At 52.9% G+C, this 113,295-nt stretch carries 109 protein-coding genes and 1 tRNA gene (2 of these 110 running past the window's edge); 46 read left to right on the top strand and 64 right to left on the bottom strand.

Features of this window, described 5'->3' with window-relative positions; genetic code table 11:
- Nucleotides 1-816, top strand: the 3' portion of a protein-coding gene (locus A3841_RS11930) for a Na+/H+ antiporter NhaC family protein (protein WP_073852507.1). Its footprint begins 525 nt before the window's first position; only the last 816 of its 1,341 coding nucleotides appear in the window; its start codon lies off the left edge, out of view; the stop codon is at nt 814-816.
- A gap of 159 nt (nt 817-975) precedes the next feature.
- Here A3841_RS11930 and A3841_RS11935 read toward each other — a convergent pair whose 3' ends face one another.
- From A3841_RS11935 to A3841_RS11960, 6 genes are read right to left on the bottom strand one after another with little or no spacing between them, the layout of a single operon-like run.
- Nucleotides 976-2,307, bottom strand: coding sequence for a DUF58 domain-containing protein (locus tag A3841_RS11935; RefSeq protein WP_073852508.1), 1,332 nt, complete (start codon nt 2,305-2,307; stop codon nt 976-978).
- Nucleotides 2,307-3,299, bottom strand: coding sequence for an AAA family ATPase (locus A3841_RS11940; protein WP_073852509.1), 993 nt, complete (start codon nt 3,297-3,299; stop codon nt 2,307-2,309). The genes A3841_RS11935 and A3841_RS11940 overlap by 1 nt, the downstream gene beginning before the upstream one ends.
- Nucleotides 3,300-3,301: 2 nt before the next feature.
- The gene (locus A3841_RS11945) at nt 3,302-4,468 is read right to left on the bottom strand and encodes a DUF4350 domain-containing protein (protein ID WP_170866180.1); all 1,167 of its coding nucleotides are present in this window, start codon (nt 4,466-4,468) and stop codon (nt 3,302-3,304) included.
- A gap of 17 nt (nt 4,469-4,485) precedes the next feature.
- Nucleotides 4,486-5,223, bottom strand: coding sequence for a DUF4129 domain-containing protein (locus A3841_RS11950; RefSeq protein WP_073852511.1), 738 nt, complete (start codon nt 5,221-5,223; stop codon nt 4,486-4,488).
- Entirely contained in the window at nt 5,207-6,097 is an 891-nt protein-coding gene (locus tag A3841_RS11955; RefSeq protein WP_073852512.1) for a hypothetical protein, read from the bottom strand. The genes A3841_RS11950 and A3841_RS11955 overlap by 17 nt, the downstream gene beginning before the upstream one ends.
- Nucleotides 6,072-7,034, bottom strand: coding sequence for a stage II sporulation protein M (locus A3841_RS11960; protein WP_073852513.1), 963 nt, complete (start codon nt 7,032-7,034; stop codon nt 6,072-6,074). The genes A3841_RS11955 and A3841_RS11960 overlap by 26 nt, the downstream gene beginning before the upstream one ends.
- Before the next feature lie 79 nt (nt 7,035-7,113).
- Between A3841_RS11960 and A3841_RS11965 the strand changes: the two genes are divergently transcribed.
- Nucleotides 7,114-7,833: an RDD family protein gene (locus A3841_RS11965; RefSeq protein WP_073852514.1), complete on the top strand. Its 720-nt coding sequence runs from the start codon at nt 7,114-7,116 to the stop codon at nt 7,831-7,833.
- Nucleotides 7,834-8,588: 755 nt separating this feature from the next.
- Here the strand turns inward: A3841_RS11965 and A3841_RS11975 are convergent.
- The 3 genes from A3841_RS11975 to A3841_RS11985 all read right to left on the bottom strand — a co-directional run bounded on the left by A3841_RS11975 (nt 8,589) and on the right by A3841_RS11985 (nt 11,825).
- Nucleotides 8,589-9,257, bottom strand: a complete 669-nt coding sequence (locus tag A3841_RS11975; protein WP_073852516.1) for a V-type ATP synthase subunit I domain-containing protein — start codon at nt 9,255-9,257, stop codon at nt 8,589-8,591.
- A 246-nt stretch (nt 9,258-9,503) separates the two neighbouring features.
- On the bottom strand, nt 9,504-10,805 hold the full coding sequence (locus tag A3841_RS11980) for an NCS2 family permease (RefSeq protein ID WP_073852517.1): 1,302 nt from the start codon (nt 10,803-10,805) through the stop codon (nt 9,504-9,506).
- A gap of 252 nt (nt 10,806-11,057) precedes the next feature.
- Nucleotides 11,058-11,825: a S1/P1 nuclease gene (locus A3841_RS11985; RefSeq protein ID WP_073852690.1), complete on the bottom strand. Its 768-nt coding sequence runs from the start codon at nt 11,823-11,825 to the stop codon at nt 11,058-11,060.
- Nucleotides 11,826-12,014: 189 nt separating this feature from the next.
- Between A3841_RS11985 and A3841_RS11990 the strand changes: the two genes are divergently transcribed.
- Complete coding sequence (locus A3841_RS11990; protein WP_073852518.1) at nt 12,015-12,446, top strand: acyl-CoA thioesterase; 432 nt, start codon at nt 12,015-12,017, stop codon at nt 12,444-12,446.
- A gap of 6 nt (nt 12,447-12,452) precedes the next feature.
- Here the strand turns inward: A3841_RS11990 and A3841_RS11995 are convergent, their stop codons facing one another.
- Nucleotides 12,453-14,927, bottom strand: a complete 2,475-nt coding sequence (locus A3841_RS11995; protein WP_083610347.1) for a penicillin-binding protein 1A — start codon at nt 14,925-14,927, stop codon at nt 12,453-12,455.
- A gap of 226 nt (nt 14,928-15,153) precedes the next feature.
- Between A3841_RS11995 and A3841_RS12000 the strand changes: the two genes are divergently transcribed.
- Nucleotides 15,154-15,918 (top strand): oxygenase MpaB family protein, encoded by a 765-nt coding sequence (locus tag A3841_RS12000; RefSeq protein ID WP_073852519.1) that lies wholly within the window; start codon nt 15,154-15,156, stop codon nt 15,916-15,918.
- 1,198 nt (nt 15,919-17,116) lie between these two features.
- Nucleotides 17,117-19,243, top strand: a complete 2,127-nt coding sequence (gene glgX, locus A3841_RS12005) for a glycogen debranching protein GlgX (protein WP_073852692.1) — start codon at nt 17,117-17,119, stop codon at nt 19,241-19,243.
- 227 nt (nt 19,244-19,470) lie between these two features.
- On the opposite strand, the gene A3841_RS12010 is transcribed toward glgX, so the two are convergent.
- Nucleotides 19,471-21,357, bottom strand: coding sequence for a nitronate monooxygenase family protein (locus tag A3841_RS12010; RefSeq protein ID WP_317042483.1), 1,887 nt, complete (start codon nt 21,355-21,357; stop codon nt 19,471-19,473).
- 217 nt (nt 21,358-21,574) lie between these two features.
- Between A3841_RS12010 and A3841_RS12015 the strand changes: the two genes are divergently transcribed.
- The 5 genes from A3841_RS12015 (at nt 21,575) to hemA (ending at nt 27,898) form a co-directional block, all read left to right on the top strand.
- Nucleotides 21,575-23,116 (top strand): sensor histidine kinase, encoded by a 1,542-nt coding sequence (locus A3841_RS12015; RefSeq protein ID WP_073852520.1) that lies wholly within the window; start codon nt 21,575-21,577, stop codon nt 23,114-23,116.
- 7 nt (nt 23,117-23,123) lie between these two features.
- On the top strand, nt 23,124-23,576 hold the full coding sequence (locus A3841_RS12020) for a response regulator (RefSeq protein ID WP_073852521.1): 453 nt from the start codon (nt 23,124-23,126) through the stop codon (nt 23,574-23,576).
- Nucleotides 23,577-23,723: 147 nt separating this feature from the next.
- Nucleotides 23,724-24,956, top strand: a complete 1,233-nt coding sequence (locus A3841_RS12025) for a hybrid sensor histidine kinase/response regulator (protein WP_073852522.1) — start codon at nt 23,724-23,726, stop codon at nt 24,954-24,956.
- Entirely contained in the window at nt 24,953-26,014 is a 1,062-nt protein-coding gene (locus A3841_RS12030; RefSeq protein WP_073852523.1) for a response regulator, read from the top strand. The genes A3841_RS12025 and A3841_RS12030 overlap by 4 nt, the downstream gene beginning before the upstream one ends.
- A gap of 618 nt (nt 26,015-26,632) precedes the next feature.
- Entirely contained in the window at nt 26,633-27,898 is a 1,266-nt protein-coding gene (gene hemA / locus A3841_RS12035) for a glutamyl-tRNA reductase (RefSeq protein ID WP_073852524.1), read from the top strand.
- Between the two features lie 34 nt (nt 27,899-27,932).
- On the opposite strand, the gene A3841_RS12040 is transcribed toward hemA, so the two are convergent.
- The 4 genes from A3841_RS12040 to A3841_RS12055 all read right to left on the bottom strand — a co-directional run bounded on the left by A3841_RS12040 (nt 27,933) and on the right by A3841_RS12055 (nt 30,674).
- Nucleotides 27,933-28,436 carry an ankyrin repeat domain-containing protein gene (locus A3841_RS12040; protein WP_073852525.1) on the bottom strand — a complete coding sequence of 168 codons (504 nt, stop codon included), beginning with the start codon at nt 28,434-28,436 and terminating at the stop codon, nt 27,933-27,935.
- Nucleotides 28,437-28,548: 112 nt separating this feature from the next.
- Nucleotides 28,549-29,400: an alpha/beta fold hydrolase gene (locus tag A3841_RS12045; protein WP_073852526.1), complete on the bottom strand. Its 852-nt coding sequence runs from the start codon at nt 29,398-29,400 to the stop codon at nt 28,549-28,551.
- Nucleotides 29,401-29,544: 144 nt separating this feature from the next.
- Nucleotides 29,545-30,030, bottom strand: coding sequence for a hypothetical protein (locus A3841_RS12050; RefSeq protein WP_139307943.1), 486 nt, complete (start codon nt 30,028-30,030; stop codon nt 29,545-29,547).
- A gap of 170 nt (nt 30,031-30,200) precedes the next feature.
- Nucleotides 30,201-30,674: a hypothetical protein gene (locus A3841_RS12055; protein WP_073852528.1), complete on the bottom strand. Its 474-nt coding sequence runs from the start codon at nt 30,672-30,674 to the stop codon at nt 30,201-30,203.
- 217 nt (nt 30,675-30,891) lie between these two features.
- Here A3841_RS12055 and mug point away from each other — a divergent pair, with 217 nt between their 5' ends.
- Nucleotides 30,892-31,455 (top strand): G/U mismatch-specific DNA glycosylase, encoded by a 564-nt coding sequence (gene mug / locus A3841_RS12060; protein ID WP_073852529.1) that lies wholly within the window; start codon nt 30,892-30,894, stop codon nt 31,453-31,455.
- A 59-nt stretch (nt 31,456-31,514) separates the two neighbouring features.
- On the opposite strand, the gene A3841_RS12065 is transcribed toward mug, so the two are convergent.
- The 5 genes from A3841_RS12065 to cysC form a co-directional block, all read right to left on the bottom strand.
- Nucleotides 31,515-32,138: an HAD-IB family phosphatase gene (locus A3841_RS12065; protein WP_073852530.1), complete on the bottom strand. Its 624-nt coding sequence runs from the start codon at nt 32,136-32,138 to the stop codon at nt 31,515-31,517.
- Between the two features lie 264 nt (nt 32,139-32,402).
- Nucleotides 32,403-32,579 carry a hypothetical protein gene (locus tag A3841_RS20295; protein ID WP_170866181.1) on the bottom strand — a complete coding sequence of 59 codons (177 nt, stop codon included), beginning with the start codon at nt 32,577-32,579 and terminating at the stop codon, nt 32,403-32,405.
- 286 nt (nt 32,580-32,865) lie between these two features.
- Entirely contained in the window at nt 32,866-34,437 is a 1,572-nt protein-coding gene (locus A3841_RS12075) for an N-acyl-D-amino-acid deacylase family protein (RefSeq protein ID WP_235861382.1), read from the bottom strand.
- A 130-nt stretch (nt 34,438-34,567) separates the two neighbouring features.
- Nucleotides 34,568-35,356 carry a 3'(2'),5'-bisphosphate nucleotidase CysQ gene (gene cysQ / locus A3841_RS12080; protein ID WP_073852532.1) on the bottom strand — a complete coding sequence of 263 codons (789 nt, stop codon included), beginning with the start codon at nt 35,354-35,356 and terminating at the stop codon, nt 34,568-34,570.
- 120 nt (nt 35,357-35,476) lie between these two features.
- Nucleotides 35,477-36,091, bottom strand: a complete 615-nt coding sequence (gene cysC, locus A3841_RS12085; RefSeq protein WP_073852533.1) for an adenylyl-sulfate kinase — start codon at nt 36,089-36,091, stop codon at nt 35,477-35,479.
- Nucleotides 36,092-36,214: 123 nt separating this feature from the next.
- Here cysC and A3841_RS12090 point away from each other — a divergent pair, with 123 nt between their 5' ends.
- A complete protein-coding gene (locus A3841_RS12090; RefSeq protein ID WP_073852534.1) occupies nt 36,215-37,111 on the top strand; it encodes a sulfotransferase domain-containing protein in 897 nt (298 codons plus the stop codon).
- On the opposite strand, the gene A3841_RS12095 is transcribed toward A3841_RS12090, so the two are convergent.
- The 8 genes from A3841_RS12095 to A3841_RS20300 all read right to left on the bottom strand — a co-directional run bounded on the left by A3841_RS12095 (nt 37,112) and on the right by A3841_RS20300 (nt 45,546).
- Entirely contained in the window at nt 37,112-37,594 is a 483-nt protein-coding gene (locus tag A3841_RS12095; RefSeq protein ID WP_073852535.1) for a hypothetical protein, read from the bottom strand.
- An 833-nt stretch (nt 37,595-38,427) separates the two neighbouring features.
- Entirely contained in the window at nt 38,428-40,044 is a 1,617-nt protein-coding gene (locus A3841_RS12100) for a M1 family metallopeptidase (protein WP_083610348.1), read from the bottom strand.
- Between the two features lie 29 nt (nt 40,045-40,073).
- Nucleotides 40,074-41,330, bottom strand: a complete 1,257-nt coding sequence (locus A3841_RS12105; RefSeq protein WP_073852537.1) for an exo-beta-N-acetylmuramidase NamZ family protein — start codon at nt 41,328-41,330, stop codon at nt 40,074-40,076.
- A 78-nt stretch (nt 41,331-41,408) separates the two neighbouring features.
- Entirely contained in the window at nt 41,409-41,861 is a 453-nt protein-coding gene (locus A3841_RS12110; protein ID WP_073852538.1) for a YbhB/YbcL family Raf kinase inhibitor-like protein, read from the bottom strand.
- Between the two features lie 110 nt (nt 41,862-41,971).
- Nucleotides 41,972-42,982 carry an LLM class flavin-dependent oxidoreductase gene (locus A3841_RS12115; RefSeq protein WP_073852539.1) on the bottom strand — a complete coding sequence of 337 codons (1,011 nt, stop codon included), beginning with the start codon at nt 42,980-42,982 and terminating at the stop codon, nt 41,972-41,974.
- Between the two features lie 149 nt (nt 42,983-43,131).
- Nucleotides 43,132-43,683, bottom strand: coding sequence for an SAM-dependent methyltransferase (locus A3841_RS12120; RefSeq protein ID WP_073852540.1), 552 nt, complete (start codon nt 43,681-43,683; stop codon nt 43,132-43,134).
- A 179-nt stretch (nt 43,684-43,862) separates the two neighbouring features.
- Nucleotides 43,863-45,290 (bottom strand): APC family permease, encoded by a 1,428-nt coding sequence (locus A3841_RS12125; RefSeq protein WP_083610319.1) that lies wholly within the window; start codon nt 45,288-45,290, stop codon nt 43,863-43,865.
- Between the two features lie 79 nt (nt 45,291-45,369).
- Nucleotides 45,370-45,546 (bottom strand): hypothetical protein, encoded by a 177-nt coding sequence (locus tag A3841_RS20300; RefSeq protein ID WP_170866182.1) that lies wholly within the window; start codon nt 45,544-45,546, stop codon nt 45,370-45,372.
- 87 nt (nt 45,547-45,633) lie between these two features.
- Here A3841_RS20300 and A3841_RS12130 point away from each other — a divergent pair, with 87 nt between their 5' ends.
- Nucleotides 45,634-47,136: a trypsin-like peptidase domain-containing protein gene (locus tag A3841_RS12130; RefSeq protein WP_073852541.1), complete on the top strand. Its 1,503-nt coding sequence runs from the start codon at nt 45,634-45,636 to the stop codon at nt 47,134-47,136.
- A 41-nt stretch (nt 47,137-47,177) separates the two neighbouring features.
- Here A3841_RS12130 and A3841_RS12135 read toward each other — a convergent pair whose 3' ends face one another.
- Complete coding sequence (locus A3841_RS12135) at nt 47,178-48,326, bottom strand: putative sensor domain DACNV-containing protein (protein WP_073852542.1); 1,149 nt, start codon at nt 48,324-48,326, stop codon at nt 47,178-47,180.
- Between the two features lie 236 nt (nt 48,327-48,562).
- On the opposite strand from A3841_RS12135, the gene A3841_RS12140 reads away from it, so the two are divergent.
- Nucleotides 48,563-49,585 carry an alcohol dehydrogenase catalytic domain-containing protein gene (locus A3841_RS12140; RefSeq protein WP_073852543.1) on the top strand — a complete coding sequence of 341 codons (1,023 nt, stop codon included), beginning with the start codon at nt 48,563-48,565 and terminating at the stop codon, nt 49,583-49,585.
- A gap of 927 nt (nt 49,586-50,512) precedes the next feature.
- Here A3841_RS12140 and A3841_RS12145 read toward each other — a convergent pair.
- Nucleotides 50,513-51,208 carry a protein-L-isoaspartate(D-aspartate) O-methyltransferase gene (locus A3841_RS12145; protein WP_073852544.1) on the bottom strand — a complete coding sequence of 232 codons (696 nt, stop codon included), beginning with the start codon at nt 51,206-51,208 and terminating at the stop codon, nt 50,513-50,515.
- A gap of 312 nt (nt 51,209-51,520) precedes the next feature.
- Between A3841_RS12145 and ypfJ the strand changes: the two genes are divergently transcribed.
- Together ypfJ and A3841_RS12155 are read left to right on the top strand one after the other, a co-directional pair.
- Nucleotides 51,521-52,420 (top strand): KPN_02809 family neutral zinc metallopeptidase, encoded by a 900-nt coding sequence (gene ypfJ, locus A3841_RS12150; RefSeq protein ID WP_073852545.1) that lies wholly within the window; start codon nt 51,521-51,523, stop codon nt 52,418-52,420.
- Between the two features lie 270 nt (nt 52,421-52,690).
- Complete coding sequence (locus A3841_RS12155; protein WP_073852546.1) at nt 52,691-53,581, top strand: Rieske 2Fe-2S domain-containing protein; 891 nt, start codon at nt 52,691-52,693, stop codon at nt 53,579-53,581.
- A 406-nt stretch (nt 53,582-53,987) separates the two neighbouring features.
- Here the strand turns inward: A3841_RS12155 and A3841_RS12160 are convergent, their stop codons facing one another.
- The 7 genes from A3841_RS12160 to A3841_RS20525 form a co-directional block, all read right to left on the bottom strand.
- Nucleotides 53,988-54,896 (bottom strand): type I restriction enzyme endonuclease domain-containing protein, encoded by a 909-nt coding sequence (locus tag A3841_RS12160; RefSeq protein WP_073852547.1) that lies wholly within the window; start codon nt 54,894-54,896, stop codon nt 53,988-53,990.
- A gap of 12 nt (nt 54,897-54,908) precedes the next feature.
- Nucleotides 54,909-55,265: a hypothetical protein gene (locus tag A3841_RS20620; RefSeq protein WP_235861384.1), complete on the bottom strand. Its 357-nt coding sequence runs from the start codon at nt 55,263-55,265 to the stop codon at nt 54,909-54,911.
- A gap of 12 nt (nt 55,266-55,277) precedes the next feature.
- On the bottom strand, nt 55,278-55,550 hold the full coding sequence (locus A3841_RS20625) for a type I restriction enzyme subunit R domain-containing protein (protein WP_235861385.1): 273 nt from the start codon (nt 55,548-55,550) through the stop codon (nt 55,278-55,280).
- Nucleotides 55,513-57,126: a type I restriction endonuclease subunit R gene (locus A3841_RS12165; protein WP_317042486.1), complete on the bottom strand. Its 1,614-nt coding sequence runs from the start codon at nt 57,124-57,126 to the stop codon at nt 55,513-55,515. The genes A3841_RS20625 and A3841_RS12165 overlap by 38 nt, the downstream gene beginning before the upstream one ends.
- A 107-nt stretch (nt 57,127-57,233) precedes the next feature.
- A complete protein-coding gene (locus tag A3841_RS12170) occupies nt 57,234-57,752 on the bottom strand; it encodes a transposase (protein WP_073852548.1) in 519 nt (172 codons plus the stop codon).
- Between the two features lie 218 nt (nt 57,753-57,970).
- A complete protein-coding gene (locus A3841_RS12175) occupies nt 57,971-60,028 on the bottom strand; it encodes an AAA family ATPase (protein WP_073852549.1) in 2,058 nt (685 codons plus the stop codon).
- 170 nt (nt 60,029-60,198) lie between these two features.
- Nucleotides 60,199-60,381, bottom strand: coding sequence for a type I restriction-modification system subunit M N-terminal domain-containing protein (locus tag A3841_RS20525; RefSeq protein WP_073852550.1), 183 nt, complete (start codon nt 60,379-60,381; stop codon nt 60,199-60,201).
- A gap of 189 nt (nt 60,382-60,570) precedes the next feature.
- Between A3841_RS20525 and A3841_RS20305 the strand changes: the two genes are divergently transcribed.
- Both A3841_RS20305 and A3841_RS12185 read left to right on the top strand, forming a co-directional pair.
- Entirely contained in the window at nt 60,571-60,723 is a 153-nt protein-coding gene (locus A3841_RS20305; RefSeq protein ID WP_170866183.1) for a hypothetical protein, read from the top strand.
- A gap of 51 nt (nt 60,724-60,774) precedes the next feature.
- Nucleotides 60,775-61,584 carry an endonuclease/exonuclease/phosphatase family protein gene (locus tag A3841_RS12185; protein WP_073852551.1) on the top strand — a complete coding sequence of 270 codons (810 nt, stop codon included), beginning with the start codon at nt 60,775-60,777 and terminating at the stop codon, nt 61,582-61,584.
- A 52-nt stretch (nt 61,585-61,636) separates the two neighbouring features.
- Here the strand turns inward: A3841_RS12185 and A3841_RS12190 are convergent, their stop codons facing one another.
- The 11 genes from A3841_RS12190 to A3841_RS20530 all read right to left on the bottom strand — a co-directional run bounded on the left by A3841_RS12190 (nt 61,637) and on the right by A3841_RS20530 (nt 71,365).
- Nucleotides 61,637-61,882: a hypothetical protein gene (locus A3841_RS12190; protein WP_073852552.1), complete on the bottom strand. Its 246-nt coding sequence runs from the start codon at nt 61,880-61,882 to the stop codon at nt 61,637-61,639.
- A 617-nt stretch (nt 61,883-62,499) separates the two neighbouring features.
- Nucleotides 62,500-64,335, bottom strand: a complete 1,836-nt coding sequence (locus A3841_RS12200; RefSeq protein WP_073852554.1) for a M61 family metallopeptidase — start codon at nt 64,333-64,335, stop codon at nt 62,500-62,502.
- A 396-nt stretch (nt 64,336-64,731) separates the two neighbouring features.
- Complete coding sequence (locus tag A3841_RS12205) at nt 64,732-65,136, bottom strand: hypothetical protein (RefSeq protein WP_083610320.1); 405 nt, start codon at nt 65,134-65,136, stop codon at nt 64,732-64,734.
- 447 nt (nt 65,137-65,583) lie between these two features.
- Nucleotides 65,584-66,426, bottom strand: coding sequence for a sulfite exporter TauE/SafE family protein (locus tag A3841_RS12210; RefSeq protein ID WP_073852556.1), 843 nt, complete (start codon nt 66,424-66,426; stop codon nt 65,584-65,586).
- 630 nt (nt 66,427-67,056) lie between these two features.
- Nucleotides 67,057-67,707 (bottom strand): Crp/Fnr family transcriptional regulator, encoded by a 651-nt coding sequence (locus A3841_RS12215; protein ID WP_073852557.1) that lies wholly within the window; start codon nt 67,705-67,707, stop codon nt 67,057-67,059.
- Nucleotides 67,708-68,098: 391 nt separating this feature from the next.
- Nucleotides 68,099-68,845: a PRC-barrel domain-containing protein gene (locus A3841_RS12220; protein ID WP_073852558.1), complete on the bottom strand. Its 747-nt coding sequence runs from the start codon at nt 68,843-68,845 to the stop codon at nt 68,099-68,101.
- 24 nt (nt 68,846-68,869) lie between these two features.
- On the bottom strand, nt 68,870-69,073 hold the full coding sequence (locus A3841_RS20030) for a hypothetical protein (RefSeq protein ID WP_139307944.1): 204 nt from the start codon (nt 69,071-69,073) through the stop codon (nt 68,870-68,872).
- Between the two features lie 264 nt (nt 69,074-69,337).
- Complete coding sequence (locus tag A3841_RS12230; protein ID WP_073852560.1) at nt 69,338-69,793, bottom strand: cold-shock protein; 456 nt, start codon at nt 69,791-69,793, stop codon at nt 69,338-69,340.
- A 65-nt stretch (nt 69,794-69,858) separates the two neighbouring features.
- Nucleotides 69,859-70,086 (bottom strand): hypothetical protein, encoded by a 228-nt coding sequence (locus A3841_RS12235; RefSeq protein ID WP_073852561.1) that lies wholly within the window; start codon nt 70,084-70,086, stop codon nt 69,859-69,861.
- Nucleotides 70,087-70,200: 114 nt separating this feature from the next.
- On the bottom strand, nt 70,201-70,392 hold the full coding sequence (locus tag A3841_RS12240) for a cold-shock protein (RefSeq protein WP_073852562.1): 192 nt from the start codon (nt 70,390-70,392) through the stop codon (nt 70,201-70,203).
- 181 nt (nt 70,393-70,573) lie between these two features.
- Nucleotides 70,574-71,365, bottom strand: coding sequence for a membrane or secreted protein (locus tag A3841_RS20530; RefSeq protein ID WP_206073082.1), 792 nt, complete (start codon nt 71,363-71,365; stop codon nt 70,574-70,576).
- A 107-nt stretch (nt 71,366-71,472) separates the two neighbouring features.
- On the opposite strand from A3841_RS20530, the gene A3841_RS20040 reads away from it, so the two are divergent.
- On the top strand, nt 71,473-71,664 hold the full coding sequence (locus A3841_RS20040) for a hypothetical protein (RefSeq protein ID WP_139307945.1): 192 nt from the start codon (nt 71,473-71,475) through the stop codon (nt 71,662-71,664).
- Nucleotides 71,665-72,399: 735 nt separating this feature from the next.
- On the opposite strand, the gene pgl is transcribed toward A3841_RS20040, so the two are convergent.
- The 3 genes from pgl to gndA all read right to left on the bottom strand — a co-directional run bounded on the left by pgl (nt 72,400) and on the right by gndA (nt 76,275).
- Complete coding sequence (gene pgl, locus A3841_RS12250) at nt 72,400-73,128, bottom strand: 6-phosphogluconolactonase (protein ID WP_073852563.1); 729 nt, start codon at nt 73,126-73,128, stop codon at nt 72,400-72,402.
- A gap of 21 nt (nt 73,129-73,149) precedes the next feature.
- Nucleotides 73,150-74,658 (bottom strand): glucose-6-phosphate dehydrogenase, encoded by a 1,509-nt coding sequence (zwf, locus tag A3841_RS12255; protein WP_073852564.1) that lies wholly within the window; start codon nt 74,656-74,658, stop codon nt 73,150-73,152.
- A gap of 120 nt (nt 74,659-74,778) precedes the next feature.
- On the bottom strand, nt 74,779-76,275 hold the full coding sequence (gene gndA / locus A3841_RS12260) for an NADP-dependent phosphogluconate dehydrogenase (protein ID WP_317042484.1): 1,497 nt from the start codon (nt 76,273-76,275) through the stop codon (nt 74,779-74,781).
- A gap of 263 nt (nt 76,276-76,538) precedes the next feature.
- Here gndA and A3841_RS12270 point away from each other — a divergent pair, with 263 nt between their 5' ends.
- Nucleotides 76,539-76,718, top strand: a complete 180-nt coding sequence (locus tag A3841_RS12270) for a hypothetical protein (RefSeq protein ID WP_073852566.1) — start codon at nt 76,539-76,541, stop codon at nt 76,716-76,718.
- A 360-nt stretch (nt 76,719-77,078) separates the two neighbouring features.
- Here the strand turns inward: A3841_RS12270 and A3841_RS12275 are convergent, their stop codons facing one another.
- From A3841_RS12275 to A3841_RS12290, 4 genes are all read right to left on the bottom strand, one after another.
- Nucleotides 77,079-77,348, bottom strand: a complete 270-nt coding sequence (locus tag A3841_RS12275) for a hypothetical protein (protein ID WP_073852567.1) — start codon at nt 77,346-77,348, stop codon at nt 77,079-77,081.
- A 111-nt stretch (nt 77,349-77,459) separates the two neighbouring features.
- Nucleotides 77,460-79,577 carry a copper-translocating P-type ATPase gene (locus A3841_RS12280; RefSeq protein ID WP_073852568.1) on the bottom strand — a complete coding sequence of 706 codons (2,118 nt, stop codon included), beginning with the start codon at nt 79,575-79,577 and terminating at the stop codon, nt 77,460-77,462.
- 509 nt (nt 79,578-80,086) lie between these two features.
- Nucleotides 80,087-81,352 (bottom strand): PQQ-dependent sugar dehydrogenase, encoded by a 1,266-nt coding sequence (locus tag A3841_RS12285; RefSeq protein ID WP_073852569.1) that lies wholly within the window; start codon nt 81,350-81,352, stop codon nt 80,087-80,089.
- A gap of 371 nt (nt 81,353-81,723) precedes the next feature.
- Nucleotides 81,724-83,604, bottom strand: coding sequence for a gamma-glutamyltransferase family protein (locus tag A3841_RS12290; RefSeq protein WP_073852570.1), 1,881 nt, complete (start codon nt 83,602-83,604; stop codon nt 81,724-81,726).
- Nucleotides 83,605-83,753: 149 nt separating this feature from the next.
- Between A3841_RS12290 and A3841_RS12295 the strand changes: the two genes are divergently transcribed.
- Nucleotides 83,754-84,500, top strand: a complete 747-nt coding sequence (locus A3841_RS12295; protein WP_073852571.1) for a DUF72 domain-containing protein — start codon at nt 83,754-83,756, stop codon at nt 84,498-84,500.
- 190 nt (nt 84,501-84,690) lie between these two features.
- On the opposite strand, the gene A3841_RS12300 is transcribed toward A3841_RS12295, so the two are convergent.
- The gene (locus tag A3841_RS12300) at nt 84,691-85,644 is read right to left on the bottom strand and encodes a calcium/sodium antiporter (protein WP_073852572.1); all 954 of its coding nucleotides are present in this window, start codon (nt 85,642-85,644) and stop codon (nt 84,691-84,693) included.
- Nucleotides 85,645-85,888: 244 nt separating this feature from the next.
- Here A3841_RS12300 and A3841_RS20310 point away from each other — a divergent pair, with 244 nt between their 5' ends.
- The 3 genes from A3841_RS20310 to A3841_RS12310 all read left to right on the top strand — a co-directional run bounded on the left by A3841_RS20310 (nt 85,889) and on the right by A3841_RS12310 (nt 89,374).
- Nucleotides 85,889-86,056, top strand: a complete 168-nt coding sequence (locus A3841_RS20310; protein ID WP_170866184.1) for a hypothetical protein — start codon at nt 85,889-85,891, stop codon at nt 86,054-86,056.
- 202 nt (nt 86,057-86,258) lie between these two features.
- Entirely contained in the window at nt 86,259-87,563 is a 1,305-nt protein-coding gene (locus A3841_RS12305; protein ID WP_073852573.1) for a hemolysin family protein, read from the top strand.
- Nucleotides 87,564-87,730: 167 nt separating this feature from the next.
- Nucleotides 87,731-89,374, top strand: coding sequence for an ABC-F family ATP-binding cassette domain-containing protein (locus tag A3841_RS12310; protein WP_073852574.1), 1,644 nt, complete (start codon nt 87,731-87,733; stop codon nt 89,372-89,374).
- 408 nt (nt 89,375-89,782) lie between these two features.
- Here A3841_RS12310 and A3841_RS12315 read toward each other — a convergent pair whose 3' ends face one another.
- The 3 genes from A3841_RS12315 to A3841_RS20045 form a co-directional block, all read right to left on the bottom strand.
- Complete coding sequence (locus A3841_RS12315) at nt 89,783-90,871, bottom strand: endonuclease/exonuclease/phosphatase family protein (RefSeq protein WP_206073083.1); 1,089 nt, start codon at nt 90,869-90,871, stop codon at nt 89,783-89,785.
- 254 nt (nt 90,872-91,125) lie between these two features.
- The gene (locus A3841_RS12320; protein WP_083610321.1) at nt 91,126-91,497 is read right to left on the bottom strand and encodes a hypothetical protein; all 372 of its coding nucleotides are present in this window, start codon (nt 91,495-91,497) and stop codon (nt 91,126-91,128) included.
- Nucleotides 91,470-91,766 (bottom strand): hypothetical protein, encoded by a 297-nt coding sequence (locus A3841_RS20045; protein ID WP_139307946.1) that lies wholly within the window; start codon nt 91,764-91,766, stop codon nt 91,470-91,472. Before A3841_RS20045 ends, A3841_RS12320 begins: the two co-directional genes overlap by 28 nt.
- 465 nt (nt 91,767-92,231) lie before the next feature.
- On the opposite strand from A3841_RS20045, the gene A3841_RS12330 reads away from it, so the two are divergent.
- From A3841_RS12330 to A3841_RS12370, 9 genes are all read left to right on the top strand, one after another.
- Entirely contained in the window at nt 92,232-93,341 is a 1,110-nt protein-coding gene (locus A3841_RS12330) for an acyltransferase family protein (protein ID WP_073852577.1), read from the top strand.
- Nucleotides 93,342-93,963: 622 nt separating this feature from the next.
- Nucleotides 93,964-95,766, top strand: a complete 1,803-nt coding sequence (locus tag A3841_RS12335; protein ID WP_235861386.1) for a cbb3-type cytochrome c oxidase subunit I — start codon at nt 93,964-93,966, stop codon at nt 95,764-95,766.
- A gap of 62 nt (nt 95,767-95,828) precedes the next feature.
- Nucleotides 95,829-96,842 (top strand): cytochrome c, encoded by a 1,014-nt coding sequence (locus tag A3841_RS12340; RefSeq protein ID WP_206073084.1) that lies wholly within the window; start codon nt 95,829-95,831, stop codon nt 96,840-96,842.
- 6 nt (nt 96,843-96,848) lie between these two features.
- On the top strand, nt 96,849-97,130 hold the full coding sequence (locus tag A3841_RS12345; RefSeq protein WP_139307947.1) for a hexameric tyrosine-coordinated heme protein: 282 nt from the start codon (nt 96,849-96,851) through the stop codon (nt 97,128-97,130).
- Nucleotides 97,131-97,152: 22 nt separating this feature from the next.
- Nucleotides 97,153-97,398, top strand: a complete 246-nt coding sequence (locus tag A3841_RS12350; protein ID WP_073852578.1) for a hexameric tyrosine-coordinated heme protein — start codon at nt 97,153-97,155, stop codon at nt 97,396-97,398.
- A gap of 12 nt (nt 97,399-97,410) precedes the next feature.
- The gene (locus tag A3841_RS12355) at nt 97,411-97,668 is read left to right on the top strand and encodes a hypothetical protein (RefSeq protein WP_073852579.1); all 258 of its coding nucleotides are present in this window, start codon (nt 97,411-97,413) and stop codon (nt 97,666-97,668) included.
- A 4-nt stretch (nt 97,669-97,672) separates the two neighbouring features.
- On the top strand, nt 97,673-98,080 hold the full coding sequence (locus A3841_RS12360) for a cytochrome C (RefSeq protein ID WP_073852580.1): 408 nt from the start codon (nt 97,673-97,675) through the stop codon (nt 98,078-98,080).
- An 80-nt stretch (nt 98,081-98,160) separates the two neighbouring features.
- Complete coding sequence (locus tag A3841_RS12365) at nt 98,161-98,517, top strand: cupin domain-containing protein (protein ID WP_083610322.1); 357 nt, start codon at nt 98,161-98,163, stop codon at nt 98,515-98,517.
- An 80-nt stretch (nt 98,518-98,597) separates the two neighbouring features.
- On the top strand, nt 98,598-99,035 hold the full coding sequence (locus tag A3841_RS12370; RefSeq protein ID WP_073852581.1) for an RrF2 family transcriptional regulator: 438 nt from the start codon (nt 98,598-98,600) through the stop codon (nt 99,033-99,035).
- A gap of 259 nt (nt 99,036-99,294) precedes the next feature.
- Here A3841_RS12370 and A3841_RS12375 read toward each other — a convergent pair whose 3' ends face one another.
- Both A3841_RS12375 and A3841_RS20535 read right to left on the bottom strand, forming a co-directional pair.
- Nucleotides 99,295-99,933: a helix-turn-helix domain-containing protein gene (locus tag A3841_RS12375; RefSeq protein WP_206073085.1), complete on the bottom strand. Its 639-nt coding sequence runs from the start codon at nt 99,931-99,933 to the stop codon at nt 99,295-99,297.
- Complete coding sequence (locus A3841_RS20535; protein ID WP_206073086.1) at nt 99,921-100,121, bottom strand: cupin domain-containing protein; 201 nt, start codon at nt 100,119-100,121, stop codon at nt 99,921-99,923. The genes A3841_RS12375 and A3841_RS20535 overlap by 13 nt, the downstream gene beginning before the upstream one ends.
- A gap of 114 nt (nt 100,122-100,235) precedes the next feature.
- On the opposite strand from A3841_RS20535, the gene A3841_RS12380 reads away from it, so the two are divergent.
- The 6 genes from A3841_RS12380 (at nt 100,236) to A3841_RS12400 (ending at nt 105,162) form a co-directional block, all read left to right on the top strand.
- Entirely contained in the window at nt 100,236-100,805 is a 570-nt protein-coding gene (locus A3841_RS12380) for a sugar O-acetyltransferase (RefSeq protein WP_073852582.1), read from the top strand.
- A 199-nt stretch (nt 100,806-101,004) separates the two neighbouring features.
- The gene (locus A3841_RS12385) at nt 101,005-101,460 is read left to right on the top strand and encodes a cyclophilin-like fold protein (RefSeq protein ID WP_073852583.1); all 456 of its coding nucleotides are present in this window, start codon (nt 101,005-101,007) and stop codon (nt 101,458-101,460) included.
- Between the two features lie 20 nt (nt 101,461-101,480).
- Entirely contained in the window at nt 101,481-101,798 is a 318-nt protein-coding gene (locus tag A3841_RS20050) for a cupin domain-containing protein (RefSeq protein WP_139307948.1), read from the top strand.
- Nucleotides 101,770-102,495 carry a hypothetical protein gene (locus tag A3841_RS12390; protein WP_073852584.1) on the top strand — a complete coding sequence of 242 codons (726 nt, stop codon included), beginning with the start codon at nt 101,770-101,772 and terminating at the stop codon, nt 102,493-102,495. The genes A3841_RS20050 and A3841_RS12390 overlap by 29 nt, the downstream gene beginning before the upstream one ends.
- Nucleotides 102,496-102,758: 263 nt before the next feature.
- Nucleotides 102,759-103,850, top strand: coding sequence for an NAD(P)-dependent alcohol dehydrogenase (locus A3841_RS12395; RefSeq protein ID WP_073852585.1), 1,092 nt, complete (start codon nt 102,759-102,761; stop codon nt 103,848-103,850).
- 340 nt (nt 103,851-104,190) lie between these two features.
- The gene (locus A3841_RS12400) at nt 104,191-105,162 is read left to right on the top strand and encodes an MBL fold metallo-hydrolase (RefSeq protein ID WP_073852586.1); all 972 of its coding nucleotides are present in this window, start codon (nt 104,191-104,193) and stop codon (nt 105,160-105,162) included.
- A gap of 374 nt (nt 105,163-105,536) precedes the next feature.
- Here the strand turns inward: A3841_RS12400 and A3841_RS12405 are convergent.
- A tRNA-Glu gene (locus A3841_RS12405) sits at nt 105,537-105,608 on the bottom strand.
- 202 nt (nt 105,609-105,810) lie between these two features.
- Here A3841_RS12405 and A3841_RS12410 point away from each other — a divergent pair.
- From A3841_RS12410 to A3841_RS12420, 3 genes are all read left to right on the top strand, one after another.
- Complete coding sequence (locus A3841_RS12410) at nt 105,811-106,086, top strand: hypothetical protein (RefSeq protein ID WP_073852587.1); 276 nt, start codon at nt 105,811-105,813, stop codon at nt 106,084-106,086.
- A 68-nt stretch (nt 106,087-106,154) separates the two neighbouring features.
- Nucleotides 106,155-106,499, top strand: coding sequence for a hypothetical protein (locus tag A3841_RS12415; protein ID WP_073852588.1), 345 nt, complete (start codon nt 106,155-106,157; stop codon nt 106,497-106,499).
- Between the two features lie 150 nt (nt 106,500-106,649).
- Entirely contained in the window at nt 106,650-107,372 is a 723-nt protein-coding gene (locus tag A3841_RS12420) for an SIMPL domain-containing protein (RefSeq protein WP_073852589.1), read from the top strand.
- Between the two features lie 105 nt (nt 107,373-107,477).
- On the opposite strand, the gene A3841_RS12425 is transcribed toward A3841_RS12420, so the two are convergent.
- On the bottom strand, nt 107,478-108,476 hold the full coding sequence (locus tag A3841_RS12425; protein WP_235861387.1) for a hypothetical protein: 999 nt from the start codon (nt 108,474-108,476) through the stop codon (nt 107,478-107,480).
- 200 nt (nt 108,477-108,676) lie between these two features.
- On the opposite strand from A3841_RS12425, the gene A3841_RS12430 reads away from it, so the two are divergent.
- The 4 genes from A3841_RS12430 (at nt 108,677) to A3841_RS12445 (ending at nt 112,307) form a co-directional block, all read left to right on the top strand.
- Complete coding sequence (locus A3841_RS12430) at nt 108,677-109,504, top strand: MBL fold metallo-hydrolase (RefSeq protein ID WP_073852703.1); 828 nt, start codon at nt 108,677-108,679, stop codon at nt 109,502-109,504.
- A 181-nt stretch (nt 109,505-109,685) separates the two neighbouring features.
- Nucleotides 109,686-110,288: a hypothetical protein gene (locus A3841_RS12435; RefSeq protein WP_073852590.1), complete on the top strand. Its 603-nt coding sequence runs from the start codon at nt 109,686-109,688 to the stop codon at nt 110,286-110,288.
- A 258-nt stretch (nt 110,289-110,546) separates the two neighbouring features.
- Nucleotides 110,547-111,494 carry a manganese catalase family protein gene (locus tag A3841_RS12440; protein WP_073852591.1) on the top strand — a complete coding sequence of 316 codons (948 nt, stop codon included), beginning with the start codon at nt 110,547-110,549 and terminating at the stop codon, nt 111,492-111,494.
- An 18-nt stretch (nt 111,495-111,512) separates the two neighbouring features.
- Nucleotides 111,513-112,307, top strand: coding sequence for a DsbA family oxidoreductase (locus A3841_RS12445; RefSeq protein WP_073852592.1), 795 nt, complete (start codon nt 111,513-111,515; stop codon nt 112,305-112,307).
- 187 nt (nt 112,308-112,494) lie between these two features.
- Here the strand turns inward: A3841_RS12445 and A3841_RS12450 are convergent, their stop codons facing one another.
- Nucleotides 112,495-113,295 carry the 3' end of a glycoside hydrolase family 97 protein gene (locus A3841_RS12450; protein WP_083610350.1) on the bottom strand. It continues 1,386 nt past the right edge of the window, so 801 of the gene's 2,187 nt are visible here — the last part of the coding sequence; its start codon lies off the right edge, out of view; its stop codon occupies nt 112,495-112,497.

Here is a 113,295-nt window from a genome sequence, read left to right on the forward strand (position 1 = left end):
ATTGCCGCCACGCAAACGCAGGGTTGTAGCATGCGCGACAAGTTTAGGGTAAACATCCTGATCGCCGGCCCGGCTGCCCTGGTGACGGTGGTGCTGTTGCTCCTCACAGGCTGGAACACGGCAGGAGCGGTGGAGGCGCAGCTCCCGGAGCTGCAAGCGGCAAATTTCTGGCAGATCGTGCCTTACCTGCTGGTCATTGCCTTGGCTGTATCAGGCATAAACGTGTTTGTAGTCCTCATCCTGGGTACTTTGGCTTCCGGAGCTGTAGGGCTGTGGCAGGGCCAGCTGGAGCTACTGACCTTTGGCAAAAGCGTCTACGAGGGCTTTACGGGGATGACCGAGATCTTCCTGCTCTCCATGCTTACGGGCGGGCTGGCCCGGATGGTCAGCGAGGCGGGCGGCATCGCCTTCCTGCTGAAAAAAGTCAGCAAGGCCGCCAGTGGGTTTCGCTCGGCGCAGGTCGGCATCCTGTCGCTGGTAGGGGGCACGAATACGGCCATTGCCAATAACACGGTCTCCATCGTCGTGACGGGACAGGTGGTGAAGGAGATCAGCCAGGAGTATAGTATAGACAAGCGCAAAACCGCCGCGCTGCTCGACATTGCCTCCTGTGTGGTGCAGGGACTGCTGCCGTATGGTGCCCAAATCCTGATGCTGGTGAGCTTCTCGAACGGGCAGCTCAACTTCCTCGATCTCTGGTCCTCGGCCTGGTACCTGTATTTGTTGCTGCTCTTCAGCCTGCTGGCCATCTACACACCTTTCGTAGATAAGTACCTGCAAAAGCAGCCTGCGGCAGAGCAGCCTGTGGCAGTATAAGTATAAGTATAAGTATAGGGGTATGTATCAACACTCCATTTAAAGAACAGAAACGAAAACTAACAATATCGAAAGACTTTTACTCTCACCTTACAACACGCCACTATTCTAACTTTACTAACCTGACCAAAAAAGGGAGACAAGCTTTGTCTCCCTTTTTTATATCAACCCGCGGGCCTTCAGCTCCAAGTATTTGTTGATCGTGTTTGCCGTCAGGTCTTTTGGCGGGGTGAGGATGGCGTGAATGCCATGCACTTGCAGCTCCTTCACTATCTGCCGCTTGTCGTGGCTGAACTTTTGGGCAATGGCTTTGGTGTATACTTCCTCGGTGCTGGCGGCGGGCTGGTGCAGCAGGCTGTGCAGTTCCGTGTTTTCGAAGAAGATCACTACCAGCAGGTGGTTTTTGGCCAGCGCCCGCAGGTAGGGAAGCTGGCGCTGGGCGCTGTTCAGCGTCTCGAAGTTGGTGAACAGCAGCAGCAGGCTGCGTTGTTTTATCGTATGGCGCACGGTGGCGTACAGTCGCTCGTAGTCGGTTTCCCGGAACAGCGTTTTCTGGTTGTAGAGCAGTTCCAGGATGCGGCGCAGCTGGTCGGACTTGCGCTGCGCGGGCAGGATGTTGCTCATTTTATCAGAGAAGGTGATGACACCAGCCTTGTCCTGCTTTTTCATTGCGATGTTGGAGATGACCAGCGAGGCGTTGATGGCATAATCCAGCAAGGTCAGGCCCTCGAACGGCATCTGCATGGCGCGTCCCTTGTCGATGAGGCTGTACACCTGCTGCGACTTCTCGTCCTGGAAACTGTTGACCATCAGTTCTGCCCTGCGGGCCGAGGCTTTCCAGTTGATGGTGCGCTGGTCATCGCCGGCCACGTAATTCCTGATCTGCTCGAACTCAGTGCTCTGCCCGATGCGGCGGATCTTCTTGAGGCCCATCTCGTGCAGCCTGTTAGACACGGCCAGCAGCTCATACTGCCGCATCTCAATAAACGAAGGATACACCGGCACCTCCTGGTTCTGGGCGAATTTGTAGCGGCGCTTTACCAGTTGCAGCACACTCATGGCAAACACGTTGATGGCGCCGAAGCTGTAGCTGCCCCGTTTGGTGGGCCGCAAAGTATACTGGATGATGTGGGTGCGCCCCAGCGGGACAGCCGCCCTGAACAACGTGTCGCGCTTTTGAAACTGGAACGGCAACTCATCGATCACCTCGGCATGCAGGGTAAAGTTATACTTGTTCTCCAGGTACAGGCATACATCGTTGTCGCTGCCGTTGGAGAGCTTCTCCTGCATACTGCGGCTGGCGTACACACCGGCCCGGTTGCGGTAGAGCAGGAGCAGGTCCAGCAGCGTGAGCAGCACCAGCACCGCCAGGGCCACCTTGGCGAGCACCAGCAGCACCGGCACAAAGAAGGCCAGCACGAACAGGCACGCCAGGGCAGCCAGGCTCTGGTAGAGGCGGTTGGTAAAGTATAGGCTACGGATAAAATGCACTAGCGCGGCACGTCTATTTTCTGAACGATCAGTTTAATCACCTCATCAGGGGTGATGCCTTCCATCTCTCGCTCCGGGGTGAGCAGGATGCGGTGGCGCAGCACGACTGGGGCTAGTTCCTGCACATCCTCCGGCGTCACGAAGCCGCGACCACGCAGGGCCGCGAGGGCTTTGGAGCTGTTGAGCAGGGCAATGGAGGCGCGCGGCGAGGCACCTAAGTATAAAGATTTGTTTACCCTGGTTTCCGTCACGATCTGGGCAATGTATTCCAGCAGTTTTTTGTCCAAATGTACGGCCTGCACCGCCTGGCGCAGCGCCAGCAACTGCTCCGCCGAGAGCACCGGCTGCACCTGGTCCAGTTCCTTCTTCAGCTGCGGGCCCTTGTGCTGCAGCTCCAGTATCTGCACTTCCTCTTCCAGACTGGGGTAATCCACCAGCACCTTAAACATAAAGCGGTCGAGTTGCGCCTCAGGCAGGCGGTAGGTTCCTTCCTGCTCAATCGGGTTTTGGGTAGCCAGCACCACAAAAGGGGCGGCCAGCGGGTACACCTTGCCGTCGTGGGTGATGTGCTGCTCCTCCATCACCTCGAACAGTGAGGCCTGCGTTTTGGCGGGGGCACGGTTTATCTCATCTATCAGCACAATGTTGGCGAAGATGGGTCCCTGCTTGTACTCGAACGTGGCCGAGCCGGGATGGAAAACCGAGGTGCCCAGCACATCCGAGGGCATCAGGTCCGGGGTGAACTGGATGCGGCTGAAATCTACCTGCACGGTGCGCGCCAGTAGCTTTGCTGTCAGGGTTTTAGCGATGCCGGGCACGCCTTCTATCAGCACGTGCCCGTCGGCCATCAGGGCTACCAGCAGCAGCTCGATCAATTTCTCCTGACCGACGATGATCTGGCGCAGCTCCTGCTTTATACTTTCTGTGGCGCCGCGCAGGGCACTGTAATCCGTCTTGTTTTCCTGTGTGGTGATGAGTACGTCTTCTTGCATAACTATACTTTATACTTTGCCCCCGGGGAGGTTTGTTTGTAGAAATCTTCTAAATGGGAGTTGAGCAGCAGCAGCGTTTGTGCGCTGATGGCCTTGCTTTGTGTGATGGAGCGGATGAGCCCGAAAATATCGTTCACCAACGCGGCGTCGGCGCCTGACTTTGTCACTACCCGCTCGCGCAGCTCCTCGTCCAGTGTATGGGTGGTGAGGTGGAAGTGCAGGCGCAGGTGCTCCAGGAAAAAAGCTATCTTTTTCTCGGCGATGTTCTTGTGGTCGCCGTGGTTAAAGTATAAACTTCCGATGGTCTTCACGAAATCCAGGGTGGTGTTTCGCGGCGGCTCTAGCACCGGGATGATGCGCTGCGTGCGCTTGCTTTTAAACAGCAGGAAAAGCACCATGCCCGCCAGCGCCACATAATAGGCCCAGGTCAGCGACTCGTGCCGCATCAGCACCCGTAACACCGACTGGTCCTCCTCCCGGCCCAGGTTCTGGTATTCGTCCCACAGCACTGGCTGCACAGGCAGGTGGGAGAGGGCGGTGGCGGCATAGTCGGGTTGGTTCAGGGTCAGGAGCTGGTAATTGGTGAAAGCCAGTGGCACTGAGCTGATGTAGAAGTTCCCCTCGCCGAAGGGCACCCGCATAAAGTTAAGCATCCCCGCCTTGTTGCGCCCCAGCGCCTCGTGCCCCGCCTGCTTTTTTACCCGGATGTAGCGGCTGTTATTGTTGGGCGGAAACGTATACACCTGCTGCTCCGGCTGGCTCGTAAAGTAAAAGCCTGTGGAGTCGGGGGAGGTGGTATTCATGAAAACGGTATCGAAATACAGCGTATCCTGCAGGAACTCGCTGTACTCATCGGCTGCTATGAACACGTGGTTTCCCCGGTGCACGAAGTCGAGCAACAGGTTCGTGTCCAGGCTGTCGGCGGCGAAGTATTTCTGAATGAACACGTAGTTGCCGCTGTGGGTAGTGTCCTGCAACTGGTTGTAGATCGGCTCGCGCACCGGCTCTACCCGCTGGCCGGGGAAGAGGCCCGGCAGCAACTCATAGAGTGCGTAGGTGCCGTAGGGGATCTTATCTTCCCTGGAAAAGGTTAGAGACCAGTCCACCGCCTTTGGCCGGAAATACTCCAGCAGCACCAGGGCCCCGAAGAGCAGCAAAATTATCGCCATATACCTGCGGTAGCCTTTCATGCGTGCTGCGTTACCAGGTTATCGAACTGACGAAACTCTGCCTGTGCGGAAGTATACACCTCATCGCCAAGGCCTGCACCGCCGTACCACACGTACTCGAACATGCCCGTAAGCTGCTCAAACTCCTGGCGTATGGCGGCAGGTTTAATTTCGGAGATGTAGCTGCGGTTGGTCTTACCCGGTTTCCACTCGATCAGGGTCCTGTCGGTCAGGAGCTTCAGGCTTTGCAGGTAGTGCAGGCGCACGGCCTTGCGGTAGTCGCGCTGCGCGGTGGCCTCGGCAATCAGGGCTTTCATGTCCATCTCATGGATGTTTTCCTCGAGCACCTCGTAAGGCAGGTTTATACTTGCCACCTTTCTGCCAAACAGGCCGCTTGCTTCCACGTTTTGCATTTTAATTATGATGAACACGATCGCCGCCGCCAGGGCCAGGTAAAGCAGCACTTCCCAGAAGCCGCTCGCCTGCCCCTCGTAGAAGACATCCTGCAGCCACTGCTGCACGCGGTGCTTGAGCCGCTCCCAGAAGGTGGCGCCCGTGTTTACCTCCTCGTAATACTGGAAATCCCCGGATGCGCGCAGGGTCTCCAGCCGCTCGGCATCCAACGGGCGGACCACCACCGGCTGGCGCGCGGCCGGAATACTATCCTGCAACTGGGCATGCGCGATGGGGCCAGAACCGAGCAGCAGGCAAAGTATAAGAATAAAGACGTGAAAGTGCTTAAAACTCTCCCTCATTGGTGGTAAGGGTCTGGTTGTGGCTGCCGATCAACTCTACCTGCTCCATGAGGCCCAGGCCGTCTTTCTGCTCCACCAGGTTAAAGTACTGGAAGCCCAGCGCCAGCGTCGAGATGCAGTAGGTAAAGGTGGTGAGCATGGTGGCAACCGTGTTAGAGGCCACCAGCAGTAACTCGCTTTCGGCCCCCGGCACCTGGAGCACGCGCATCATCATAACTGCTCCCAGGGGCACGGCAGCCAGCCAGGCAATCATACTTTGAATGATACTCGCTATGATGATAAGGCCAAAAGTAGCCCACCAGTTGCCTTTGATCAGGTAAAAGCAACGTTCTATACTTTCTATAAAGCCCGTCTCCTCGCGCACCATCACTACCAGGAAGAGGGAGAGCACCACCGCCAGGTAAATGCCCAGGCCCAGCAGGAAAAAGCTCAGAAAGCAGACCACCCCAATGGCGATACTGGCGTACACGGCCTGGATCAGGTTTCTTTTGATATGCTCCCACACGGCAGCCGGCGTCACCTCTCCCTCGTCATCCATGTACGCTACCATGTATCCGTACACCGTCAGGGCGACGATAACAAGGGCCATCACGGTGAAAAAGAGCGAAACCAGGTAGTTGAGCGAGGTAACCTGGTTGAAGAAAGTATACTCGCCCATGGTGCTATAGGGCCCCTCGCCGGTAAGTTGCTGGAACATGCGCGATTGGTGCATCCCCGAGAAAATGCCGCCTATGAGCGCCACCGGCGACACGTACAGCAGCATGGCTTTAGACAAGGGTTTAAAGTTTGTTTTCAGGAAGGCGAAGGTGGCGTTCAGCTTCTCGCCGAAATCCCTTTCCTGCCTTAAGTTAATTTTCTGTGTGGTGTGTAGCATTGTTTCTGTGCAGTGAACGTGAGTAGAGTATGAAATAGTAAAGTATAAATCCGGCCGATGACAGGATGATGAGCAGGCTCAGGGCCAGCGGCATGTCGGTGTGGCGCGTCACGAAGCCCTCCAGAAAACCCGCCGTGAGGAACACCGGAACCAGCCCCACCACGATCTTGAGTCCCCTGCGGGCCCCTTGCTTAAAGGAGTGCAGGCGGGAGTGGGTCTTCGGAAAGAGGAGGCTGTTGCCCATCACAAAGCCGGCGCAGCCCGCAATCACGATGGCCGATATCTCCAGCGTGCCGTGTATCCAGATGGTGAGGAAGGAGGTGAAAAGCAGCCCCTGCTTGTAGAAGAAGTATTGAAAAGCCCCGAGCATCACCCCGTTCTGAAACAGCACCCAGAACGTGCCCACCGAAAAGAACACCCCCAGCACAAAGGCCAGGAAGGATACCTTGATGTTGTTAAAGGTGATGTAGAGGAACATCTCCGTCTCGCCGTGGCTTTTGTACACAGCCATCGGGTCGCCATTCCGGATGTTCTCCAAGGTCATGTTCACGTAGCGGTCGCCGAGGATGAGGCGCACAAAGGTATCGTCCAGGGCGGCGGAGAGGGCGCCAATGCCGCAGGCTACTGCAAAGATCAGGAAGGCATAGCCCAGCTGGCGGTGGTGCTGCCGGAACAGGAAGGGCAATTCATACTTCCAGAAGCTGACGAAGCGGTTACTTTTCTCCTTTTTGTTTTTATAGATGGCCTGGTGTGTCTTGCCAGCCAGGGCGTTCAGGTAGGAGGTGGTGTCCGACTCCGGGTAAAAAGTGCGCGCGTAGGCCAGGTCTTCGGTCAGCTCAATAAACCTATCGGCCAGTGCGTCGGGGCCGGAGGTTTTCTGCTGCTCGTATGCCTTCCATTTAAGTTTGTTTTTTCGGATAAAGGCTGCTTCGCGCACGGGTACTGTATTTTATACTCAACCAAATATATGTATATTGTGATGTAAAAAAAATGAAAGCAAACTTATTTTATTGAAGATGAATACCATTAGAATCCGGACCACGCAGCATGTGGAGGTAGAGTATCCGTTGGCCAGCGTGGGCGACCGTATCGTAGCCCATATTATCGACATGGTGGTGATGGGCGTGTGGCTGGTGGGTTGGGCTGTTATATTTGCGGCAACAGGCCTGGACGAAGGAGCGATTCTCGGCTTTTTGATTGTGGTGCCGATGGTGTTTTACCATTTGTTATGCGAGATCTTCCTGAACGGGCAAAGTGTCGGGAAGAAGGCCCGTGACCTGAAAGTAGTGAAGCTTTCCGGTGGAGCACCGTCTCTTGGCGATTATCTGCTGCGCTGGCTGTTCAGGCTGGTGGACACGGCAGCATCACAGGGGTTGGTGGCGCTGGTCACCGTAGCCGTTAGCAACAAAGGGCAGCGCCTCGGCGATATGGCCGCCGGCACCTGCGTCATCCGCACCCGCGCAGTCCGTAAAAGAGAGTCGGCCATGGTGACGACGGAAGAAGGGTATCAGGTGCGGTTCCCGGAGGTGCACCTGCTGACCGATCAGGACGTGGCGATCATACGCAAGCTCCTTTACAAAGCGCAGAAGTATAATAACTATGAGCTGCTGGAGAAGATGGCGCTCCGCGTTCGGGAAATCACCGGCATCCAGCCCGGCGAGTTGTCGGAGTGGGATTTTCTACAAACAGTAGTAAAAGACTACCACCATTATACCCACGGGGAAGTGGAGTTGTAGTGGGGGCAACTCTTAATAATTGAGTTATATCTGGCAGGTTTGAGCCATGAGGATGCAGCAGGTACAAGCCTTCAGATTATAGATACATTGTTTTCTTGTCGTAAAATTTAATTCTATACTTGCCACTTTCTCCTGTCATCTCGAGCAGAGCGAGAGATCTATCCCGAATTCTATAGAGATCTCTCATTTCATTCGAGATGACAGTAAGGCCGTAGCTATCGAATTGTTCCCAGTCTTTGGGTTGAGCGCCTATGCGAGTTTTTCCGGTGCCGCAGGCAGCCCGAGGCACGAGGGCAGGAAAAGCTCCCAGCGCGATGCCCAAAGACGAGCCCTCCCGGGCTAGAGGGAGCCAAAGCTGGAGATGAAACGAGCAGGTAGTAAAGCCGTGGAACAGCTGCAGCTAGCAAGTATAGCTTAGCTCAAGTGGAAGGAAGCAGGGGATCAGAAAGGCACAAGCGGACGCTTGCGCCAGTAAAGTATAAAGTATAGCCCAAGTATAAACGACAAGAATAAATGACGACCGTTCTTCTGGAAGAAACCTGATAGAAGGAAGGTTGAGCTTGCAGCATCTTGCCCATAAGATCCTTTCAGGATGACAAAAAGATTAGGACAAGGCTCTTTCCATACTTTAGCAAGTATAAACCAGCAAGTAATAAGTATAGCTATAGCTCAAGTATAAAGTATAACCTGCAAAAACAAATAGCCCCGGCAACTTCTGAAAAAGCTACCGGGGCTATATTTTATGTTGGGCCGGCTTACAGCTGCGGCTGCTTCTTCACACTAGCAAGCTGCTGCTTCAGTTCCTCCACGCGGTTAAGCTCCGTTTGCAGCTCACGCTTTATCTTGAGTTCACGCTCGCGGGCGCTCTTCTTATACTCGTTCAGCTCCAGCTCCATTTCGTCAAAAGCCCTGCGCTTTTCGCTGGCGACGCTCTTGCTGCTCTTGTGCTGCACAGCCATCACGCCTAAGGCAATGAGCAGGGCGATGATGATGCCGCTGTTCAGCAGCACGTAGAATTGCTTGGGCACGTCAATGCCCAGGACAGTGATATGCGTTATGTCGTGGATGCTTTGCTGTACCTCGGCCTCCTTCTTTTTCATCTCCTCCTGCATGGCCTGCAGCTGCTGCTCCTGGGCGGCCACGTCTTTGCGCGCCTCCTGCAGCTTGGCATCGGCCTCCGCCTCGAAGTTATCCAGTTTCTTGTCTTTGGCAGCCACGGTCTCCTGTACGGTTCTCCAGAATGACTCCAGTGTGGTGATTTTTACAACTTTGTAGCCCTGCCAGGTGTTGGAGCCGCTTTTCAGACTCTCGAATTGTTTTTCAAGTTTTGCGTTGGCTGCAGGTGCTTTTTCTGCTTTATTGCCCTGTGCCTGTACAAAAGAGGCAGAACACACGAGCGCGAGGGAGAAAAAGAGTGCCTTCATAATTTAAGGTTTTGGTTTTTACTGAATTTTGTATTTCTGCTATGGGTCGTCCGGCAGGTGAAGTTAAAGAATTATACCTTTTTAAGTGCCTTTACTTACAGGCCTAACCCTGCTGCATTTCAAATATTGTTTAAGATTACTAAAAAATCCGATACAGCAACACAACTACCAACAGAAATATGGTAAAATCAAGTTCACTGTGTGGAAACATTCCACACTTTTGCCTTGGTACAGGCTATTTTGCCCCTAAAGCATGAGTGCAAGTATAGCGAAGAAGTTGATAATCCAAAGGGCGAGGCTAACCTCTTTTCGCTTGCCGGTCACCACTTTCAGGGCCGTCCAGCTCAGGAAACCCCAGATGATGCCCTGGGTGATGGAATAAGTGAACGGGATGAGGACCATGGCCAGGAAAGCCGGCAGGGCATCATCCATTTTAAACCAGTCTATCTTAGTTACCGGCCGGATCATGAAGGCCCCCACCAGTACCAGGGCCGGGGCCGTGGCGATAGCCGGAATCATCGAGAGCAAAGGGGCCAGGAACAGGAAAGGCAGGAACAGCAGACCGCCCACCACCGCCGTCAGGCCGGTGCGCCCGCCCGCCTCTATGCCCACCGCCGACTCCACGTAAGCCGTGCCCGGGCTGGAGCCCACCAAACCGGCCAGTGTGGTGGCCACCGCATCGGTCGTGAGCGAGCGCTGGATGTTGCGCGGCTCCCCGTGCTCGTCCATCAGGTCTGCCGCCTCGGCCAGGCCTACGAACGTGGAGATGCTATCGAACATATCCGTGAACAGGAAGGCGAAGACGACCGGCACGATAGCAAGCTGAAAGGAGTTTACCAGATCCAGTTCCAGTACCAGGCTGAAGTCCGGGGCGGCGAGCACACCCTGCCAGGAAATGAGCGGGTCCAGGTCGGTGGCCCACCAGCGGCCCAGCGGGTAGGAGAGCAGGGTGGTGAACAGGATGCCCAGCAGGATGCCGCCTTTCACGTTGCGCACTACCAGGATGGAGGTTACCAGCAGCCCGGCCAGGAACGTAAGCAGCGCCGGCGTAAGCGCGCCTACCCCAAGAACGGTGGCAGGGTTGGCAACGATAAACTTGGCATTGATGAGCCCCACCAGGGTGATAAACAGGCCGATACCGGCGGCAATGGCGAAGCGCAGCGGCCGCGGTATCGCCCGCACGATCATGGTCCGGATGTTGAACAAGGAAAGCAGGAGGAATACCACGCCTGACCAAAAGACCGCCCCCAGCGCCACCTGCCACGTCACGCCCATCCCCAGCACCGCCGAGAAAGTGAAGAAAGCGTTCAGCCCCATGCCAGGAGCCACCAGAACCGGATTCCGGGCATACAGGCCCATCATCACGCTGCTGAAAAACGACACCAGCACCGTGGCCGTCAGCACCCCGGAAAAAGGCATCCCGGCCTGCGCCAGAATGGTGGGGTTCACAACAATGATGTAGGCGGTGGCCAGGAAGGAGGAAATGCCCGCAATGATTTCCGTCTTGACGTTGGTGTTGTTTTGCCTCAGTTGGAAGTATGACTCCATGCGCGATCTGTGTTGAGGTTGAGGTTTGTAAGTGAAGTGGCTAAAGTTAACCTAACTCTATGTAAGAAAAAACTGTTCGGCCGCTCTGGTTTTCCGGCGGTTTATACTTGGTCGCTGCTCCGCCGGCGCCAATAGAGCCTCCTTTTTATACTTTGGATAGCCTATAAAGTATAAACTAGCCGAAAGAGAAACAGCCACAGCGGCTCGCAAGGGGAGTGCTGTGGCTGTTTATACTTTGGTTCGTGAAATCGTTTAGCCGTAAATTTCGTTCAGGAGGCCCGCCAGGCGAATGCCGGCCTGCAGCAGGCGCTGCTCCACCAGGCTGTAGTTCTCGTAGGCGTAGCGGTAGCCCAGTTTCTTGTCCTCCGGCAGGTTGTACACCTGCGGGCGGTAGCTCATCGACTCGCTGGCCCAGTCCCTTACCGAGGCGGCCTGCCACTGTTTTACCTGCGCCTTGTCCGGCTCGCCCAGGAAACGCACGATCTCCGTAAAACTCAGGTCTTTGCCGTCAATCATGTCGCTGTCCCACACGCGGTGCAGGTTCGATGGCTGGTAGAACCACTGCACCTTCACCTGGTTGCCGCCCTGATCGTCGCCTCCGCCCACGTGCAGCGGCTGGTGAATATCGCCCACCAGGTGCACCAGGAACTTGAGCAACTCCTGCTCCTTTACCTTGTCCAGATTTCCGGCTTTCAGTGTTTTGGAGATCTCCTCGATCTTGCCCAGCACATCGCCGTTCGGGTTCTTCTCAGCCTGCTCATAGGTCTGGCCGTCCTGTATCGTGACCCAGTGCCAGTCGTGCGTGTGATCGTAGGCGTCGTCGCTCTTGATATCATCCATCCACACCGAAACCTCGGCCAGAGAGTTATCCTCCAGCAGCTGCATTACTTTCTTCTTCGCCTTCTTGCTCAGGTGGTGTTCAGCTACCTGCCCTACGGCGCGGTGCCCGTTTTGTCCCCAGGCAAAGGCCTGGCCAGTAAGCAGCAGGCACAGGAAGAGTATGCTCGTAAATTTTTTCATGACTATGTTGATGATGTAGTAATTCGGGTGCAAAACAACAAAATTTATACTGAACGAAGGAGCCTGCAGGTAAATTTTAAGTTAAATTCCACTGCAGGCGCCAGTTGGCTCTATCATGGGAACCGGTTGGTGGGCTCGGGTTTATATTTGGCACCCACTTTTCGTAGCTTTGCAGAAAAGCAGAAGACGATGAACAACAAATACGAAGGCAGGGTGATGTGGTCTCACCTGGACGCCAACATGCACATGCGCCACTCCGCTTACGCCGATTTTGCCGCCCAGGCCCGCATCGTGGTGCTGGAAAGGCTGGGCCTGGACCTGGAAGCCTTTAAGCGGCTGCACATTGGCCCCATACTTTTCAGGGAGGAGTTGGTGTACCTGCGCGAGGTAGGCATCAAAGAGCAGCTGACCGTAACGGTGGAGCTGACCAAAAGCCGCGCCGACGGCTCCCGCTGGTCCATCCGCCACGAGATTTTCCGGGAAGATGGCGTGAAGGCCGCCATCATAAACGTGGATGGAGCCTGGCTGGACCTGCACAAGCGCAAGCTCACAAACCTGCCGGAGGAGCTGGTGGAGCTGTTTAAGCGGCTGAACCGGAGCCCGGATTACCAGGAGGAGTAGGGGATATCAGTTCCTCCGCTTTCTTTTACGCTCCTCCCGCTGCTGCCTGCGGCGCTCTTTCCAGTCCTCTTTCCACTCTTCGTAGCTCTGCGCAGCTTTCTTTCCTACGTTATCCAGCAGGCGCTCCAGGAAGTTCTCGCGCGGCGGCTCCGCCCGGAATGACTCGCAGTTGAGTGCCTCCAGCACGCGTGGCGGCAGCGGGTCAAAGCGGCTGTTGTAGTAGCCTTTATAGGCCGGGTCGATGGCAATGCGGCGGATGTACTCGCCCCAGATAGGCAGCGCGGTGCGGGAGCCCTGGCCAAGCTCCAGCGTGCGGAACCGCACCTCCGGACTTTCCCCGCCTACCCACACACCCGTTACCAGTTGCGGCGTTATGCCGATGAACCAGCCGTCGGTTTGGTTCTGGGTGGTTCCGGTCTTGCCGGCAATGTCCATCTTCAGGCCGTAGGCGGAGCGTAGCCGGCCCGCGCTACCTTCTTCCACCACGCCCTGCATCAGGTGCAGCATAATGGCCGCCGTTTCCTCATCCAGCACCTTTTTGGCGCCTTCGCCCGCGCGATGCTCCCGCAGCACACGGCCCTCACGGTCCTCGATCTTTGTGATGTATACCGGCTCCACCTGCATGCCGCGGTTGGCGAACGTGGCGTAGGCCGTCACCATTTCCTGCAGCGAGAGGTCGGCCGTGCCCAAGGCCAGCGAGGGCACTTCCGGAAGCTTTGAATCGATGCCCAGGCGGTGCGCCATGGCCACTGTTCTGCCCACCCCCGCCTTCATGATCATCTGTGCCGATATGGTGTTCACGGAATGAGCCAGCGCACCGCGCATGCTGTACTCCCCGCCATACTGCTCCGTGGCATTGCGCGGCGACCAATTGTCATACTCCGGGTATACCTGGCGCTCGTTCGGGAAGTAGTCGCAGGGTTTCAATCCCTGTTCCAGTGCGGCAGCGTAAACGATGGGTTTGAAGGTGGATCCGACCTGCCGCTTTGCTTTCACGTGGTCATACTTAAACACATGGTGGTTGATGCCGCCCACCCAGGCACGCACATAGCCCGAGTGCGGCTCCACCGAGAAAAGGCCCGTGTTCAGAAAGCGGGAATAGTAAGCCAGCGAGTCCATAGGGCTCATTTCCTTTTTGTCGTTTCCGCCCCAGGCGTATACCTGCATGGGCACCGGCTGCCGGAAAGCCTCCAGAATTGCCGCCTCTGACTTGCCGGCGTCCTTCATCTTTCTGTACCTGTCGGAGCGCTGCATGGCCACCTGGATCACATCGGAGTTGCGTCCCCAGGGGGTGCGGCCGCGCCAATGGGCGTCGAACTGCTTCTGGAGCTGCGTCATGTGTTTGCGCACCGCCGCCTCGGCGTGACGCTGCATACCGGCATCAATGGTGGTGTAGATCTTCAGGCCATCTTTATAGAGGTTGTAGGGCTCGCCGTTTTTCTTTTTTTTGCCCGCTGCCCAGCTTACCAGCTCCTGCCGCAGGTGCTCCCTAAAGTATGGGGCTATGCCGTCGTTGTGGGTGGTGTAGTTATACTTTAGCTTGAGCGGCAGCTGCCTGAGTGAGTCGGCCTCCTCCGTTGTCAGGTATTCATACTTGGCCATCTGCCCCAGCACCACGTTACGGCGTTGAGTGGAGCGCTCCAGGTCCAGGCGCGGATTATAGGTGGTGGTGGCTTTCAGCATCCCGATCAGCACGGCGGCCTCTTCCGTTTTAAGCGAATCGGCAGCGGTGTTGAAGAAGCGGCGCGAGGCGCGCTCGATGCCATATAAATTTCCGCCCATCGGCACCGTGTTCAGGTACAGCTCCAGCAACTCCTCCTTGGCGTAAATACTTTCCAGCTTGCGGGCGATGATCATCTCGCGCAGCTTGTTGATGGGCATGTCCCAGAGCATGTAATTTTTGCGCGGGTACAGGTTCTTGGCCAGTTGCTGGCTGAGCGTGCTGCCGCCGCCGGAGCTCTCGTTCTGCAGCAGCAGCGTTTTAAGGAACACCCGGGCCAGGCTGCGCACGTCTACTCCGCTGTGATCATAGAAACGGGCATCCTCGGTGGCTATCAGGGCGTGGATGGCGGTGGGGGAGATGTCGCTGTACTTTACATTAGTGCGGTCCTGGATGTAGTAGCGGCCCAGCAGCACGCCGTCGGCAGAGTATACTTCCGAGGCCGTGTTGTTGCGCACCGACTTCAGCTCTTTAGTGGATGGCATGCCGCCCAGAAAGCCCGAATACACGGCAAAGTAGAACAAAACCAAAAATAGGATACCGAACAGAGCGAGCTTCAGGAAAATGCGGTAGAGAAAGCGGTAGTCGGAGCGGCGGCTGCTTTCCTGCCACTCTGCCCGCTTCTGCCGCCAATAGACCGGAGTGAACTTTGGCCTCAGGCTCCTCCAGAAAGCGGAAAGCTCGCCGTGTACCAGGCGCACGAACGGCGCCATGATCCTTGTCACTATGAATTTGATTATCTTCTTGAGCGTAGCCCTCATGTTAAGTTTTGGTGCTGTTTTGGGTTGGCCTCGTGCTGCCACGCTGCCTTGAAACGCAAAAGTACGGCTTTTGGTGCAACGGCAGAAGTTCAGCAAAGATTGCGCCATTCAGATATAGCTGCCCTGGCAGTAGCTGCAAAGTATAGTTTGTAGCTACGGAGTCCGCAGTCCGGTTTATACTTTTAATCCCGCAGCACGATTTATACTTGCCGCTTGTTCAGCAGGTATGACATACTTTGTGCAGCAAGACTCGGTGGTGCGCCAGATCTGGGGCAAGAGCGATACCATCCTGTTCATATTTGCCGGAGCCTCCGCAGAGTTCGCCCTGAACAAGGCCGTAGACTGGCTATACTTTACCGGCCGCCTGCCCGCCGACCCATTGGGCAGGCTTTTCTCTACCGTGGGGTATGCCCGCCGCATCGTTTTCTCGGAGGAGGCCGCCGCCCACCGCGCCATCGATAGTATGGCAGCCATCCATGCCGCCGTGGAGGCCAAGCGCGGTTACGCCATACCCGACTGGGCCTACCGCGACGTACTTTTCATGCTCATCGATTACTCGATCCGCTCCTTTGAGCTGCTGGAGCGAAAGCTATCGATGCAGGAGCAAGCGGAGGTGTTTGAGGTATTCAACCGCGTTGGCACGCGCATGGGCATACAGGGCCTGCCGCAAACCTACCCGGAGTGGCAGCTAGCGCGGGCAGAGCACCTGCGGCAGAATCTGGAGAAGAGCAAGTATACCTCGGACCTGTACCGGCAGTACAGAAAGCACCTGGGCAGTATGCGCTACTGGCTGCTGCGGCAGGCGCAGGTGCTGGTGGTGCCGCAACGGGTGCGGAAGCAGCTGCGGCTTTTGCGGGTGCCTGTGCTCAAACCCGTGCTGGCAGCCTACAAGATCAGCCGTATATTCCGGGCCGAGTGGCTGCTCAAGGAGCTTATACTTCCGCCTGCCTACAAAGCCGAGATACGGGAGCTGGATATGGCGAGGGTTTAGTGTGTTTGTTATGTTAAATATGAGTGGTTTAAACTTTCTGATGAACCCTTTTTCTGAGAAGTAATAGGTGGATAAAATTTCTCCCTTGCGTGCGCGGGCTTAAAGGCTGTGGCTTTTTGTACTTGGGCTGTACTTTTATACTTGCTGCTATACTTAATATTTCCCCTCTGGCGCGAGTTTGCAACTCGTGTCCTACTATGATGTTGGGTTTGCAACCCAACAGGCTTGAAAAGCCATATTTATACTTGGGCTATATTTTATACTTGCAGCTATACTTTAATCATACTTCCGCTCTTTCGGATTTGCAATCCGGAAGTATAATAGCCGCGGATTTGCAATCCGCGTGAGCCATACTTTTATTCTTTGCTGGCGCAAGCGTCCGCTTGTGTCTCTCTTAGCCCCTGCTTCCTGCAATCCGAACCAAGCTATACTTGCTAACTACCGTTGATCCTCTAGACTTACAATTCTATAGTTTCATCTCATACTTTGGTGCTCTCAAGCCCGGGAGGGCTCCCCGAAATGCTTCGGGGTAAACTCTCTCGGGCATCGCGCTGGGAGCTTTTCCTTTGCTCCTGCGTCGCAATGCCTCACTGGCGTTCGGCACCGGATCTCACAAGGCGCTCAACCCAAGGACTGGGATCAGTTTTCGATAGCTCCTGCCTTTTGTCATCTCGACCTTCGGGAGAGATCTCTTTATAATTCCAGATAGATCTCTCGCCCTGCTCGAGATGACAGGAGAAAGTGACAAGTATACTTCCCCTCCTCGGAGGGCCAGGAGTGGTTTCATACTTGTAGGGACAGGTCGCGACCTGTCCGCGCGAGAACAGCGACCATGAAGCTTATACTTCAGCAGCAGCAGTTACACAGCTCCCTCCCCTGTTTTTAGGGGAGGGCTGGGGTGGGGTGATGAGGGGTAGGGGTGGTTGGATTCGGTAATGCAGAGCTCTCTTCCCTGTTTTTAGGGGTGGGTTCATACTTTGTAGAGCCGGTTCGGGTCCTGCACATGCCTTTTACTTCTGCCTGAAAGTATAAAAACCGTCTTCGTTAAAAGGCCTGGCAAGTATAAATCACTTAAAAACAAAATGCTGCCTTTAAAGTATAACCGTTGTACTTATTGCAGATCCTGATCCAAGAGAAGTATAAAAAAGAAAGTATACTTCCCCACTGCTGCAGTACCCCATACTTTAACCACATGATGATGAACATAGAAAGTTACCCCGGCAGCCCATACCCCCTGGGCGCCACCTGGGATGGAGAGGGAGTGAACTTTGCGCTTTTCGCGGAGAATGCCACCAAGGTGGAGCTTTGCCTTTTTGAAGGATCCGGTGAGGAGACGGAGTACGCCCGCATCAACATGTCGGAGCGAACGCACCATATCTGGCACACCTACCTGCCTGAAGCCAGGCCGGGGCAGCTCTACGGCTACCGCGTGCATGGGCCGTACGATCCATCGCACGGGCACCGGTTCAACCCCTACAAGTTGTTGCTGGACCCATACGCCAAAGCCATAAGCCGCACCATCGAGTGGCACGACTCGCTTTTCGGGTACAAGATGGGCCACCCCGATGAGGACCTAAGCTTCAGTAAAGATGACAGCGCGCCGTATATTCCGAAGAGTGTGGTTATTGATCCTACATTTGACTGGGCCGGCGACAGGAAGCCGAAGATCCCTTACCACAAGACCATTATCTACGAAACCCATGTAAAGGGCTTCACCAAGCTGCACCCAGACATTCCGGAGGAAATACGGGGCACGTATGCGGCGCTGGGGCATCCGGTAACCATTAAGTACCTGAAGGAGCTGGGCATCACGGCTGTGGAACTGATGCCGGTGCACCATTTTATCAACGACCGGCACCTGGTGGAGAAAGGGCTTTCGAACTACTGGGGCTACAACACCATCGGCTACTTCGCGCCCGATGTGCGCTACTCCAGCACCGGCACCCACGGCGAGCAGGTGGTGGAGTTCAAGGAGATGGTCAAGGCGCTGCACAAGGCCGGAATCGAGGTCATCCTGGATGTGGTGTACAACCACACCGCCGAGGGCAACCAGATGGGCCCGACGCTTTCGTTCCGGGGGATAGACAATGCCGCCTACTACCGCCTGACGGAGGACCAGCGCTACTACATGGACTATACCGGCACCGGCAACACGCTCAACGCGAACCTGCCTAACGTGCTACGCCTCATCATGGACAGCCTGCGCTACTGGATTGAGGAGATGCGGGTGGACGGCTTCCGCTTCGACCTGGCGGCCACGCTGGCCCGCGAGCTGCACGAGGTGGACCGCCTCAGCGCCTTCTTCGACATCATCCACCAAGACCCGGTTATCTCGCAGGTAAAGCTGATTGCCGAGCCCTGGGACATTGGTGAGGGCGGATACCAGGTAGGCGAGTTCCCGCCGGGCTGGGCCGAGTGGAACGGCAAGTACCGCGACAGCATCCGCGATTACTGGCGCGGCGCCGACAGTATGCTGGCCGAGTTTGCCGAGCGCTTCACGGGCAGTTCCGATCTGTACCGCGATGACTACCGCAGCCCGACGGCAAGTATAAACTTCATCACCGCCCATGATGGCTTTACGCTGAACGACCTGGTGTCTTACAACGAGAAGCATAACCTGGCCAACGGCGAGGACAACAACGACGGCGAGAGCCACAACCGCTCCTGGAACTGCGGCGTAGAGGGGGCCACGGACGATGTGGAAGTACTGGCACTACGGGCAAAACAGAAACGTAATTTCCTGACCACGCTCTTCCTCTCGCAGGGTGTGCCGATGCTGGTGGCCGGTGACGAGATAAGCAGAACCCAGCATGGCAACAACAACGCCTACTGCCAGGATAACGAGGTGTCGTGGCTGAACTGGCAGGAGGCGGATGCGGAACTGCTGCAGTTTACCCGTCGCCTGATAAAGTTTACCCGGCAACACCCCACATTTAACCGCCGCGGCTGGTTTAAAGGCCAGCCAATAAAAGGAGGAAACCTGAAGGATATTGCCTGGTTCCTGCCGGAAGGGGGCGAGATGACGGAGGAGAATTGGAATCACGACTTTGCCAAGTCGCTGGGGGTTTACTTCAACGGCAAGGGGCTGCACGCCAAAGGGCCTAAGGGCGAAATCATAACCGACGACAGCTTCTACGTGATCTTTAACGCCCACTATGAGCCGCTGAAGTATAAACTCCCGCCCAAGAAGTATGGTGAGCGCTGGCGTAAGGTGATCGATACGGATGCCAACCTGATAGAGGAGCAGGGAGAGCAGTTTGCCTACGGTAAGACGCTGGTGGTGGCAGCCCGCTCGGTGGTGGTGCTGCAGCAGCCGGAAAAATGAGCGCCCTGACGCACCAGGAAGATGCCAAAGTATAAAGTATAAAGGCCGGTAATTTTACCGGCCTTTATACTTTATACTTGCAGTTGCGATTTATTAATGTGTGCAGGTGTAAACTCACCCCAACCCCTCCGAGGAGGGGAATCACCTACTCTTTTCGGAAAATTCCCCTCTTGGGAGGGGCAGGGGTAGGTTCATTGCAACCTGGGTTTTATACTTTGATGCTGCATCTATATTGCTACAGCCTTCTCCACACTTTCAGAGAGTAACTGGTCCTCAAACGCCAGCAGTTCGTCCAGCATGATCGCTTGTCGCTCCAACTGATCCTGGAACAGGGTTGGCAAAAGCTGTTTGTAGTAGGCAATGCCCTCCTGCAGGTTACTGCGGAAATTCTGCAGGTACTTGAGTTGTTTGTCTGTCAGTTCCTCCAGTTGCTCGTCCTTTTTCTTTTTCCAGTAGTCCACGTACATCTTCAGCTCATTGACGAACATGTGCGGGCGGTAGGTATGGTTCAGGGCGTTGAAGCGGCCGTAGATATGGCCCACCATCTCGTGCAGCTTAAAGATGCCGGAGAAGTAAGCCAGGTTAGGGCCGGGGCAGATGGTAACGGCCTTGGTGGCCGCTTTCTTGGTCATGTTGAACAGCAGCAGGGCGGAGGTGGCCAGCCCGTCGCACAGGCACTCTTTTTCCAATACCTTGGCTTCCTCGGCCTTGTATACTTCCGGTGCCAGTTGCAGGGACTGTAGCTGCTCCAGCTTGCGGCGCTGGTACTTGCGTGAGGCCGTGCAGATAGGCTCGTCCGTGAACTCTGTGTTGGATACCAGGTGCTTTTTCTCGCAGGGGCTGCCGGGCTTGCCTTTGTCTATGCGCTCCTGCTTCTGTCGCTCGCTGGAGGTGTTGCGCAGGGCGTTGAACGGCACGCCTAGCGGCGAGATCGGGCTCAGGTATAAATCATCGGAAGTGGCCTTTACCAATTGCTGTAAGGTAGGCTCATCCACGGTGGTGGCCTCCGGCACGAGCAGGAACGGCGTGCCCCAGCCGGTGGCGTCCACACCGAAGTGCTGCTTCAGGAAAGCGTCTTCCTGCGCCGTGCCGATGCCCCCCTGCACAGTCAGGCGCTGCGCTGGTATGACGTGAGGCACCTGAAGGCCCCTGGTGGCCAGGGCAGAGCTGAAGAGGCTATAAAGCTCCTCGCGCAGCGACTCGCGGTTCTGCCTGAATTCCTCCAGGATCGGGCCGATCAGGTAGCCGTCGGTGGCAAAGGCGTGGCCTCCGCAGTTCAGTCCCGACTCGATCCGGTACTCCGACACCCAAATGCCCTTCTTGGCCAGAATCTTACCCTGCACCATGGCAGAGCGGTAATCGCTTACCTTTATGATCACCTTCTTCTCAAAACTACCGGCCGCATCGGGCAAGAAGCACGGGAACTGCTCCATGTACCCGTAGAGGCGCATGTTCATGCCGGCTGAGAAAATGATGGAGGACTTTACGGTACTCTGTGCAAAACCACGCAGCGCGGCAAGGGCGTCGCTGTACTCCTGCGGCAGCGGCTTTCCGTCTTTGCCGTAGTTCACGCGGTCCAGCTTGGTCATGATGTTCACATCTATACTTCCGGCCACCACGGCGCGGCGCAGCTCCTGTTGCAGTGCCTCCCGCTGCTCCGGGTCCGCTGTCTGCAGCATCTGCTCATACTTTGCCCGCAGCGGGGAGTTGTCCGGCAGCAGCGTGAAGTACCTGGTCAGCTCCGTGTCAGGGGCAAATTCCTGCAGGCGTATTTCCTCCACCTGCTGCTTCACCAGTTCGTCCGTTAGGTTCAGGAATGCGGTGACGCGCCTGGCCCTGTAGTCCTCCTCCTTTGGCGTAATGGGCAGGTACGGTTTCTGATACAGCTGGCTGTAGTGCTGGCGGGTATACTCCATCAGGGCGTCGTCGCTGAGCGAGGCAACGGAGGAGATGCCGAACCGGGCAACCTTAAGCGGTGAATCAATGGAAAAGGCCAGACCCATAACAGGAATGTGGAACATGTGCGGTGATGTTTGTACCATGGTGGCTGAGATGTACGAAGTATAAAAATGAAATTTTAACGTATCCAGGGTGGCCCGGCAGCCTGTTTGCAAAGTATAAATACAGTGTAACTGGTTGTCAGACAAAGTATAATCCCTGCCGAAAGGAGGCAGCATTATTGGAGCACAAGGTACGGCGGGGGCCGGTGGGTATATATGAGTAGCGTCAGCGGAAATACTGACATCCATCATTTTTTATATATACAAAATGCTTTAGAGGGCTTTGTTTGTTGCGTCCTTAGTCTTTATCTTTATAAAAAAACGCATCCCGTTGGAAGAGAAGAATCAGCTGAATAAGGAGAACATCGAGAGCCGGACCAGGCTCAAAGCCATCATCGAGACGGCCGTGGACGGCATCATCACCATCGACGGCCGGGGCATTATGGAGAGCGCCAACCCGGCCGCCGCCCGTATCTTCGGGTATGAGCCGGAGGAGATGATTGGCCAGAACGTGAGCATGCTGATGCCCGAGCCCGACCATAGCCTGCACGACGGCTACATTGCCCGCTACATCAAAACAGGGGTGGGACAGATAATAGGCAAGGGGCGCGAGGTGCTGGGCAAGAAGAAGACCGGCAAGCTTTTCCCTTTCTTCCTGAGCATCGCCGAGGTGAAGCTGGAGGACAAGACCATTTTCACGGGCCTCGTGCACGACATCACCGACCTGAAGAAAACCGAGGAGCGCCTGCGCGAGAGCGAGAACCGCATCAACTCGATTATACAGACGGCGGTGGATGGCATTATCACCATCGACACCCGCGGGGTGATCGAGATGGTGAACCCGGCCGCCGCCAGACTCTTTCAGTACGAGGAGCGCGAGCTGATCGGGCAGAAGATAAACATGCTGATGCCCGAGCCCGACCGCAGCCTGCACGACAACTACATGCAGCACTACCACGAGACCGGTGAGAAGCGCATCATCGGCATCGGCCGCGAGGTGTCGGGCCTGAAGAAGAACGGCATGGTGTTTCCGCTCTACCTGAGCATCAGCGAGATCTACCTGACCGACCGCAAAGTATACACGGGCTTTGTACACGACATTACCCAGCAGAAGCTGAGCGAGGAGCGCCTGCGCCGCTATGCCGCCGAGCTGGAGCGCAGCAACCGCGAGCTGCAGGATTTCGCCTATGTTTCATCGCACGACCTGCAGGAGCCGCTGCGCAAGATACAGGCCTTCGGCGACAGGCTGAAGACGAAGGAGTATGAGAAACTCAGCGACCAGGGCAAGGATTACGTGGACCGGATGCTGAACGCCGCCTCGCGCATGCAGAACCTGATAAACGACCTGCTGGACTTCTCGCGGGTTACCTCGCGGGCAAAACCGTATGTAGTGGTAGACCTGGAGAAAGTGCTGGAGGAGGTGCTCTCGGACCTGGAGATTGTGATAGAGAAGACGGGAGCCCGCATCACGCGCACGCACCTGCCTGCCATAGAGGGTGACCCCACGCAAATGCGCCAGCTGTTCCAGAACCTGATCAGCAACGCCATCAAGTTCAGTAAGGAGGGGGTAACCCCGGAGATAAGCGTTACGGCACGGGAGCTGCAGCCCAAGGCGCACCTCACCGCCACGCCCGGCGACGAGCTGGTGGAGATTAGGATACAGGACAACGGCATCGGCTTTGATGAGAAGTACCTCGACCGTATCTTTAACATTTTCCAGCGCCTGGAAGGGCAGAAGTACGAAGGCTCCGGTATCGGGCTTGCCATTTGCCGCAAGATTGCCGTGCGCCACGGCGGCGAGATCACGGCCCATAGCCAGGCAGGGGTGGGCACCACCTTCATCATTACCTTAGCCAAAAAGCACGTACAGTAAAAGAAATATGAGCGCCAACAACAGAAGAACGATAGTGATACTTATTGCCGACGACGACGCAGAAGACCGCATGCTGGTGAAAGAGGCCCTCGACGAGAGCCGCCTCAAGAATCATGTGCAGTTTGTAGAGAACGGGGAGGAGTTATTGGACTACCTGCACAACCGTGGCAAGTTTGCCGACAAGGAAAAATTCCCGACGCCGGGCCTGATCCTGCTGGACCTGAACATGCCGAAGAAGGATGGCCGTGAGGCGCTGAAGGAGATAAAGTCCGACGACTTCCTGCGCGTGATCCCGGTGGTGGTGCTCACAACCTCCAAAGCCGAGGAAGACATCCTGCGCACCTACGACCTGGGCGTGAGCTCCTTTATTACCAAGCCGGTTACCTTTGCCTCGCTGGTGGATGTGATGAAAACCCTGAGCAAGTACTGGTTCGAGATCGTAGAACTGCCAAAACCCTAAGGAGTTAGAAAGTTAAAAAGTTAGAGAGTTAGAAAGTTGAAGACATTTTTATATTTCCTCGCTTCGGAATCATAAGTATAAATTTTATTCTCCTTCCCCCACACCACTTTCTAACTTTTTAACCTTCTAACTTTCTAACTCCCAACTATGCCTGATAATATAAAAGTTCTGCTGGTAGACGACGACGAGGATGACTACATCATCACCCGGGACATCATGGATGATATTCCCGGGCGCAACTTCTCGCTTGATTGGTCGTCGTCGTTTGGGGAGGCGCTGGAGCTGATCCGGCAGGATAAGTATGACGTGTACCTGGTGGATTACTACCTGGGGGCGCACGATGGCCTGGAGCTGATCACCAAGGCAGTGGAGGAAGGCGCCAAAGCCCCTTTTATACTGCTTACCGGGCAGAGCGACCGCCAGACCGATGAGAGAGCCATGAAGGTGGGCGCGATGGATTACCTGGTGAAAGGCACCTTCAACCCCTTCGACCTGGAGCGGTCCATCCGCTACAGCCTGGAGCACGCCAAGAGCCTGGGCGAGATTCACAAGCTCAACTCGCAGTTGGAACAGCGGGTGGAGGAGCGCACGCAGGAACTGGCCGAGGCCATCACCAAGCTGGAGCAAACCAACCGCAGCCTGGAGGAGGCGCAGCAGGAAATACAGAAAGCGCTGCAGAAGGAGCGGGAGCTGAACGAGCTGAAGTCCCGGTTCGTGACCATCGCTTCGCATGAGTTCAGGACGCCGCTAAGCACGGTGCTTTCGTCGGCCTCCCTGGTAAGCAAGTATAAAACCGAGCAGGACGATGAGAAGCGGCAGAAGCACGTGGATCGGATAAAATCGGCGGTAAGCAACCTCACTACCATTCTGAACGATTTTCTGTCCATCAGCCGCATAGAGGAAGGGCGTATCTACAATGTGCCCAGCACCTTCAGCCTGAAGCCATTTGTGCGGGAGATAGTGGAGGAGATGAGAGGCTACCTGAAAAAGGGGCAGAAGATAGATTACCGCCACACCGGCGACCACGATACCGTGACCATTGACAAGCAGCTGCTGAAGAACATCCTGCTGAACCTGCTCTCCAATGGCAGCAAGTACTCGACCGAGGGCAAAACGGTGATTTTTACCACTGCCCTGGAGCAGGACACCTTAACCATAACCGTACAGGACCAGGGCATCGGCATACCTAAGGTTGACCAGGCGCACCTCTTTACACCGTTCTTCAGGGCCCAGAACGTTACCAACATACAGGGCACTGGTCTGGGGCTGAACATCGTAAAAAGGTATGTGGAGATCATGAACGGTTCTATGGAGTATGACAGTGAATTAGATAAAGGCACTACCTTTACCATAACGTTTCCAAACATCGCTGACGCATGAAAAAAATATTATTGATAGAGGATAACACCGAGATACGGGAAAACACGGCTGAGATCCTGTCGCTGGCCAATTATGCGGTGGTGGAGGCCGAGAATGGCCGGGTGGGCGTAGACCTGGCCCGGAAAGAGCAGCCCGATCTTATTATCTGCGATATCATGATGCCCCAACTGGACGGCTACGGCGTGCTGCACCTGCTCAGCAAGGACCCTGCCACGGCAAGCATCCCCTTTATCTTCCTGACGGCGAAGACCGAGAAAGAGGATTTCCGGAAAGGCATGAACCTGGGGGCCGACGATTACCTGACCAAGCCCTTTGACGATGTGGAGCTGCTGGACGCCATTGAGATGCGCCTGAAAAAGAACCAGTTGCTGCAGGCAAACTTTAAAAAGAACGCGGAGGGGCTGGAGGAGTTTATTGAGGAGGCCAAGGGCTACGAAGAACTGGAGCAGCTATTCTCGGCAGAGCGCCGCCTGTCGGTACTGAAGAAAAAGCAGTTCCTGTTTATGGAGGGCAACAGGCCCAACGCCCTGTACCTGCTCAACAAGGGCCGCGTAAAAACCTTTAAGTCCAATGAGGAGGGGCGGGAGTACATTACCCACCTTTACAAGGAAGGCGACTTTATCGGCTACCTCGATTTGCTGGAGGAAAGCCACTACCGCGAATCGGCCATGGCACTGGAGGAGTCGGAAGTATACATCATCCCGAAAGAGGACTTTTTCTCGCTGCTGCACCGCAACCGCGATGTGGCCAGCAAGTTCATCAAGATACTTTCGGATAACCTGGCTGAACGCGAGGAGCGCCTGCTGAAACTGGCCTATAACTCGGTGCGCAAGCGCGTGGCGGAGGCCCTGCTGCTGGTGGAGAAGCAGTACCAGCGCGAGGAGGGCGGCACGAAGCAGATCGCCATTTCCCGCGAGGACCTGGCAAGTATAGTGGGCGCTTCCAAGGAAACCGTTATCCGCACTCTCGCTGATTTTAAAGACGAAAAGCTCATCGACAGCCACGGAAGCCGCATCACCATCCTGAACCAGGGCAAGTTGGAGCGCATGCGGAATTAAGTATGAGCCAAGTACAAGTATAAAGTAACTGAAAGGGACGCAAAATTTTGCGTCTCTTTTTTGTAGCACCCTGGTCCAACCACCCTTAGTCCTTCCCTGGACTAAGGAGGGGAATTATACTTGCTACTCACTGAGGAAGCTTTATAGGACTGCCATCTTTAGAAAAAAGTATAATCAGCAGCTACAGAGCTTATACTTTGTTGATCTACTAATCTACTAATAGAACTCCCCTCCTTAGTTAAGGAGGGGCAGGGGCGGTTGGATACTACCAAGTATAAATTCCGAAAGTATGATCTTGTCAGGATTTGTAATCCAGTTTTATACTTTGCCAGGCGTAGCGCTGCGGCTAAATACTGAAACTCGGATTGCAAATCCACATAGTACGAGCTTCGGGATTACAAATCCCGAAGCGCAATTTCGAGCAACTGCCATTTTATACTTGTGACCTAATCGTAGCCTTTAACGACGAGCGCCGCGAGCGGTAAGACGCCACAAAGTATAAATTCCGCCACTTTCTACCCTTAAACTGATAAAAAACGGCTGAATAGATGATAATTGTCATATTACCTGGAGCAGGGATTGTAGAAATTTGCAGGATACAAGAGAGACAAATAAACCATGCAGCACACGTTTAAGGCCCTTACATTATCCTACAAAATTGCACCTATTGCCGTACGCGAGGCAGTGTCGTTGAATGAGATAGCCTGTAAGAACCTGCTCGACAAGATCAACGAGTTCACCGACGCCCGTGATGTGCTGGTACTTTCTACCTGCAACCGCACCGAAGTATACTATGCCTCCGAGCAGGACCTTAGCCGCGAGCTGATCAAGCTTATTGCGTTGGAAAGGGGCTTTATTGCTACGAAAGAGATAACGCCATACTTTGAGAGTATAACCGAACACGAGAAGGCCGTGCAGCACCTGTTCTATGTGTCGCTGGGGCTGGAGTCGCAGGTGGTGGGCGATATGCAGATCCTGAACCAGGTAAAGAAAGCCTACCAGTGGGCGGCAGATGCCAACATGGCCGGCCCGTTCCTGCACCGCCTGATGCACACTATTTTCGCGGCTAACAAGCAGGCCGTGAACGAGACCGCTTTCCGCGATGGCGCCGCCTCCGTGTCTTACGCCACGGTAGAGCTGGTGGAGGAGCTGACCAAAGGCATGGAAAACCCGCGCGTGCTCATGATCGGGGTAGGGGAGATCGGCGCCGATGTGTGCGACAACTTCCAGAAATCCGCTGTTAGAAATATCGTCATCGCCAACAGAACACACCACAAGGCCCTGGAACTGGCGCAGAAAACGGGCGCCACTGCCGTGTACTGGGAACAAGTGTGGGAGGAGATTAGAATTGCTGACGTGGTGGTTTCATCCGTGCCCGGCGATTGCTTTTTTATCAGCAAAGACGCCTTGAAAGACGAAGAGCTGCGTACCCCGAAGTTCTTCATCGACCTGTCCATGCCGCGCAGCATCGATGCCGGGCTGGAGGAGTTGGAAGGCGTGCGCGTGCTGAACATCGACAACATCCGCAACCGGGCCACAGCTGCCCTGGAGATGCGCCTGGCCGCTGTGCCTGCCGTACAGCAGATTGTGGTAGAAGCCATGGCGGAATTTAAAGTATGGACAAAGGAGATGGCGATGTCGCCGGCGCTGCAGCAGTTCAAAAACCGCCTGGAGGAGATACGCCAGCAGGAGCTTGCCCGCTACCTGAAGAACCTGGGCGAAGCAGAGAGAGCCGCCGTGGAAGCAATTACCAAAAGTATGCTGAACAAGATCGTGAAGCTGCCAGCCATTGAGCTGAAAGCCGCCTGCCTGCGCGGTGAGTCGGAGGAGTTGCTACAAGGCCTGAGCGCGCTGTTCCAGCTGGAGCAGAAGCAGGAGGCCTAAGTATACTTTGGAGCCGTACGCTGGAGGGGTTTGATTAGCCTAGTTGCTTTGCGTGTTGCTTAAATAGTTCCAGGGCTTCCTCGTTTCCCTGCTGTATGGCCAGGTCGAAGGCGGTCAGGCCACGTATGTCGCGGATGGTGGCATCGGCTCCGCTATCTAACAGCGTTTTTACCAGCACGTTCCGGCCAAACAGAGAGGCGAACATCAGGGCAGTGCCACCGTTTCCGGTTTGCAGGTTCAGGTCGGCTCCATTGGCAATCAGCAGCCGCGCAATCTCATCGTAGCCCTTAAAGCTTACCCCCATCAGGGTGGTATTTCCGCCTGCATCCCCGGCATTTACGTCTGCGCCCGCTTCCAGCAGCAGTTTTACCGCCTCCAGGTTTCCGTTATAGCCGGCCAGGATCAGGGCTGTGTAGCCCCTGCCGTCCCTGGCTTCCAGGTCTATTCCCGACTCTATGGCTTGCTTCAGGTAAACCACGTCTCCTTTGCGGGCGGCGTCTAAAAACAAGTCTTCGGGGTGGGCTGAGTAAAAGGTCATCGGTTAAGATTTAGGTTAGGCTTATGTTGAACAGTACGGTGAAAGTAAGCGAAAAGGTAACAGGCCCTAAAGTGCCAGCTTATACTTTGATTTTGGCTGCGTATAAATCTCCTTATGAAATAAGGCCGTAGTGGGATGAAAGTATACGGTAGAACTCCGGCCCGTTTTGCAGCCACGGGAAGTGGCTGGAGCCGGGTATCGTAATAAAGTCCGCGTATGGGTAACGCTCCCGCACATACTTTTTGCTGGCGCCGTAAACGTCGTCGTCTCCGTAGGTAATGGTAAAGGGAAAGCCCTGGTCTATCATCGGCTCCAGTTCAGGTGCTTTCAGCAGGGCAAGGTTGGACCGGTTAATGGCCTTGGCGTTTATATGATCTACCTGCAAGGGTACAGGATCACTTACAGCATATCCTTTGTTGCAGTTCAGGCAATATTGGGTAAAGAGCCTTTCGTAGGCATTGTCGTTTCCCAGTAAACCGAGGGTGGCGTCCTTCAGCATGCCCATCCACTCTTTCTGCGTGCATTTGCCTTTATGGTATCGGGCCACTTCTAACCCCATCTCTTTCCATTGCCTGCCCGTGCCGGAGGCGGGACTGCACAGAAACAGGCTCTGGAGCAGATGCGGGTTCTGGTAGGCGTACACCTGGGCATACAGGCCGCCCCAGGAGTGCCCGAAAAGATGAAACCGTTCCAGGTTGAAGCGCTCTGCAATTTTATCGATATCGCTCAGGTAGGCACCTATGGAATAATCGCTGGCGTAGCAGGGGGAACTGAGTGTGCCGCGCTGGTGGAAAGTGATCACCTGGAAATGGTGGCTCAGGAACTCGGCCACCGGGCCAAGTCCATCCGGCACCCCCGGCCCGCCGTGCAGCAGTATCACGGTATCTTTTCCGCTGTTAGGGTAGATGACCGTATACAACCGGGTTTCCTCATTTTTAACCAGGAGTTCCCTCGTTTCTTCCATGGTAGTATAGTACGGAGGATATTAGATGAAAGTGATATTTAATGTTTGATTAGGATAGGGAGATTGAGAAGAACGGCTGGTATAAAAGGCGAACGAGGTGTAGCAAGGGTTAAGGCGGCACTTAGTTGGCGGAAGCTGTTCTTTTCACCCACCAATTGAATTTCTAAAGAACCTATAACACTCTTCTGTACTTATGTTGGCTACAACGTTAAAGTACCAATCACCACCGTCTTGTACTTCTACTATTTCTTTTTGCCAATCTTTGTGGTCAAAACCACTCTCTTTGGAAAAACAGTTGATCCAAATCAGTTTCTGCCCCCTTTCATTTATACCCCCAAAGTACTGTCTTCTATAAGTGGATAGGTCATTAACTTCCCCAATAGCTAAACTATCAGCACTTATCTTATCACCTTCTGCACATCTTTTCATGATTCTTTCGGCCACTACAATATCATCAAGCGAAGGTGTAAAGGGTGTAATATTATCTTTTTCCTTAGGTCTTAAGAGTATGCTAAATGTAAACACATCAGTGTTTGGTGACCCATGTTCGCTGAACACAACACCAGAAAAGCTGTCCGTTTCAACAAGCAAGTTGGCAGAACTATCTATAGGAGTAACTGAGTATTCCACACCGTCAATTTCTTGTGTTCTTGTCTTACTGTTACATGAAGAAGATTATCAGCAAGAGTATGAGGTGCTTCATTATATTTATATTTAAAAGTTACCGCCAACGGTTGGTACATAAAGCGAGCGAGGCACAGCCAATCTTGGCTTATGTGCGGGGTTAGTGGATGTTATTCTTAAATACCCCAACTTTCGTACTTGATAAACTTAAACTGCTTTTTCTGCTGGTCAAAAGAATAGATTGCTCGACCACCCCCAGAATTTATCAGCCGTATTTCTCCTTTCTCTTTTTTAGCACCTAAAGGCAAGATTGACACATCAAACTGACCGTTATGAAATTTTAGAGGAAAAAGGTAATGGTAAATAATCCCATCATTTCTATTGAGGATTTCACTAAGCTCACCTTCGCTTTCTTTGACTATTTTGATAACTGTATTCCCCACTTTTGTCATCAGACTATCAGTAACTACTTCGGGTTGATTGCTCAAATAAAGTGTGTCACATTTTACCGTACTTTTTTCAAGATGCTTGACATACTGAATCAGAGCGTTATTGTAGATGTTGCTCTGCCCTTTTACTTCTGTTGAATTAATGCTCTGCCCCACTGTTAGGAATGGTATCAGAAGTAGTAAGGTCAGAAGCTTTACCATTTTTTCTTTTTATAAATTAATATCGCCGCCAACTACAGTATAAACGACAACCTACGTTTATCTGCACTATGTGCGGAAGTTGCTTTATATTCTATATCCAAGATAAGTATAAATTCATACTATCCTATACTGTCTCTGTGGGGTTCTTTTAGTTAAAGGTCAGGTAAATAGCGGTGTAAATATAACCGTAAGTTGGCGGATGAAGTAAAAGACAGGTATGCTATCTACTAAGAGCCCAACCAAAGAAGAACTGGCCGCCGCCTCCGGAAAAACTGTACCCGACCTTATTGCCCCGGATTTAAAAGTGCTTTTCTGCGGTATCAACCCCGGCCTGTATACTGCCATAAAAGGCCATCACTTTGCCCGGCCAGGCAACCGCTTCTGGCCCACGCTGCATGCCGCCGGCTTTACCCCAGCTAAATACCAACCGCACCAGGAGAGCGATTTGCTGCAACTGGGCTATGGCATAACCAATGTGGTAGGCAGGGCCACCGCCAGCGCAGCAGAACTGAGCAAGGCCGAGTTGATTGAGGGAGGCATTACACTGGTGGAGAAGGTGATCTTATACCAGCCGCAAGTGCTGGCGCTGCTGGGCCTCAGCGCTTACCGCGTGGCCTTCGGCAAGGCTACTGCCGCCATAGGCCTGCAGGAGCAAACCATAGGGCAGACCAGGTTGTGGGTGCTTCCGAACCCGAGCGGGCTGAACGCGCATTTCCCCCCGAAAAAGCTGGCTGCCATATACCACGAGCTCCACGAATATGTGGCGCAGCCCGAGGGCTAGAAGTGAAGTATAAAGTATAAAGTAGGCTGGCAATGCAATAGCCTAAACAGCAGGACAGCTTATTTTTTATAGGGAGAGAGCTTGCCGTCATCATCTACCAGAAAGGCTTTCTCTGCCTCCTTCAGTATGGCTTCCTTGCTATCGGAGTATGCCTCCACAATTCGGAATTTCCTGGGCCGGTAATGGCTGGCGATACGGCGGAGCTTTTCTTCTTCTTTGCAGGCTTCGCCCACTACCTTGTAGGTGCTGCCTTCATACTTCACTTCCGTTCCGGCAAAGCCATCCACCGGGAAATGCCTGAAAAGCGGCTTCACGTATAGCTCCAGGCCACCGGTGGCGCAGAAAAGCTGCACGCCTTCCTTGCGCATCTTCTCAAAGTGCTGCCTCAATTCTTTGTTAAAGTTCTCTGGATACTCCTGCTCCCAAAACTCCTTTGCCAGCTTTTCAACCTGTTCGGGCGGCAGCTTGTCGAGGTAGTTAAAGAAGTTCTCCTTAAACTCGGTCTGGCGCATCCGGTTCAGCTTCTTTAACAATTTAAAGTAAGCCATCTCAAAAATATACTTAATCCGTTTTGGCCGCTTGCTCACCACAAATTTGTAGAATTCATCCTTCGAGCTCTTGTTGTAAAAAGTGCCGTTCAGGTCGAAAACGATCAGCTTTATCTCTTCCCCGCTGTCAGCCATTATACTTTGTGTTTCTAGTGAAGTAGGTATACGTAAGGCAGCAGGAGCAGAAACGCCCTTTTACCGGATTTTTGCTTGTGATCGGAGAGAGCCAGCCACCAAAGTCTGGAGTAAGGCGAGACAGTACCGGCAGCATAAGGCCTAAAAAGAAGGGAGAGGCTTATTGTGGAAGAGGTATAAATTGAGGAGCAGTTTAAAAAGACAGGGCAGCCTGCGCATGTTTCAGCGCAGGCTGCCCTGTCTTTTTGAATCTTACTATACTTGTTAATTACCCGTGGTGTCTGTATCGATGGTCTCGGTTTCGGTATCTATGGTCGTATCAATATCACGTGTTGTTCTTTCAACCTCAATCTCAGAAACGGTGGTGTCTGTGTCGATGACAGTACCGTCCGCTTCCTCGTTGGTTACGCCATCGTTGCCCCCGCAGGAGTAAAGGCCCATAGAACCGACAGCTATTGCACATGCAAATATTATCTTTTTCATATTAGTTTTATTTAATTTATACTTCTGGTAAACAATTGATAATGAATATCTGATTTACTCAAAAATTTATACTTAATGTAGTTTTTACGAGTCAGAGCAAGGAAAAGATACTTTTACGCTTCTTCATGACATTGTCCTAGGTTTGACTACTTGCCTCACTGACGCAGAAAAGCCAGTACGATTAAAAGCCTGATGCGGAAGTATAATGCACGACCGCACCAGGTTTTTATGCATCCTGGGAAACTTATTCCTGCGCCTGCTTGCGCAGCACCTTGCCTGCCCGCTCTTCCGTAAATCGCTCGCCCTCCTTTACCACCTTGCCGCCGATCAGCACATACTGAAAGCCGGTGGCCAGCTGGTCTGGCTTTGCGTAGGTGGCGTTTTCCTTTACTTCGGCTGGGTTAAACACGAGCAGATCGGCCTTGTAACCGGGCTTTAGCAGGCCGCGCTTTTGCAAGCCTATCGTTTCGGCAGGCAGGCCGGTCATCTTTCTCACGGCCTCCTCCAGCGTCAGCACTTTCTTGCCCAGCACATAGGTCTCAATCACCTTGGCGAAGGAACCGTACCCCCGGGGGTGGTGCATGCTGGGGCTGCCGTCAGACCCGATCATCACGTAAGGGTCCAGCAGCAGGCCCTCCTGCAGTTCCTCATCCATGATGAAGTAGGCGCCGCTGGCACCGTAGGGGCCAATGTTGTCCACCAGCACGTCCTCAAAGGGCTTATTTAGCTCCTTAGCAATCTGCGCCAGGTTCTTGCCGGTATAGCGGCCGGTGCCGATCAGCGTTGCCTCCGGACCATTGCGCTGCATCACCTTGTTGCGCATATACGTTCTCAATTCCTCTCCCCGCGTTTTCAGCACCTCCTTGTAATCGTGCGGCGATTTGGCCCAGTCCGGGAAAAGTATGGCGATGCCGGTAAAGCTGGCCGTGTAAGGGTAGAAATCGGCTGTTACCTTGGTGCCGCTCTGGCGAGCACTGTCGAGCACCTGCAGCACCTGGCGCGCCCGCTCTTTGCCCTTGCCGTACACCACTTTTATGTGCGATACATGCACAGGGCAGTACTCCCCCTGCGCCAGCAGCTCCCTGATGGAGGCTTCTACCAGCGCGTCGTCCTCGTTGCGCATGTGGCTCATCACCAAGCCTTTTTTAGCGCCCACCACTTTGGCCAGCCGGTTCAGTTCGTTGCTGGTGGCGTAGTAGCCCGGGTTATACTCCAGGCCGGTGGTAAGGCCGAAGCAGCCGGCATCCATGGCGTCGGCTACCAGGTCTTCCATGGCTTTCAGGTGCTCCTCGGCGGGCTGCTTCTCATACATCGCCCCGGATAAAACGCGCAGGGAGTTGTGGCCGGCAAACATGGCAATGTTCACGCCCGGCCGGGCCGTATCCACCGAGTCCATCCAGGCACCCATGTCTTTGTTGTTGTGGCTGAAACCGTCCTGACCCAGGCAGATGGTGGTGACGCCCATGGCCAGGAAATTCCGGAACTCGGGCTCCTTCAGCGGGTCGCCGTGGGCGTGGGCATCAATAAAGCCAGGCGTTACCACCATGCCTTCCGCCGGTATGGTTTTTAAGGCCTTGTAGGTGATAGTGGTGTCGCTGTCTATCAGAGCGATGGTGTCCTGGCCGATGAGCACGTTGGCTATAAAAGGAGCGGAGCCGCTTCCGTCTACCACGGTGGCTTTCTCCAGCAGCAGGTCGTAGGTCAGGTTGCGAGCTTCGTTCTCCTGCTCCTGCTGGCTAGCGCTTTGGCAGGCGGCGAAAAGTGACGCGGCTACCAGCGCGGGGAAGAATCTGATAAGGGATTTATACGTTGCCATAGATGGTGGTTATACTTTGCTGCAGCAGGTTCTCCGGTGATTTCTCCGACCCGACATGCCTCAGCCCATAAAATAAGGTATAAGGTACGGATAAGTATGGAAAGTAAGCAAGGTCTATACTTTGTCCGGATCAGAAAGCTATAAAATTCGGGTTCAGCAGGCTGGGTTTGTTGTAATCCAGTTCGTGCTGCAGGTTTTGTTGGTAAATTTCTCTGTTCAGCGCGTTAAGGATGGCGTGCGCGGCGGCGGTGTCCCACTCCATGGTAGGGGCGAAGCGGGGGTAGAGATCGGCCTTGCCCTCAGCCAGGAGCATGAACTTGAGCGAGCTGCCCATGCTGCTGATGCTGGCATCCGGAAAGCGCTGTATGAATTCCGCTGTTTCGGGGCTTTGGTGGGTGCGGGAGGCGATAATGGTGAGTTTTGATAGCTGCTGCAGTTCCTGCCATGTCCGCCTTTTCGGTAGCGGCATCAGCGGTGTTTTCTCTCCCCCGACCTCCTTAAAAACGCCGGTTGCAACCGAACCAAAGTATAAATCCCCCAGCACCGGGGCGTAAACAATGCCAGCTACCGGTTTGTTCTGGTGCATCAGGGCAATGTTGACGGTAAACTCGCCGTTGCGTTTCAGAAACTCTTTCGTGCCATCCAGCGGGTCCACGAGCCAGTACCAAGGCCACTGCTGCCGTTCTTCAAAAGTTGTCTGCGCGCCTTCCTCCGAGAGTATGGGCAAGCCTGTTTCCGTCAAATAGTTGCTGATGATAGTGTGTGCGGCACGGTCGGCTTGGGTCAGGGGGGAGTCGTCGGCTTTTATACTTACATCAATACTCCCGGAAGTATACACTTGCATGATGGCGCTCCCCGCTTCCAGCGCTGCCGTACGGGCTACCTGCAATAGGTCGGTTATACTTAAGTTGATATTCATCGAGATTAGGTTTTTATTAAGGGGATGAAGTATACTTTAAGAGCCAGGTTGCGATTTAGGGATGCTGTAAAAGTATAAATCAGCCTTGGCCTTTGGGGCAGCCTCAACTTAATTTTATACTTACATGGCCGCTTTCATGCGCTGCGGCAGCCGTAGCTGCGGCTCCACAAAGGCAATAAGCTTCTGCAGCGAGTCGTCTATACTTTCCCGGTCGGTTCTGAGCAGCAGGTGCGGGCTTTGCGGTGCTTCGTAAGGGGCGCTGATGCCGGTGAAGTCCTTAATAAGTCCTTGCCGGGCTTTGGCGTAGAGGCCCTTGGTGTCGCGCTGCTCGCATACCTGCAGGCTGCAGTTAATATATACTTCCGTAAACCGCTCCGGCCCCACCACCTGCCTGGCCAGTTCCCTTTCCTCCCGGTAGGGCGAGATGAAGGCGCAGATCACCACCAGCCCGGCGTCCAGCATGAGCTTGGCCACTTCCGCCACCCGGCGCATGTTCTCCTTCCGGTCCTGCTTGGAAAAGCCCAGGTCGCGGCACAGGCCGTTCCGGATGTTGTCGCCATCCAATAAAAAAACCTTGTAGCCCAGGTGAAACAGGTGGTGCTCCAGCCGCAGCGCCAGCGTGCTTTTGCCCGATCCGGAGAGGCCGGTGAGCCACACCAGCCGCGGCTCCTGCTGCATCTGCATCCTACGCTGCCCGTAGCCCACTTTGGAATTAAAGGGATAGATGTTTTTCATAGTTGTGGTTCGGTTTCACTGGCTTAAAGTATAAAACGCCCTACTTCTGCCCACCTTGTACGGCTACAAGGCGCTAAAAGTCGTATAGCAGGCTTATCGTATACTTTTAAACCACTCATACCGATGAAAATACTGCAGGGCGGGGCACCCAAATGCGGCAATTTCTGGCTTTACCAAATCCTACAGCAGCTCCTACACCGAAGCGGCCAGCCAGTGAACAGCTTTATCCAGCGGCACCCGATATACGAACTCGCCAAAACCTGGGAACTGAACTACCCGAGCCAGGCAAGTATAGATGTGCTCGACGTGACCGATTTGCAGTACAGCTACCGCATCAGCAGCATTTTCCGGATGCCGGTGGAAAGTATAAAAAGCTACGTGGCCCAAACCGATCATGTCTGGACGCACTCGCCGGTGTGCAAGCGCAGCAGCGAGCTGTTCAGCCTGTTTGATAAGAAAGTATACATCCTCCGCGACCCCCGCGACCGTGCCATCTCGGCCTCCAAATATTATACTTCGGAGTATATGCTGAAGTACTATCCGCAGGAAGAAACCGACGCCAAACGCTACCTGGAAAAGCATTTTGAGGAGCTGATGCTGGAGTGGGTGTGGCACGTATACGACCACCTGCGCCTGAGCGGAGAGCACAACATCCACATCGCTTTTTACGAGGGCTTTTTGCTCGATTTTCAGCGGGAGCTAACCCGGTTACTGCATTACCTGGAGGTAGATCTAAGCAGGAAGGAGCGGGCGGAGCTGCAGGAGGCTATGAGCTTCGCCACCCTCCAAAGCAAAAACCCGAAGCACTTGAAAAAGGGGCAGTCGGGCTATTGGATGGATCAGCTAACCGATGCGCAGGCGGCACAAGCCGATATGATTGCGGGCCCGCTGCTCCGTTTTCTGGGATATCCTGCCTTCAAGGGCCAGCCCATGAGTTATACTACCGAGCCGCCGCACCAGCATTTTGAGGCGTTGAAGGAAGAGATCATTACCTCGCAGCAGCCCCTGTACCAAGTATAGCTACCAAACGCCCAGTTGCCGGCCAATCGTTTTCAGCTGCCCAATGTGGTAGCCGGTATGGTGCAGGGTTGTCATAGCGGCCCAAGACAGGGTTTTGCCGTTAGGCTGTACTTTAAACAGCTCTGTGGCCGGATCTTTCACAAGGGAGATCATTTCTTCCAGTTCATGGGCGTAGGCATCAATGGCAGCGTTCCATTCCTGCTCGCTTTGTGGTTGGTGGTTTTCGGGCCAGTGGGCGTCGGGCCATACGTCCGTGTCCTGCTCCGGGTGTCTCATAAACTGTAGCAGTGTCTGTTGCCGTGCCCAGATATGGCCAAGCAAAACCCAGGCGGAGAAGTGAAGTCCGGCAAGTATGACACCGGCTTTTTGGTAATCGAATTCACGCAGCAGGATCACGTTAGGGGCAAAGCCGCCTTCCAGCAGCTCCACCAACTGCGCTCTCACAAGGCTGTCTATCTGTTGGGCTGTGTTTATACTTTCCATTTTCGGTTCTATTGATTTATACTTTCAGCTCATCAGAAACGGTAGCAGGAGGGGTAGGGTTTGAGTGGGGAATGTGGTTGTGGCTATACTTTAGGATTTTCATACTTGCTGTTCCGGACATCCTTGTCCGGAACCAAGGCTGCTGCGGATTTCCAAATCCGCGTAAGCTATACTTTATATTTCTGCTGGCGCAAGCGTCCGCTTGTGCCTTTTTATACTTGTACATACTTTAGCCATACACCCATAGCCGCTGCTTCCTTCCACTTGACACAAGCTATCCTCGCTAGCTGCTGCTGATCCTCCAGGTTTACTTACCCATCGTTTCATTTCATACTTTGGTGCTTTCAAGCCCGAAAGGGCTCGTCCTTGGGCATCGCGCTGTGTTCCCTCCTGCGCCAGGGCGCTGCCCTTTCAGGGCACCGGATCTCACAAGGCGCTCAACCCAAGGACTGGGTATCAGGTCGATAGCCGCGGTTGTCTTGTCATCTCGACCTTTGGGAGAGATCTCTTTAGAACTCTGTATAGATCCCTCACTTCATTCGGGATGTTAGGTAGAAGAAGTAAGTATAAATTCCCCTCCTCGGAGGGTATAAGGGTGGGATTTATACTTGTAGGGACAGGTCGCGACCTGTCCGCGCAATACCAGCAGCTACAAAACTTAAACTTTAGCTAAAGTAGTTACGGTCTCCCCTCCTTAGCCAAGTCTTGGATCCCGAACTTGTTTCGGGAGAGGGGTAGGGGTGGTTGGCCCACATAACGAACAGCTCCCTCCCCTGTTTTTAGGGGAGGGGTGAAAGCAGAGGGCCAGGGGTGGTTGGATCCAATTCTAAAACCTACAACGTACTTTCCCCTATACTTACATTCTTCAAATACCAGCCATTCTCATCTATCACCGGAGCCGTTTCGGACTTCACCTCCACCGGCTTATCCGACAGCTCCAAGCGACGGGTTCCGGCATCTGTTCTGACTTCCATGGGTAGGGTAAAGCTGATGTTGGGGATGCGAATGGAGTAGCTGTTTTCGGAGACTTGCTCTATCACCACCTCCGGCACCTCCGTGGTGCGCAGGTAAAGGTCGAAGAAAGGCTTGATGTCCTGCCCGGTTTCGCGGGTAAAGTACTCCTGCAGGTCGGCTGTCGTGACCTGGTTGCCATAGGTATAAGCGGGGTCGAGGATAAACTTTTTGAGGGTGCGGAAGAAGGCCTCATCGCCAAGCAGGTAGCGCAGCGAGTGCATGACGTAAGCCCCCTTGGAGTAAATTTCCCCGTGGTACGCCTCGTCCGAGTCAACATTCTTTTCCCGCACGATGATCGGTTTTTCGTTCCGGATGTTCCGGGCAACCAGCTTTACATGCCTCATGTAGGCCTCATGCCCGGCATGCTCCTCCACAAAAAGCCAGTCGCCGTAGGTGGTCAAGCCTTCCTGAACCCAGAAATCAGCCCAATCTTTCACGCTCACTTTGTTGCCCCACCACTCGTGTCCCAGCTCGTGGTGCAGCAGGTGGTCGTAAGGGGCGTCGCCTACTGTCGTGAACCGGAACTTGTTGCCATAGGCGTTGATGGTCTGGTGCTCCATGCCTAAGTAGGGCGTTTCCACAATGCCCACTTTCTCCTTCCGGAACGGGTACTCCCCGAAGTACTTCTCCTGCGTCTTCAGGCTGATCTCCAGGATTTCCATCAGTTCCGTGGCCCTCTGTTCATTCTCGCGCAGCAGGTACATCACCATCGGCACCGTGTTACCCTCCACGGTGATATAATCGCGGCGCGTCACGGCAAAGTCTCCCACCGTAAAGTTAATGCCGTAGTTGTTGATGCTGTAGTCCGTTTTCCAGTGATAAGTGACCTGGTTTCCCTTTTTCTTCTCCGATACAAGTATGCCATTGGCAGCCACCTGGTAAGGGGCAGGTACCGAGATGAACTGGTCTACGCCCTCGTCCGGCTCATCGGAGGGGTGGTCTTTGCAAGGCATGAAGATCTTGGCGCCCTCGTTCTGGGAGGATAAACCGATCCAGTGCCTGCCGTTCCCATCTTTGGCAAAGGTAAAGCCTCCCTGCCAGGGTGGGTTAGCGGCCTCGGGTGGCGTGCCGGCATACGCTACCGTAACCGTCACGCGCCGGCCCGGCTGATATGCCTGCTTCAGCTGCACCTCCAGGGCATCGTCGCCTCGGGTATACTTCGCTTTCTTCCCATCCACCTTCACGCCATGCACCGTATAGGCATTAATCAGGTTTAGTTTGATCTTATCGGTCGGGGCCACCAGTTCTACCACAGCATCCACAGAGCCTCCGAGGGTGCGTGCCTCGGGGGCCAATTCCAGCCGCAGCGTGTAGTGCTTCACATCAAAGGTAGCCTGTGCCGGATCCAGGGGGCCGCCCCAGGCCCAGTTGTTATCCTGCGCCTGTGTGCTAAGGCAAAGGGCGCTAAAGAGCGTGAGGAGGAGGCGCTTTTTCATCATATGGTTTCCTGATCTATACGTTCAGGTTATTTATACAGCAGGTACTTCTTGCGCACCTTCCGGAAATGCGCCTGCTCCTTATCCCATGCTTTTACGATTTCCTGCGGCGAAAGCCCGGCCTGCAGTTGTTCCCGTACCCTGGGCGTGCCCCAAAGCCTGTCCATGCGGCCCTCGCGCCACTCCAGTTGCTCCGGGTACAGGGTCCTCAGCGCGTGCAGGATGTAAACGCCCGCCTTGGCGGATTCGAAAGCCTGCCGGTCAGTGATCACCATCTCGGCCCCGGTGCACTGCTCACCCATGAATTTTGGCGGGTAAATCTTGATGCCATCCACCATGCTATCCGGCACGAAAGAGACAGGATGGAACGTAACACCTTTCAGCTTATAGCCATTCAACTGATCGGATAGGCGCTGGCCGTCTATCCAGGGTGCGGCAATGCGCTCGAAGGGATGCAGGGTGCCACGCGCCTCCGAAATATTGGTACCTTCCAGCAAACAGGTGGCGGGGTAAACGGCGGCGGTGGTCAGCGTCAGCATGTTAGGCGATGGCTTGATCCAGGGCAGCTGGGTGTCGTCGTACCATTGCCGGCGGGTGTAGTGCTGCATGGGGATTACTGTTAATTTCGCCTGGGGAAGGTCGCGTTTGGCGCGCTCGTCGTTAAACATCCGGGCCAGTTCGCCCACTGTCATGCCGTGCGTTACGGGCAGCTGGGCCACCCCGCTCACCGGCTCCCCTGGCTTTCCTCCCACTGGGCCATCGACGTAGGTGCCGCCAATGGCGTTCGGACGATCCAGCACCAGGTACGGGATATTCTGCTCGGCAGCGGCTTCCAGCACATGGTTCATGGTGGCGATGTACGTATAAAAGCGCGCGCCGATATCCTGAATGTCGAAGATCAGCACATCCACGTTCTGCAGCATCTCCGGAGTGGGCTTTCTGGTTTTGCCGTAGAGCGAGATTACCGGAAGGCCGGTTTTGGTGTCGGTGCCGCTGGCTACATGGGTATCCTGGTCACCACGGATGCCGTGCTCGGGGCCGAAAAGGGTTGTCAGCGTCACCTCCTGGCTTTCGTGCAGCACGTCCACCAGATGGCGGCCATCGGGCAGCAGACCGGTATGGTTGGTTACCAGGCCAATACGCTTGCCTTTTACCAGGGGCAGGTACTCGGGGGTTAGCAGGCGTTCGGCCCCGATGATGACCCGCGGAGCGGAAGATTGGCCAAAGGCATGGCAGGGCAGGCTCAGGGCCAGCCACAGCAACAGGAGTGTAAAGCGTTGTTTCATAGGGGTAAGATAGCGCTTTTCAGGGCACTGTCAAACCAGGGAGAGTAGCTATACTTTAGGAGTACTATACTTTTGAGATCAATGGCTATAGAGGCCCATCAGTTCTCCGGTACCAATGATGTGGTTCTCCATTTTCAGGAAAACCGCCTCCTTGGCGCTGCCCGCCGGGAGGCCCAGGCGGGTATCCAGCGCATAGAGCCTGAAATAATAGCGGTGCGTGCCGATAGGGGGGCAGGGGCCGTCATAGTTGGTATTGCCGAAATCGTTGAGGCCCACCGTGCCCGGTACGCTGTCCTCCTCAATCGTATGAATAAGCGGCATGTCGTACACCAGCCAGTGCGTCCAGTGGCCGCGGGGGGCATCGGGGTCGTCCACTAGCAACACAAGGCTCTGCGCTCCTGGCGGGATATCTCCGATCTCCAGGGGCGGGTTAACATTCTTCCCATCGCAGGTATATTCCTCGGGAATGGTATCGCCGGACTCGAGAGCGGGGCTACTGAGTGGAAGATTTTCGATGACGTTGGTTTCCATGGCAGCTTTGAAGTATGAATCAGTGTAAAGCCCTTATACGTGAAGCACGATAAAAAATCCCTTGCTCCGGCCTGTTGCCTGTAAACAGAGGGCCGGGGCAAGGGGACCTGTTACTTTTTAGCAAGCTCAGCCAGCAGCTCGTAGGAGCGCAGCCTGGCCTGGTGATCGTAGATGTGCGAGGCAAACATCAGCTCATCCACCTGGGTTTCTTCCAGGAAGGCGCTGATCTCTTCTTTCACGGTGGCCGGCGAGCCGATGAACGTATAGCGCAGCATCTGTTGCACGGCATACTTCTCAGACGGGCTCCACAGGTCCTCCATACTTTCCACCGGTGGTTGCTGCGGGTTGCCCGTGCCTCGGATCACGTTCAGGAAAGCCTGGTAAAGGGTGGTGGCCAGTTTCTCGGCTTCTGCGTCCGAGTTGGCGGCCACGCCGTTCACGCAGGCGATGGCGTAGGGTTCCTTCAGCTGCTCCGATGGCTGAAACGTGTCGCGGTAGATCTTCAGGGCCGCCTGCAGGGCAGCGGGGGCAAAGTGGCTGGCGAAGGCAAAGGGAAGTCCCAGCATGGCAGCCAGTTGGGCGCTGTACGTGCTGGAACCCAGCAGCCACATCGGTACCTCCAGCCCCTGGCCAGGTATGGCCCGCACCCTGGCAGTCGGATCCACCGGGCCAAGGTAGTACTGCAGTTCCTGTACGTTTTTCGGGAAGTCATCCACGTCGCCGCGCAGGTCGCGCCGCAGGGCCATGGCTGTCAGCCCGTCGGTGCCCGGCGCGCGGCCCAGTCCCAGGTCAATGCGGCCGGGGAACAGCGACTCCAGCGTGCCAAACTGCTCGGCCACCACCAGCGGCGCGTGGTTGGGCAGCATGATGCCACCGGAGCCCACGCGTATACTTTTGGTGCCGCCCGCAATATGCCCGATCAGCAAAACAGTGGCGGAGCTGGCAATACCAGGCATGTTGTGGTGCTCTGCCAGCCAATAGCGCTTATAGCCCCATTCCTCCACGTGGCGGGCCAGGTCCAGACTGGTTTTAAAGGAATCCGAGGCAGTTTTTCCCTCCAGTATCGGCACCAGGTCGAGTACGGACAAAGGAATCTCAGACAACTTTTTGTTGCTGCTCATATCTCTCTTTTTAGAAATGTAACGGTATAAGAAACAATATAGCCTTAGTTAAATCGTACCAGGGCCTATATTTATATACGACAGCTAAATACCGCTTTTGTTTTCGGAAAAGGATATGCCTGTATGGTGCAGGCAAGTATAAAGTATGGTTACTCCTTGCCGGGCACGGTCCAGAAGTAGATCTTGGAGCCGTCTACCTCAATGGTTTGCTCCGGCTCCCAGTCTCCCATATCAAAGGCATGCGACACGATGCGGGTGCCGGGTTTCAGTTGGCTGAGCAGTTTGGGGCGCAGTTTCTGGTTTACGGCTGGCAGCAAGTATAAGGTCACTACCGAGGCCTGGCTGAAGTCCTCCTCAAACAGATCGCCTTCAATAAACCGTACCTTATCCGTAACACCTGCCTCGCGGGCGTTTTCGTTGGCCTCCTGTATGCGCTCCGGGTTGATGTCGATGCCCGTGCCGGTGGCGCCATACTTTTTAGCCGCCGTAATCACAATCCGGCCGTCGCCGCAGCCCAGGTCATAGATCACGTCGTCTTCCGTAACATTAGCCAGCTCCAGCATGGCGTCCACCACGGCTTGCCGGGTGGGCACATAAGGCACATCCGGCGTGCGCTTCATAACGGCCTCCTGCGCCTGCACAAAGGCCGTGGCGCTGAGTAAGACTAACAACGAGAGCAGGGAGTTTCTAAGGATTCTCATAGGTTTCGATTTAAGTATAACAAGTATAGAAAGTCAGCTGACTGCAGTGATGTGGCAGCGGCTGTTGTGGGTGGGGCAGCCGGGCTAATTTATGATGGGCGCAGGGTTCAAGTCATACTTCTACGATTAGTACTTAAGTGTGGTTATTTATTGTTATGTAATGTTTCTATACTTTTGATCTATGCTTTCTTGGCAGCCTGAAGTTTTTCAAGCGTAGGCAGGGCCAGCAACAGCAGCGCCCCGATCAGAAGCACTGCTACGCCCACCAGGGCACCGAGTCCGGTATACACCAGGCTGGAGTAAAGCAGGTAGGCGCTGGTGCAGCAGAAGATCAGCGGCGTAAGGGGGTAAAGCGGCACACGGAACGGGCGGTGCCGGCGGGGCTCCTTGCGGCGCAGCACGAACAGCGAAATGCCCACCAGCAGCAGGAAGAACCAGAAAACCGGTGCCGTATACTCCACAATCGTCTCGAACCCGTTGCGGGTGATATAGCCCAGCCCGATCAGCGCCAGCGCGATGGCCCCCTGCACCAGGAAAGCGTTTACCGGCGAGGAGGTCCGGGGGTTCCACTTGCCCAGGAAGCTGAAAACTGGAAAATCGCGGCCTAGGGCGTAGTTGGTGCGGGCGCCGGTAAAGATGGTGGCGTTAGCAGAGGTAAGCGCAGACAGGGCCACGATCACGCCGATCAGCACCAGACCCCCTTCCCCAAACGTAAGGCGCATCAGATCTCCTGCCACGGCATCCGACTGTGATATGCCACTCATACCCAGTATATTCAGGTAAGATAGGTTAATTAGTACATAAATAGCAGTGATGAGCAGGATGCTCACGATCATGGCGCGGGCCATGCCCCTGCGGCCGGAGCGCAGCTCGGCGGAGATATAGGCTGCCTCGTTCCAGCCTCCAAAGGTTAGTAGCACAAACACCATCGCCAGTCCCAGCGCGTTACCCGATTCGGGTGCGGCGGCGGGTGCGGTAGCAGCGGCATCCGCAGGGGCAAAGAAAAGTCCGGCAACTATCACGAGCAGAACACCCAGAATCTCCAGCGCCGTCAGCAGTTTCTGAGCGCCAGCCCCCACACTGATGCCGATCAGGTTGATGCCCGTAAGTATAACGACCACCAGGGCCGCGTAGAAGACTGAGGATAGCTCCCCCATACTGTACATTTGTGCCACATAATCGCCGATAATAAAGGCCAGCAGCGCAATGGATCCGGTTTGGATGACGCTCATGCGGGCCCAGGCAAACAAAAAGGCGGGTTTCCTGCCAAAGGCGCGGGTCAGGAAATGGTAGTCGCCGCCGGCGTTGGGGAAGGTGGTGGTCAACTCGGCATAGCAAAGGGCCCCGATCAGCGACACCACGCCACCCAGCACCCAGGCTAACAGGAACATGCCGCTGCTATCGGTATTGGCCGCCACCATGGAAGGTGTCCTGAAAATACCTGCGCCCACCACGATACCCACAATCACGGCAATCGCATCGGTTACGCTCAATACGGGCCTGGGCTCGGCTGGTGCCTCGGGGACGTGCCTGGACTCAGGGTAAGCAGGCGTATGCGCGGTTTCCCTGCCCTGTAGCCTTGTTTCTGTGCCTTTAAAGTCTTCCATACGTAGGTGGTTTTGGGTACAGTGAAGATGCGCTCCGTGTAGATTGCCTTTTTACGGTAAATAGCAGGTTTTAAGTGGTTTACAGGTGCATGTTTTTTGCCCCGGACAGTAGCGGCATGTCTGGATTCTCCAGGTGAAACCGGCGCTGAGGCCCCGGCAGCCCATTAGCAGCACGCTGGTTATACTTGTACTGTGCCGGCAGTGGTGTTCCCAAAACATTAAAATTGAGCACTGCGTTGTAGAGAAAGGCTCGCATACTTAAGCCCTTGTCCTCCTTAAAGTATAAAGCCTGATCGCTGCATTTATACTTTATAGGACGTCAATCTATACTTTAACGAAAGCTATGAAAAGCATTGGAATTATTATACTTACGGCCCTGATAACTGCTGTCCTGGTTGTAGCAGGAATCTGGCTTATTCAAAATCAAAAGGAGGAAAGGGAAGGCCTGTTTCAGGAGCAGACCATAACCCTGAACAGCAGAAATTCCCGCTCCGTATCATCTGCCGGCAACCCGGATTTTGTCCGGGCGGCCTCCGCAGTAACGCCTGCCATCGTGCATATCACCACCGTGTACGAAGGCACCGGGGTGAACCGTTCCTACCCAAATCTTTTTGGGATGCCCCAGTCTCCTGCTCCGGCCAGTGGCTCCGGCTCCGGCGTGCTCATCTCTGCGGACGGTTACATCGCCACCAACAACCATGTGGTAGAGAACGCTTCGGGGATAGAGGTGGTGCTGCCGGACAAGCGCAGTTACCAGGCAAAGCTGGTCGGGGTGGACCCCAGTACCGACCTGGCCTTGCTGAAGGTGGAGGCGAAGGAGCTTCCGTTCGTCACCCTCGGCAACTCAGACAGTGTGCAGGTGGGGGAATGGGTACTGGCGGTAGGGTATCCGCTCTCGCTGAGCTCCACGGTGACGGCCGGCATCATCAGCGCCAAAGGAAGGAGCATCGGCATATTGAACCGGCCGAGCCAGGGGAACTACGCGGACCCAAGCCGAGTAGCCGGCAACACGGCCATTGAGTCCTTTATCCAGACCGATGCGGCCATAAACCCGGGCAACAGTGGCGGGGCTCTGATTAATACCGACGGGCAGCTGATAGGCATCAACACGGCCATTGCGTCGCAGACGGGGAGCTACGCCGGCTACGGCTTTGCCATACCTGTGAACCTGATGCAGAAGGTGGTCAGCGACCTGCAGAAGTTCGGGGAGGTGAAGCGGGGGTACCTGGGAGTAAGTTTTCCGGCCCCGGCCGTGGAAGACCAGATCCTGAAGGAGCGCGGCATAGACCCGGCCTCGGTGAAAGGCGTGTACATCATGGGGGTTCAGCCTAAAAGCGCCGCCGCTGCCGCAGGCCTGGAAGAGGGCGACATCATCCAAAGTATAAAAGGTGTGAATGTGGCCTCCTCAACAGCGCTGTCGGAGCTCATTGCCCGCCAGTATCCCGGCGACAAACTGGAGCTGACCTACCTGCGGAATGGGAAATCACGAAGTGCCGACGTGGTGCTGCAGGGCGAAGAGGCCATGCTGGCAGCCAGTGGCGGCGAGAGTGCAGCAAAAGGACTGCAGGCAAAGCTCGGAGCTACGTTCGAGCCGGTGCCTGACCAGGTAAAACAGCGGTTCGGGCTCCGGTCCGGTGTGTACGTGATGGAGGTGCAGCAGGGCGGCTTTTTTGATATGGCAGGCATCCCGCGCGGCGCTATCATCACGGGCGTGAACGGCAGGCGCGTGAACAGCCTCTCGGACATGAGCAGGGCCGTCGAAACTTCCGGAGGAGGATCTGTGCGCTTGGACGGCATCACGCCAAGTGGCAGCAGCTTCGTGATCAGTATTCCGCTTGGTGCCTAAGATTTCGTGGAAGTATGGTTCGGGAAGTATGAAAATCCCGGTTACAGCAGCAGCGTGTCGATACGGTGGGCCTGCACCATGCCCTCGCACGGCGACCAGGCGTAAATGGTGAAGCTGCCATCCTGTGAGGCCACCAGGGCCATGCCATCGTGCTGATCGTGCACGAACTGCGCCGCCGACAGGTGGCGGGTGCCCCCATGCTGCGATGGGTGTATAACCGCCGGCTTGCTGCCCACCACCGGCTCCGTGAACAGCAGGCTCCGGACGGGATCGCTGCCAATCCTGCGGCCTATCTTTATACCGAAGGCCAGCAGTTCATACTCCTCAGAGAGCAGGGTGGCTCCGTCTATGGCGGTCAGCCCGGCAATGCTGTCCACCTCCAGCCGCAGTGATTCGCGCCAACGGCTCCGCTTTTTCTCCTCTTCATCCTGTTTCATCAGGTCTGCCAGCCCGCAGAAGGCCGGTTGTAAGGAGTAGGTGATGGGATGCACGATGGACTCGCGCCAGGCTGAAGTGCCGGCCGGCACCACCAGCAGGATACCGCCGCGCCCGTGGGCCCGCATGGATACCGCCATCTGGATAAGCACATTCATGGGAGCGCCTGCAGCGGCCGGTGAACTCAGACGGAGCAGATTGGTGAGCAGTTCCGGGCAATCGGGGAGGCTGGCGGTGCTCTCGTCCACCAGCTTCACCTGGTCCCCCTTGAGCACTGCCACGTTGGCAAACTTACCGAAGCCGTCTTCCCGGCGGTGCTTTACCACCAGCAGTCCCGGCTCCGGAACATCCACAATGAAGCAGTAGGGAGGCACCAGCCGGGTGGTTCCCCACACGCGCAGCTCGCCAAGTACGGTCCACACGCCCAGGTGTATGCCCGGCCGCTGCACACCCGGGGAAATCTTATTCAGGGCCTCCGGTGTAAACGGGAGCTGATCCTCGAACAGGAGCGGTTGACCAGCTTTGTCGGGTGGCAGGAAGGCAATGGATATTTTAGGCGATTGCCCCTCTTCGCGTCGCAGGCTAGCCCAAAAAGCAGTATCAATAAACGCTTCGATGATATGCTGGGGTGGGGCAGGGGCCAGCACCTCAGCACCCAGCTCCTGTGCCGACGCCAGCTGCCTTGCGAAGTGCTCTTCTATACTTGGGGCAACCGACTGTGCGGCCTGGTACGTTGTCTGGAGATGTAAGTGCATTGGCTCAAGGATGGTGTAATTACCGGTAAAGCGTCTAATTTAGCAAAAGATTACATTACATACGCGCCTGCTCATGCTATGGTCTGGTAAATGCAAGTTTTCCGAAAGTATGAATTATCACCAGGAAATCCACTTATCTAACTCTATGCGTGGATTATGCTTTTATACTTGTAAATCAGCTATTAGCACGTACTTTAGAAAAGTAATACTTTAACCAAACTAGCAAAGCAAACTTTATGCTCGAACGCCAGGTGTACCGCATGCCGAAAGCCGGCTCCATCCATAAGCTCAGGGTACAAACAGAACAACTGGGTCCTCCCAAAGCCGATGAAGTATGCGTGCAGGTGAAGGCCATCGGGCTGAACTTCGCTGATATTTTTGCCATGCAGGGCCTCTACAGCGCCACCCCCGAAGGTTCTTTTATTCCGGGCCTGGAATTCTCGGGTGTGGTTGTGGCCGTGGGCGCGGCGGTAACCGAATGGCAGGTGGGCGACCGGGTCATGGGCGTCACCAGGTTCGGTGGCTACGTGTCTCACATTAATCTGCATCACCGCTACCTCATCCCCCTCGCGGATGACTGGAGCTTTGAGGAGGGCGCTGGCTTCCTGGTGCAGGGGCTCACGGCTTATTACGCGCTTACCCAACTGGGCGACCTGCAGCAGGGCATGGCGGTGCTGATACACAGTGCGGCAGGAGGGGTGGGCATTCTGGCCAACCGCATCTGTAAAAAGTATGGCGCCTATACTATCGGTACCGTTGGGCGGGCAGGCAAAGTGGATTTCCTTCGGGAGGAAGAGGAGTACGATGCAGTTATACTTCGTGGGAAAGATTTTGAGGAGCGTTTGCAGGAAGCCCTCGGCCAGCGCCCCCTGCGCCTGATCATGGAGTGCATTGGCGGCCAGGTGCTGGAGCAGGGGTGGAGGGTGATGGCCCCGATGGGCCGGATGGTGGTATACGGCAATGCAAGCTTCGCTACGCACGGCTCCCGCCCCAACTATCCCCGCCTGATTTGGAGGTTCCTCCGCCGGCCCAAGATAGACCCGCTGCGCCTGCCCACCGAAAACAAGTCGCTGATGGGCTTCAACCTGATCTACCTCTACGAGCAAACCGACATGCTGCACCAGTTGCTGCGCGAACTACAGGCGCTCCAGCTGCGGCCGCAGCACATCGGGCATGTCTATGACTTCAACCAGATGCACGAGGCGATCCGGCTTTTCCAGCGGGGGCAGTCGGTAGGGAAGGTGGTGGTGAGGGTATAGGGTAGGGTTGGATGAATTGGCTTTATACTTTAGCTATACTTTTATACTTGCCTTTTCCATGGTGCAAGTCTTCAGACTTGTATCCTATGATGATGTCGGGTTTGCGACCCAACCAGCTTGAAAAGCCATATTTATACTTTGGGTATACTTCCTACTTCCGCTTGTGCCTCTTTATACTTTGCTCATACTTTTATACTTGCTGACCCAGACATCTTTTATGCTTCAGCCATACTTCCATAGCTGCTGCTTCCTTCCACTTGAACCAAGCTATCTTTACTAGCTACCGCTGATCCTGTAGTTCCCACAAGCCTACCATTGCATTTATACTTTGGTGCTCTCAAGCCCGAGAGGGCTCCCCGATATGCATCGGGGTAAACTCTCTTTGGCATCGCGCTGTGTTCCCTTCCTTTGCTCCTGCGTCGCAATGCCCTTGCAGGGCACCGGAATCTCACAAGGCGCTCAACCCAAGGACTGGGTATCATTTTCGATAGCTACCCACTATGAAACATGAACCAAAGTCCCCCTTTGAAGGGAGTAGGAGGATGTTTCCGCCAATAGCTTTGGCCACAGCGCTTATACTTTAGCATCAGTTAGTACAGACTCCCCTCCTTGGACAAGTCTTGGATCCCGAACTTGTTTCGGGAGAGGGGTAGGGGTGTAATCGTCTGCAGAAGCTCCCTCCCCTGTTTTTAGGGGAGGGTTGGGGAGGGGTTAATACATGTCACGACCTGTCCGCGCGATACCAGCAGCCATGGAATCTATACTTGGGCAGCAGTAAGTACAGGCTTCCTCTCCTGTTTTGGGGATAGGAAGCCTCGACAAAAGGAGAGGGCTGAGGTGAGGTTAAATTCCACACCTTAACAGATGAGGGGTTAGGGATGGTTGGACTCGGCACTACTAAAACCCCTCCCTACACAAAGTACAACCCTACTCCTTATCACCGCCGGTAAAGGGAACGAACAGCACGGGCATCAGCTTGGTGGTGGATATTTTGCCTTTCTTCTTCCGGAGGAGTAGTAGCGTTTGGGTGCCGTTCTCCGGCCCAACGGGGATCACCATGCGGCCGCCTTCCTTGAGCTGTTGTATCAGGGGAGGTGGCACGGTTTCGGCGGCGGCAGTTACCACGATCGCATCGAAGGGGGCGTGCGCTTCCCAGCCGTGGTAGCCGTTGCCTACCTTCACCTCTACATTAGCATACCCCAGGTTTTTCAGGCGCGCGGCTGCTGCCTTGCCTAGTTCCGGAATGATCTCGATGGTATAAACCTGCTTCACGATCTCGGCCAGCACTGCCGCCTGGTAACCGTTTCCGGTGCCTATTTCCAGCACCTTCATCTGCGGTCCCGGCTCGATAACCTCCGTCATGAACGCCACCATGTAAGGCTGCGAAATGGTCTGCCCGGAGCCGATGGGCAGGGGATTGTCCTCGTAGGCATAGGCAGCTTGGTCCGGGGGCACGAACAGGTGCCGCTCCACGGTGCGCATGGCTTTCAGCACAGCCCTGTCCGAAGTGCCGCGCGCTGCTATGGCTTGTTTTACCATCCTTTCTCTTTTCTCCTTATAATCATCCCCGTTTTGCGGAAGCAGAAGTATAAATAGCAGCAGGAGTGATACAGGCGATACCATATGTCTAGTATTAGAAGTATACACAAGCAGAAAGGGCATCAGAATCCGCTGGCATCGTGCCGGGTGTCAGTATTTTATACTTGGTAGGGCTGGATATGTTCTGCCGGAGGGAATGGTGAGGCAAAGTAGGGAACAGGTAAGATAAAAGTATTAACAACCCCGCTGCACGCTCCTGTAGGCATGCTGTGCGAATGGCGTACATCCAAATGAAGCGATCCTCCGTTATACGTTGCGGATATAGGTATAGACTTTTGGTAGCGGGGGAGGAAACAGACAGATCTACGATCATTCACTTCTTTAAATCAGAATCTTATGAAATGGCGAGGCAGAAGAAAAAGCAGCAATATAGAAGACCGTAGAGGGCAATCGGCGGGCGGTTTCGGAGGGGGTAGGGGTATCAGCCCTATGCTGCTCATACCCTTGTTCCGGCTCCTTTTCTCGAAGGTAGGGCTTATTATTGTGGCGGTGCTGGTGGTGATTATGTTTTTGACAGGTACCAACCCCCTGGCGCTCCTGCAGCAGTTTGTGGGCGGAGAACCGCAGTACGCACAGTCAACTAACTACCAGCCAAGCGCGGAAGAGCAGGCACTTGCCGATCAGACGGCTGTTGTGCTGGCAGATACTGAAGACGTCTGGAACAAGCTGATACAAGGGTACCGGGAGCCCACGCTGGTCCTGTTCTCAGAGCAGGTAAACTCTGCCTGCGGGCTTGCTTCTTCGGCTACCGGTCCATTTTATTGCCCGGGTGATGAAAAGCTGTACATCGACCTGAGTTTTTTTGGTGAAATGGAACAAAAGTTTGGCGCTGCAGGAGACTTTGCGCAGGCCTACGTGGTGGGCCATGAGGTGGGGCACCATGTGCAGAAACTGACCGGTACCATGGAGCAGGTAAACGCCCTGCGGGGCCAGTTATCTGAAGCTGATTTTAATAAGCTCATGGTAAGGCTGGAGCTACAGGCTGATTTCTATGCCGGCGTATGGGCTAATCATACCCAAAGAGCAACCGGATTCCTGGAGCCCGGCGACCTGGAAGAAGCCCTGAATGCCGCCAGTGCCATTGGCGATGATCGCCTTCAAAGGCAAGCCACAGGGAGAGTGGTACCAGACTCCTTTACTCATGGCACCTCCGCCCAAAGAGTGCGCTGGTTCAGGAAAGGCTACGAGACAGGGGATGTGTCACAAGGGGATACTTTCAATGCTGCTGCGCTGTAGCGTAGCAGCTTTAGAACAGTAACTAAAGCGCTTCTCCATTTTCCATGGCAGGGGCAGGTTTCGCCCTTTCTGAATCTTAAGCTGACAATTTTTTCACTTAAGTTTTATCCCTTGTCTGCTATACATTGATTTTCCCTACGCCTATACCACGTTTGGCCTTCTCCTTTGCTCATGCAGCAGCAGAGCGATGCTAAACTGCCTGATCACATCAACCTCCTTTATAAAAATGCGTTGCTGAGAATACCGTCACCACATTAAAAGAAATAGCATATGGAGCAGAATTCTATCATCAACGCAATCGAAGCGCAGGAGTGGCTGCAGAAAGCAGGCGACAAGGTGCACCCTGCCGTTATAAACGCTTTCAAAGCAGGCGGCGAAGCTGGCCTGCAGGTTAAAGACGCGCTGCACGGCACCTGGCTGGGGCACCCGCTTCACCCAGCCCTTACGGACGTGCCGGTGGGCGCCTGGACGACAGCTGCCGTGCTGGACAGCATGGAGCTGATGGGCAAGAAGAAGTATAAAGCCGGAGCCGATGCGGCTGTGGCTGTAGGATTGGTAGGCGCCATGGGCGCAGCCGTAACCGGCCTTACCGACTGGAGTGGAACCACGAAGGAAAGAAGAAAAGTAGGCCTGATGCATGGCATGCTCAACGTTGGGGCTGCCGCACTCTATGCCACTTCGCTGGTGCTGCGCCGCAAGAAGAAAACACGCGGATCGGCTATCGGCCTCTCCATGCTCGGGTATGGAATTGTGAGCTTCAGCGCCTACCTGGGCGGGCATCTTTCCTATGGCATGCAAGTGGGCGTAGATCATACGGCAACGGCTGATACCTATCCGACAGACTTTGTGCCCGTGCTAGCGGACAAGGAGCTTGAAGAAGGAAAGATGCGCTGCTTGAAAGCCGGAGACGTGAACGTGCTGCTTGCCCGCCAAAACGGAAAGCTGTTTGCCCTGGCTCATACTTGTTCGCACCTGGGCGGCCCGCTTTCAGAAGGAAAGCTGCTGGAAGATGGTAGTGTGCAGTGCCCCTGGCATGGTTCGATCTTCTCCTTGGAAGACGGCAGCGTCGTGCATGGCCCGGCCACAGAGCCCCAGCCAAACTTTGATGTACGGGTAACGAACGGGCAAATAGAAGTACGAAAAGCGGGCGCTGGGAAATAGTAAATTTAAATTCCTGTGGAAGTAGATCAGGCGGGTACTGTGCAACTGCTGCGCCGGAAAGCAGCTGCACGGAATCGCGCTAAGGGTCTAGCCTTACTTCAGTAGAGACGATGCTTTGCAGGGACAGGAGTTTAGGTTAACGTTTCATTCAAAAGCGGGCGTTGGAAGCAACAGATGCTCGCGTGACCTTCGGACACCGCGAGGTCTTATGTTCACTTCTAGAAATTTTTTATAAGAAAAAATCAGTGCATACAATACTGTTGCGGACTGAACAAGTGCAGTCCGCAACAAAGTAAAGAGGCTGGTTAAATATCTATTTTTAGCTGCCATCTTATCGCTATTAATAACAATCAGAAGAAGCTTGCTAAATTGTCACGATGGAGAGTAAATTCTGCCAGTAAAATCGCTAAGCAACGCTCACACCCCATTGCTTATACCGCGCCTCAGCCTGCTCCATGATCTCATCCAGAATCTCCTGCAGCTCGGCTTTTACCTTGAAGCGCAATACAGACTTTACTGCTAATTGAAGTTGTGCTTTGGTATCGTCTTTTTTGTACCAGCCGGGTTGGGAGGCGCTCTTCTTTACCTGGGCCAGTATCTTTTGCACGAGTTCTTTGATCAGGTCGAAGTCCTGCACGGCATTGGGGTGCTTGGCCAGGATCTCGTAGAAAGCTTCTTCCTCTTCGGTTAGGCCCAACTGGTTGCGGCGCTCGTCTTCTTCCTGCATCTGTTTGGCTACTTCGCGCAGTTTCTCCATGGCTACCAGGCTGTCGAAGAAGTGGTTGTGGTAGTCGGCTATGATCTTTTCTACTTCCTCCTTTAGCTTTCTATACTTAACCAGGTTTTTGGCAGAACGTACTTTTATCTCGTCGTTCATGATCTGGCGCAAGAGTTCCAGTTTCAGTTCGTTGCCGGTCTTTTGTGCCTTGGCAGTAGCCAGGAAATCGTCGTTGATGATGGAGATGTCGAAGCGGGCAATGCCGGCCATCTGGAACACGTCTACCACGTCTTCACTTTGAATTGAGCGGTGGATCAGGTCTTTTACCTGTGTAGCTGCTTTTTTGACATTACGCTCCGGGTTCTTGGCTTTCCGCAGCGCCGCGCCTACGTGTTGCAGGTAAATGATGTCGGCGGCCAGTAAGTTTATACTTTCGTGGCTCTTGATGATAGGAGCGAGGCTGCTCATTTTCTTCTCATTCAGCAGGAAGGAGTTGCATCCTTCATCATCGGCAACAAGATGATTCACGGCATGCTGTACCAGTTTGAATTTTTCCGTTTTAGGTACTGCCGGAAAGTAAGGAATGGCCGCGTGCACTGAAGGAAAAACTCAAAGTCCCCCTTTGGAGGGGGTAGGGGGAGGATTATTCATGCTGAACCCATCTTTCCCTTTTTCTGTCGTGTCAGTTGCCTGTTTTGTAGTAAACGTTCCTGCTTCTTCGGCGGCCTTTGTCATCCCCCTACCCCCTTCAAAGGGGGACTTGTTCGCAGTACCGTTTTCTAAATCAATTTTTTGCTGATCTGAATCTGAACTATTGCCATCAACTGTTAAAGTGGCAGTAGTCAAAAGTCGCCCTTTGAAGGGGGTAGGGGGATGATTTATACCAGTGAGCTTCACTTCCCCTCCCGGAAGCATTTCCTTCAGCAAATCAATCGTTTCCTTCGCCAGCTCAAACGCCTCTTCCACATCAAAGGCTACCTAGCCCTGACCGCCTGCCGACGTATACTTCTTTGTCGCATCCCGTAGCCTGTCACCGATGCCGATGTAGTCTACGATCAGGCCGCTGGGCTTGTCACGGAACACGGTGGCGACGCGGTTGACGGCCTGTATCAGGTTGTGGCCGCTCATCACTTTGTCGACATACAAGGTATGGAGTGCAGGATTGTCGAAGCCGGTGAGCCACATGTCCCGTACGATTACAAGCTTCAGCGCATCATCCGGGTCTTTGAAACGGGCTTTGATGCTTTCCATCTGTTCTTTGCTGCGCACGTGCGGGTTCCAGGCTACCAGGTCTTTGGCGATGTTGGTGGTCATGATCACAGCTACCTCGGGGCAACCTTCGAGCGCGTTGAAAGCATCGTAGAGCTTCACGGAGTTGCGGCGGCTCATGCACACGATCGGCTTTGCCGCTCAGGCTTTTCTCGCGCAAAGTATAATGCTGTAAAATGTCGCGGGCAATGGCTTCCACGCGCTCTTTGGAACCGGCGGCGTCTTCCATGGCAGCCCATAGAATGCGGTTCTTCTCGTTCTCTTCCAGACCGCCGGTTATTTCTTCCGCTTCTTCTTCGAGCTGTGCGTTGCCCAGGTGCATCTTGGCCAGGCGCGGCTCGTAGTAGATGGGCACTACGGCTTTGTCTTCGGTGGCCTGGCGGATGTCGTAGGTATGGATGATGTCGCCGAACACAGCTACGGTGTCGGCGTCTTTGCTATCCACGGGGGTGCCGGTAAAGCCTATGAAGCTGGCCTGCGGCAGGGCGCGGCGCAGGTTGTTGGCAAAGCCCTGGATCAGACCGTACTGTGTGCGGTGGCACTCGTCGGCAATCACGATGATGTTGTCGCGGGTGCTCAGGACGGAGTGCTCCAGCTCGCGTCCGGTGGCGTTGTCTTTGAGGTTGAACTTCTGTACGGTACAGAACACCACGCCACCGCCTTCGCCGCTCAGCAGGCTGCGCAACTTATCGGTGGTGTTGGCAATCTGCACGTCGCCTACCAGGTCTTTGGCGGCCACAAAATAGTCGAAGAGCTGGCGGTTCAGGTCGAAGCGGTCTACCTGCACCACAATGGTCGGGTTCTTCAGCTCGGGCAGCTGGCGCAGGATACCCGTGTAAATGGCCATGGTAATGCTTTTACCGGAGCGGGTGGTGTGCCAGTCCACGCCAATGCGGCCGTCGACGTTGGGTTTTACCGACTGCAGGGTTTGCTGCAGGGCGTACTGTATGCCGAAGAAATGGTGGTACTTGGCGCCTTTCTTGATCAGCTGGCCCTTGTCGAGCTCGTGGAAGATATAGTGGCGCAGGTAAGCTAATAGCCGCTCGGGCACGAGCAGGCCTTTGATGAGGGTTTCCAGGGCAAAGCCATCGTTCACTACCTCGCGGCCGTCTATACTTTTCCAGGCAGCGAACCACTCCAGGCCGCTGCTGTACATGCCGTGCAGGGTGGTCTGGCCGTCGCTGACGATGGTGAGGGCGTTGTACTCGAAGAGCTGCGGAATCTGGTAGGTGTAGTGCTGCACCTGGTTGTAGGCGGCTTCTACGGTGGCGTCCTGGCTGAAGAGGTTCTTGAACTCGAAAAGCACCAGCGGCAGGCCGTTCACGAAAATGATGAGGTCGGGGATGCGCTTGCTTTTGCCGATGATGGTGAACTGGTTGACCACCAGAAACTCGTTCTGGTGCACATCGTCGTAGTCGATCGGGTAGAAGTGGCCGAAATGTTGTTTGCCGTGGGCGTCTTTCCAGGTTTTACTTATGCCTTTGCTGAGCTTGAGGTGGAAGGCGTGGTTGCGCTGGTGCAGGTCGGTGCCGGAGTTACAGGTCGGTGCCGGAGTTATACAGGAACTCCTGCTTCAGTTCGGCCAGCACAACATCTATCTTGTTGGTTGATAACTCCCGCCGTTGTTGGTGTTATCACCAACAACTTAATCTGTAGGCTAGCGCATCAGTCCCTGTAATGTGTCAGGAATCCAAATTTATCTATATTTTCAAAATAATATTGGGCAGAGGAATAGGTGTACTCCTCCGGTAGCGCCGCCAGCTGCCACTTCTCCTGAACCGGGTTGTTGTGAATATAGTCCAGTTTCTGTTCCGTAACAGCAATAGAATTGCAGTAAATCGAAAGCGGGTTTCGCTCCCACAGTTGGTACTGCCGGTCCTTTGCTCCCACACGGAATTTCTCCAGTACAGCAGGATGATGCTGTTTTAGATCGAATTTTATCTGCTGTGCCGTGTACTTCAGGAAATCCCGCTGCACATCTTCCCGCTTGTGTGGCTCCTCCATATTCCATAGCAAGTGGAGGTGGTTGGGCATGATCACAAAACCAAATACTTTCACCCGCTTGTTCTCCACCAAGAACCGTAGACTGTTCAGGATGATAGCTTTATACTTGTCCGGCTTCAGCAGGTGCTTCCAATCCAGTATGGTGGCGGTGAAGAAGGCTATGTGCTGCTGCTCATGCATCTGGGGTTATCGTGGTTTAGTTGTTGGTGATAACACCAACAATGGCGGAAAATTTGCATTCTTCAAGTGATAGTACAGTTACAGTCTCTCTCATTTTTTATTTGTTTATCTATTATTTGTTTAATAAAAAATTTCTTAAAAAGGAATTTAGGCTTAATTGAATAAAGTAGCTTATATGTCTTTGTAATGAGAAATGTCTTCCGGCTTGCTACTTTTAGTTAACCTTGAATAGCCTCGATAACTCTAGCCATTCCTTCTGGCGCATATTCAGCATCTCTCATTCTGTTGATAATTAGATTCCTAAAAGTCTCATAAGGGACTTTGATTTGCTGTTGATGCCGAGATGTGAATTCTTTCAAAGTATCTCTACCTCTAAACTTACTAATCCAACTATCATCCTCAAGTGCAGTAGTAAATTCAGCCTTTATTCTTTGTTCTTCAGCAGATAAATAATCTGCTGAAAGTTTTTCAACTGCTCTGGTCATTCGTTCAAAAGATCTTTCAGTTGCTTCTCTAAAACCAATTGGTAATGAGGTTCTAGGGTCAAACCTAGTTGATATACAGTTTACTAATTCTCTATTGACAATGCTTTCCAACTTAATTCTTACCATACTGGGAACTGTTGATTCAGCACATATTTTCAAAGATTCTTTTATTTGATCCTCATTTGGTACTTCTTTGCCTAGCATCAAGCTTTTCATTACTTCCTGTATAAACTTTGGTACCAGTAAGTAATTTTCTATATGATAGACATCCCACTTAAATCTTCTATTACTCTCAACTAAATCATTTCCTTCAAAATCTTTGTCTACAATCGAATAGAACTGAGCACTTAGCCTTCCTCCTTGAGCTGCACGCTCTAGTATGTCATGTACAACACCAACTCGATTTTTACTACCTACTGATACAAGGTTGACGTTTTCAACAAAGTTTGGGAAAAGCTCTTTAAGTATGTTGGCATCTACTTCTGAATCTTCACCTTCAAGAAGTATAACTTTAGACCTAGGGCTATATGTTGAAAGGTCTCCCATCAAATCAATCACAGTTCTCTCCATCTCTCCAGAAGCAGCAATTGGAACAAGCTGGTTTGATCCATCTTCTGTTGTATAAGATGAATGCATGTGATAAACAGTATAAGCTGGTTCTTCTACTGCTTCTCGCAAGAGAGTATCTGAGTGTGTAATTAACCAGAGTTGATTGTCAAGAGCTTCTCCTAAGTGCTTTTGATAAAACCTTGGTAAGCCTCTAATTAGCCTAGGATTGAGATGGAGTTCTGGTTCATCAATAAGAATCATTGAATTTTTAGGAGCATTGTTTCTTAGTCTTAAGTAACCTATCAGTACTTCTTTCTCTCCAGAGCTTAACTCATTGATGTCATGCTGTGCACCATTTTCAAGTTCGACAGGAAAGCTTAATCCACCATCAGGTGTTGGAATTGCGCCTAGGAACTTTTTCCTAGGAAAAAAAATACTAAATAACTCGTCGAGTGTTTGTTTTAAGTCTTCCTCTTTAGGTATAGTAATTCCAGCTTTTTCTGCTAGTAATTGGCGGATAAAAGACTGCGCCATTTCAGTTTTTACACCGTGATATTTATTCTGTGTATTATAAAGAGCGTGCTGGCTATTCCTCTGTAAAAATTCAGTTACTTGTAGATTTATACCTCCGATCTGTTCCCTTACATAGTTTCTGCTTGCTCCTTGGTACTCTATCACACCAAGGCTTTGTGGCTCGTATGTACTAAAAAGTAACTCTAAAACTGGAGATGGATCAAAACTCATCTCACCACTTGGTAACATCCACACATGAGCAGGAAAGACATCTTTAAAAATTTCTTGTTCAATACTCTGGACCGTATCATTTATTAACCCCTGCTGCTCCATAGGGTGCAGCATTTGATTAAATTCAGGATGGTGAGAATGTTGGTTAGAATTTATTTTTTTAAATGCAAGACTACGGCAATTTTCTCTTATGTACTCTTTCTCTTTGGTACTTAATTTGAATTCTGCATGTATATTGAATGGCTTAGTAGGGTCATTCAATAGACGATGCCCTTCTTGGTGTATCCTTTGGAAATTGATTTGAAATTCAGCAAACCAAGACTGAAATTCATTCTGGAAATATTCTCCATATGCAGATTTTAATAAACGGATCGCATCAAAAATACTTGATTTACCACTTCCGTTCGGACCTGCTACAACTATTGCGTCAGACAATTCATTAAGCTCTAAAAACTTTATAGCGCGGAAATTTTCAATTTTAATTGAGTTGATTCTCATGTTTTAATTTAAATATTTTTATAATATATCTAATAAGATAATACTTATGATAGACTTAACTTGGGTTTCCCAAACCCAATTCCGCCTAGATTCTCCCGAATCCGCTTTTCCAGCAGTACGCTTTCTTCAAACTGAGCGGCCAGTTCTGTAGTCAGCCCTTTCATCTTCTCTTAAGACGGAACGCCATCGTCTTCCTCGGCTTCGGAGCCTACGTAGCGGCCAGTTGAGAGCACGTAGTCTTTGTACTGGTTTTCGGCTACAGCGCCTCGCAGTTCGTTGGCGGCATTCCAGAGTTCGTTTTCAAAATCGATGTCCGCCTTTGCTTTAGCGGATAGGGTAGTGGTTTTGGCCATTTATATGTTGTACTCGTAGTTTAAACAGCTTTCAAGGTACAGAAAAGGATAGAGAAATATATAGATTATTTAAAATATTTCGTAGGGACAAGTCACGATCTGCCCCTACGAATGATCGCATATTGTTCTATGGAATACCAGGCCGGAAGAGGAACAGGTTGATGGGGTATGATCCTAGCCGTGAGGGGGATGCGTTTAGCGACCTCCTGTGTGCAGGGTATGGTATGCGCGTTCGGGTATGTTGCGGAAGAGGAAATAGTGCTGAATAAGCATGGTCGGCTGGCAGCACTGCAATGGCAGGTAGAGCAGTACCCGTGCCTGAAGTATGAAAGTATAGCATAAGCCTGATATATTTTCTAGCTTACGGGCAGGAACACCAGCTATATTTATACCATGAAGTCTCTTGCTATACTTTATACTTTCATACTTGCCGCCAGCGTGGCCCTGTCGGGTTGCGCGGGTAAAACGGCTGCCACACAGGCGGATTTAGCGGAACTTCGGGTCATGAGCTACAACATCCACCATGCCAACCCGCCCAGCCAGCTAGGTGTGATCTACCTGGAGGCCATTGCCCACGTTATCCGGGAGCAGAACCCGGACCTGGTGGCGCTGCAGGAGGTAGACGTGAACACCAGCCGCTCAGGCAATGTAAATCAGGCAGCCGCCCTGGCCGAAAAACTGGACATGCACTACTACTTTGCCCGCGCTATTGATTTTGGCGGCGGCGCGTATGGTGTGGCTATACTTTCCAAATACCCGCTCAGTGAAACTAATCTGGTGTTGCTGCCCGAAGATGCCGCGCCGGAAGCTGAAGACCGCGTGCTGGCCACTGCCAAAGTCACCCTTCCCGGCGGCAGAGCGATCCGCTTCGGCAGTACCCACCTGGATGTGCAGAACGCCGCCAACCGCTTGCAGCAGGTGCAGACCATCAACAGCTTTGCCGCCCGCGAGCAGCTGCCTTTCATACTTGCCGGCGACTTTAATGACCTGCCCGAGAGCCGGGCCATCACAGAACTGGACAAGGCATTTACCCGCACCTGCCAATCCGATTGCGCGCCCACCATTCCCGTTGACGTGCCGACCCGCGCCATCGATTTTATCGCCTTCACCAAGGCATCCGGCTTCACGGTGGTGTCGCAGCAGGTTATCCCTGAGCGCTATGCCTCCGACCATTTGCCTGTGGTGGCTACGCTCCGGTTTTAAAACTTGGTGAGGAAGTATAAGTTGAACGTTTCAACAGCCCGGCCGCACCGGCTTATCTGGCATCCCCGCGACGCAGCAGGGAGGTGGTGCGCGTGCGACGGTAGTACCGTTTAATCTTTATAAGGCTGTGGCGCATTTTCCTGCGGCCTTTGTGGTGATGCGGCAGGTGGTAGACCCGGCACTCAGGCTCCTCCATTTGCTTCAGCAGTTCCGGCATCTTGTCTTCCACCTGCCGCAGGTAGGCCAGTATGGTGAGGGTTCCGAAAACTCCGATCAGGGAAAGTATAAACGTTATCATGGTACGCTACTCAAATGTTAAAGAAGTGCCGCCTTGCCAGGTGGGTTGGCTGGGTTAAGGTGGCAGCACATCGCGGTTATTTACTAAAACCTATATATAAGTTTTATTATTGTATCCTGAAAACCTTTTTCCGTAAACAGGCGCTGGGTAGTGACTTTGTTGGATTTACGGTAGTGAGTAATGAGAGTATAAACGATCTTGTTCAAGCCTGCAAACGGTTAATTTATACTTTGGGAGTGATGGTAACTAACTTCCCGCCGCTGGCATTCAGCCTACGCCTTTTTGAGCAAACCGGCATGCCTGGAAAGCTATACTTTAAAAGCTGCTGATGTATCGCTTGTTGGTGATAACACCAACAAGGGCAGGAAAAAGCCATAAGGTGTACTCCCGCGGGCTCGGGCTTGTAGCCCGTACCTTTTTATACTTCGGCTATACTTTATAACCTAAGTTGCGATTTACTAATTTGGTGGAGGTGTCCACCCACCCCTAACCCCTCTGAGGAGGGGAATCACCTACTCCTTTGCAAAGTTCCCCTCCCTGGAGGGGTAGGGGTGGGGTAATCGCAACTTGAGTTTTATACTTGCTGGTTTATACTTTCCAGCCGCCGCTGATCCGTTTCAATTGACTTGCTCACCGAGCCAGGTGCTCAGAATCTTGTGTTGCAGGGGTGTTGGGTCGGGTACAGGGCTGATGTTGTAGTTCTTCACCTTTTTTGTTCCTGCTGTAAGTTGCACGAGGCGTTTTTCTCCCTTATCTGCAATTAAAAGTTGTACGGTGTCTCCCGGCTTCAGCTGGCTCATTAGTTTAGGCACCTCCTGGTCTGTTGCTTTCAGTCCATTTACCGCTGCTATATGCTGTTTTCTTCGCAGCCCTGCTTCCCAGGCAGGCGATTTATAATCTATATCGGTTATCAGCAGTGTGTCGCCTGTCTGTTTTGTAACTATTCCGGTATAGGCACCCGGCACCTCTGTGGTAGCCGTGTCTATATCTAAACCGGCATAGGCAAAGTATTTTTTGTAATCAATTGGTTTAACAGTAGCAGTATAGGCTGCTAACTCTTCAAGCGGTGTGCCTGCCATGCGCTCGCATACTTCCCAATACTCTGCCTCTGTATAGCCGCGTCCCTGTTTAAGATAATATTCATTGTACAGAAAACGCATCACATCATCCAGGGATCTTGCATTTCCGGACGCATGCCTGATCTTGAAATCCAGCAGCATATTCAGGATTGGCCCTTTATCATAAACAGACACAGTTTTGTTAAACTCATCCTCTGTACGGCCAAAAGGTCCATCAGACCAGGTGTTATAGCTGGCCTGTGTCGCAGACTGGAAAAGCCGGCCGGGTTTGTTTTCGTAAGAGGTTAAATGGCTGCGAAGCGCATCGATCATTTCTGTACTGCTCATCAGTCCTGCCCTTTGCAGAATCAGATACTGGTAATAAGAGGTCGCGCCTTCCGCCACCCAAAGCATATTGGTTTTGTTTTCCCTGTCATAGTTAAAAGGGCCGAGCTCGATGGGGCGGATGCGTTTTGCATTGTAATGATGAAAGTACTCATGGGCGAGGAAATCTAACATGCCAAGCCGGCTTTGCGGGTTGTTATACGCTGCGCCGCTGAAGCTGATGGTAGTAGAGTTCAGGTGCTCGATCCCCCCTCTGCCTGGACCTATGGCAATGAAAGTATAGTGGTCATAAGGAATGTGGCCTATCAGGTTGCTGGCAGTTTCTACTACTTTTTTAAGGTCCTCCATAAACTGCTTCCGGTCAAACTCACCTAACTGGTAACCGACGAAGCGATGTGGTATACCCTCAACATAAAATTCAGGCAGACGCTCGAGATTACCGATCAGCAAGGGGCTATCATACAGTATATCAAAATTAGCTGCAACGTACTGGTGTTCTTTTCCGGGAATGGTATTTAGCCCGGTGGCAACATCCTGCCACTCTTTGTATGGTTTTACAGTAAGGGTTACAGGATGATCAAGTTTTCCGGCTATATGCAAAAACATGCCGGCGGGTGAAATGTAGCCACGGGTTTCATCGAGATAGTTCTTCGCTACAAAATGAGTGGTAGCTTTTATATCGTAAGTGAGTGTGATAGCAGCATGTGAGGGATTGTACACGCGCCATGCATTTTTCGAGGTCTTTTTCCACTTTAGCGGTTTGCCTCTCTTTCCGGTGGCCCTGAATTTCTCCAGGTTGTCCGCATAGTCCAGTATCTGGTAGTAGCCCGGCGTCCAGACCGGTAGCTTAAAATCAACTGAATCTTTGGTTGCCCCGCTGTACTCCAGCCTTACCTGAAAGGCTTGCGAAGAAGGTGTATCCATGGACACGGTATACTTCATTTTGCTTTTCTGGCTGTGTGCTGCCATTGGAGCAATAAGAAATACAAGACAAAGAAAAGCGAAAAGACTTTTTCCGAAGGGCAGGAGTAGAGGACTTTCTTGTTTCATTTCAGCTGGGCTCAGATGTGAAGACACTTATGGATAAGTAAGATAGTAGAAATAGTGGTTCTGTAAAACAGGTATGATCTATACAACAGAAGCCGAGCTCCCTCTCCTGTTTTGGGGGTAGGAGCCCTTGATAAAAGGAGAGGGTTGGGGAGAGGTTTATACTCTGCAGGCACAGGTCGCGAACTGTCCGCGCAAGGGCAGCAGCAATGCAACGTATACTTGGATTAAAGCAGCAAGTATAGCTCCCTCCCTGTTCTTAGGGGAGGGTTGGGGAGGGGTGAAGCAGAGGGGCAGGGGTGGTTGGGCCCGGAACAGCAGAACTGGAAAGACGCAACAAAAAAACAGCCGCTCTACCAAGGGGCAAAGCGGCTGTTCTGTTTTATACTTTAACCGGCCTTAGTTGCCTGGCCAGGCGTTCCATGGAATACGGCTCAGGATCAGGATCAGGCCGATGCCGTAGAAAATGGCAATGCTCTTAAAGCCTCTGTTGTCGGTGCCGATCTGGCGCTTGGCGCGCGAGTAACCCACCGTGATCAGGATAACGGCGATGATCATGGTCAGCGGGTGCTCCAGTATGTAAAGCCTGGAAGTAGAATCGCCCATGGCCTCGCCGGAGAAGTTTTCTAAACCCAGTGGCGACACAAAGTATAAAATCACGCCGAAAACCCACTGCAGGTGCACCGGAATGAGGCCCAGCAGGCCCAGTTTCCTATCCTTATCGCTGAAGTTCTTGTTGCCAAACCAGCCAGCCAGCGCGGCCACAATGCTTACGAGCAAACCTAACAGTACGAGGTAGCTCATGAATGAGTGTAAATGCTGTAATCCTGTATACATGCTGTTTTTCTGTTGATGTCTGGTGTAAATATAGTCAATAATAGATTAATAAAGGTCAGCCCCTGTGTAATTCCTCACGGTCTTACGCTCCCTGTTATACGTGTATTCTCCTCCTGCGCCCGCAGTGCCTCCTTCGCTTTATAGGGGTGCCTCCTGGCTCCATAAACGAGATCGGGCAGCAAACCTCATCAAAACAGAAGGTGTCCTCATCGGCATCATCCCGGAGAAAGTATAGGTGATCTGGAGTTAAACCATCACGGGCCGCAGGCCAGTTTGCCGATCACGTCATTAGGCCATTTCCTGCAGGAACTCAAGCACTACCCTCGTGTCATAGTTGGCCATGCTTTCTTGCCTGGCCACTATTGAAGAAGCCCGCCATTACATCGTGGTCACTCAGCTCCTAAAACTTGGGCTTTAAAAGAAAAGCTCCTTACCGATGATGTAGATGCCCATGGCCAGCACAAACCATCCAAATGATGTTTTGAGCTTATCCGCATGAATCTTGGTGGAGAGGAAAGTACCCACGAAGATGCCTGTGATAGAGATGATGGAGAAGATGGCCAGGAAGAGCCAGTCGATTTCGTAGTTGAAGATGTCGCCTACAAAGCCGAAGAGTGATTTTGCTGCGATGATGAGCAGCGAAGTACCCACCGCCATTTTCATGTCGAGCTTGCTGAAAAGCACCAGCGCCGGAATGATCAGGAAACCGCCTCCAGCCCCTACCAGGCCTGTGAGCGTACCCACTACCAGGCCCTCGGCCAGAATGCCGCCATAGTTGAACCGGGGTTCCGGATGACCCGCACCAGGGCTGCTTACCGCCGGCACAGTTTCGATGTTCTCGTCAGCAGGCTGTAAGGGTGTTTTTTTCTTTTTGATCATGCTGATGGAGGCAAAAACCATGAGGCTGGCAAAGAGCAGCATCAGCATCAGGTCTTTGGTGACCATAAGGTTGCCGACAGTGAAGATGCGCTCAGGAATGGCCGGCACCACGTAGCGCCGCGTCAGGTATACCGCTACGATAGAGGGAATGCCAAACACTACGGCCGTTTTCAGGCTTACCAGCCCGTTTTTATAGAACTTGTAGCTGCCCACCAGGCTGGTCAGGCCCACGATGAAGAGGGAGTAGGCCGTTGAGATAACGGGGCTCAGGCCAATCATGTACACCAGCACCGGCACCGTAAGTATGGAGCCGCCTCCTCCTATCAGGCCAAGCGAAAGCCCGATGAAAAGTGCGGCTACGTATCCAATAATTTCCATTATAATTTGTCTTGTAAGTTCTGCTGCAAAGGTACTGCCCCTGGCCACCCGCATCCGTGACTGTTGTCACACAAGTTAGAAAGTTTGGGAGTTAGAGAGTTTAGGAGGTGGTTCTTCGTGGTAAGTATACTTCTTGTTTGCAGGTGTTGAAAGCATTACTTCTTCTAGTGATGGGATTAATGTAGAACCTTATACTCTTTTAAGCAGCCGAAGATATAAAGTATAAACTAAACTTTATACTTTATAAAACACATTCAGGCGCCCTTGTTGTGTGTTTTCATCAGCAAACAAATGAGCCTGGAAGTATAAAGGGCCTGGAGCAAGTTCAGCAGCAGGCCAATTATTCCAGAAGTATGCTTGTTGATGATAACACTCATGCTGGCTGTAAGTCCCCGGATGTATAAAATTGTTGGTGATAACACCAACAATGGCTGGACATCAACTATAGCTGGATAGCTTAATAAATAGCTGGACATCAGTAATGGTTGGAAACGCCAAACTTATCTCACATCATACAGCCAAAAGTATAGTATAAAGTATACTCTTTTCCTAAAAGACCCGCCCTGCCAACTTTCTAACCTTCTAACTTTTTAACTCTCTAACTCTCTAACTCCCCAACCCTCTTACTCTCTAACTTCCTTCCCCCACGTCGTACACTTCAATGTAGTTGCGGTGCAGCTTGAGGGCGCCGGTTTGCTCCAGTTTTTTAAGGAGTCGGGAGATAACCTCGCGGGAGCTGCTGAGTTCATCGGCAATCTGCTTGTGCGAGAGGCGCACGGCATGGCCGCTTACCTTAACATGGCGGCGGAGGTAAAACAGCAAACGCTCATCCAGTGCCTTAAAGGCGATGCTATCCAGGGTTTGCAGCAGCTCCTCAAGGCGCTGGCGGTAGGAGGCAATCACAAAATTGTGCCAGGTCTTATACTTGCCCAGCCATAGCTCCGACAGGTGCGACGGAACGAGGATAACCTCGGCCTTGTCTACGGCTTTGGCCTTTACCTGGCTTTGCTCGTTGCGGGCCGAACACATCATGGACATGGCGCAGGCGTTGCCGGGCTCCAGGTAGTACATCAGAAACTCATTGCCCTCATCGTCTTCGCGGTATACTTTCAGCAGGCCATCGAGCAGCAGCAGGGTATACCTGATGTACTGGCCGGTGCGCAGCACCTCGTCGCCCGCCTCCACCTGCTTTAGGGTGCTTTCACGCAGGAGCTCGTCGAGCAGGGGCTGCTCCAGTTGCGGAAATCGCCGCAGTACGGCGTCTCTGTTCGGTTTTTCCATAGTAGCAACGTATAAGCGCTTGTGTAGGCTAAGGTACGGATAAAAAAACAGCGCAGACACCGTTAGCACCCGCGCTGCCTACTTGTTCAGCTTTTGCCTATTTTGTACTGCCTCTGAGTTCGCTGACCCCTTCGCTCAGGTCCGGCACCTGTGTCTGAGGCAGCGCAGACTTTAGAATACTGAAGCCTGCCGCTGAGCGGTAACCGCCGGCGCAGTGCCACGGGTTTGTCTGCAGCAACCACTTCTACGCGGTCCCAGGCTCCGGTCGGCGCCCTCATCAAAAGTATAATGCGGGTATGCCTATGGCCAGAAAGAGAAGTATAGGGCGCCGCAAAAAAGGAAAGCCACATCGCTTTTGGCAATGTGGCTTTACAAATCTGGTTGTACTGGATTACAGGTCCAGCGCGCGCTTTTTCAGAAGTATGAACTCCTCCTGCGTAATAGAGCCTTTCTCGCGTAGGTGCTCCAGCCTTTCAATAGTAGAGATGGAGTCCTCCACAGATTTCGGTCCTCTATCCTCGTGGTGCAGGTCGGTGGTGGATGTGTCCGCTACCGTTTCATCGTAATCCCGGGTAGAGTAAATCTTCTCGCGGTACACCTCCTGGTCCGAAGTATAAAACCGGTCCTCGTCGAAGGAGGCGTCGTTGTAGAAATCGGAGGGCATGTTGCCCGAGCGCACCTTCTGCTCGTGCAGCGCCTCATCGAACTCTGCCCTGTGCTCCGTGGTGGTGCCCGGCATGGCGTCTCGCTGGTTGCGGTGCAGGGAATCGCGCACGGCGTACTCGTAGTCCTCCGAGATCGGGCCGCCCGCGTAAACAGGGTAGCTGCTTACCGAGTTCGAGTCTATGGCAGACACAAACACTTTTTTGCCTTTCTTGTCCAGCGCGGCCACCCCGATGGGCACCAGTAGCCGCTGGTCGTCGCCGGTGTTAAAGAACCTGCGGTCGGCCAGCACAGCCAGGTAGCGCACCTTCATGGCGGCCGGGTCAAAGATCAGGTCCCTTACCATACCCAGGCTCTCGCCGTCGGCCCCAACCACTCTCCAGCCCAGCACGTCCGGGTTATCCTTGGCCACTTTATAGTCTTTCATGGCGCTTAGCGGCACCAGGCGCTCGTTTCTAAAATCCTCGTTTTTCATAGCGTTGCTTTCTAATTATCGTTTTTATACTTGTGTAAGGGTAGGCGAAGCGAGCTGCGTGTCGGCAGGGATCACCATGCCTGTGGCCGGGGCCTCCTGGTACTCAACCTCATCGGGTTCGTTCGTCATTTCATACAGTGCCCAGACAATCAGCGCTATAATCACCAGCAGCAGAATTAACCAGGGCCACATAGACTTCTTCTTTTTCTCAATATTGATTTCAGCCATCTCGATAGATCTTTTTTTCCATAGTTTAGGTTTGGCGCAGCGCCTGCAAACGTGCTGGCAGCCGGCAGTGTTGGTAATACGCTGATCAAGAGATATATGTTGAAAAGGCGATGCAGGAAGCTGATGCGGGGGCGGCATGAAGTATAAACGCAGCGTGGCGAGACCTTGCAGTAGGAACAAAAAAAAGGTGCCCGTTGGGGCACCGATATAGCTACTCCTGCCTTCCAGCTATGGAACTGAAAGGTACTGATTTAACATGTTTTGCTACGCAATCTTCACATTCACGGCGTTCAGGCCCTTCAGGCCGCGCTCCACCTCAAACGTTACCTTGTCGTTCTCCTTTACGGGACCGCTCAAATCGTTCTGGTGCACGAAAATGCTTTCCTGCGTGTCGCTGTCTTTTATAAAGCCGTAGCCTTTCGAGGTGTTGAAGAAAGTCACCGTTCCTGTTCTGGTCGGGTCCGTGGGCTCCAGGTCCTCCTGCTTCGGCACGCCGATCTGGATGTCCTCCTGCTTCACTTCTTTCCGCTTCTTTGTCGGATCTGGCGGGGTAGAGGTTATGTTGCCCTCATCATCCACATACGCCAGCATATCCTCCAGGTCCTGTCCCTTGTTGGACGAAGCCTTGCGGTCCTCTTTTTTCTGCTCCTTATCCTGCCTCTTCTTGAGGCGTTTCTTTTCTTTTTCTTTTTTACTAAAGGTTTCCTGTGATCTACCCATATATCAATAATGCTCTTTGATGTTCTTTATTATACTTGCCGGACGCCCCGCAGGGTTCAAAATCCTTAATACTGGAACATGTAGTTGGTGCCGTTGCGAATCCACTTCTCAAAGAAAGTGTTATCGTTAAACTCGCCGGAAACCAGCTCTTCCTCAGTACCTACCTCTTCTGAGCGCGAGCTCATAAACTCCTGCAGCGCTTCCTGGTTGTTCGGTATCCAATCCTGTCCCTTCTTTAAGGCTACGCATAAGTACTCGCGTGTGGTGGGGTCAACTATGTATTTTCTGTTCATGGCCGTGTTTTAAAGGTTTAACGATCGGAGGGCAGCTGGCAGTGCCTGCTCCGCAGGTAAATAAAAAAGCCCTACTTAACGTAAGGCTCTTTTGAGATGACTTGTATGTTAAAACTAAGCACGCTTAACGTTAACCGCGTTTAGTCCTTTTCTACCTTCCTGCAGGTCAAAAGTTACTTCGTCATTTTCTCTGATCTCGTGTACCAATCCTGATACGTGTACGAAGTACTCCTGATCTGAATTTGCTTCCTTAATAAACCCAAACCCTTTCGAGTCATTAAAGAATTTTACTGTTCCTTGATTCATATTATGTTGATTATTATACACCTACTACATATTTGGCGGTGTATTTGTTCATTATTTCTTACAATGTACGATAAATATTTTACAAAACCACTTTTGTGCCGATAAAAACAGCTTAATTTTTTTGTAGGGCCTGCGTCGTCGGGTAAAACAAGTAGGAATCCGGCCCCTCTTTCCGGGTGATTTACAGGCGCTCCCATACTTCGTTAATGGGCTTGCCGGTGCTGCTGGTGCCGCTGTGGTGCCACTTGCCGTCCTTCACCTCAAAGTTGAAGCTCAGGCTCGCCCCCACGCGGCTGGAATCGCGGGAGAAGAACCCGATATTTTCGGTGTAGGTGCCGTTTTCAGCGGTGTAGGTGCCGCCGCCGGTGCCGGAGAACGCCTTGGTGCCGCTATCGAAGGCAATCCACTGGAAGCGGTCGCCGGAAAGAATCTTGAGCGTTTTTCTGGTGCCGGAGGTATGGATCGGGTTCACCTTGCCATCCTCGCCCGCGCGGCCGGTAATGCGCCAGGTGCCTTCCAGCGGAGAGTCGGTGGTCTTGTCAGCCCTGCTCCAGGTTTGCTTCAGGTTGTCGCCGGTTAGCTGCAGCTGTCCGTTCTGCAACATATAGCCAAGCGTGTGGGAGGTTCCTACCACGGCCGTGTCTAGGGTGTTGTACTCGAAATGCTGTGTCAGTTTTCCGTCCTGCAAAGTATAGGTGCCGCCAAAGGTGCCCATGAATTTCCTGTCTGCCTCGCTGAAGTAGGCCACGGTGAAATAACCATCCTCCAGCATGGCCACGGCCTGGGCGCCTTTGGGCAATGTGGCAAACTGGCCGGAGCCGGAGCTCAGTTGCCAGGCTCCTTTCAGTGCCTCCTGCTGCTGCGCTTTCTGCCCGGTTTGTGCCATGTTTCCCGGCTGCGTGGCCGTGTGTGGGGAGACAGCACAAAGTATGGCGATGGCGAGGCTTAAGGTTTTTGTAAGTATCAGGCTCATATGTATATGGTTTAGGTTCAAGTGCTTAAACGTGCTTCCTGTTTTTGGGTTGATAAGGGTATTTATACTTTGAATCTAACCTTCTGTAAGGTTGAAAAGCATACTTTATGGCTGGGTTTTACTTTTATACTTGCCGGTTTATACTTTCTCTGGCGCAAGCGTCCGCTTGTGCCTCTTTATACTTGCTGTTCCGGACATCCTTGTCCGGAACCACTGCTGCTGCGGATTTCCTAATCCGCGTAAGCCATACTTTCATACTTGATTTATACTTCCATGAGCCGCCGCCTTCTGCTATTTAAACCAAGCTATACTTGCTAGCTGCCGTTCATCCTCCAGCCTCACAAGCCTATAGTTGCATTTCCGACTTTGGTGCTCTCAAGCCCGAGAGGGCTCGCCTTCGGGCATCGCGCTGTGTTCCCTCCCTTTGCTCCTGACGTCGCAATGCCCTTACGGGCACCGGAATCTCACAAGGCGCTCAACCCAAAGGCTGGGATCAGATTCGATAGCCACCTGCTATGCAGCTTGAACTAAAGTCCCCCTTTGAAGGGGGCGGGAGGATGATGACCGCCTGCAGAGGCAATGCCCAGGCACAGGTTCGATAGCCGTCGCTAAATTGTCATCTCGACCTTCGGGAGAGATCTCTTTAGAATTCCAGATAGATCTCTCGCCCTGCTCGAGATGACAATAAAGTATAACATCAAGTATAATTCACTTCTCTGCGGAGGTAGATTTATACTTGTAGGGATAGGTCGCGATCTGTCCGCGCGAGAACTGCAGCTATGAAACTCATACTTTGGCAAAAGTAATTACAGGCTCCCTCCCCTGTTTTTAGGGGAGGGTTGGGGAGGGGTGAAGCAGAGGGGCAGGGGTGGTTTGGCCCGATACTACTCAGGCTCCCTCTCCTGTTGCTGCAGGCTGGGGAGTTTGGGCAGGAGGGATGCCCCGGTTAATAGTTTATATGCAGTCTCATGGATGTACATCCCAACCTATAAAACAACAGCCCCTCCGTAAGACGAAGAGGCTGCCGATCATATTTATTTATACTTTTCCAGCCGTGAGGCGGCTTTGTCATCCACAAACCAGTAGATTTCGCCGTGCTCCGGACTGATAAGCTGCGATGGGAACTCCTGCGGGTTGCGCGCTCCCTCCAGCACCTCGTGCAGCGCCCTGGCCTTGTTCTCCCCAAAGGTCATGAACAGAATTCTTTTTGCCTGGTTGAGGAGCGGTGCTGTGAGCGTGATGCGGTGCATGGACTGCGGCTTCAAGTAATAGGCATCCACCCATTTTTCCTGCTCCTGCAGCACCCCGGTGTGCGGGAACAAAGAGGCCGTGTGGCCATCATCGCCCATACCTAAGAGTATAAGATCGAAGGCAGGAGCCTGATCCTTGAAAAGATCTTTGAGGAACTGCTCATACTTTAGGGCGTACGTTTCCGGCTCCATGTCGGCCCACATCGGGAAGACCTGCTCCTGCGGCACGGGCACTTTGTCGAGCAGCAGCTCTTTAGCCATTTTAAAGTTGCTACGGTCGTCTGTTAAAGGAACCCAGCGCTCATCGCCCCAGAAAATGTAGGTCTGCTCCCACGGCACTTGGTCCTTGTAAGGGGCCTTTGCCAGCAACTGGTACAGTTCCTTCGGGGACGAGCCGCCGGTTAAAGCCACTATAAAGCGGCCGTTTTTCTGCACTGCCTCCTGGGCGGCATCCACAAACAGCTCGGCAGCCCGCTGGCTCAGGTAGGAGGTATCTTTGAAAATGGTTACCATGATGCTTTTCTAGTTTTGGTTTTACTTTGTTACGGCTACCGTCCAGGTATGGCCCTGGCGGGCGATCAGTGCCTCCGCGTTTTCGGGGCCCCACATGCCGGCCGGGTAGTTGGGGAACTCCAGCGATGGCCGCGATTCCCAGGTTTCCAGAATCGGCGTGATCACGTCCCAGGCCACCTCTACCTGGTCGGAGCGCATGAACAGGGTGGCGTCGCCCTGCATGGCGTCCAGCAACAGCGTCTCATACGCCTCCGGCGACTGCGACTGGTGGGAGTAGGCGTTAAAGTCGAACACCATCTCGGCTGGCGTCAGCGCCATGTCCAGGCCCGGCTTCTTGGCAATGAACCGCAGGCGGATATCCATCTGTGGTTGTATGTTGATGATCAGGCGGTTGGGCAGGATGTTATCCGACATGGCCGACGGGAAGGTGAGGTGCGGCACCGAGCGGAACTGCACCGTAACCGATGTGGTTTTCTCCTGCATGCGCTTGCCGGTGCGCAGGTAAAACGGCACGCCCTGCCAGCGCCAGTTGTCGAGGTAAAACTTAATGGCCGCATAGGTTTCTACTTTGGAGTCCGGGTCTACGCCGGCCTCCTGCCGGTAGCCCGGCACTTGCTTTCCTTTCATCCAGCCCGGACCATACTGCCCGCGCACGGCATATTTGCCCACTTCTTCGCGCGAGAGGCGACGAATGGCCTGCAGCACATCCACCTTCCGGTTACGGATCTCCTCGGCCTCAAATGAGATGGGCGGTTCCATGGCCACCATGCACAGCAGCTGCAGCAGGTGGTTCTGGATCATGTCGCGCAGGGCGCCGGCGCCTTCGTAGTAGCCGCCGCGGTCTTCCACGCCCACTTCCTCGGCCACGGTTATCTGCACGTACTCAATGTAGTTGCGGTTCCAGAGCGGTTCGAAAAGCGCGTTGGCAAAACGGAAGGCCAGGATGTTCTGCACGGTCTCCTTGCCCAGGTAATGGTCGATGCGGTAGATCTGCGACTCCTGGAAGGTGCGGGTCAGCAGTTGGTTGAGCTCTTTGGCAGAGGCCAGGTCGTGCCCGAAGGGCTTTTCCACCACAATGCGGTCGTGCTCCGGGTTGCTGGCGATGCCCACCAGCCCCAGGTTCACGGTGATGGGCTCAATAAACCGTGGCGACACAGAAAGGTAGAACAGCCTGTTGGCGCGGGTGCCCCAGAGCGCCTCGATGCCCTCGATCTTATCGGCCAGCTGTCTGTAAGCCTGCGGGTCGTTGATGTCGGAAGAGAGGTAGTAGATGGAGTTCTGGAAGGATTCCCACTGCACGTCGGTTGGCTTGCCGCTGCGCGAGAACTCGCCAAGCCCCTGGCGGAGGTGCTGCTGGTAATCCTTGTCGTCGGACTCTGAGCGACCCAGGCCGATGACGGCGAACTGCTCGGGTAACCAGCCATCCAGAAACAGGTTGTAAAAGGCAGGTATGAGCTTCCGCTTTGCCAGGTCTCCTGTGCCACCGAATATCACGGCTATGGTAGGGCCCGTTTTATGGGTTTCTTTCATTGGGTGTTATGTAATAGGTATTGAAGGCGGCATAAAGCTGTCTCAGCCGCCCGTGGCTGTGCAAAGGTAAAGTATGGTTTCTTCTGATCTCGTATTTTCCGCTTTAAAAAGCCGGTTACATTAGCTCCACTGGGTATGGAAAAGACCCTCCCGGTCAATGCGTTCGTAAGTATGCGCCCCGAAGTAATCGCGCTGCGCCTGTATCAGGTTGGTGGGCAGTGTCTCGCTGCGGTAGGCGTCGAAGTAGCTGAGCGAAGCCATAAAGGCCGGCATAGGGATGCCTTTATCAATGGCCAGCTTCAGGATGCTGCGTATGTCCTGCTGGCGGTCCAGCAGGTCCTTTCCGATCTTTGGGTCCAGCAGCAGGTTGGGTAGGGCAGGGTTTTTATCGTAGGCCTGCCGGAAATCCTCCAGGCACACGGCACGGATAATGCAGCCCCCGCGCCAGATCTTGGCCACCTCCTGCAGCTGCAGGCCATAGTTGTAGGCCTCGGAGGCCAGGCGCAGCTGTGCCATGCCCTGCGCGTAAGTCGACACCATGGCAAAGTAGAAAGCATTCCGCAATTGATTGACAAGTTCGCTCTTCTCCGTGGCGGCGCCTGCCCCCAGGGTATGGTTTGGCAGCAGTTTGGCCGCCTCCACGCGCTCCTCCTTATACTTGGACATGTCGCGCATCAGCACGGCCATATCAATGGAGGGAACGGGGGCCTGCAGGTCCATGGCATTTTGGGAGGTCCACTTGCCGGTGCCTTTGGAGCGGGCCCTGTCAGAGATCATACTCACGAGCGGCTTGCCAGTGAACTCGTCCTCCTTCTTCAGGATCTCGCCTGTGATTTCGATCAGGAACGACTGCAGCTCCGTCTGGTTCCACTCCTCAAAAACAGACTGCAGCTCCTCGTCGGAGAAGTTTAACCCGCGCTTCAGCAGGTCGTAGGTTTCAGCGATCAGCTGCATAATGCCGTACTCAATGCCGTTGTGCACCATCTTTACATAATTGCCTGCCGAGCCGTTGCCCAGGTAGGTAACGCATGGCTCGCCGTTTACCTTGGCGGCCACGGCCTCGAAGGTAGGGCGCAGCCGCTCGTAAGCCTCGCGGTTGCCGCCGGGCATCATGCTCGGGCCGAAACGCGCGCCTTTCTCGCCGCCGGAAATACCCATCCCGAAGAAATGGATGCCTTTCTCGGCCAGTTCTTTTACGCGCCGGTCGGTGTCGGGGAAGTAGGAGTTGCCGCCATCCACGATGATATCGCCCGGCTCCAGCAGGGGCAGCAGGCTATCGATAACCATATCCACGGGCTTGCCTGCCGGCACCAGCAGCATGAGCGCGCGCGGCCTGCGAATCGACTTTACGAATTCTTCGGCGGAGATCGTGCCACGAACCGGTTTGCCTGCCCCGGCCTCTGTCTCGAGCGCGGCGGCTTTTTCCGGGTCCAGGTCCAGGCCGATCACCGCAACGCCGTGGTCGGCCATGTTCAGCGCCAGGTTACGGCCCATCACGCCAAGGCCAACCATTCCGAATTCGTATTGTGTCGTGTTCATCTGCAGGTTCAGGTTTAAGGTTACAGCAAGCTGGAAGCGCACAGACCCGAAGGGTGCAGGGGCCGCATGGCTGCTCATCAACTTTATTTTTAGGTAAAACTACAACATAAAATAAATCTATACATCATAAAAAGGCGCGAATGTGCGCGGTGGGGAGAAGGGGAAGCGGGGATTTATACTTTGTCCCTTGCAGACACTTCGCGGCAACGCTACCGATGGTTTCGCCGAAGGTGGCTTTGGATAAGCTGAAGGCGGAGAGTCAGGTGGATTCTATATTTTCAATTCAGTTGATTGAGCCTGGAGGGAAGCCTGTTTGCCAGCTTTAGTACTTTTCCGGAAGTATGGACCATCCCGCGCAGGAGGAAGGGGCGCATGGAGCTGGCCATGATGCCAGCATAAACGTGCGGTTGGCCGATGCCGCCACCGGCTCGCTTTTACCCGCGCTTACCGAAGCACAGGCTATTGTCGTTGCCAAAAGCCAGCTAATCGGCCCATTCAGGGTAGAAAAACGGAGTACCTGAGCGAAGCAGGATCGCACCACGAGTACCGCCATAAACCACTTCCGGTTTGGGCCATCACGCTCAGCCAGCCCACTGAATGCACAGTTTACGTAGCTGCCGGGCTGGGTACTTTCCAGTCCATCCGCCACGACCAATGGCGCGTATTCATTTTCCTGTGGATGCTGCACACCATGGATTTTGAGGGGTGGGTTAATTTCGGGAACATCCTTCTTCGCGCCTTCTCTGTCTTAGGCTTATTGACTATACTTTCAGGGTTTGTTTTATACTTTGCCTCCTCGCCCTCTATTAGAAAGGGAAAGAAGCGGGCGCTCAAGGCTGGTTAAGCCTGGTCGCGTGAGGCGGTGGTAGCATGCATAGGGCTCAAAGCGACACCTCCAACTCATACTTCTTCCGTTCGTTATCCTGCTCCAACTCTACCTCATATAACAAATGAGTTCCTGCCGGAAAATCATCCTGGTCTATGTAGGGCGACCTTGCCTGCTCCGTCAGGGTATCCCATGAACCTTTGTTCACGCTACGCCTCACCTTTACATCGCCCAGGCAGTGTTTGCTGAAGTTTATCCTGCGCCCCTGATTCAGGAGTTCCACCGAAGGTATGCTGTCGGGATGCTCTGTGCTGATGTCTGTCATACTTTAGCTCGCATTAGTGATGGGAAAAAGCTCACGCCCCGAGTTAGCTGCAAGGCGGCAGTACCCTGATTAACCTTTTACGACATGCAGCTGCCCGGGTGGCGGGATTTATTACTTTATCTCCCTTCTTAGCAGTTGTGCGTTAATAGCAACGATGACAGTGCTTAGGCTCATGAGGGCAGCGCCCACGGCGGGCGATATCATGATACCCTGGTTGTAGAGCACGCCCGCCGCCAGCGGCAGCGCAATAACGTTATAGCCGGTAGCCCAGATCAGGTTCTGAATCATTTTGCGGTAAGTGGCCTTCCCAAAAAGTATGAGCGAGGCGATGTCCTGCGGGTTGCTGTTTACAAGTATAACATCGGCGGTTTCGGCGGCTACGTCGGTACCGGAGCCCACGGCGATGCCTACATCGGCTTGCGCCAGGGCAGGGGCGTCGTTCACGCCGTCGCCGGTCATGGCCACGAACTCACCTTTGGCCTGCAGTTCCTTCACTTTCTCCTGTTTCTGGTGGGGCAGTACGTTGGCCAGGAAGCCGTCCATCTGCAGCTGGTCGCTCACGCTTTTGGCCACGCGCTCGTTGTCGCCGGTGAGCAGCAGGTTCTTGATCCCGTTTTGCTTCAGCACCCGTATCGCCTCGGCCGACTCTTCCCTGATCTGGTCGCGCATGGCGATGTAGCCAACCGGCTGATTCTCCACCAGCACATACACCACCGTTTCCACGCCTTCCTCGGCCTGGCTGGAAGGTACGTTGATGTTAAATTCGCTGATGTAGTTCGGCCCCACCACCTTCACATCTTTTCCTTCCACCATACCTTCCAAACCCTTGCCCGGCAGGTAGGTAAAAGCCTGCGAAGGAGGCACGGTTATACTTTGTTCCTTTGCCCGGCGAAGTATACTTTGGGCGATGAAGTGCTCCGAATTCTGCTCTATAGCGGCGGCCAGGCGCAGCATCTCGCGTTCATCCATCGCCATGTCAAATAGCACAACTGAGGCAATCTCATGGGAGCCTTGCGTGAGCGTACCGGTCTTGTCAAAGATGACGGTGGTGATCTTGCGGGAGTTCTCGAAGGCAGTGCGGTTGCGGATGAGCAGGCCGTTGTTGGCCGACACTGCGGTGGAGATAGCCACCACCAGCGGTACGGCCAGCCCCAGCGCATGCGGACAGGAGATGACCATCACCGTCACCATCCGCTCCAGCGCAAAAGCCAGATCCTGGCCAAGTATGAGCCACACAGCAAAGGTGCCGAAGCCGGCCGTTAGCGCCACGTAGGTCAGCCACTTGGCAGCGCGGTCGGCCAGGCGCTGCGTTTCAGATTTGGTTTTCTGGGCTTCCTGCACCAGGGTGATCACCTTGTTGAGGTAGCTTTCCTTGCCCGTAAATTCCACCCGCACCTGCAGCGCCCCATTGCCGTTAACGGAGCCGCCGATCACTTTCTCGCCCTTGTTCTTTTTCACCGGCTTGCTTTCGCCGGTCAGCATACTTTCGTTCAGGTGACTTTCGCCGTCTTCCACCACGCCGTCTGCAGGCACTTTCTCGCCCGGCTTTACCAATATAAGATCGTCTTTCTGCAGCTCCTCGATACGTACTTTTATACTTTCCCCATCGCGGAGCAGCAGGGCTTCGGCAGGCATCATACTCACCAGTAGCTCCAGCGCCTTGGAGGCCCCGAGCACCGACTTCATCTCGATCCAGTGCCCCAGCAGCATGATCACGATCAGCGTGGCCAGTTCCCAGAAAAAGTCCATTCCCTCCAGGCCAAACACGATGGCCGAGCTGTAGAGGTAGGCCACCGTAATGGCTACCCCAATGAGCGTCATCATGCCCGGAGCGCCTTTCTTCACCTCTTCCGCCAGGCCGGTGAGGAAAGGCCACCCGCCGTAGAAATAAATGACGGAGGAAAGTATAAAAGCGATGTACAAGCTGTAAGGAATGTCCAGCGTGAAGCCCAGGATGTGCTGCACCATCGGGCTGAGGATGATGACAGGCACCGACAGCGCCAGCGAGACCCAGAAGCGCTTCTTAAAATCCTCTATCATCATGCGGTGGTGGTCGTGGCCATGTCCGCCGTGTTCACCATGCGGCGGGTGGCCCGAGGTGTCGTGGTGCATGGCCTGCTCGTGGCCGTGCAGTGCCTGCTCCTCCAGCCGTTCGGTTGCCTGGCCTTTCTGTTCCCTGGCTTGGTGGTTTTTACCATGGTGATGAGGATGCTCGTGCTTGTGATCCATAGTTCTTATGTTAAAAGCCCTTGTTGTAGAGCAGCTTAAATAGATAGCTTGAAGCTGCCAAGCCTGTAGTACTATACAGGACTAATGTACATGAAAGCTTGCTCAAACAGAAGTTATGCTTCCTGCAGATTCCTTCCGGTAGTGTTATGTTTTCTTAATGGCTACCTTGATGTGACTGCGTTTCAGGTGCGGGAAACTGTATCAATTCGGCTTTTATAACCGGAGTATAGTTATGCTCCAGTACACCAGAAAGAGTGGGTATAAGTATATCTGTAATTTATACTTGCCTATTGGCTTAATTATAGGGATTCAGGTGGTGCATAGTATAGCAGGAAAGGTTGCGTTATGAAATCGTTTCCGGGGATGGCGGCGAAGGCAGCATCCAGATCACCTGGGATATGCTGCCGGTGACGCTTCCGGTCACATAGAAATAAGCAGCCGGATTAATCTAAATGTCAAAAGGACAGGCCTATACCTGTCCTTTTGTTTCGTCGCGTTATTAACGGTGGTTACTGCTGGGGCGAGAGCTTCCAGAGTTCGCCGTTCTTCTGGTCGGTAACCATGTATAGCGCTCCGTCAGGTCCCTGGCGCACGTCACGCACCCGCTGTTCGCGATCTTTGAGCAGGTGCTCCTCGCCGGTTACGCGGTTGTTTTCGATGCGCAGGCGCACCAGCGCGGTCTCGCGCAACCCGCCCACAAACAGGTTACCCTTCCACTCCGGAAAAGCGCTGCCCGTGTAAAACTGCGCTCCCGATGGGGCAATTACTGGGTCCCAGTAATAGACCGGGTCTACAAAACCCTCTTTGGTAGTAACGGCGTTAGGTATAGGGTCACCGGAGTATTCCTCCCCGAAAGTAACCGTTGGCCAGCCATAGTTCTTGCCTTTCTCCACCAGGTTCAATTCATCTCCGCCTTGCGGGCCATGGTCCACGATCCAGAACTGGCCCTGATCGTTAAAGGTGGCCGCCTGAACATTGCGGTGGCCTACACTCCAGATCTCAGGTAGGTGGTTTTCTTTCTTCACGAATGGGTTGTCGTTCGGCACTTTGCCGTCGGGCGCAATGCGGATGATCTTGCCCATGTGGCTGTTCATTTGCTGTGCCTGCGGACGAATCTCTATATCGGAGCGCTCACCCAGCGTGATGTACAGCATGCCGTCAGGACCAAAGTTGAGACGTGAGCCGAAGTGCTTGTCACCGTTATAAGTAGGCTGTGCCTGGAAGATCACCTGCAGTTTCTCCACACGCGAACGGTCCTCTGACAACACGGCACGGGCTACGCTTGTCGCGTTGCCTCCCTGGCGCGGTTCAGTGTAGCTCCAGTAAATCATGCGGTCGGAGCCAAATTTGGGGCTAAGAGCCACGTCCAGCAAACCGCCCTGTCCGCGGGCGTCCACTTTCGGTATACCTGCTATAGGGTTGCCAACCTGGCCGGTGGCGGACACAATGCGCATGCGGCCCGGCCTTTCGGTTACCAGCAGGTTGCCATCGGGCAGGGGTTCAACAGCCCAGGGATGCTCCAGATTCTTGGCAAGCACCTGCACGTCATAAGCTGTTTCAGATTTCATCTCACAGGCGCGGGTCTGGCCCTCGAAGGTTGATTTCTGCTCCGGAGAATTTGCGGTGCCCCTGTCAATCGGCTGGCAGTCTTCCTGCGTTGTGGCTACGGGCTCCTGCTGTTCGTTTTCCTGCTGTGTCGTTTTCTCTTCGTTGCAGGAGGTACCTATCGTAGCCACGCCGATGGCACTTAAGAGGATGAGTCGGGATAGTTTCATAGTGTTTTATTTTTTTGTGTTTGGTATATGGCGTATAATTATTTGTTGTACTCCATTGTATCTAATTTGTTCGCAACCGCCTGTAAACCACAAAGCCGCACGGTTAGCGGGTGCGGCTTTGTGGTTTACAGGCGGATTAATCCAGATTAGGAATCCGGTGCTCTTTCCTTGAGGAGGATGAGTTCTACAATAATTACCCGAATTCCTGCACCTCCTCCACCCAGTCCGGCCGCTATTTCTATCCTGTTCAAGAACTAACAAAGGTGTTTTCTTTAGATCTTTATAGTACAAGAATTACTAGCTGGCCCCGTATGCTTCATCCGCCTTTTATACTTCCGTCCCGACAGTCAGAAGTATAAGCACGGTCATCCTTACCACCCAATTCCATAATCCTCGCCATGGTTGCTGGAGCCTCCCCAAAAGCTGCCGTGTTTCCAGTCGAAGTATACCGCATTGATCGGGCCACTGGTGCGGTCGTCGAACGTTAACGTATAGCCCATTTTCCTGAGCTGTTCGCGCACCTCCTCCGGCGTACTGTCGTGGAGCAGGATGTGGCCCGGCTTGGGCTGGCGGTCCTCGGTTTTAGAGCCGCCCAGTGACAGCCAGAGCTGGTTGGTGTTGAAGTTAGCCGCCTCGGCTGCCTGCTGCACGTTCATGCCAAATTCCACCACGTTAAGGAAGAACTGCAGCAGGTTCTGCTCCTGCGTGTCACCGCCCTGCACCGCAAACGACAAGTATGGCTTGCCGTCCTTCAGGGCCATGGATGGGGTTAAAGTCACGCGCGGCCGTTTGCCCGGTGCTACCACGTTAAAGGGGTTTAGCTGCTCATCCAGCACAAAGCTCTGCATGCGCTGGCTCATGCCAATACCCGTGTTGCCGGCAATGCAGGCCGGGAGCCAGCCACCGCTCGGCGTGATCGACACCACCCAACCTTCTTTATCTGCTGCTTCAATGGTGGTGGTGCCGCGCCACAACCTGTCCTGGTACTCTACCATCGAAGAGCCGTTGCGCAGGTCGTGTGTGGGGGCGAAGTTGCGGCGGGTGGTATCGAACTCAAAGCCTCTTTCTTTCAACAACTTCAAGTAGGGATTTTTCTTTCCTTCGAAAGGGTAGGGGTCGCCGGGGCCGATCCTGGCGTCGTTTTTTTCATACCGGATCAAGGCGGCACGCTGCTTTGCGTAGTCCTTGCTCAGTAGTCCTTTCATCGGTTCCTGCGGCGCGAAGTATGGATCGCCGTAGTAAAAGTCGCGGTCGGCGAAGGCCATGCTCATACTTTGGTAAACCGTGTGGATATACTTGGAGCTGTTGTAGCCCATACTTTTGAGGTCGAAGTTCTCCAGGATGTTGAGCGCCTGCAGCAGGCTTGGGCCCTGCGTCCACTGCTGCAGCTTGTACACATCGATGCCTTTGTAGTTTGTTACCAGCGGCTCTTCCTCCAAAACCTTCCAGTTGGCCAGATCTTTCATCGTGATCAGGCCGCCCTGCTCTTTGCTGCCACGCACAAACTCTTTGGCAATGTCGCCTTTGTAAAAGCGGTCGTAAGCTGCCATGATAGCCTCTTCGCGACTCTTGCCTTTTTTCAGCGCAGCCCGTTCGGCTTCTACCAGTTTGGTCAGCGTTTGCAGCAGGTCTTGCTGCACGAAAATCTCGCCTGGCTCGGGAGCTTCTCGTTTTTCGCCAGGATGCGTGAGGAACACTTTTTTGCTGTAAGGCCACTGCTTTATTTTGTCTTTCCCGCGCTCGATGCTATTGGCAGTTTGGGCCTCGATAGGGTAACCGGCAGCCATTTCCATGGCAGGGGCCAGCACTTCCTCCAGGCTCAGGGTGCCATACCTGGCCAGCATGTGCATCAGGCCACCGGCCGTGCCGGGTGTGGTAGCGGCCAGCGGACCATGTTCCGGCGGAAAATTGTAGCCTTTGCCTTTAAAGAACTCCGGAGTGGCACCGGTCGGGGCAACGCCCATTGCGTTAATGGCAATGACTTTATTGGTCTTGGGATTGTAGATCAGCGCCTGCGTTTCGCCTCCCCAGCTCAGCACGTCCCACATGGTGCAGGTGGCGGCCAGCATGGTACAAGCCGCATCCACGGCATTGCCACCTTTCTGGAAGGTCATGGCACCTGCTGTGGCGGCCAGCGGTTTGCCGGTGATGGCCATCCAGTTTTTGCCGTGCAGCACCGGCTTCTGGGTTTGCTGGGCCTGGGCTGAAAGTATAACCGTAAGTAGAAGGAGCAGGGGTAGAAGGTGTTTCATACACATATCAGTTCTTTCATTAAATATAAGTATAAACTGATTTAAACCTACTCCTGAAAGTATACTTGGCATGCTTTTTCCCTTTCCCAAAGTATAACCGCAACCACCCGCCGGCAACAAAGTATACTTCCCATACTTTAACCGCAAACATGAACAATTCTACCCAACTGCATATTGGCACATCGGGCTGGAGCTACCGTTGGCAGGAGGTGCTCTACCCGCCGGAGCTCAAATCAGCCGACTACCTCAGCCATTACGCCACCCGCTTCAACGCCACTGAGATCAACAGCAGCTTTTACCATTTCACGATGGCCAAAACGATCGAGAAGTGGCTGGCCCAGACACCGCCGCATTTTAAGTTCGCGCCCAAGCTGCACCAGGAGATCACCCATAGAAGAAAATTTAAGGACATAGAGGAGCCGCTGCAGAAATTCATGTCGCGCTACCTGCTGATGGGCCAGCGGCTGGGGCCGGTGCTGGTGCAGATTGCCGCCAGCTTCCGCTTCGACAGGCTGGTGGCCACAGACTTCTTCCATACCTTGCGCAAACTCTACCCGGAGCAGGTCTTTGCCCTGGAGGCGCGGCATGTTTCCTGGTTTACGGAGGAGGCGCTGGACCTGCTCCGGGAGTACGACATCACCACGGTGATTGCCAGTGCCGGCAAGCGCTTTCCGGGTACGGAGGTGACGACCACCAACACGGCTTACCTGCGCCTGCACGGCGACGAAAAGATGTATTCCTCGGCTTACTCGGACGAGAAACTTGAGCGCTACGCTTACATGGTGAAGGACTGGCTGGAAGACGGTAAGCAAGTATGGGTGTTCTTTAACAACACCATCACTGGCAATGCCGTGACCGATGCGGATAAGCTGCGGAGGCTGGTGGAGGAGCTGTAAATCAGGAAATCAAAGTATAAATCCCATATCCATACTTTAGAGCTTAGAAAGTATAAGCAAAGGCATAAGCAAGCAGCGGATTTTATACTTTGTTCAGTCTTCAACTACTGCGCAGCGAGCACTAAATACGGCGGAAACCTGCGGATCGGACGCAAATCAAACCACCAGGTATAACCAACCCATTTTATACTTACTGCGTGATCAGCAGGGTGAGGTAGCCGATGTAGAGGACAAGGAAAATGGCGCCTTCCCAACGCGCCAGCTGTCGCCCTTTGCCTGTAAAGATGAACACAAAGAGCAGCACCCCAGCAAGTATGTTGACCACCATATCCGTCAATGACCCCGCCTGTATGGTAATTGGGGTTACCACGGTGGAGATGCCCAGGATGAAGAAGATGTTGAAGACGTTGGATCCCACTACGTTGCCGATGGCGATGTCCACGTTTCGCCTACGGACCGCCACCACTGACGTGGCCAGTTCCGGGAGCGAGGTGCCGATGGAAACGATCGTCAGGGCAATGACACGTTCCGACAGGCCGAACTGCTGGGCAATGCTCACGGCGCTCGTCACGATCAGCCGCCCACCGATCACCAGGCCGGCAAGCCCCAGCACAATGAACAGGCCCGACACCAGGAGCGAGTATTGTTTAGCCGGGACCTCATCCTCCCCCGTGCCCCCAACAGACAGGGTAATATTATACACCAGGAAAATTGCGAAGAACAACAGCAGCACGATGCCGTCGGCCCTGCTGATCAGGCTGGTGGCGGTCCCATCCAGGAAGACATCGTTGGCAACAACAAGTACCGCAATGGCCGCCAGCAGACTCAGCGGAATCTCGAGCCAGGTGGTGCTGGATTTAACCGAGAGGGGATAAATGAGGGCGGAAATGCCCAGGATGCCCAGCACGTTGAAGATGTTGCTGCCCAGAATGTTTCCGAGCACCATCTCCGTGTTGTTGTTCAGGGAGGCGAACAGGTTGACCACCAGTTCCGGCGCCGACGTGCCAAAGGCCACAATGGTCAGCCCGATCACGATGTTCGGGACACCCAGCCGCGAGGCAAGGCTGGAGGCACCGTCCACCAGTTTGGTGGCGCCAAAGATCAGGGCAACAAAGCCCGCAAGGAGAAGAAGTATATCGACCATGCTGAGGAAAACCTGTGAAAAGGCTGTAAAGTTACCTCAATTTCAAACTTGATTTACAAAAAGCGTCCGGAAAGTATAATCTATGACGGGATGCGCCGTTTTTCCGCTGCTGTTGGCTACCTTGCGGAAAATACCCGCCTGGCCCGGCGGGCAAGTAGGGCCGTAAGGTTTACCCAAGGTATGGAAGCCGTACGTGTGGCCAATTCGCTCAACGCCGCAGAGGCATCTATCAGAAGTATAAAGTATGCTGAAGGCACTGGTTTTGCTGTTTGTTTTTGTGGGAGTAACCTATTTCCTGTTCTACCCCTGGCTGAAACACGCCGTCGGCAGAAAGCAGTTGTTCCGGTGGTTCCTGATCATCTACGCCATCGCCATGCTTGCCTCCTTTATTGGTAATTACCTGCTGGACTGAGCGGCGGGTAGTGCCGAAGCAACGCAACCGACCAATGTAGCTGCGGCTGTACACTTCGCCTCAAAGCATACTTTTGTAGCGGATACAGGTAAGCCCCCGCGATTGCTCCTGCCAAACCAGGGTTGCGGCACAGGCCAGGTTATCCTTCTAAGTCAAAATCAAGTATAGTTTCTGGTATTGCTGTCTCACCTGATACGATTCCATGGAAGTCCTTATTCTGATATTACTCACGATCCTCAACGGGTTTTTTGCCCTTTCCGAGCTCTCCATCATCTCCGTAAATAAAAACAGGATAGCCCAGCGGGCGCGGGAGGGAAGCGGCAGCGCACAGGTGGTGATGGAGCTGCTCGAAACGCCTGAGAATTTCCTCTCTGCCATACAGGTGGGCATTACGCTCATCGCCATTGTGTCGGGTGCCTATGGTGGGGCGGCCCTTTCCGGCTATGTGGAGGCGTGGCTGTTGGGTATTCCGTTCCTGGCGCCATATGCCGCCACGCTCTCCATCGTGCTGGTTGTCGGGCTGATCACCTACTTCTCCATTGTGGTGGGCGAGCTGATCCCTAAAACGCTGGCACTCGGAAACGCAGACAACATTGCGCTCTCGGTCGCGCCCATCATCAAAGTGTTCACCAAGGCCACCATGCCCCTGGTCAAGCTGCTCTCCGGCTCCACCAACCTCGTCATCAAGGTGCTGGGCATCCGGGAGCCATCGGAGGAGAAAATGTCGGAGGAGGAGCTGCGGCAGATCATCAAGACGGCGGGGAAGCAGGGCATCCTGGCCAAGGAGGAGATACAGCTGCACCAGAATATCTTCACCTACTCGGAGCAACGGGCCAGGAACCTGCGCACCCACCGCAAGGAGGTGGAGTTTATCGACGTTAACCAGCCGCTGGAAAGTATACGGGACGTGATCGTGCACAGCGCCCATTCCAGGTTTCCCGCCATCAAGGGCAATTTCGATAACATCGTGGGCATCCTGACGGCCAAGAGCTTCTACGAGTACCTGGCGGATAACAGCGGACAGCCGCTCCAGAGCGTGTTGAATCCCGCTATCTTCATACCCGAGACCATGCTGGCGAACGCCGTGCTGAACACCTTTAAAAAGGAAAAGCAGTACATCGGCGTGGTGGTGGACGAGTACGGCACGACCGAGGGAATCATCACGGTGCACGACATTCTGGAGGCCATTGTAGGCGACATGCCTGACCTGGACGAGCTGGAGGAGCCGGAGATCATCAAACGCGAGGACGGCTCGCTGCTGGTGAGTGGCTCCGTGGAGGTGCATGAACTGAACAGGGAGCTGAGGCAGGAGGTGGTCAGGAAGGATTCTGACAACTACTCCACGCTGGCTGGCTTCCTTTCCTATACTTTGGGCCGCCTCCCCGCCTCCGGCGACAAGGTGCAGCTGCACGCCTACGAGCTGGAAGTGGTGGATATGGATGGCTTCAGGGTAGACAAGGTGCTTCTGACGCGCAGAGAAACGCCACCGGCCAGTACTAAAGTATAAACCCGGCGCTACAAGTATGCCCTGGTGCCCTGAGACGAGCCGCTTCCGCCAAAGGGAGTGGCTCTTTTTTTGTAGGAGGCATGGAAGCGGCATTGGTACTGAGAAGTTGCAAAGTTCTGGCGCAGCGCCAAAATATCTGGTATCTTTGCACCCTTAAATTTACGGTTATGATTTCAGTAGACGCGGTTGCGGTAGAGTTTAACGGGGCGGCCCTTTTCAGCAATGTCACCTTTAACATCAACGAGAACGACAGGATAGCCCTGATGGGGAAGAACGGGGCGGGAAAATCCACCCTGCTCAAGATTATAGCGGGGGCTAGCAAGCCCACCCGTGGCAAGGTGTCAGCCCCGAAGGATGCCGTGATCGCCTACCTGCCGCAACACCTGCTGACCGACGACGACTGCACCGTTTTTGAGGAAGCCTCCAAGGCCTTTGCCAAGATACTGGAGATGAAAAAGCAGATGGAGTTCCTGAATTCTGAGCTGGAGACGCGCACCGATTACGAGTCGGATGCGTACTACGCCATCATAGAGCAGGTGTCGGAGCTGAGCGAGAAATATTACTCGGTGGAGGAGATCAACTACGACGCGGAGGTGGAGAAAACGCTGAAGGGCCTGGGCTTCTCCCGGGCAGACCTTACACGGCCCACCAGGGAATTTAGCGGCGGCTGGCGCATGCGCATCGAGCTGGCCAAGATCTTGCTGCAGCAGCCCGACCTCATCCTGCTCGACGAGCCCACCAACCACCTCGACATCGAGTCCATCCAGTGGCTGGAGGATTTCCTGGTGAACAACGCCAAAGCGGTGATCGTGATCTCGCACGACAGGGCCTTTGTCGACAACATCACCAACCGCACCATTGAGGTGACGATGGGCCGCATCTACGACTACAAGGTAAACTACAGCCAGTACCTGCAGCTGCGCAAAGAGCGCCGCGAGCAGCAGCAGAAGCAGTATGACGACCAGCAGAAGGAAATTGCCGAGATTCAGGGATTCATCGACCGCTTTAAAGGCACGTACTCCAAAACGCTGCAGGTGCAGTCTAGGGTGAAGATGCTGGAGAAGATGGAGATCATTGAGGTGGATGAGGTGGATACCTCGGCGCTGAACCTCAAGTTTCCGCCGGCGCCGCGCTCGGGCAACTACCCGGTCATTGTGGAGGGTCTCACCAAAAAGTATGGCGACCACACTGTTTTCCAGGATGCTTCGCTGACGATTAACCGCGGCGAGAAGGTGGCCTTTGTGGGCAAGAACGGCGAGGGAAAATCCACCCTGGTGAAAGCCATTATGGGCGAGATTGACTATGAGGGCAGGCTGCAGCTGGGCCACAACAGCATGATCGGATACTTTGCGCAGAACCAGGCCTCGCTGCTGGACGAGAGCCTGACCGTGTTCCAGACCATCGACGAGATTGCCGTGGGCGACGTGCGCACGCGGGTAAAGGATCTGCTGGGAGCCTTCATGTTCAGCGGCGACACGGTGGAGAAAAAGGTGAAAGTGCTGTCGGGTGGAGAGAAAACGCGCCTGGCCATGATCAAGCTGCTGCTGCAACCGGTTAACCTGCTCATACTCGACGAACCGACCAACCACCTCGACATCAGAACAAAGGATATCCTGAAGGACGCGCTCAAAGCTTTCGACGGCACTATCATACTTGTCTCCCACGACAGGGACTTCCTGGACGGGCTGGCCTCGAAGGTGTTCGAATTCGGCAACAAACGCATCCGCGAGCACTTCGAGGACATCAACGGCTTCCTGCGAAACAAGAAGATGGAGAACCTGCGCGAGATCGAGCGGAGCACTGCCAAGTAACCAAGTTGCGGTTCACGAATACAGTGCAGGTGTAAACCCACCCAACCCCTCCCAAGAGGGGAAACACCCACTCTTTTGCAGAATTCAACTCTTGGGAGGGGTAGGTTAATTGCAACTTTAATTTTAAACTTTGCCATATCCAATCGCCCCTGCTTGGGGTAATTACTATAAGGGCACAAGTATAAAAGCCAATTGCTCTTGGGGATTTGTAATCCCGAAGTCCCTATTATGAAGATTTGCCATCCGACTTTCAGCTTATAGCCGTAGCTCTACAGCCAGCAAAGTATAAAACCGGATTGCAAATCCTGACAATGACATACTTTCGGATTGCAAATCCGAAAGAGCGGATTTAAGTATGGTTGATGCTGATTTCTATACTTTGCATAAAGTATAAATACCTTATCCGCATTACTTCCCCGGCTCGTGCACGTGCGATTCCTCCACCTCGTGCTCCTCTATCTTGCTCTCCGCCCACTCAAGGTCATCTTCGTCGGCCTCCAGGCCCTGTTGGTCAGCACCGTGCGTTACGTCATACACCAGCTCCACCAGCATCGGGAAGTGGTCTGAGCCGAAGTATGGAAGCCTGCTGATGTGCGATAAGGTGAAATGCTCGCTATGAAAAAGGTGGTCGAGGGGCCAGCGGGCAAACCAGAATCCGGCATGGAAAGTATTGTACATGCCCCGCCCGATGCGGGGATCCAGCAGGCCACTAATCTTCCGGAAAAGGCGCGTTGTCTCCGACCAGGCCACATCGTTCAGGTCGCCGGAAACAATGATGGGGTCGTTCTTGTCCGACACGCTTTTGGCCACAACCAGTAACTCTGCGTCGCGCTCCGAAGAGTCTGGATTCTCGGTCGGGCTGGGTGGGGCCGGGTGCAGGAAGTGCGCGCGCACCTTAACGCCCGAGCGTAAGACCACCAGCGCGTGCATGCTCGGAACATGGGGCTCCACCAGAAACTGTATGGCGGCATCCTCCAGCGGCAGCCTGGAGTACACATGCATGCCATACTTGTTGTCTAAAGGGCACTTCAAAGTATGGCGGTATTCGTTCTCCAGCACGCTCAGTTTTCCTTCCCACCACAGGTCTGTCTCCAGGGTAACCAGCACATCCGGCTGGTGCTGCTTTACAAGTTCCAGCAGGCCTTTGTAATTGCGGTTGGGCATGAGCACATTGGCCGTCATGATGCGGATAAGGTTGTTCGGCCTCCGGGAGCGCGCTGGTTTTACCTCCACCGGATAAAACGTGGTGTACGGCAGTATCCACCCCACATGAAAGCAGAAGCACCCGAGGGCAATTCCCATCATCACCCAGGTGGAATAGCGCGAAAAGTCCAGGAAAATGGCTTCAGCCACCAGCATGAAGAAGGAGAAAGCCATGAACTGGAGCCTGGGAAAATCAAAGCCACGCACCCACCAGGCGTTGTGGCGCCACAGCGGCAGCAGCGTTACAATGGCCAGCACATACGTAAGCACTACCAGTATTCTGTAGATTATCACACTCATTTCTTAACTACCAAAATCATACTTTTTAAGCCGGTAAAGGATGATACGTTCGGGAAGCAGGAGGGTAGGTTCGGAACGTGATTTATACTTCTGCTGGCCTGGTTCTGCTGAGAAGTATAAACCAAGCAACTAATTGAGTAAGAAGGAGAAAATACTTCCCTTGGGGCTCTGGAAAGTATAAAAGGAGTGCATACTTAAAGCTGATACGTTTGCGGAAACGGAGGTAGCAAGTATAAAACCCGGCGGTTCTACCTGTTCAGGAACCGGTAGAAAATCGCGCCGCCTGCTGCGTAGAGTACCGCGTCCATCCAATCACCGGTATAGCGGGGCATGAACCTGGGGAAGAAAATCTCAAAGGCTACCGAAAAATACAGCACCGCGAAAACCACGTGGTACCAGGAGAGGCGCAACTGGGAACCATAATAGAACCGCAGCACGAACAAGGTAGCAGTGAGCACCAGCGGGAGGCAGAGCAGATCATCTAAATAATGCTGAATCCAGGCAGGCCTGGGCAAAGCCAGCCAGCGCCAAACCCTATGCCCCAGGTAAGTGGCTGCCAGCGCCCAGAAAAGCGGGCTAAAGGTGCCCCAACTCAGCCGGCCAGCAATGCGATAAGCCATAGGAAAAGGGAAACAAGGGATGCAAAAGCGATCTGGAAACCCAGCCCGATGCGCTTGTAAAATTTGGTGAACCAGGAATCATCGGGGCTGATCTGAATGAACCGCACGTTGAAGCGCTGTTCCTCCTCCTGCTTGCGTTCCTGCCGCGCTTGCTGACTGGCCACGGCAACGGGGTCAAGTATACTTTGGCAGTGCTCGCAGCGATCAGAGGGATTTTGGGTCCAGCTAGACCACTGCCCGCACCGGGGGCATTTTTTGCTGGCGCTCATAGGTTTTAAAAATTTCACCACCCACAGCAGCAATTTGCCGGAAGCGGAGCTAACTAACTATAACCCAACGGCTGAAGCAGGTCGCCTCGCCCAGTTGAGTCAACTGCAAAGATAAGGAATTTATTTATGTGCCTTCCAGAGAGCCAGACGGGAAGCTGAGCTTCTGCACAGGAGGTATAAGTTTAAGAGGTGGTTTTTAAGATGCAAAGTATGAAGTAACGTTTTTATAATCAGCTATAAAGAGTGTGTGTTCAGGATAAATGTGTGAGGAATCCGATAAGCAGTTTCAAGTTAGGCAGACAGAACAGCTGTGTCTTTGGGTCGAAGTAGCAACAACATTTTCCGGCTTAGGCTGCGTTTAAAAGCGATAAACATACTATCTTACAGCTTTATACCATCAGATGCTATGGCAAAGAGTCCTTGTTAGGGTTCGTTGCCGTTTGCATTTCACTCTTACCACAATCAATGAATAAGCTTCAAGTAGACACGGACAACCTGGCGGCCAGCCCGGGCATTCTAAAGACGAAACAGCACTTTGTGATCCTCGATGGCTTAAGGGGGGTAGCGGCCTTGGCCGTTGTTGTTTTCCATTTCATGGAGTGGGTGCACCCACCTGACTCCGGTAAGATTTTCATCGGGCATGGCTTCCTGGCCGTGGACTTCTTCTTCTGCCTGTCCGGTTTTGTGATCGGGTACGCGTATGACGACCGCCTTGGGAAAATGGGGGTGATGGAGTTCTTCAAAGCGAGGCTGATCAGGTTGCACCCCCTGGTTATGCTGGGTGCGGTTTTGGGCCTGTTGGCCTTTATCTTTGATCCTTTCGCGGCTTATACCGGAGCGTATGGCACGGGCAAGCTTATTCTGGTATTTCTTTGCTCCGCCCTGCTCATTCCCTACCCGGTGATGGAAGAGCGTGGTTTCAACCTGTTCGGCCTGAATGCCCCCTCATGGTCCTTGTTTTGGGAGTACGTTGCCAATATCGCGTATGCCCTTATCCTTTACAGGCTCTCCCGCCGCTACCTGACTGTACTGACCATACTGGCGGCGCTGACCCTTTGCTTTGTTGGTTATCGTGCCGGAAACCTGCTGGGGGGCTGGTCAGGAGAGACCTTCTGGGATGGCGGTGCGCGTATCGCCTACTCCTTCTCAGCCGGCCTGTTGATCTTCCGCTCTAACTGGATCATCAAAAACAGGCTCGGGTTTATCGGCTTGGCTATCCTGCTGTCGCTGGCCTTCGTTATGCCTTATTTTAAATGGAACTGGGTGGCAGAGACGCTGGTCGTGCTGTTCTATTTCCCGTTACTGGTTGCCTTGGGAGCCGGCTCCAGCCTGTCGCCGGGGCTGAAAAAGCTCTGTGTGTTCTCCGGAAATATTTCGTACCCCCTCTACATGACCCATTACGCGGTCATCTGGATATTCGGCAACTATTTCCTGAGCAGCAAGCCCGGAACAACCGAGCTATACCTGATCGTATCCGTAGGAACAGTGCTGTTGGTTGGTGTAGCCTATGTGGTGATGGTGGTGTATGATATCCCTGTGAGAAGGTACCTGAGCAGCAAATGGCGACACCAGTAGGTTATTACTTTGGCACTGCCCACCAAAGCAAGTAGCGGCGTTTTATTTTGCCTAATTAGACTGTTAGGCAAACTAAACGCGATAAAGTATAAATCCCTCCGCTGTCAGTTTCAGATTCCCTGCTAAAGTACTAGAGAACGGCCTCTGCGATTCGACTTCGCAGGGGCCGTTCTTTTCTTAGCGGCTGATGCAAAGCAGAGGTGTTTCTGATGGTAGGACGCTTCCTGTTTGACAGTATTGAATGACGATGCAATCATGTTATGGGAACCGGACCTTTTTTAATATACATGCAGCATAAGCTAATGGGGTGCAAGCTGAAGGGGCTTTTGTATCCGAAGCGTATAAAAAAGCCTCTGAGCGTCAACCGGGAGGCTTTTCGGGTAGACCGAATATTTTAATTGTCAAGCTTCCCTCACAGGAATCTAGCTGCGATTAGAATCTGTCAGAAGGGAAGGAAAAAAATAATAAATAACTGATAGAATCCATAAAGGATAAGTTTGTCCTTTATGGATTGTTTACGTACATTTAGGGCATGAGCAACTTAAAACCTGCTGACATGACAAAGCGAAACTGTGTTACTGTACCCCCCCATAAGCATCTGGAACGCCTTAAAATTCCTCTTTTGGCGGTATTTAGCCTTCTCACTATCCCTTTATTTGCTCAGTCAGGGAGCACCGCTGATAGCGACCTGATCGGTTTACCGGGTATCCTCATTACCATCACGCTGCTGATCGTACCTGTTGTAGCGGCCCTTTTTCTGCTGGTGGTAAAGGCAAATGCACTCTTCAAGAGAATTCAGAACAGGAAGGATACAGAGGAAGCCACCCGTTTCGCAGATTATCTGAAAACTTTGAATGTGGAGCAACTGGAAGCCCTGCAAAATGATAAGCTCCACCAGGAATACCACTTAAATAACAGGGAGCTTTCAGGCCCGTTTGCCCCTGAGGATTCCAAAGGACTACTCAGTAGTATAAACGAGCAGGCCAACATCCGTTTCATAGAAGCCAAGCGCAAAGCCATCGTCCGGCCGGGTATTGATCCGGCGCTTTCAAGGCTTATTCTCTGGTTTCTGGGGACCGCCACTTTCTGGCTTGTCTTTGGCACGTCGGTGGGAGAGTACGTTGGCATTAAATTCGTGGCGCCTGATGTGGACCAGGTAAGCTGGCTGAGCTTTGGCAGGTTGCGGCCGGTACACACCAACGCGGTGTTCTGGGGCTGGTCGTCGCTGGCCATGCTGGGCCTGGGCTATTACGTGGTGCCGCGGGTAAGTAACATACAGATACATAGCCTGAAAAGTGGCTGGTGGACGCTGATCCTCATCAATGCTTCGGTTGTGCTGGGCACTATCGCACTGATGGCGGGTATCAACAACGGCGGCGGCGAGTACCGCGAGTACATCTGGCCCATCCAGTTGCTGTTCGGCATCGGCCTGGTAATAACTCTTATTAACTTTTTGAGAACCGTTGCCAACCGCAAAACAACGGAAATCTATGTATCGAACTGGTACATTGTGGCGGCCGTCATGTTTGCCATCGTGATCTCCATTGTGGCGTATGTGCCGAATTTTCAGAACGGACTCGGTGAAACCATCATCCAGGGCTACTACATGCACCAAGGCGTGGGCATGTGGTTCATGCTCTTCACGCTCGGATTGGTATACTACTACCTGCCCCAGCAGCTCAACAAACCCATCTATTCTTATAGTTTGGGCATACTTGCCTTCTGGTCACAGATATTCTTTTATACGTTGATAGGCACGCACCACTTCGTGTTCAGTGCCATCCCCTGGTCATTACAAACGGTGGCAATAGTGGGCAGTGCCGGCATGATCATTCCAGTCGTATCAGGTACCACCAATTTCCTGATGACCTTCCGGGGTGCCTGGCATAAAGTGGCCGGCAGCTATACCTTGCCATTCTTCATCGTGGGCATCATCTTCTACTTTACGGGCTCATTACAGGGCACAGCTGAGGCATTCCGCAGCACCAACCTTATCTGGCACTTTACAGATTTTACGGTGGCCCACTCGCACCTGACCATGTACGGTATCATCGCCTTCTTTTTGTGGGGTGGGATCTATGCTATTGTACCTCGACTTACGCGACAGGAACCTCCACAGATCACGGTGGGCATTCACTTCTGGATGGCCTTTATCGGGATGATGTTCTATACCGTGCCGCTAATGTGGGGCGGAACTATGCGCGGCCTGATGTGGATGGATGGACTACCTTTTATTGAAAGTGTGACCATGATGGCTCCTTACTGGTTGTGGCGTGCCATTGGCGGTTCACTGATGTGGGTATCGCACCTGGTGTTTGCCTACAACATGTATAACATGATCAATCCGCGCAAAACAGTAAACATCAATGACATCGCGATCGAGAAGCTGCATGCGGAAGAACTGGTGGAGATACAGGGCACATAAAGGCGGCATAAGACGGTACAACCAATAAAATTCCTAACAATTGCTTTTGACACTTACGGCATATGATGGACTTTTTTAACAACTATAAGAAACTATACCTCAGTGCGCTTGGCTTGTTTGTCGTGCTCACCATACTGGTTGCTGTTATGCCTGCCATAAACAACCAGAACAACAACAGCCCGCTGCCTAACGAAGAACCTCTGAGCGACGCTGCACTGGCAGGCAAGGCACTGTACGTAGCCAATGGCTGCGTGGCCTGCCATACCCAACAGGTGCGTAACCTTGAAATGGACAATGTATGGGGCAAGCGGCCCAGCATTGCAGCCGACTATGCCAGTGAGCACAGAACTGATCTCTGGCGCAACACGGCTACGCTGATGGGCACTGAACGCACCGGCCCCGACTTAACCGATGTAGGCAACCGCCAGCCAAGCGCAGAGTGGAACCTGCTGCACCTGTATCAGCCGCGTGCCGTAGTAGCTGCGTCTGTTATGCCGGCCTACCCATGGTTGTTTGAGGAGAAAACGAACTTGGATGAGGGCGATGTTGAGATTTCGGTGCCCGATGAATTCCGAAAGGGTGTGAAAGGAAAGATTGTGGCAACCCAGGACGCGCTCAACCTGGTAGCCTACCTGCAATCTTTGAAGCAGGTGGAGTTGCCTGGAGCTATGCCTGTACCTGAATTCCTCTACAAGCGGGAGCAAAAGCCTGATGCGGTAGCTGGCGGCGGAGAAGACATGGGGCTGGACGGTGCTGCGCTTTATGCGGCCAATTGCCAGAGCTGCCACCAGGCCAGCGGTGAGGGGCTGAAAGGAGCCTTTCCGCCCCTGAAAGGCAGTGCGATTGTAACGGATGATAATCCGGAAGTGCTGATTGATATTGTGATGAATGGGTATGATGCCCGGCCAGAGTTTGGCTCTATGCCTGCCATTGGAACGAACATGAACTTATCAGCGGCCGAGGTAGCCGCTATCATTAACCACGAGCGCTCCAGTTGGGGCAACAAAGCCCGCAAGGTGCCGGTGGAAGAAGTACAGAAGATCATGGATTTCCTGAAGCAGACAGCCAAAAAGTAACAGTAAATGTCCGAAGGAATGTCTTCCAGTAAGCTACCGGAGCTGCTGACTGCCACCCCTTTTGAAGGGAGGCTTTTAGCTATAGCCCTTGCCAGGAAAGCTATCTACGACAGGCAACCGGACAAAGGGCTGAGACAGCAACAAATGGATTGTTGTGCTTTTGAACCGGCTAAAGAACAAAAGGCTGCATTCCGCAAAGAAACTGCCTGTTGTAAAGTGTATGCCCGGAAAATGTTTCAGGAGGTAGCAAAGGCAAATAACTATTGGAGTAAAAAGAAGACACCTTAACGTAGCATAAACCTATAGAACCATGCAAAATCAGGAAGAAAACTACCTGCCAACTCTTATTACTGCCACCCCTTTTGAAGGCAGGCAGCTTGCTATAAAACTTGCCCGCAAATCCATAGGCGCTATTCAGCCGGATGCCGGCATACGACAGCAGTTGCGTGCCGCTTATGCCTCCGATACAGCCCAACTGATTGCCTCGGCACAGGTAATAGCTACAGAGTTTCAGACGATTGCACAGGCAAACAATTATTGGAAGACAACAGATTAACGGAATTGACTTATGAAAGCCTTTATACTTACGGTTCTCGCCACACTCCTTAGCCTGACAGCTTTTGCGTGTCCGGTGTGTGAGAAGCAGCAGCCAAAAGTGCTGCAGGGCATCAGCCACGGAGCAGGCCCGCAAAGTGACTGGGACTATGTCCTGGTATGGGCCACGGTGCTCATTGTCGTGTTTTGCCTGTTTTTTAGCATAAAATGGCTGGCCCGGCCCGGTGAACAAGGTGAGGACCATATCAAAAGAACCATCTTAGATTTCTGATAAAATGGATGATAAAAGCACTGTAGTAATTTTTGTGGATGACGATGTGCAGCCTGTCGGCTCTTTCAGATCACCTATAAATTTCGAGCTGGACACCCGCAAACTGGTGGATGGGGAGCATACCTTGCGCATTGTCAGTAAAGATCCATCTGGTAAAGAGGGTATCCGTAAAATCCCTTTTGTGGTGCGGAATGGTCCGGATATTAACGTGGAAGGCATCTCAGAGAATGAAGTAGTGGATGGCGTATTGCCCATCATGGTGAGTGCCTATGGCAAAGGCGATCAGAAAGTGTTCCTGATTGAAGGCAGTGAAACACCTCGCAGCATACCTAACTGGGTCTGGATCCTGCATATTGTTTTTGGCGGCTGGGCGCTATATTACCTGATCACGCAATTCGCGATTGGCACATGATGGTAATAAAGGGCAGGTCTAAGCTGGAGAGCATGGAATTCCTGGTTCAATCGGGAGGTGCTATTCTTTAGGAAGATAAAATGGAAATGAAAGAAATACATGCCAATGCTTCGTACAAGGTTTTAAGCGTTGGCCTAGGCGGCGGGGAGGAAATGCCGCGGCATTATGCTTCGTCAGATGCTTTTATGGTTGTGAAGGCAGGTAAGGGAATTCTGAAGCTCAGGGGAAGAGAACTTACACTGGAAGCAGGCACTACGTTGCTTATTCCAGCCAATGAGCCACACAGCCTTTATATTCTTGAAAATTTTGCTGCCGAAGTTGTATTGGCTGCCGGCGCACAGATAAACTTCACGGGCAGCCAAAATGCCGGAAGTGATCATGTAAATAACCAAGTGTCAGACACAACATTACGAGTCGTTACAGGACATAGCCAATAGCAGGTACATGAAGTTTTCTACCCCTTTTTAGGTAGTTATACTTTATGTTTGCAGTAGAACACTATAAAGGGGGATAGCATATGATTTCTAAGTCGTGCAAATATGGCATCAGGGCGGCAGTTTTTATTGCCTCTAAAGCGGGAGAAGGAGTTAAGCTTAATGTGAAAGACATTGCAAAAGAGGTAGATGCGCCCGAGGCTTTTACGGCAAAGATTCTGCAAATTCTCAACAAGCACCGGATCATAACCTCTTTGAAAGGACCGTACGGCGGGTTCTTCATTGATGGTTACCAGTTGGAGCAACCTATTATCAATATAGTTAATGCCATAGACGGAATGGCTGTTTTCTGGGAATGCGGATTAGGTCTGAAGAAATGCTCCGAAACTCACCCATGTCCTTTACACGACAAATTTAAAGTGGCACGTGAGTCCCTGCGGGATGTATTCCAGAATACTACTATAGAGCAACTGGCCAAGGAGCTTAAGGAGGGTACTTCTTTTATCAAGAACCTGACGTAACGCATTCACTGTTAGAAGTCAAACTTGCCTTTGTCATAGGAGCGTCTAGACCTGCGGGTTGCGCGAAGCTCAAGAAGAGACTGCTTAAGGATATAAAAAATTGTCTGGATCGCAAAAAAGTCCGCTCCAGTTTTATCTGAAGCGGATTTTTATGTAGACCATAGAATAGAATTATCGAACTTTATCACTGTGATCTGGCTGCTTTAGAAGCATTCTTTCTATAGAAATAGCAACTAGTATTAGTAGCCCCATTTCACTTTTAGCCCAATCTATTTCTGAATTCTCTGGGAGTCATACCTATTAGTTTTTTTACATAGCGCGTGAAAAAAGACCTACTAGAGAATTCCATTTCATCGGCGATCCCGGATATATTTAGGTTCTTGACTTGCAAGAGAAGAATAATCGTTTCTCTTACATAACGCTGTATCCACTCCGAGGCAGTAACAGCTGAATTTTGCTTGCATACATAATTTAAATATTTGGCCGTAATGTTGAGCTTGTTGGCGTAAAACCGTACCTCCCGCTCTTTCATACAATGTTGATGCACTAATTGCATAAAGCGCTCATAAAGTGTCCCGCTTTCTATTGTTCGTTTGTGGCGTTCAAACTCATTTGCAAACGTGTGCCACATTTCCAACAGGAACACCTGCATTTGCAGCTTCAGGGTTTCATGATAAAAGCGGTGTTCTGTATCTGAAAACTTACCGTGCAAAAGGTGAAAATTTAAAAGCACTCTATGCTTGTCTTTCTTCTCGGTCAGGTGCAGCACCGGGTTGTCTCTAGAATGTAATAAAGCATCAATGCTCCAGCTTTGGTCCGGAATATTTTCATCAAGGAAATCTCTTTCCACCAGCAGAACTGTTGCGTTAACTTTCTTTGAGAACGTCAGATCTGCCAACTTGCTGTCCGCAAAAAAAACACTAATCCTCCAGCTTTGCAGGTATACGGCTTATCATTGAAGACAAAGTCTATACTTCCCCTGTGGCAGTAGATATGCGTGTGGTAACGATACAAAAAGTCATCTGGTAACGGCACACCACCAAGCACCTTCAGCAAGATAATTCTATCCTTATCTTCTTTATTCATTCAAATGACCCTGAGTTAGATAGTTTAGGCAATATCTGACACTATATGCGTACAACGTGTAACGAATAGCAGGTAGAATTCGGGTAAATTTGTAATCTACATTATTACACTACTATGAAAACGCAACAGACAGATATATTTCAACGGCTATTAAATGGTGAAGCTGTTCCATTTAGCGATGCGGATTACGCTCAAATCGGTGATGCTTGTAACAGTACACGAAAACTACTCATCCAATTAAACGCTGAAGCAGACCCGAACAAAATCAGAAAGCTGTTAAGCCAGATCACTGCTTCTGAGATTGATGCGACTACCATGGTATTCCCGCCACTTCAAATCAACTATGGAAGGAACACCAAGATCGGGAAGAATGTGTTTATCAACTTTGATTGTACATTTTTGGATTTGGGCGGCATTACCATAGAAGACAATGTGATGCTTGCTCCCAAAGTCTGCCTGCTCTCAGAGGGCCATCCTATCTCTGTAAACGATAGACAAACACTCACTGCAGGTAAAATTCACATTAAGAAAAATGCCTGGATTGGTGCCCAAGCCACCATTTTGCAAGGCGTGACGATTGGTGAGAACTCCATCGTAGCGGCAGGAGCCGTGGTTTCCAAAGATGTGCCGGACAATACCGTGGTAGGTGGCATTCCAGCCAAAATCATCAAGAAAATTAAATGAAACCTTCTCTTAACCAGAGAAATAGAAAATATAGAAATGAGGAAGATACTTGTTGTAGCAGCTTCAGCACTTATGTTACTAGCACACAGTTGCTGCGACGGTTGCAGCTGAGTTATACAAAGAAAGTAGTTTTAAAGTGGGGCTATAACAGCCCCTTCATACAATTTGAAAGTATGCTTCTTCCTTAAACATTATCTTTATGAGACCAATTTATTTATTACCGCTGATGCTTGTCAGCTTCAGCCTATTTGCCCGTAGTGGTTGTAAAGAAGAGAATAATAAATCAGCCAAACTAATGGAGGAAAGTACGAAACTTAAGATTACAGTTGGCTCCAGCATTTTTGCTGCCACGCTCTACAACAATGCATCTGCAACTGCCTTCAAAGCGCAGTTACCGATGACAATTGAAATGAGTGAACTGAACGACAACGAAAAGTTTTTCGCATTGCCAGAGAATCTTCCTACAAATGCATCAAACCCAGGCACCATACAGGCAGGTGATATCATGCTTTATGGCAATAGTACTCTGGTACTGTTCTATAAGAGTTTCCCAACTTCTTACAACTATACCCGGCTCGGGAAAATAGCCAACCCATCGGGGTTAGCTGCAGCCTTGGGTTCCGGAGGTGTAACTGTAACTTTTGAAATAGATTAGGATTTATACTTAAGTGGTAATTGCAGATAGCTAAAAGCAGGAAACAGATTGAAATGAAAATGTACCTGCTTTCCGCGATTCCTGTTTTAGCCTTCTCTTTGGTTGGATGTAAAGACCAAGCTTCGGATAAAGCAACTGAAACTCAGGCCATTTATCCAAAAGGAAAAGCAGGATTTGCTGGAAACTTTACTGGGAAAGCCTGGAATTATGGCTTGGTTGCAAACGATTTAACCTATAATAACCATGTAGGTAATGTATACTTCGAACCTGGTGCAGAAGTAACTGAAAGACCAATCAAATCATCACTCCATGAAAGAACACGCCCACCACGCCCATAGCGGTACTGAAAAGCAGTACGGGATGACCTTTAGAACCGAACCTTCCAACGTTGAAGCCTTGAAACCTACCAAGCTCTACTTCAAACCGGAAGAAGTGGGGAAGAGCGAAGCCAATGTGCCGCTTGATTTAGTGCATGAGATGGACGTGCACTTGTTTATCATGTCCAAAGACCTATCTTACTTCGCCCATGAACATCCGGACACCTTATCGGATGGTACTTATGTATGGGAGCATACCTTTCCTTTCGGTGGCGAGTTTATCATGTTTCAGGATTACACCCCTACGGGATCAACGCATCAGTTAGGCAGACAAAACATAACAGTATCAGGGGAAGGAACACCTGCTAAAGCACTGGGCGAGGAGGACCTGGATTGGGAGCATGATGGCTACAAGGCTACATTAGCACCGGATCAACCCATCAACGCTAAGGCATCCGTGGAGTTGAAAGCCTCCGTGTATAAGAATGGAAAGCCAGTTTCTGATCTAGACGATTATCTTGGCGCATTAGCACATGTAGTCATCGTAAGCGAGGATGGCACTGAATTCGTGCATGTTCACCCCATGGAGTCCAAAACATCCGGACCAGACATTCTGCTGCACACCAATTTTCCTAAAACTGGAAAATACAAGGTATTCATGCAATTCAAGCATAGAGGACAAGTGAAGACCGCGCACTTTGTGTTGCATGCCCGGTAATTTCAGCCGCAGTAGGTTAATGAAAGATCATACTTTAGACTCTTTCGGCACTACGGTTTTTACATTTCAGAGGTAAACAACAAATTGTTTTTCCGGGCCAGTACCACTAATCGTTTAAAGGCGGCTTTACGAGATGGCAACCTTTAGATGCAACCCTAACGGTTGCCCCATCCTTAACTAGATAGACTAAAAAGGCTAATCACTTTTAGTCAACAGCACCCTTTAATCCGTAAGTTCTATAAACGACTAAAATTCAAATATTTATGAAAATTCAAGCAGCAGTTTCACATAGCAAGGGCGAGCCTTTAAAGATAGAAGAAGTAGAACTAAACGCTCTCGCTGCCGACGAAGTGTTGATAAAAATTGTAGCTACAGGAGTATGCCATACGGATGCGGAGTCCATGAATGGGAGAGGCGCACCTTTCCCAGCGGTACTTGGTCATGAAGGAGCGGGAATTATTGAGAAAGTAGGTTCCGGGGTGACTAATTTGCAGCAGGGAGATCATGTTGTGCTTTCGTTTGCATACTGTGGTGAATGCTCGCAGTGTTTGAGCGGTCATCAGAATTTATGTGAACGGTCGGTTGAGCTAAACTTTGGAGGTAAGTCAAGAGATGGGAAAAACCGTATTCACCAGCACGATCATCCGCTCTCTACTTTTTTTGGTCAGTCTTCGTTTGCCACCTATTCCATTGCAAATAAAAATAACGTAGTAAAAGTAGATAAGGATGTTGATTTAGCGCTGTTGGGGCCGTTAGGCTGCGGTATTCAGACTGGCAGCGGTACGGTCATGAATACCTTACGTCCTGAACCAGGTACATCCCTTGCTATATATGGAGGAGGTGCCGTTGGCTTGAGTGCAGTAATGGCGGCTAAAATCATGGGGTTGAAAGACATTATAGTAGTAGATCTTCATAAGAATCGCCTGGACCTTGCCATGGAACTCGGTGCCACCCATGTATTGAATGGCAAAGAAGTAGATGTGGTAGAAGAAATTAAAAGAATCACAAATGGTGGCGTTCATTATGCTGTTGAAACCACCGGTGCCTCTCCTGTGATTTTACAATCCATTCATGCTTTGCGTGTGGCAGGCAAGGTAGCCATTGTAGGTATGGGCGGGGATGTTATGGTAAACTTTACAAATGACATACTGATGGAAGGAAAGAAAGTTGTGGGTGCTGTTGAAGGGGATTCCATTCCTCAATTATTCATCCCCAAATTAATTCAATATTATAAAGAAGGGAAATTCCCGTTTGATAAATTGATAAAATTCTACGACTTCGAAGATATCAATACGGCATTCGAAGAATCTAAAAGCGGTGAAACACTTAAGCCTATTCTGAGAATAGCCAAGTAGTCAATTAGATTAAATATTATTATAAAAATAAAGAACGTACCAATCAACTATATCCAAATCCGTTCGATTTTACGAAGTTTCTAAAACAGTTGAAAATTTGTTCAAAGACGTATCAATAAATGAAGAAAGATCGATAAGCAATTCATAACCTATTGGAGCATGTACTACTAGGGCAACATACAACATTCGGCTAACTCATTGTTGCAATGAGTCCGCCGGATGTTTTGTTGCCCTTTTAAATTTATTTTTTTCCGACAGTAATCATGTAATTAAGCCGCTAAGAAGGCCTATCCAGTGATCGTTGTACGTCAAGTTAGTAACACGCCTAAAAACGCTGAAAATGGTAACAAAACTTATTTCATTTTCGCTTTGCCTATTGGCATTCCTTTTTTTCGCTTATAATGGATTGGCGCAAAGCAGGGACACTTTGATAGGAGCAGTGTATGTGAATAAGTCACTTTACAAGGACCGGGAGGTGCTTCCTGATGTTTACGGGAAGCCAAACCCTAGGCTTCAAAAATCATTGACGCAGGTAAAGGGCAATCTCTACCGGCATACGAACGACACCATTCCATCGCTTCACAGCGGCCTTGTATTGATCACAAAAGCAGGAGCTATTGTGATTGACCCCGCTTTAACTCCCGCAGCCATTTGGCTGAATGATGAAATTAAAAAGCGTTTCAAAGTACCGGTAAAATATGTCATTCTGACCCATGCGCACTACGACCACGCAGGAGGTTCTCAAATTTTTCAGCAGAACGGGGCAAAGGTGATCATTCAAAAAAACGGGTTAGAACCTATAATTGGCGAAAAGCTTCCCATAGCCATGCCTGATATTGTGTATGATAAACAACTGACCATAAAACTGGGCGGCGAAACGGTGATTCTTCATCACATTGCACCGAGCCATTCCAACAGCATGTCGATCGTGTCTTTTCCTGCCTATAAAGCCCTTCAGTTGACCGACGTTGGTCAGTCCAATACCATGCCCTACAATGACTTCCTGGACTTTTATTATGATGGCTGGATAGAAACGCTGGACTGGGTTTTACAACAGGATGTGGATTATATTGACATAGGCCACTATACCCCCGCTACAAAGGAAACAATCAAAAACGAAAGAGACTATATGGTTGACCTGCACCAGCAGGTATTAAATCTGGTACGCCAGGGCCAAAGCTGGGACCAGCTATACCGGAATGTGAAGTTTTCAGACAAGGTAAAAAGCTGGTACGGCTTCGCTACCATGAGCAAATTGAACATTCTGGGCATGCATAGATGGGTCACCAATCACAGACGAGGCGTTTGGTGAGCGTTATATTTTCTTCTACTAAGGAGCCCAATCAATCAACTCGAACGTACAACAATGCATTAGCCATATGGCGGGGCGACGAGTATAGATTCAACTTTTTATTCGTTACTCAGCTTCAACTTCGGCGACGAATAAAGCCAAGCAATAGAATGAACTATTAGCTTCGGTATCTTTAATCAGCAGCGGCACCGGGCAGACGGAATACAGCATGCCACCACATGGCTAATGCTTTAACGTTAGCATTTATCTATACAGGATTGCAGGAGGTGCTAGACCAGCAGGGGATTCTTGAGGTTCCACAGCAGGTGGGAAGGTGCTTTAGTGTCCGAAGAGCATAAAAAAAGCCCCTCAGCGTGAACTGAGAGGCTTTCAAGTAGCCCGTAGGGGAATCGAACCCCTGTTACCAGAATGAAAATCTGGCGTCCTAACCCCTAGACGAACGGGCCGTTCTGTCTGATTGTGGTGCAAATATAGCGGGTGTTTCTTTATTCGCAATGGAGCTCAGGAAAACTTTTCAGAGGGGAAAAGGATGTGGCTGATTATCAACAGGAAAAATTCATGCTTCCCGCCGCCATTGGTAATTGTTAACCAATAATGCCTTCTTGCGTTAGTATAAACCAATTATTAAACCTGAAATGATACTGAAGAATGGCTAAAAACCTACAATACGAGGGCATCAAGCCTGAGGCTTTCGACCAGTTGAAAAGCAAGCTGCAGACCTATGGCATTAAATTACAATCCAACAGCGGTAGCTTCAGCGAGAAAGGCGTGTCGGGGAGCTACGATTACAACCCGGAGGCGGAGACGCTGAAGCTGGACAGCCTGACGGTGGGTTTCCCGGCCAGCATGATGGTGAATGAGGATGCGCTGCAGGCACGCATGGACGAGTTGATGGTGCAGCATGGCGCAAGGCCCCGGCATTAACACTAAGATTATACTTTTTGATGGAGCTCCGTATATCTTGAATACCAATCTTTAAACAAATGTAAACTATGGAAAACAATACATCCCAAAACCAGAACAACAACAAAAACAGCAATAGCAACAACAGTGGTGGCAGCCAGCAGAAGGGCGGGCAGAAGAAGGAAGGAAGCGTGATGCAACTGCTGCAGCCGCACGACATGTCGAAGACGGTGGAGTCGGCGTTGCACGTTTTTCAGGGTCGCCACGAAAAGCTGCCTGACCTGATGCAGGACCTTGGCCATATTATCGTAAAAACCGCCAGGCGCCTGACCACCACCCAGCTGATTCTGGCGACGGGGGCGCTCACAATTGGCGCTATCCTGGTGGCCCGCTACAGCAGCGAAGATGATGCGTACGCCTACGAAGAAGACTGATCATTTTTAAGACGTCTCCAAACCCTTGGTCTCCCGGCTAAGGGTTTTTTATTTCCGCTATACTTTGTGGCACAAGGTTTGCGTTGGAGCACTATAATAGATATTCACTATATTTTTGCTTAACTAACGTAAAACCCAAAAACTACTACTATGAAGAAGATGAATCTGATGTTGCTCCTGAGCTTGGTTTTTGTTTCGGCGCTCTCGGTACAGGCCCAGCAGGGGCAGGTGCTGCCCCCATTGGTCAGCGTGAACGGCACGGGTGAGGTGCGCGTGCAGCCAAATGAGGTGGTCGTGAACCTGGGCGTGGAGACGCGCGGCAAGACGCTGGACGAGGCTAGAAAAGAGACAGACAAGAAAGCCGCTGCCATCATCAGCTACCTCAAGAAACAGGGCGTGGATGCCAAGCACATCCAGACCTCGTTCGTAACGCTGCAGCCTATCTACAACAGCGGGGAGTATGGCCGCACCACTCCGGACTTCTACATGGCCCAGAAAAGTATGACGGTGACTGTGAAGAAGCTGGATAAGTTTGATGAACTGCTCTCTGGCTTGTATGGCGTAGGGGTGAACCATGTGAACGGGGTGCAGTTCCAGGTATCTGACGCTGATGTGGAGAAGTATAAAACAGAGGCCCGCAAGAAGGCCGTGGCCAACGCGAAGGCAAAAGCTACGCAGCTTACCTCCGAACTTGGCTCTAAGTTGGGTCGTGTGTACGCCATCAGCGAGAGCAGCAGCAACGGCGGACCACGACCCATGTATAAAATGGCTATGATGGAGTCGGCTGCTTACGATAGCGCCGGAGGCCCTACGATAGCAGGCGGAGAGGTAGTGGTTACCTCTAATGTGGATGTGAGCTTTGTGATAGAATAAACGCAAGTATAAAAAACGAGCGGCGGCACTCATACTTGATGGGTGCCGCCGCTCATTTTTTATACTTTTTAAGAAGCTTTCTAATGGTCCTTTCCTCGCCTGATTTTATACCTGCTTCACATACCGCTCCATCGGTTTGAACTGGTGGTGCTCATCGAGTAAGAAACTGATGGGCTGTGATGGGTTCTGCAGGATCTGCTGCTCCCGGATGCTCCAGGGCTTCCACATCTCCTCCAGCATGTGCGCGTAAGCCGGCATCTCCCAGGGGTTAAAGATCTCGTTCGTTACGTCATCTATCAGCGTGTCCAGCACCAGGTGGTCGTCTCCGGGCTTTTGCGGACGGATGAAATACTCCGGCACCACGTTGAAAATATAGGCGGCATAGAAAACGCGGGCCTTAAACTCGGCCAGTTGGATGGGGTGCAGCAGTTGCCCTTCCGCCACCTGGCTTAGCCTGCCCAACGCCTTCCGGATGATGCCGTTATCGAGCAAGGTACATACGATGGCCACAGAACCCAGCTTTATGCTGAAAGCCATGGTGGTCAGCTCGTCCTGGTACTCAAACGGAAGCTCGTCCTCGGTGGGGCTTACCTCCAGCAGGAACAGCGAGCAGGGCAGGAACCCGTCGAACTCCATCGGCACCCGCAGCGACTGCAGCACCTGGTAAAAGGAGCGGAACTTGCCCAGCATCTTCGGGTCCTCACTCACCGCGTACTCCGGCATCACGAGCGGGTCCGCCTCCTTAATCAGTTCGGTTACCAGCGTGCCGTAGTACATCTTGCCGATCCACTGGAAAAGGCGCTGTGGCGGCAGGGCTTGCAGGCCAGCCATACCTTTCGTGGCGGCCTGCTCCACCTCGTGCTCCAGGGGCAGCATGTAATGGGTATGGCAGCGGTCGCAGCAGGGGATGCCGAGTTGTCCGAAGGTGGTAACGCTCTTGTCGAGCAGCAGCAGTTCCTTGTCCTTCAGGTTGTACTTTTGCTGCAGCCACTCGCCAAACACTGGCGTGCGGTGCTCCTTGGTGATGATGGTGCCGCACAGGAAGCAGTTGGTGTCGGTAAACTGCATTTTCTCGAACGGGTCATATAGTGTCAGGTCGATCATAAGTTCTTCATCTGTGATACACAAAGATACACAAGCGAAACTTAGTTGCCGGATATTGGCTATTAGTTATTAGCTCTCGTTACCTCTCTGCCACCTCAGCCCTGTAAACCCACTTTGGCTGAATTTATGGATGGATGTGGCACTTCTTTCAGCCAAAGCGGGTTGAATGGCAGTGGAAAAAGTACGAACTTTGCAATCTCATGCAGCTACAGATCACATCGTTAAATTCGGGGAGCAACGGCAACTGCTATTACATCGGCAACGACCGTGAGGCCGTGCTGGTGGATGCGGGCATTTCCTGCCGCGAAACCGAGAAGCGCATGAAGCGCCTGGGCCTCCCGATGGGCAAGGTAAAGGCCATCTTTGTGTCGCATGAGCACTCCGACCACATCAAAGGCATTCCGGTGCTGGCACGCAAGTATAAACTGCCGGTGTACATTACCCCCGGCACGCTCTACAACTGCCGGTTGGATTTTGCGGGCGTAGAGGTGCTGCATTTTGAGGCACACGAGACCATTCAAGTAGGAAGGATAGAAGTAAAGGCCTTCCCGAAGCTGCACGACGCCCGCGACCCGCATAGCTTTGTGGTATCCTGCCAGGAGGTGAGGGTAGGGGTGTTTACCGATATCGGCGCGCCCTGCGACCACGTGATCGCGCATTTTCAGCAGTGCCATGCGGTGTTTCTGGAAGCCAATTACGATGAAGGGCTGCTGGAGAAAGGCCATTACCCGTACTACCTGAAAAACCGCATCCGGGGTGGCAGAGGGCATCTTTCCAACCGGCAGGCGCTTAGCCTGTTCACCGGGTATAAGCCCGGATTTATGAGCCATGTGCTGCTCTCGCACCTCTCCAAAGACAACAACTGCCCCAAGCTGGTTAAAGACCTGTTCACGCTGCACGCCGACGGAACCGAGGTGGTGGTGGCCTCACGCTTCGAGGAAACACCGGTATACACCATCAGTAACGTGCCAGTGGTTGCCAAACCTATAGGCAGGCAGATTAGCCTGTTTGATGCCGTGCTAGAGTAGGGCTGCCTTTTTCGTGGAAGTATACTTTCGCGCCTGTTTTATACTTCCTGCGCGCTGCCGCGCATTTATACTTCAAAAATCCTATCTTTAAGTCAGGACGTACGTTTGCAGGATAAGCCTTATCTCGCTATTCCCGGTGTAGGGCGCAGTCTATCCTCCTTACCTAAAACCATTGATTGACATGAAGATAACCCTGATGATGGCGGTGCTGGCCCTGTTTTGCTTTGAGGTGCAGGCGCAAACCAAATCCACGGCGAAAGTTCCAGCCGCCGAAGCCCAGATTAAAGCCGCCGTGCTGGCTGCGCCTGCCGCTAAGCGCGACGGTGCCGCCGTGTATGGCTACGATGCCAGCGGCAAGTTCGTGCTGTTGCGCAAAGGTACCAACGAGCTCATCTGCCTGGCCGACGATCCGGCGCAGGAAGGCCTGTCCGTATCCTGCTACCACAAGGATTTGGACCCCTTTATGGCACGGGGCCGCGCGATGAGAGAAGCCGGCAAAAGCTCCGATGAGATCTTTAAGGCAAGGGAAGCGGAGGCCAAGAATGGCAAATTGAAAATGCCCAAACAGCCCACCTCGCTGTTTGTGTACTCGGCACCTGCAGAAGGCTTCAACGCGGCTACCGGCGAGGTAAAGAACGGCTACCTGCGCTATGTGGTCTACATCCCGTACGCCACCGCCGAAAGCACCGGCCTGCCCCTGAAACCGGACGCGCCGGGTATGCCCTGGATCATGCACCCCGGCACCCACGGCGCCCACATCATGATCAGCCCGCCGCGCAATTAAAGTATAAAGTATAAAAAATTACAAAGCCGTCTTTCCTGCACGCAGGGGAGGCGGCTTTTCTTTTACCAAAAGTATAGAAGTATGATTTTTTAGTGAAACTGTCAAAAGAAGAAGGGAGCTGCTTGCAGCTTCTTGTATGACTTCTTCCGGTGCGTACAGCTGCTGTCGGTAGCCCCGCCTTCCAGGCCAACCCACCGCCGCATTGCCTCGTTTCTTAGTGGAAACCTTAACTATTTTTCATTTAAGAAAGGAGGACAGATGTTTTATCACGTAAAGGAGTTACAATTTAACGCCCGCGTGTCAAAGCCGGACCCGGCTTTTGCCAGTCTGCTGCTTGAGCAGTTTGGCGGGGCCAACGGTGAGCTGAAGGCGGCCATGCAGTACTTTGTGCAGGCCTTTGCCATGCGCCAGCCCCACCCCGACAAGTATGATTTGCTGATGGATATTGCCACAGAAGAGTTCAGTCACCTGGAGATCGTTGGCGCGACCATACAGATGCTGCTCGGCCCGATCAACGGCGAGTTGAAGAATGCAGCCGAGGAGTCGGAAATCATGCAGTTGCTCGATGGCAAGGCCAGGAAGGAGGATTTTATCCATAACGCCATGGTGAACCCGCAGTTCTTTGTGCTTAGTGGCGGCGGCCCAACCCTCACCAACAGCCAGGGCGTGCCCTGGAACGGCTCTTATGTAGATGCCAACGGCGACCCATCCGTAGACCTGCGCTCTAACATTGCTGCTGAGTCGAGGGCCAAGATCGTGTATGAATACCTGCTACAGTTCACCAGCGACCCCTACGTAAAGGAGACACTCCGCTTTCTGATGACACGTGAGGTGGCGCATTACCAGATGTTCGAGGCGGCGCTGGAGACCATTCAGCCCAACTTCCCGCCGGGCGTGCTGCAGGGCGACCCACGCTACAGCAACTCCTACTTTAACATGTCGAGCGGTGGTGATGCCCGGGGACCCTGGAACGAAGGAAAAAGCCCGAGCCTGGGAGAAACCTGGCAGTATGTGGAGGAGCCGTTCAGTCATGTAGTAGAGACGAACGGTATGGTCGATCATGGGCCGCGCGGCACCGACCGTACGGAGGCCTCCGTGGAGAAAATGAACAAGACTTTGAGCGAGGAACGCAGCAAAAAAGTAAAAGCAGCCGTACCTAGTGGCATGAACCAATGGTGTGAGTACCCTCAGAACGGAATGGCCTAAGGGTAGTAACCGAAGCAGATGATACAAAAAGAAAGCAAACTAAAAGATACAAAGCAAACTAAAGCTGGGTCGGTGGAGATAGAGGTCTACACCGACCCTCTTTGTTGCTGGAGCTGGGCCCTGGAGCCGCAGTGGCGCCGCCTGCGCTACGCCTACCAGGGCCGCCTGAAGTGGCGCTACCGCATGGGCGGCCTCATCCCCAATTGGGATTCCTTTAACGACCCGATGCATGCTATCAGCCGGCCGCTGCAGATGGGGCCGCTGTGGATGGAGGCACGCCATACTTCGGGTATGCCAATCAAAGACAAGGTATGGTTTGATAACCCGCCCGCCTCGTCGTACCCGGCCTGTATTGCCGTGAAGGCCGCGGAGCTGCAGTCGCCGGTGGCGGCGGAGACGTACCTGCGCAAAGTGCGCGAGGCGGTGATGCTGCACGGGCAGAACATTGCGGAGTGGCAGGTGTTGCGGCAGACAGGCAAGGAGCTGGCACAGGAGCACCCTGAAATACTCGATGCAGCAAAGTTTGAGGAGGACCTGAGCGGCCGCGAAGCCCGTAAGGCCTTTGAGGAGGATCTCCTGCGGGTGCGCCTGCACAACATCAGCCGCTTCCCTACGTTCACGATGCGTCTGGCAGGAGCTACAGCAGGCGTGATGATCGTGGGCTACAGACCCTACGAAGCACTGGAAAAAGCCCTGAAACAGGTGGCCCCCGAGCTGGAACCCATCCCGCACACAACCGACGAACTGGAATACCGAAGGTACTGGGGAAGTATAACCAACCGCGAGGTGCAGGAGGCGCTCAGGCAGGGGTGATGGTTATAAATCCTCCTACTATCATCGAAGTATAATAATGCGCTTTTATACTTTGATGCCGGTTTCCTTAAGCAACAGGAGGGAAATGAATTGCTTTTGAAAGTATAAAACTGCTGCTCATACTTTAAAAGCAAAGAGGCGCGATGCAAAAGTGCACCGCGCCTCTTTATACTTCAGGTTATACTTCTTACAGCTTCTTAAGGCCTTTCAAATCCTGCTTGCCGGCTTCTTTCACGCTAACGGCTACACCGCCGCCTGGCGCCAGGTACTGCTTCAGCACGCTCTTCGCGTTCACCCGCACTTTGCGGATTTCATACTTCTGCGGGTTCTTGTCCCAGCTGGCGTCTTTGCCGTCGGCGTAAATGGTGGCCATGTACTCTTTTCCTTTTGGCAGGTAATCGAAGCGGATGGTAGCCGTGCGGGAGTTCTCGTCCGTCACACCGCCTATGTACCACTCGTTCTTGCCTTTTGCCTTACGCGCAATGGTGACGTAATCGCCGGGTTCTGCTTCCTGCACCCAGGTATCATCCCAATCCAGGGCCACGTCTTTGATGAACTGGAAGGCGTCCGGGAAGCGCTCGTAGTTCTCGGGCAGGTCTGCTGCCATCTGCAGCGGGCTGTACATGGTCACGTAATAGGCCAGTTGCTTCACCAGCGTGGTGTTCACGCGCTGGTTGCTGCCGGTGCCGTAGTAAGAAAGATCGGTCTGGAAGATACCCGGGGTATAGTCCATCGGGCCACCCATCAGGCGCGTAAAGGGCAGAATGGTGGTGTGGTCCGGGGCAAGGCCGCCCATCGACTCAAACTCGGTGCCGCGTGCCGACTCCTGTGCGATCCAGTTTGGGTAGGTGCGGTTGATACCGGTCGGGCGCACGGCCTCGTGGCTGTTGACCATGATCTTATACTTGGCAGCCGTTTCCGCCACGTAGATGTAGTGGTTCACCATCCACTGGCCGTCGTGGTGCTCGCCGCGCGGAATGATCTTGCC

The organism is Pontibacter flavimaris, assembly GCF_001907195.1.
GTDB lineage: Bacteria > Bacteroidota > Bacteroidia > Cytophagales > Hymenobacteraceae > Pontibacter > Pontibacter flavimaris.

What these genes read in the sequence shown, in the direction of transcription:
- A3841_RS11940 (WP_073852509.1), bottom strand. Translation starts at nt 3,299, where the DNA reads ATGCAAGAAGACGTACTCATCACCACACAGGAAAACAAGACGGATTAC.
- A3841_RS11945 (WP_170866180.1), bottom strand. Translation starts at nt 4,468, where the DNA reads ATGGCGATAATTTTGCTGCTCTTCGGGGCCCTGGTGCTGCTGGAGTAT.
- A3841_RS11950 (WP_073852511.1), bottom strand. Translation starts at nt 5,223, where the DNA reads ATGAGGGAGAGTTTTAAGCACTTTCACGTCTTTATTCTTATACTTTGC.
- A3841_RS11955 (WP_073852512.1), bottom strand. Translation starts at nt 6,097, where the DNA reads ATGCTACACACCACACAGAAAATTAACTTAAGGCAGGAAAGGGATTTC.
- A3841_RS11965 (WP_073852514.1), top strand. Translation starts at nt 7,114, where the DNA reads ATGAATACCATTAGAATCCGGACCACGCAGCATGTGGAGGTAGAGTAT.
- A3841_RS11975 (WP_073852516.1), bottom strand. Translation starts at nt 9,257, where the DNA reads ATGAAGGCACTCTTTTTCTCCCTCGCGCTCGTGTGTTCTGCCTCTTTT.
- A3841_RS11980 (WP_073852517.1), bottom strand. Translation starts at nt 10,805, where the DNA reads ATGGAGTCATACTTCCAACTGAGGCAAAACAACACCAACGTCAAGACG.
- A3841_RS11985 (WP_073852690.1), bottom strand. Translation starts at nt 11,825, where the DNA reads ATGAAAAAATTTACGAGCATACTCTTCCTGTGCCTGCTGCTTACTGGC.
- A3841_RS11990 (WP_073852518.1), top strand. Translation starts at nt 12,015, where the DNA reads ATGAACAACAAATACGAAGGCAGGGTGATGTGGTCTCACCTGGACGCC.
- A3841_RS11995 (WP_083610347.1), bottom strand. Translation starts at nt 14,927, where the DNA reads ATGAGGGCTACGCTCAAGAAGATAATCAAATTCATAGTGACAAGGATC.
- A3841_RS12000 (WP_073852519.1), top strand. Translation starts at nt 15,154, where the DNA reads ATGACATACTTTGTGCAGCAAGACTCGGTGGTGCGCCAGATCTGGGGC.
- glgX (WP_073852692.1), top strand. Translation starts at nt 17,117, where the DNA reads ATGAACATAGAAAGTTACCCCGGCAGCCCATACCCCCTGGGCGCCACC.
- A3841_RS12020 (WP_073852521.1), top strand. Translation starts at nt 23,124, where the DNA reads ATGAGCGCCAACAACAGAAGAACGATAGTGATACTTATTGCCGACGAC.
- A3841_RS12025 (WP_073852522.1), top strand. Translation starts at nt 23,724, where the DNA reads ATGCCTGATAATATAAAAGTTCTGCTGGTAGACGACGACGAGGATGAC.
- A3841_RS12030 (WP_073852523.1), top strand. Translation starts at nt 24,953, where the DNA reads ATGAAAAAAATATTATTGATAGAGGATAACACCGAGATACGGGAAAAC.
- hemA (WP_073852524.1), top strand. Translation starts at nt 26,633, where the DNA reads ATGCAGCACACGTTTAAGGCCCTTACATTATCCTACAAAATTGCACCT.
- A3841_RS12040 (WP_073852525.1), bottom strand. Translation starts at nt 28,436, where the DNA reads ATGACCTTTTACTCAGCCCACCCCGAAGACTTGTTTTTAGACGCCGCC.
- A3841_RS12045 (WP_073852526.1), bottom strand. Translation starts at nt 29,400, where the DNA reads ATGGAAGAAACGAGGGAACTCCTGGTTAAAAATGAGGAAACCCGGTTG.
- A3841_RS12055 (WP_073852528.1), bottom strand. Translation starts at nt 30,674, where the DNA reads ATGGTAAAGCTTCTGACCTTACTACTTCTGATACCATTCCTAACAGTG.
- mug (WP_073852529.1), top strand. Translation starts at nt 30,892, where the DNA reads ATGCTATCTACTAAGAGCCCAACCAAAGAAGAACTGGCCGCCGCCTCC.
- A3841_RS12065 (WP_073852530.1), bottom strand. Translation starts at nt 32,138, where the DNA reads ATGGCTGACAGCGGGGAAGAGATAAAGCTGATCGTTTTCGACCTGAAC.
- A3841_RS20295 (WP_170866181.1), bottom strand. Translation starts at nt 32,579, where the DNA reads ATGGGCCTTTACTCCTGCGGGGGCAACGATGGCGTAACCAACGAGGAA.
- A3841_RS12075 (WP_235861382.1), bottom strand. Translation starts at nt 34,437, where the DNA reads ATGGCAACGTATAAATCCCTTATCAGATTCTTCCCCGCGCTGGTAGCC.
- cysQ (WP_073852532.1), bottom strand. Translation starts at nt 35,356, where the DNA reads ATGAATATCAACTTAAGTATAACCGACCTATTGCAGGTAGCCCGTACG.
- cysC (WP_073852533.1), bottom strand. Translation starts at nt 36,091, where the DNA reads ATGAAAAACATCTATCCCTTTAATTCCAAAGTGGGCTACGGGCAGCGT.
- A3841_RS12090 (WP_073852534.1), top strand. Translation starts at nt 36,215, where the DNA reads ATGAAAATACTGCAGGGCGGGGCACCCAAATGCGGCAATTTCTGGCTT.
- A3841_RS12095 (WP_073852535.1), bottom strand. Translation starts at nt 37,594, where the DNA reads ATGGAAAGTATAAACACAGCCCAACAGATAGACAGCCTTGTGAGAGCG.
- A3841_RS12100 (WP_083610348.1), bottom strand. Translation starts at nt 40,044, where the DNA reads ATGAAAAAGCGCCTCCTCCTCACGCTCTTTAGCGCCCTTTGCCTTAGC.
- A3841_RS12105 (WP_073852537.1), bottom strand. Translation starts at nt 41,330, where the DNA reads ATGAAACAACGCTTTACACTCCTGTTGCTGTGGCTGGCCCTGAGCCTG.
- A3841_RS12110 (WP_073852538.1), bottom strand. Translation starts at nt 41,861, where the DNA reads ATGGAAACCAACGTCATCGAAAATCTTCCACTCAGTAGCCCCGCTCTC.
- A3841_RS12115 (WP_073852539.1), bottom strand. Translation starts at nt 42,982, where the DNA reads ATGAGCAGCAACAAAAAGTTGTCTGAGATTCCTTTGTCCGTACTCGAC.
- A3841_RS12120 (WP_073852540.1), bottom strand. Translation starts at nt 43,683, where the DNA reads ATGAGAATCCTTAGAAACTCCCTGCTCTCGTTGTTAGTCTTACTCAGC.
- A3841_RS12125 (WP_083610319.1), bottom strand. Translation starts at nt 45,290, where the DNA reads ATGGAAGACTTTAAAGGCACAGAAACAAGGCTACAGGGCAGGGAAACC.
- A3841_RS20300 (WP_170866182.1), bottom strand. Translation starts at nt 45,546, where the DNA reads ATGCGAGCCTTTCTCTACAACGCAGTGCTCAATTTTAATGTTTTGGGA.
- A3841_RS12130 (WP_073852541.1), top strand. Translation starts at nt 45,634, where the DNA reads ATGAAAAGCATTGGAATTATTATACTTACGGCCCTGATAACTGCTGTC.
- A3841_RS12135 (WP_073852542.1), bottom strand. Translation starts at nt 48,326, where the DNA reads ATGCACTTACATCTCCAGACAACGTACCAGGCCGCACAGTCGGTTGCC.
- A3841_RS12140 (WP_073852543.1), top strand. Translation starts at nt 48,563, where the DNA reads ATGCTCGAACGCCAGGTGTACCGCATGCCGAAAGCCGGCTCCATCCAT.
- A3841_RS12145 (WP_073852544.1), bottom strand. Translation starts at nt 51,208, where the DNA reads ATGGTATCGCCTGTATCACTCCTGCTGCTATTTATACTTCTGCTTCCG.
- ypfJ (WP_073852545.1), top strand. Translation starts at nt 51,521, where the DNA reads ATGAAATGGCGAGGCAGAAGAAAAAGCAGCAATATAGAAGACCGTAGA.
- A3841_RS12155 (WP_073852546.1), top strand. Translation starts at nt 52,691, where the DNA reads ATGGAGCAGAATTCTATCATCAACGCAATCGAAGCGCAGGAGTGGCTG.
- A3841_RS20625 (WP_235861385.1), bottom strand. Translation starts at nt 55,550, where the DNA reads ATGGAAAGCATCAAAGCCCGTTTCAAAGACCCGGATGATGCGCTGAAG.
- A3841_RS12170 (WP_073852548.1), bottom strand. Translation starts at nt 57,752, where the DNA reads ATGCATGAGCAGCAGCACATAGCCTTCTTCACCGCCACCATACTGGAT.
- A3841_RS12175 (WP_073852549.1), bottom strand. Translation starts at nt 60,028, where the DNA reads ATGAGAATCAACTCAATTAAAATTGAAAATTTCCGCGCTATAAAGTTT.
- A3841_RS20525 (WP_073852550.1), bottom strand. Translation starts at nt 60,381, where the DNA reads ATGGCCAAAACCACTACCCTATCCGCTAAAGCAAAGGCGGACATCGAT.
- A3841_RS20305 (WP_170866183.1), top strand. Translation starts at nt 60,571, where the DNA reads ATGCGTTTAGCGACCTCCTGTGTGCAGGGTATGGTATGCGCGTTCGGG.
- A3841_RS12185 (WP_073852551.1), top strand. Translation starts at nt 60,775, where the DNA reads ATGAAGTCTCTTGCTATACTTTATACTTTCATACTTGCCGCCAGCGTG.
- A3841_RS12190 (WP_073852552.1), bottom strand. Translation starts at nt 61,882, where the DNA reads ATGATAACGTTTATACTTTCCCTGATCGGAGTTTTCGGAACCCTCACC.
- A3841_RS12200 (WP_073852554.1), bottom strand. Translation starts at nt 64,335, where the DNA reads ATGAAACAAGAAAGTCCTCTACTCCTGCCCTTCGGAAAAAGTCTTTTC.
- A3841_RS12205 (WP_083610320.1), bottom strand. Translation starts at nt 65,136, where the DNA reads ATGAGCTACCTCGTACTGTTAGGTTTGCTCGTAAGCATTGTGGCCGCG.
- A3841_RS12210 (WP_073852556.1), bottom strand. Translation starts at nt 66,426, where the DNA reads ATGGAAATTATTGGATACGTAGCCGCACTTTTCATCGGGCTTTCGCTT.
- A3841_RS12215 (WP_073852557.1), bottom strand. Translation starts at nt 67,707, where the DNA reads ATGGAAAAACCGAACAGAGACGCCGTACTGCGGCGATTTCCGCAACTG.
- A3841_RS12220 (WP_073852558.1), bottom strand. Translation starts at nt 68,845, where the DNA reads ATGAAAAACGAGGATTTTAGAAACGAGCGCCTGGTGCCGCTAAGCGCC.
- A3841_RS20030 (WP_139307944.1), bottom strand. Translation starts at nt 69,073, where the DNA reads ATGGCTGAAATCAATATTGAGAAAAAGAAGAAGTCTATGTGGCCCTGG.
- A3841_RS12230 (WP_073852560.1), bottom strand. Translation starts at nt 69,793, where the DNA reads ATGGGTAGATCACAGGAAACCTTTAGTAAAAAAGAAAAAGAAAAGAAA.
- A3841_RS12235 (WP_073852561.1), bottom strand. Translation starts at nt 70,086, where the DNA reads ATGAACAGAAAATACATAGTTGACCCCACCACACGCGAGTACTTATGC.
- A3841_RS12240 (WP_073852562.1), bottom strand. Translation starts at nt 70,392, where the DNA reads ATGAATCAAGGAACAGTAAAATTCTTTAATGACTCGAAAGGGTTTGGG.
- A3841_RS20530 (WP_206073082.1), bottom strand. Translation starts at nt 71,365, where the DNA reads ATGAGCCTGATACTTACAAAAACCTTAAGCCTCGCCATCGCCATACTT.
- A3841_RS20040 (WP_139307945.1), top strand. Translation starts at nt 71,473, where the DNA reads ATGGCTGGGTTTTACTTTTATACTTGCCGGTTTATACTTTCTCTGGCG.
- pgl (WP_073852563.1), bottom strand. Translation starts at nt 73,128, where the DNA reads ATGGTAACCATTTTCAAAGATACCTCCTACCTGAGCCAGCGGGCTGCC.
- zwf (WP_073852564.1), bottom strand. Translation starts at nt 74,658, where the DNA reads ATGAAAGAAACCCATAAAACGGGCCCTACCATAGCCGTGATATTCGGT.
- gndA (WP_317042484.1), bottom strand. Translation starts at nt 76,275, where the DNA reads ATGAGCAGCCATGCGGCCCCTGCACCCTTCGGGTCTGTGCGCTTCCAG.
- A3841_RS12270 (WP_073852566.1), top strand. Translation starts at nt 76,539, where the DNA reads ATGGACCATCCCGCGCAGGAGGAAGGGGCGCATGGAGCTGGCCATGAT.
- A3841_RS12275 (WP_073852567.1), bottom strand. Translation starts at nt 77,348, where the DNA reads ATGACAGACATCAGCACAGAGCATCCCGACAGCATACCTTCGGTGGAA.
- A3841_RS12280 (WP_073852568.1), bottom strand. Translation starts at nt 79,577, where the DNA reads ATGGATCACAAGCACGAGCATCCTCATCACCATGGTAAAAACCACCAA.
- A3841_RS12285 (WP_073852569.1), bottom strand. Translation starts at nt 81,352, where the DNA reads ATGAAACTATCCCGACTCATCCTCTTAAGTGCCATCGGCGTGGCTACG.
- A3841_RS12290 (WP_073852570.1), bottom strand. Translation starts at nt 83,604, where the DNA reads ATGAAACACCTTCTACCCCTGCTCCTTCTACTTACGGTTATACTTTCA.
- A3841_RS12295 (WP_073852571.1), top strand. Translation starts at nt 83,754, where the DNA reads ATGAACAATTCTACCCAACTGCATATTGGCACATCGGGCTGGAGCTAC.
- A3841_RS12300 (WP_073852572.1), bottom strand. Translation starts at nt 85,644, where the DNA reads ATGGTCGATATACTTCTTCTCCTTGCGGGCTTTGTTGCCCTGATCTTT.
- A3841_RS20310 (WP_170866184.1), top strand. Translation starts at nt 85,889, where the DNA reads ATGCTGAAGGCACTGGTTTTGCTGTTTGTTTTTGTGGGAGTAACCTAT.
- A3841_RS12305 (WP_073852573.1), top strand. Translation starts at nt 86,259, where the DNA reads ATGGAAGTCCTTATTCTGATATTACTCACGATCCTCAACGGGTTTTTT.
- A3841_RS12310 (WP_073852574.1), top strand. Translation starts at nt 87,731, where the DNA reads ATGATTTCAGTAGACGCGGTTGCGGTAGAGTTTAACGGGGCGGCCCTT.
- A3841_RS12320 (WP_083610321.1), bottom strand. Translation starts at nt 91,497, where the DNA reads ATGGCTTATCGCATTGCTGGCCGGCTGAGTTGGGGCACCTTTAGCCCG.
- A3841_RS20045 (WP_139307946.1), bottom strand. Translation starts at nt 91,766, where the DNA reads ATGAGCGCCAGCAAAAAATGCCCCCGGTGCGGGCAGTGGTCTAGCTGG.
- A3841_RS12330 (WP_073852577.1), top strand. Translation starts at nt 92,232, where the DNA reads ATGAATAAGCTTCAAGTAGACACGGACAACCTGGCGGCCAGCCCGGGC.
- A3841_RS12340 (WP_206073084.1), top strand. Translation starts at nt 95,829, where the DNA reads ATGATGGACTTTTTTAACAACTATAAGAAACTATACCTCAGTGCGCTT.
- A3841_RS12345 (WP_139307947.1), top strand. Translation starts at nt 96,849, where the DNA reads ATGTCCGAAGGAATGTCTTCCAGTAAGCTACCGGAGCTGCTGACTGCC.
- A3841_RS12350 (WP_073852578.1), top strand. Translation starts at nt 97,153, where the DNA reads ATGCAAAATCAGGAAGAAAACTACCTGCCAACTCTTATTACTGCCACC.
- A3841_RS12355 (WP_073852579.1), top strand. Translation starts at nt 97,411, where the DNA reads ATGAAAGCCTTTATACTTACGGTTCTCGCCACACTCCTTAGCCTGACA.
- A3841_RS12360 (WP_073852580.1), top strand. Translation starts at nt 97,673, where the DNA reads ATGGATGATAAAAGCACTGTAGTAATTTTTGTGGATGACGATGTGCAG.
- A3841_RS12365 (WP_083610322.1), top strand. Translation starts at nt 98,161, where the DNA reads ATGGAAATGAAAGAAATACATGCCAATGCTTCGTACAAGGTTTTAAGC.
- A3841_RS12370 (WP_073852581.1), top strand. Translation starts at nt 98,598, where the DNA reads ATGATTTCTAAGTCGTGCAAATATGGCATCAGGGCGGCAGTTTTTATT.
- A3841_RS20535 (WP_206073086.1), bottom strand. Translation starts at nt 100,121, where the DNA reads ATGAATAAAGAAGATAAGGATAGAATTATCTTGCTGAAGGTGCTTGGT.
- A3841_RS12380 (WP_073852582.1), top strand. Translation starts at nt 100,236, where the DNA reads ATGAAAACGCAACAGACAGATATATTTCAACGGCTATTAAATGGTGAA.
- A3841_RS12385 (WP_073852583.1), top strand. Translation starts at nt 101,005, where the DNA reads ATGAGACCAATTTATTTATTACCGCTGATGCTTGTCAGCTTCAGCCTA.
- A3841_RS12390 (WP_073852584.1), top strand. Translation starts at nt 101,770, where the DNA reads ATGAAAGAACACGCCCACCACGCCCATAGCGGTACTGAAAAGCAGTAC.
- A3841_RS12395 (WP_073852585.1), top strand. Translation starts at nt 102,759, where the DNA reads ATGAAAATTCAAGCAGCAGTTTCACATAGCAAGGGCGAGCCTTTAAAG.
- A3841_RS12400 (WP_073852586.1), top strand. Translation starts at nt 104,191, where the DNA reads ATGGTAACAAAACTTATTTCATTTTCGCTTTGCCTATTGGCATTCCTT.
- A3841_RS12410 (WP_073852587.1), top strand. Translation starts at nt 105,811, where the DNA reads ATGGCTAAAAACCTACAATACGAGGGCATCAAGCCTGAGGCTTTCGAC.
- A3841_RS12415 (WP_073852588.1), top strand. Translation starts at nt 106,155, where the DNA reads ATGGAAAACAATACATCCCAAAACCAGAACAACAACAAAAACAGCAAT.
- A3841_RS12420 (WP_073852589.1), top strand. Translation starts at nt 106,650, where the DNA reads ATGAAGAAGATGAATCTGATGTTGCTCCTGAGCTTGGTTTTTGTTTCG.
- A3841_RS12425 (WP_235861387.1), bottom strand. Translation starts at nt 108,476, where the DNA reads ATGATCGACCTGACACTATATGACCCGTTCGAGAAAATGCAGTTTACC.
- A3841_RS12430 (WP_073852703.1), top strand. Translation starts at nt 108,677, where the DNA reads ATGCAGCTACAGATCACATCGTTAAATTCGGGGAGCAACGGCAACTGC.
- A3841_RS12435 (WP_073852590.1), top strand. Translation starts at nt 109,686, where the DNA reads ATGAAGATAACCCTGATGATGGCGGTGCTGGCCCTGTTTTGCTTTGAG.
- A3841_RS12440 (WP_073852591.1), top strand. Translation starts at nt 110,547, where the DNA reads ATGTTTTATCACGTAAAGGAGTTACAATTTAACGCCCGCGTGTCAAAG.
- A3841_RS12445 (WP_073852592.1), top strand. Translation starts at nt 111,513, where the DNA reads ATGATACAAAAAGAAAGCAAACTAAAAGATACAAAGCAAACTAAAGCT.